This is a genomic window from Streptomyces sp. NPDC002643 (assembly GCF_053592555.1).
Genome location: NZ_JBSFVY010000036.1, coordinates 1 through 85,275, shown reverse-complemented (window position 1 = coordinate 85,275; position 85,275 = coordinate 1). Strand labels below are relative to the sequence as shown.

General features: G+C 69.7%; 69 protein-coding genes and 2 tRNA genes. 30 read left to right on the top strand and 41 right to left on the bottom strand.

Annotation, left to right across the window (positions count from 1 at the left end; all coding sequences use genetic code 11):
* Positions 1-580: 580 nt before the first annotated feature.
* Positions 581-874, bottom strand: coding sequence for a hypothetical protein (locus ACWD4G_RS37740; RefSeq protein ID WP_451301774.1), 294 nt, complete (start codon positions 872-874; stop codon positions 581-583).
* Between the two features lie 89 nt (positions 875-963).
* Here ACWD4G_RS37740 and ACWD4G_RS37735 point away from each other — a divergent pair, with 89 nt between their 5' ends.
* Positions 964-1,614, top strand: coding sequence for a helix-turn-helix domain-containing protein (locus tag ACWD4G_RS37735; protein WP_451301772.1), 651 nt, complete (start codon positions 964-966; stop codon positions 1,612-1,614).
* A complete protein-coding gene (locus ACWD4G_RS37730; protein WP_451301770.1) occupies positions 1,611-3,233 on the top strand; it encodes a tyrosine-type recombinase/integrase in 1,623 nt (540 codons plus the stop codon). The genes ACWD4G_RS37735 and ACWD4G_RS37730 overlap by 4 nt, the downstream gene beginning before the upstream one ends.
* 112 nt (positions 3,234-3,345) lie before the next feature.
* Here ACWD4G_RS37730 and ACWD4G_RS37725 read toward each other — a convergent pair whose 3' ends face one another.
* From ACWD4G_RS37725 to bldG, 14 genes are all read right to left on the bottom strand, one after another.
* On the bottom strand, positions 3,346-5,940 hold the full coding sequence (locus ACWD4G_RS37725; protein WP_451301768.1) for a hypothetical protein: 2,595 nt from the start codon (positions 5,938-5,940) through the stop codon (positions 3,346-3,348).
* Positions 5,941-6,286: 346 nt separating this feature from the next.
* Positions 6,287-6,925 carry a hypothetical protein gene (locus ACWD4G_RS37720; protein WP_451301766.1) on the bottom strand — a complete coding sequence of 213 codons (639 nt, stop codon included), beginning with the start codon at positions 6,923-6,925 and terminating at the stop codon, positions 6,287-6,289.
* Between the two features lie 252 nt (positions 6,926-7,177).
* Positions 7,178-7,254 (bottom strand) — tRNA-Thr (locus tag ACWD4G_RS37715).
* A 123-nt stretch (positions 7,255-7,377) separates the two neighbouring features.
* A complete protein-coding gene (locus tag ACWD4G_RS37710; RefSeq protein ID WP_451301764.1) occupies positions 7,378-8,973 on the bottom strand; it encodes an alpha/beta hydrolase in 1,596 nt (531 codons plus the stop codon).
* 117 nt (positions 8,974-9,090) lie between these two features.
* Positions 9,091-10,296 (bottom strand): DNA polymerase III subunit delta', encoded by a 1,206-nt coding sequence (locus ACWD4G_RS37705; protein WP_451301762.1) that lies wholly within the window; start codon positions 10,294-10,296, stop codon positions 9,091-9,093.
* Positions 10,297-10,709: 413 nt separating this feature from the next.
* Positions 10,710-14,009, bottom strand: coding sequence for a dTMP kinase (gene tmk, locus ACWD4G_RS37700; protein WP_451301760.1), 3,300 nt, complete (start codon positions 14,007-14,009; stop codon positions 10,710-10,712).
* 285 nt (positions 14,010-14,294) lie between these two features.
* Positions 14,295-17,159 carry a type I DNA topoisomerase gene (topA, locus tag ACWD4G_RS37695; RefSeq protein WP_451301758.1) on the bottom strand — a complete coding sequence of 955 codons (2,865 nt, stop codon included), beginning with the start codon at positions 17,157-17,159 and terminating at the stop codon, positions 14,295-14,297.
* Positions 17,160-17,467: 308 nt separating this feature from the next.
* Entirely contained in the window at positions 17,468-17,665 is a 198-nt protein-coding gene (locus ACWD4G_RS37690; protein ID WP_451301782.1) for a hypothetical protein, read from the bottom strand.
* A 96-nt stretch (positions 17,666-17,761) separates the two neighbouring features.
* Positions 17,762-20,167 (bottom strand): protein kinase domain-containing protein, encoded by a 2,406-nt coding sequence (locus ACWD4G_RS37685; RefSeq protein ID WP_451301781.1) that lies wholly within the window; start codon positions 20,165-20,167, stop codon positions 17,762-17,764.
* A gap of 362 nt (positions 20,168-20,529) precedes the next feature.
* Positions 20,530-22,071: a DUF7059 domain-containing protein gene (locus ACWD4G_RS37680; protein ID WP_451301756.1), complete on the bottom strand. Its 1,542-nt coding sequence runs from the start codon at positions 22,069-22,071 to the stop codon at positions 20,530-20,532.
* 175 nt (positions 22,072-22,246) lie between these two features.
* Positions 22,247-22,840, bottom strand: a complete 594-nt coding sequence (locus tag ACWD4G_RS37675) for a small secreted protein (RefSeq protein ID WP_451301754.1) — start codon at positions 22,838-22,840, stop codon at positions 22,247-22,249.
* A gap of 238 nt (positions 22,841-23,078) precedes the next feature.
* Positions 23,079-25,484, bottom strand: coding sequence for a sodium-translocating pyrophosphatase (locus tag ACWD4G_RS37670; RefSeq protein WP_451301752.1), 2,406 nt, complete (start codon positions 25,482-25,484; stop codon positions 23,079-23,081).
* Positions 25,485-25,879: 395 nt separating this feature from the next.
* A complete protein-coding gene (locus tag ACWD4G_RS37665) occupies positions 25,880-26,305 on the bottom strand; it encodes an ATP-binding protein (protein WP_451301750.1) in 426 nt (141 codons plus the stop codon).
* A 113-nt stretch (positions 26,306-26,418) separates the two neighbouring features.
* Complete coding sequence (gene bldG, locus ACWD4G_RS37660; protein ID WP_451301748.1) at positions 26,419-26,760, bottom strand: anti-sigma factor antagonist BldG; 342 nt, start codon at positions 26,758-26,760, stop codon at positions 26,419-26,421.
* A gap of 82 nt (positions 26,761-26,842) precedes the next feature.
* On the opposite strand from bldG, the gene ACWD4G_RS37655 reads away from it, so the two are divergent.
* Positions 26,843-29,329: a DEAD/DEAH box helicase gene (locus ACWD4G_RS37655; protein ID WP_451301746.1), complete on the top strand. Its 2,487-nt coding sequence runs from the start codon at positions 26,843-26,845 to the stop codon at positions 29,327-29,329.
* Here ACWD4G_RS37655 and ACWD4G_RS37650 read toward each other — a convergent pair.
* The 7 genes from ACWD4G_RS37650 to ssd all read right to left on the bottom strand — a co-directional run bounded on the left by ACWD4G_RS37650 (position 29,326) and on the right by ssd (position 34,802).
* On the bottom strand, positions 29,326-29,760 hold the full coding sequence (locus ACWD4G_RS37650; RefSeq protein ID WP_451301744.1) for an Rv3654c family TadE-like protein: 435 nt from the start codon (positions 29,758-29,760) through the stop codon (positions 29,326-29,328). The genes ACWD4G_RS37655 and ACWD4G_RS37650 overlap by 4 nt on opposite strands.
* Positions 29,761-29,870: 110 nt before the next feature.
* A complete protein-coding gene (locus tag ACWD4G_RS37645; RefSeq protein ID WP_451301742.1) occupies positions 29,871-30,203 on the bottom strand; it encodes a TadE family type IV pilus minor pilin in 333 nt (110 codons plus the stop codon).
* Between the two features lie 43 nt (positions 30,204-30,246).
* Positions 30,247-30,471: a DUF4244 domain-containing protein gene (locus ACWD4G_RS37640; RefSeq protein ID WP_451301740.1), complete on the bottom strand. Its 225-nt coding sequence runs from the start codon at positions 30,469-30,471 to the stop codon at positions 30,247-30,249.
* A gap of 242 nt (positions 30,472-30,713) precedes the next feature.
* On the bottom strand, positions 30,714-31,505 hold the full coding sequence (locus ACWD4G_RS37635) for a type II secretion system F family protein (protein WP_451301738.1): 792 nt from the start codon (positions 31,503-31,505) through the stop codon (positions 30,714-30,716).
* Entirely contained in the window at positions 31,502-32,293 is a 792-nt protein-coding gene (locus ACWD4G_RS37630; protein ID WP_451301779.1) for a type II secretion system F family protein, read from the bottom strand. Before ACWD4G_RS37630 ends, ACWD4G_RS37635 begins: the two co-directional genes overlap by 4 nt.
* A 56-nt stretch (positions 32,294-32,349) precedes the next feature.
* Positions 32,350-33,702, bottom strand: coding sequence for a TadA family conjugal transfer-associated ATPase (locus ACWD4G_RS37625; RefSeq protein WP_451301736.1), 1,353 nt, complete (start codon positions 33,700-33,702; stop codon positions 32,350-32,352).
* The gene (ssd, locus tag ACWD4G_RS37620) at positions 33,699-34,802 is read right to left on the bottom strand and encodes a septum site-determining protein Ssd (RefSeq protein WP_451301734.1); all 1,104 of its coding nucleotides are present in this window, start codon (positions 34,800-34,802) and stop codon (positions 33,699-33,701) included. Before ssd ends, ACWD4G_RS37625 begins: the two co-directional genes overlap by 4 nt.
* A gap of 628 nt (positions 34,803-35,430) precedes the next feature.
* Between ssd and ACWD4G_RS37615 the strand changes: the two genes are divergently transcribed.
* Positions 35,431-36,255, top strand: a complete 825-nt coding sequence (locus ACWD4G_RS37615) for an HAD family hydrolase (RefSeq protein ID WP_451301732.1) — start codon at positions 35,431-35,433, stop codon at positions 36,253-36,255.
* A 401-nt stretch (positions 36,256-36,656) separates the two neighbouring features.
* Here ACWD4G_RS37615 and ACWD4G_RS37610 read toward each other — a convergent pair whose 3' ends face one another.
* Positions 36,657-37,490 carry an oxidoreductase gene (locus ACWD4G_RS37610; protein ID WP_451301730.1) on the bottom strand — a complete coding sequence of 278 codons (834 nt, stop codon included), beginning with the start codon at positions 37,488-37,490 and terminating at the stop codon, positions 36,657-36,659.
* A 158-nt stretch (positions 37,491-37,648) separates the two neighbouring features.
* Here ACWD4G_RS37610 and ACWD4G_RS37605 point away from each other — a divergent pair, with 158 nt between their 5' ends.
* Entirely contained in the window at positions 37,649-38,629 is a 981-nt protein-coding gene (locus tag ACWD4G_RS37605) for an ATP-binding protein (protein ID WP_451301728.1), read from the top strand.
* Positions 38,630-38,641: 12 nt separating this feature from the next.
* Here the strand turns inward: ACWD4G_RS37605 and ACWD4G_RS37600 are convergent, their stop codons facing one another.
* The gene (locus ACWD4G_RS37600; protein ID WP_451301726.1) at positions 38,642-40,012 is read right to left on the bottom strand and encodes a hypothetical protein; all 1,371 of its coding nucleotides are present in this window, start codon (positions 40,010-40,012) and stop codon (positions 38,642-38,644) included.
* A gap of 310 nt (positions 40,013-40,322) precedes the next feature.
* Here ACWD4G_RS37600 and ACWD4G_RS37595 point away from each other — a divergent pair, with 310 nt between their 5' ends.
* From ACWD4G_RS37595 to ACWD4G_RS37570, 6 genes are all read left to right on the top strand, one after another.
* Positions 40,323-42,716, top strand: a complete 2,394-nt coding sequence (locus ACWD4G_RS37595) for a SulP family inorganic anion transporter (protein ID WP_451301724.1) — start codon at positions 40,323-40,325, stop codon at positions 42,714-42,716.
* Positions 42,717-42,886: 170 nt separating this feature from the next.
* A complete protein-coding gene (acs, locus tag ACWD4G_RS37590; RefSeq protein WP_451301722.1) occupies positions 42,887-44,845 on the top strand; it encodes an acetate--CoA ligase in 1,959 nt (652 codons plus the stop codon).
* Positions 44,846-45,054: 209 nt separating this feature from the next.
* On the top strand, positions 45,055-46,479 hold the full coding sequence (gene nhaA, locus ACWD4G_RS37585; protein WP_451301720.1) for a Na+/H+ antiporter NhaA: 1,425 nt from the start codon (positions 45,055-45,057) through the stop codon (positions 46,477-46,479).
* A 197-nt stretch (positions 46,480-46,676) separates the two neighbouring features.
* Positions 46,677-47,156 carry a phage holin family protein gene (locus tag ACWD4G_RS37580; RefSeq protein ID WP_451301718.1) on the top strand — a complete coding sequence of 160 codons (480 nt, stop codon included), beginning with the start codon at positions 46,677-46,679 and terminating at the stop codon, positions 47,154-47,156.
* A complete protein-coding gene (locus ACWD4G_RS37575) occupies positions 47,153-48,109 on the top strand; it encodes an alpha/beta fold hydrolase (RefSeq protein ID WP_451301716.1) in 957 nt (318 codons plus the stop codon). The genes ACWD4G_RS37580 and ACWD4G_RS37575 overlap by 4 nt, the downstream gene beginning before the upstream one ends.
* A 144-nt stretch (positions 48,110-48,253) precedes the next feature.
* Positions 48,254-48,436, top strand: coding sequence for a hypothetical protein (locus ACWD4G_RS37570; protein WP_451301714.1), 183 nt, complete (start codon positions 48,254-48,256; stop codon positions 48,434-48,436).
* A 36-nt stretch (positions 48,437-48,472) separates the two neighbouring features.
* Here ACWD4G_RS37570 and ACWD4G_RS37565 read toward each other — a convergent pair whose 3' ends face one another.
* The 3 genes from ACWD4G_RS37565 to nth form a co-directional block, all read right to left on the bottom strand.
* The gene (locus tag ACWD4G_RS37565) at positions 48,473-49,672 is read right to left on the bottom strand and encodes a MarP family serine protease (RefSeq protein WP_451301712.1); all 1,200 of its coding nucleotides are present in this window, start codon (positions 49,670-49,672) and stop codon (positions 48,473-48,475) included.
* A gap of 120 nt (positions 49,673-49,792) precedes the next feature.
* Positions 49,793-50,422, bottom strand: a complete 630-nt coding sequence (locus ACWD4G_RS37560) for an NUDIX hydrolase (RefSeq protein WP_451301777.1) — start codon at positions 50,420-50,422, stop codon at positions 49,793-49,795.
* A 502-nt stretch (positions 50,423-50,924) separates the two neighbouring features.
* Positions 50,925-51,971: an endonuclease III gene (gene nth / locus ACWD4G_RS37555; RefSeq protein WP_451301710.1), complete on the bottom strand. Its 1,047-nt coding sequence runs from the start codon at positions 51,969-51,971 to the stop codon at positions 50,925-50,927.
* 276 nt (positions 51,972-52,247) lie between these two features.
* On the opposite strand from nth, the gene ACWD4G_RS37550 reads away from it, so the two are divergent.
* Both ACWD4G_RS37550 and ACWD4G_RS37545 read left to right on the top strand, forming a co-directional pair.
* Entirely contained in the window at positions 52,248-52,922 is a 675-nt protein-coding gene (locus ACWD4G_RS37550; RefSeq protein ID WP_005476003.1) for a Crp/Fnr family transcriptional regulator, read from the top strand.
* A gap of 297 nt (positions 52,923-53,219) precedes the next feature.
* Positions 53,220-54,047: a nucleotidyltransferase domain-containing protein gene (locus ACWD4G_RS37545; RefSeq protein WP_451301708.1), complete on the top strand. Its 828-nt coding sequence runs from the start codon at positions 53,220-53,222 to the stop codon at positions 54,045-54,047.
* A gap of 31 nt (positions 54,048-54,078) precedes the next feature.
* On the opposite strand, the gene ACWD4G_RS37540 is transcribed toward ACWD4G_RS37545, so the two are convergent.
* The 4 genes from ACWD4G_RS37540 to ACWD4G_RS37525 all read right to left on the bottom strand — a co-directional run bounded on the left by ACWD4G_RS37540 (position 54,079) and on the right by ACWD4G_RS37525 (position 56,465).
* A complete protein-coding gene (locus tag ACWD4G_RS37540; RefSeq protein WP_451301706.1) occupies positions 54,079-54,909 on the bottom strand; it encodes an MBL fold metallo-hydrolase in 831 nt (276 codons plus the stop codon).
* Entirely contained in the window at positions 54,906-55,775 is an 870-nt protein-coding gene (locus ACWD4G_RS37535; RefSeq protein ID WP_451301704.1) for an NUDIX hydrolase, read from the bottom strand. Before ACWD4G_RS37535 ends, ACWD4G_RS37540 begins: the two co-directional genes overlap by 4 nt.
* Positions 55,776-55,845: 70 nt before the next feature.
* A complete protein-coding gene (locus ACWD4G_RS37530) occupies positions 55,846-56,307 on the bottom strand; it encodes a RidA family protein (RefSeq protein WP_451301702.1) in 462 nt (153 codons plus the stop codon).
* A complete protein-coding gene (locus tag ACWD4G_RS37525) occupies positions 56,304-56,465 on the bottom strand; it encodes a DUF4177 domain-containing protein (protein ID WP_075033571.1) in 162 nt (53 codons plus the stop codon). Before ACWD4G_RS37525 ends, ACWD4G_RS37530 begins: the two co-directional genes overlap by 4 nt.
* A 140-nt stretch (positions 56,466-56,605) precedes the next feature.
* On the opposite strand from ACWD4G_RS37525, the gene ACWD4G_RS37520 reads away from it, so the two are divergent.
* Together ACWD4G_RS37520 and ACWD4G_RS37515 are read left to right on the top strand one after the other, a co-directional pair.
* Complete coding sequence (locus ACWD4G_RS37520) at positions 56,606-57,583, top strand: ArsA family ATPase (RefSeq protein WP_451301700.1); 978 nt, start codon at positions 56,606-56,608, stop codon at positions 57,581-57,583.
* Positions 57,580-58,923: an ArsA family ATPase gene (locus ACWD4G_RS37515; RefSeq protein ID WP_451301698.1), complete on the top strand. Its 1,344-nt coding sequence runs from the start codon at positions 57,580-57,582 to the stop codon at positions 58,921-58,923. Before ACWD4G_RS37520 ends, ACWD4G_RS37515 begins: the two co-directional genes overlap by 4 nt.
* Before the next feature lie 184 nt (positions 58,924-59,107).
* On the opposite strand, the gene wblA is transcribed toward ACWD4G_RS37515, so the two are convergent.
* Positions 59,108-59,446, bottom strand: coding sequence for a transcriptional regulator WblA (gene wblA, locus ACWD4G_RS37510; RefSeq protein ID WP_013001830.1), 339 nt, complete (start codon positions 59,444-59,446; stop codon positions 59,108-59,110).
* Between the two features lie 533 nt (positions 59,447-59,979).
* Here wblA and ACWD4G_RS37505 point away from each other — a divergent pair.
* Positions 59,980-62,265 carry a transglycosylase domain-containing protein gene (locus ACWD4G_RS37505; RefSeq protein ID WP_451301696.1) on the top strand — a complete coding sequence of 762 codons (2,286 nt, stop codon included), beginning with the start codon at positions 59,980-59,982 and terminating at the stop codon, positions 62,263-62,265.
* Between the two features lie 275 nt (positions 62,266-62,540).
* Here ACWD4G_RS37505 and ACWD4G_RS37500 read toward each other — a convergent pair whose 3' ends face one another.
* Positions 62,541-63,008, bottom strand: coding sequence for a GatB/YqeY domain-containing protein (locus ACWD4G_RS37500; protein ID WP_451301694.1), 468 nt, complete (start codon positions 63,006-63,008; stop codon positions 62,541-62,543).
* A gap of 341 nt (positions 63,009-63,349) precedes the next feature.
* On the opposite strand from ACWD4G_RS37500, the gene ACWD4G_RS37495 reads away from it, so the two are divergent.
* The 4 genes from ACWD4G_RS37495 (at position 63,350) to ACWD4G_RS37480 (ending at position 67,304) form a co-directional block, all read left to right on the top strand.
* Complete coding sequence (locus tag ACWD4G_RS37495; protein WP_451301692.1) at positions 63,350-64,276, top strand: metallophosphoesterase; 927 nt, start codon at positions 63,350-63,352, stop codon at positions 64,274-64,276.
* Between the two features lie 229 nt (positions 64,277-64,505).
* On the top strand, positions 64,506-65,339 hold the full coding sequence (locus ACWD4G_RS37490) for a Pr6Pr family membrane protein (RefSeq protein WP_451301690.1): 834 nt from the start codon (positions 64,506-64,508) through the stop codon (positions 65,337-65,339).
* 36 nt (positions 65,340-65,375) lie between these two features.
* Positions 65,376-65,449, top strand: a tRNA-Pro gene (locus ACWD4G_RS37485).
* 217 nt (positions 65,450-65,666) lie between these two features.
* On the top strand, positions 65,667-67,304 hold the full coding sequence (locus ACWD4G_RS37480) for a PE-PGRS family protein (protein WP_451301688.1): 1,638 nt from the start codon (positions 65,667-65,669) through the stop codon (positions 67,302-67,304).
* On the opposite strand, the gene ACWD4G_RS37475 is transcribed toward ACWD4G_RS37480, so the two are convergent.
* Positions 67,234-68,076, bottom strand: coding sequence for a PE-PGRS family protein (locus ACWD4G_RS37475; RefSeq protein ID WP_451301686.1), 843 nt, complete (start codon positions 68,074-68,076; stop codon positions 67,234-67,236). The two genes, ACWD4G_RS37480 and ACWD4G_RS37475, sit on opposite strands and share 71 nt — an antisense overlap.
* Positions 68,077-68,207: 131 nt before the next feature.
* On the opposite strand from ACWD4G_RS37475, the gene ACWD4G_RS37470 reads away from it, so the two are divergent.
* The 3 genes from ACWD4G_RS37470 to ACWD4G_RS37460 all read left to right on the top strand — a co-directional run bounded on the left by ACWD4G_RS37470 (position 68,208) and on the right by ACWD4G_RS37460 (position 71,989).
* The gene (locus ACWD4G_RS37470; protein WP_451301684.1) at positions 68,208-68,696 is read left to right on the top strand and encodes a hypothetical protein; all 489 of its coding nucleotides are present in this window, start codon (positions 68,208-68,210) and stop codon (positions 68,694-68,696) included.
* A 608-nt stretch (positions 68,697-69,304) separates the two neighbouring features.
* Positions 69,305-71,008 (top strand): DUF5635 domain-containing protein, encoded by a 1,704-nt coding sequence (locus ACWD4G_RS37465; RefSeq protein ID WP_451301682.1) that lies wholly within the window; start codon positions 69,305-69,307, stop codon positions 71,006-71,008.
* A 351-nt stretch (positions 71,009-71,359) separates the two neighbouring features.
* Positions 71,360-71,989 (top strand): restriction endonuclease, encoded by a 630-nt coding sequence (locus tag ACWD4G_RS37460; protein WP_451301680.1) that lies wholly within the window; start codon positions 71,360-71,362, stop codon positions 71,987-71,989.
* Between the two features lie 303 nt (positions 71,990-72,292).
* Here the strand turns inward: ACWD4G_RS37460 and ACWD4G_RS37455 are convergent, their stop codons facing one another.
* Genes ACWD4G_RS37455 through ACWD4G_RS37445 form a run of 3 tightly spaced genes read right to left on the bottom strand, consistent with a single transcriptional unit; the run spans position 72,293 to position 74,472 of the window.
* The gene (locus ACWD4G_RS37455) at positions 72,293-73,810 is read right to left on the bottom strand and encodes a LacI family DNA-binding transcriptional regulator (protein ID WP_451301678.1); all 1,518 of its coding nucleotides are present in this window, start codon (positions 73,808-73,810) and stop codon (positions 72,293-72,295) included.
* 48 nt (positions 73,811-73,858) lie between these two features.
* On the bottom strand, positions 73,859-74,251 hold the full coding sequence (locus ACWD4G_RS37450) for a helix-turn-helix domain-containing protein (protein WP_451301676.1): 393 nt from the start codon (positions 74,249-74,251) through the stop codon (positions 73,859-73,861).
* A gap of 59 nt (positions 74,252-74,310) precedes the next feature.
* Positions 74,311-74,472 (bottom strand): helix-turn-helix domain-containing protein, encoded by a 162-nt coding sequence (locus tag ACWD4G_RS37445; protein WP_451301674.1) that lies wholly within the window; start codon positions 74,470-74,472, stop codon positions 74,311-74,313.
* A 572-nt stretch (positions 74,473-75,044) separates the two neighbouring features.
* On the opposite strand from ACWD4G_RS37445, the gene ACWD4G_RS37440 reads away from it, so the two are divergent.
* The 7 genes from ACWD4G_RS37440 (at position 75,045) to ACWD4G_RS37410 (ending at position 81,954) form a co-directional block, all read left to right on the top strand.
* A complete protein-coding gene (locus ACWD4G_RS37440; RefSeq protein WP_451301672.1) occupies positions 75,045-75,968 on the top strand; it encodes a hypothetical protein in 924 nt (307 codons plus the stop codon).
* Positions 75,965-76,660, top strand: a complete 696-nt coding sequence (locus ACWD4G_RS37435) for an ATP-binding protein (RefSeq protein ID WP_407624058.1) — start codon at positions 75,965-75,967, stop codon at positions 76,658-76,660. The genes ACWD4G_RS37440 and ACWD4G_RS37435 overlap by 4 nt, the downstream gene beginning before the upstream one ends.
* A gap of 83 nt (positions 76,661-76,743) precedes the next feature.
* Positions 76,744-78,045 (top strand): hypothetical protein, encoded by a 1,302-nt coding sequence (locus ACWD4G_RS37430; RefSeq protein WP_451301670.1) that lies wholly within the window; start codon positions 76,744-76,746, stop codon positions 78,043-78,045.
* Positions 78,046-78,171: 126 nt separating this feature from the next.
* Positions 78,172-78,540: a hypothetical protein gene (locus ACWD4G_RS37425; protein WP_451301668.1), complete on the top strand. Its 369-nt coding sequence runs from the start codon at positions 78,172-78,174 to the stop codon at positions 78,538-78,540.
* A 169-nt stretch (positions 78,541-78,709) separates the two neighbouring features.
* A complete protein-coding gene (locus ACWD4G_RS37420; protein ID WP_451301666.1) occupies positions 78,710-79,228 on the top strand; it encodes a MobC family plasmid mobilization relaxosome protein in 519 nt (172 codons plus the stop codon).
* On the top strand, positions 79,225-80,958 hold the full coding sequence (locus ACWD4G_RS37415; RefSeq protein WP_451301664.1) for a relaxase/mobilization nuclease domain-containing protein: 1,734 nt from the start codon (positions 79,225-79,227) through the stop codon (positions 80,956-80,958). Before ACWD4G_RS37420 ends, ACWD4G_RS37415 begins: the two co-directional genes overlap by 4 nt.
* Positions 80,959-81,075: 117 nt before the next feature.
* A complete protein-coding gene (locus ACWD4G_RS37410) occupies positions 81,076-81,954 on the top strand; it encodes a plasmid replication/partition related protein (RefSeq protein ID WP_451301662.1) in 879 nt (292 codons plus the stop codon).
* A 197-nt stretch (positions 81,955-82,151) separates the two neighbouring features.
* Here the strand turns inward: ACWD4G_RS37410 and ACWD4G_RS37405 are convergent, their stop codons facing one another.
* From ACWD4G_RS37405 to ACWD4G_RS37390, 4 genes are all read right to left on the bottom strand, one after another.
* Positions 82,152-82,859 carry a hypothetical protein gene (locus ACWD4G_RS37405; RefSeq protein WP_451301660.1) on the bottom strand — a complete coding sequence of 236 codons (708 nt, stop codon included), beginning with the start codon at positions 82,857-82,859 and terminating at the stop codon, positions 82,152-82,154.
* A 98-nt stretch (positions 82,860-82,957) separates the two neighbouring features.
* Positions 82,958-83,416, bottom strand: coding sequence for a hypothetical protein (locus ACWD4G_RS37400; protein ID WP_451301658.1), 459 nt, complete (start codon positions 83,414-83,416; stop codon positions 82,958-82,960).
* 106 nt (positions 83,417-83,522) lie between these two features.
* Positions 83,523-84,209, bottom strand: coding sequence for a DUF317 domain-containing protein (locus ACWD4G_RS37395; RefSeq protein WP_451301656.1), 687 nt, complete (start codon positions 84,207-84,209; stop codon positions 83,523-83,525).
* 385 nt (positions 84,210-84,594) lie between these two features.
* Positions 84,595-85,155 carry a hypothetical protein gene (locus ACWD4G_RS37390; protein ID WP_451301654.1) on the bottom strand — a complete coding sequence of 187 codons (561 nt, stop codon included), beginning with the start codon at positions 85,153-85,155 and terminating at the stop codon, positions 84,595-84,597.
* Between the last annotated feature and the right edge of the window lie 120 nt (positions 85,156-85,275).

Genomic DNA, 85,275 nt, shown 5'->3' with positions numbered 1-85,275 from the left:
GGGCGAGTAGACCTTCATCACCATAAGAGATCCCTCCTCCCCGGCCCCTACCGGGGCCGGGCTCAGAGGTGTCCACCACCCGGGGACAGGTCCCGGCCTGGTACAGAGATCGCCGCCCGTTGCTCGCAGGATGGCGCGGGCTGTGCTGGGTACGAGGCCGGCTGACCCGCAGCGCCGTGGCAGCGCGGGGAGGCGTGCGCCGGCGGCTGACTGGCCCACCTTGGCGGGCGGCTCAGTTCGGAGTGGGCCCCAATCTGCCTCAGAGAGAGCGAGGTTCGCGGTTCTGGCGCGGATGTGTCCCGCCAGGGTTGCCGTGAGGTGCTGGTTGATGCAGCCCAAACCGCCTGTGTCGAACGGTGGTGAGGGCCGGTCGACGTCCACTGGACGTGCGCAGCGACGGCGGTGCAGGCTACTTGCGCACCCCATCGCCCGACGGCGGTTTGGAAGAGTGTGCGAGGCAGACAGTCGCCATCAAGAAGAGTCTGGCATGCACCCCCTCCGGTTCAGCCGTGGCCACGAGGGCATCGTGGGTCCCGTCCTGGCGATGTGGAGCAGTGATCGCCGCTCCACATCGCGCGTACTACGCGCACAGGTCGGCGCGACGAGCTTCCGCTGTGGTCTCGCCGCTGGGCGACGCTGCCGGATACTCCTCAATGCCGAGGATCCGGAGTAGATCCACGGTGAGCACCCGGTAGGCGTTGCCCAGGCGGAGCATCCTGCACGGGTACTCACCACGTTTGGCGAGCGAGTAACCCGTGCTGCGGCCTATGGACAGTGCCCGGTTGGCGGTGTCGAGGTCGACTGCGGCAGGCAGTGCCAGCAACTCCGCACGGGTCAGCCCCTGCACTCCACGAGCGCTCCCAGATGTTGCCACGACATACTCCGATCCTGCGGGGGCCTGTGCGAGCGAAATATGTACCACGGATGTTGCAGCCACATTTTTCAATGCCGTAAGTTGCATTCATGACACCAGATGACTGGGGTTCCCAGCTGACCACGCGGGTGGCGGAGCAGATCCGCCGCCACCGCAAGGCTGCCGGCCTTACCGTGGCGGAAGCGGCTGACGCCTGCAGCGCCCGTGGTCTCTCTGTACCGAAGACGACGATCACCAACCTGGAGACCGGACGCCGCAGCTCGGTCGACCTTGCCGAGTTCATCGTCCTGGCCGACGTCCTTGGTGTGCCGCCGATCGCCTTGCTCTTTCCTCTCGATACTGCGCCCACGGTGGATGTGCTCCCGGGCCAGCCGGTCCCGACCTGGGACGCTCTCGCATGGTTCACCGGCGAGACCGCTTCCCCCGAGGCCGCTCCCAAGGGCAGTCCCCGCGAACTGCTAGACGTCTTCCGGGCTCACAGCGACGCGGTGTCCGCCGCTCGGGCTTCAATGGCACTGGCCAAGGACCGACGCCGGATGGCCAACACCACGCTCAACCCCAATCGTCGGAAGGAGCTGTTGGAGGCTGCCACCGGATACGAGCAATTCGCCTTCGACGACGCCAGAGCGCTGCGCGAGTTCCGTAACACGATGCGTGAGCGCGGTCTCGTTCCCCCACAACTTCCCACCGAGCTCGCCTACATCGAACAGCCCGAGTCAGGCGACAGGGACGACGCGTGAACGGTAGTGCGACCCGGCGGTGCTCCTGCCGCAACCCCGAGACGGGAAAGAACTACGGCAGGGCTTGCCCGAAGCTCTCGAACAAGCGCCACGGCACCTGGGCGATACGCATCGAACTCGCCAATCGGGCCGACGGCACGCGCCGCGAGTTCCGTCGTAGCGGGTTCGCCACCTCGACTGAGGCCACGGACGAGCTGAAGAAGGTACGTGCTCTCCTGGACATCCCCGATTCGGATGACCCGGCCGGACAGCTGGCGGTCAGCGACATGCTGGAGAACTGCGCCAAGAGCAAGGAGCCGCTGCCGAACTACGACGAGACCCGTAGGCGGCTGGCGGCCGGGCAGGCGCTCAATCCCAAGATGACGGTGGCCGAGTGGCTGGACCTCTGGCTCGCCGGGAAGAAGCGTCTCCGCGTGGGCGGGCACAAGCGTTACGAGACGGACATCCGTGTCCACCTCAAGCCTCATCTTGGGGAGATACGGCTTGACCGGCTGAGCGTCCCCCACTTGGACAGGATGTTCGACTCCATCAACGAGATGAACATCGAGATCCAGGAGCAGAACGCGCAGCGGCGGGCTGCGCTCGACGAGCTGAAGGCCGTCCCCTGGAAGGGTGCGGAGAACCGTGCTCGTCGCGTGTGGTTGAAGGCCGCGATCGATGAGATGCCGGCCTTCCGCCGTGTCACCAGCGTCAATACGCAACACCACATCAAGGCCACGCTCCGGGCAGCGTTGAACACCGCCATCGCGCAACGGATCATCCCGAACTACAACCCCGCCGAGCATGTCGAGTTGGAGCCCGGCACCAAGCCGAAGGCCCTCGTCTGGACCGAGGAACGGGTGGCTCACTGGCGAGCCACCGGGATGAAGCCCTCGCCCGTGATGGTCTGGACTCCCGAGCAGACGGGAGCGTTCCTCGACTACATCGCTGGTGACCGCTTGGAGGCCATGTGGCGCATGATCGCCTTCCGGGGTCTGCGGCGCGGTGAGGGTTGTGGTCCTCGTTGGATCGACTACTCCGCCAAGGCCCGGTCGCTCACGGTCGCCACCCAGCTCGTGCAGGACGGCTGGGAGGTCCTCGAAGGCCCGCCGAAGACCAACAGCGGTATCCGCGTCATCCCTCTCGACGACGAGACTGTCGAACTCCTCGAAGCACACCGCCTGCGTCAGGAGAAGGAAAAGCGCGAGTTCGGCGAGGCGTGGAAGGACACCGGACGTATCTTCACCGAGGAGGATGGCGCCTGGCTGCACCCGGGCAAGATCTCTGATCTCTTCGAACGGCTCGTCGCTGCGGCCGGACTGCCGCCCATCCGTCTGCACGACCTCCGTCACGGCGCCGCGACTCTGATGCTCGCGGCCGGCATCGACATCAAGGTCGTCTCGGAAACCCTCGGGCACAGCGACACCCGCATCACCCGCGACATTTACCAGTCCGTCCTGGACGACCTCGCCCGCGCGGCGGCGGAGGCTGTGGTCAAGCTCGTGCCCCGTGCGCCTCGATCAATCCGCGCCGCGATCGAGAAGCGTGCCGTTCAGCCCGCTCCTGTCATCGGTACTGCGGATGGCTGCACATGTACGTGTACCTGCGGAGCCGCCCAGCAAGGGGCGATCACGGCATAGCGGGCTCATCTGCTACTCCGTCCCGCGGGGCTCTCCTTGCCAGGGGAGCCCCGCCCTGGCACCTGCTGAATCACCCAGGCCTCACACCGCTGCCCCTCCGGGCACTGTTTCCTCACTCGGACAGGTAGACCGAGTTCCGCAGCCACCCCACGGCCTTGAGGTCGTCGGCGAGCCATGAGTAAGCGAGGTTGGTCGCCGGCCGGGCCGATCCGGTCGGTAGGGAGATCATGTGGTGTGAGGCACGGCGGAAGACGGACCGGCGGTCTTGAAGGGGCGAGGGGTCGGTCGGGCCCTGGAGGAGGCGCGGTACGCTCCCGAGGCTGAAATCGACGTTGGGGGGCGCATCGTAGGGCTGGCCCACATCGGGAACGAGGGTGTAGTAGAGACTTCCGGCTTCTGGGTCATCGCCCTTGATGATCACCTGCCCCTCAGCACGCGCCGGCAGGATGCTGTACAGGCCGAGTGCGGCCCCGAAGCGGTGGAAGTTCTCGGTGACGAGGCCGCGGTAGCCGATGAGCGCCTGCTGGAACACCGCAGTCAGGATCGTGATCGTCAGCTCGGGGGAGTAGTCCTGCCACAGTCGCCGGTTGGCCGCGGCGGGCCGATCAGGGAGTGGCCACGGCGGGGACAGATGATCGCCCTCCAGCCCGTGCAGGCGGGCGTCGATCCAGCGGATGTCGTGCGAGTCGATCTCCGTGCCGCCGGTCCGCCACCGGGCCAGGACAGAGCGGTTGACCTGGACCATCATCTCGGCGACCACGGCTCGCAAATCCGCCAAGGGGATTACGCGGTCCCACCGCTGACGCTTGATCGTCATGATCAGCCGAGCCAGCAGCCACAGCCGCTCCCGCACCAGAGGAGAATCCGCAGGCAGTGGCAGGCGGCGTTGCGTCAGCATCCTGGCCAGGGGCTTGCTCAATCGGTCGCGGGACCACCGCCACCGCCCGAGGGGCCCGTCACGGAACGTGAATTGGATGCCCGAATTCCAGCCTGCAGCACGGGCACTGGTGCGCATGGCCTCGTCGGAAAGGTGGATCAGCTCCGGCTCCGTCGCCTCCCGGGCCTCGTAAAGAGCCATCCAGTCGCCGCGTAGCCGCACGCCCCACTGGACGAGCCGACCCTCGTGATGGCGTGCCAGATGCAGACCGCAGTCCCCGAAGCCCTCCAGGAACGCCTGCACAGCCCCGCGCAGCCACTGCCCAGCGGCCAGCGATGGGTCGGTGCCGTCCTCACCCAGCCCACCAGATGCCGCTGGGCCGTGGGAGCCGATCTCGTCGAGGACCCAGGACGCGGCAGCGGGATTAGTCCGGGCCAGGCGGAACATCCACTCTTCGGCGACTTCCCCAGGCGAGGTAGAGACAGCGAAGGCTATCGCGTATCGCCAGCTGGCGAACGAGCGGGCACCGGCGGCCTCCTCCAAAGCGACCCTGCCGGATCGCAGCGCGTGGGCGGCAAAGTGCTGCTCGAAGACGGGCAGGGCGAACCGCAACCCCGCTTCATCGTCGACCACCAGTCCGGTGTTGATCAGGGACCACACCTCCGGCTCGGTGCCGAACGATGCAGCCGGCACCGGCTCGGACGATGCGAGGATGCGCACGGCCAGCCGGGCGAGCCGATCCCAGGTCTGTTCGTCGGCCTCGGGCCGCTCGCGCGTGATGATGTCGGCGGCAAGGCCGGACAGAAGCCGCAGAGGGGAGACGTTGATGCTCTTGCCGCTGGAGATGCGGGCCGCCATGGCCAGCACGAGCAGCGGGCTGGTCAGCAGGTCGCGGGCCTCCGGCGTCCACACCGCGCGCGGCGGCTCCTGAGCGAGGACGCACTGCAAGAGGCCGACACCGCGCTCGACCGGCCACGGGGCGGCGGTGAGGAGCTCCTCGGCCGCCACGGACATCCCCGGCCGGCTGGTCGCCAGTACCCGCATACTCGGCCAGACGACTACCAGGCGCCGTGCCTCGTCCAGGAGCTGGTCGGCTTTCCGGGGTGGAAGGCTGTCGAGATCGTCGATGACCACCCGACACGGCAGCGTCGGGTCGCCTCCGATCACATCGGTAACCGCCGTCGCCAGCGTGGAGGTGATCGATCGGGCCGACAGCCATACAGGAACCTCGACATCGTCGTCGGCTTCGGCGACCTTCAGCCCCTCCTCCCACCAGCGCGCAGCGCGTTCGCTCTTGCCCGCGCCCATCGGCCCCACCAGCACCCGCACCTGGCCCTCGGGAACCACCAGCGCGGGCTCGGAGTGCTGCGACATCCATTCCAGGACCGCATCGCGCCGGTGCGTCGGGACAGGCCGCAGTTGCACCAGTCGGCGGGCATGAGCTTCCCGTCCGGCAAGCGCCAACGCCTCCTGCCGCGACCGCGACCGGGCAGAAAATGGCACCGCTTCGGCGACGGCCGCGGCGAGCTGCGCTGGTCCGAAGGAGCGCTCGATGACCTGCAGGACCTCGTCCTCCGTCAGCGGCCGCCCCACTGTCTCATCACATTCGCGCAGCTGGATCCGCTTCCACTCGCGCAGGAGATCAGCCGGGAACCGCTCAGGGAAGTCGTCGACCTCCTTGGCATGCGCCTGGCACATCAAGATCAGATTGGTCTCGCTGCGGTTCTCCTCCTCCGACATGTGCGGATCCCAACGGGGACCGTTCTCCCGGCGCGCGTGAATGTGCGCAACCTCGCTGTTGAGAACGCGCTCGCCGGTGTACGAGCTCACCCGGTACAGCGGCTCTGTGCACTCGGGGAAGCCACACCGCAAGGCCGTCCCATACAACTGCCGCACCGTGGTGAGAGTGGGGACCGAGTGCACTCGTCCACGCTTGCGGTGGGTCGCCTCGCCGCTCACCCGCCTAGTCCGTCCTATCGTCCCGTGTGCCAGTGTTGCTCCTGCGGCTCGCGGCGGCTGCCCCGTCGATGTGCGGTCCAGTGCCGGTTGCCGAGACCCAGGCGAGCCGTTCGACGGCGTCCTCGGCGCACATACTGAGCGTACGGCAGTGCGATCTATCGCATGAAGCTCAGCCGCACCAGAGGTGATATCTATCGCTCTCGGCCAGCTCGGGAGCTTAGTGGTCTGCTTGCTGCCGTATCTCACGCGCGAGAGCAGCATGGTGGCGCATGACGTTGATCGCACCGGCGTCCGTTTCTTGCTGTCCGTGCGGTTCACCGCACGGACAGACGCTCCAGCCGTCGGCCTGGACGCGGTCAGCCACAACCTCGACCAGCTGGGCCACCTCGTCGAGAACACCGACAGGGAGCTCTGCATGCCCGCCGGAGTGGTGCTTGACGAGAGCGGCGCCGATCTCCGTGGCGATGTCCAGGAGGTGCGCTGCTGCCGGGCCGTCTCCATTGAGGCTGGCGTACTTGCCAGCTTGCGAGACGGCCATGACCAAGTGGCCCAGAGACTCGATCGGCGAGTCGACGACGCGGTCGTCGATCCGCACCGGTCGCACGGCGTGCGGTGGGGCGCATCGGTGATCGTCCTCGGTGGCCGCCTTCATGATGACATCGGCGACGACCTCCGGGGTGACCAGGTGGACGGCCTCTTCCTCGCCCATGCCCACCTGCTTGGCCATCGCACTGACCATGTGTGCGACGACGCCCTGCACCGCTGTCGGCTCCACCTCGACTCCGTGGGTCAGCAGCACGGCGCTCGTCTGCGTCACGAGAGTCTTGAACGGGACGGTGTCCATCGCGTCTGTCACGGCCCCAAGCCTAGGAGGAACCGTTGGAGCGTTTCCACAAAGCGGGCTTGTTCGCGGGAGAGCATCACGGACTCCCCTGCCGGATACCTGCGCGGTTCTCCGCGCGCACCCCTTTGCACCCGCGCTGCGCTGATGCGCTCCCCTCGCGCACCCCTTGGATTTCGTGGCACAGGCCAGAGCACCGGTGTTGACCACAGAAGGGTCACCAGCAAGAGAAAACCCAGGTCAGACGGTGTCTGACCTGGGTTCGTCTGGAGCCGCCTTCGGGATTCGAACCCGAGACCTACGCATTACGAGTGCGTTGCTCTGGCCATCTGAGCTAAGGCGGCGTGCTGTCCGCACTATGGTGCGATCAGCGACGTCGGTAAGTCTACACAGTTTCCGGGGTGCTCCCGACCATGGCCCGGAGCACCCCGGACGCCGACCGACCCAACGCCCGGCGCGGCCACGCATCAGCCCTGTGAGCAGCGCTTTCCGTCGGTTGGGGGCGTTCCGCGGAGCAGATACGTATTGATCGCGGAGTCGATGCACGCACTGCCCCGCCCATACGCGGTGTGACCGTCGCCGTCATATGTGAGAAGCCGGCCGGAGGAGAGCTGGGAGGAGAGGGCCTGGGCCCAGCGGTAGGGAGTGGCCGGGTCCCGGGTCGTGCCCACGACCACGATCGGGTCGGCCCCCTTGGCCTCGATGCGATGCGGCTCCCCCGTCGCCCTGACCGGCCAGTACGCACAGTTCAGGGAGGCCCACGCCAGCGCCCGGCCGAAGACGGGCGAGGCCTTCTCGAAGGCGGGGAGCGCCTGTTCGACCTGCTCGGGGCCGGCGTAGGCGGGCGGCAGGTCGAGGCAGTTCACGGCGGCGTTGGCGTACATCAGATTGGAGTAGCGGCCACCGGGATCGCGTTCGTAGTAACTGTCCGAGAGGGCGAGCAGCCCGGCGCCGTCGTCGTCCCGAACGACCTCGGTCAGCGCCTGGCGCAACCGCGGCCAGCTCCCCTCGTCGTACATCGCCGCGATCACCCCGGTCGTGGCCAGCGACTCCCCGAGCCGTCGGCCGTCGGGGTCCCTGGTCGGAACCGGCCGTGCGTCCAGCCGTTGGAACAAGCTCCGCAGGTTCTCGCCGACCTGCTCGCTCGTCCGTCCCAGCGGACAGTCCTTCCACCCCGCGCAGTCCTTCGCGAAGGCCTCGAACGCCGTCTCGAACCCCGCCGTCTGCTCCTGGTTGAGCCGGTCGGCGGGCAGCGACGGGTCCAGCGCCCCGTCCAGCACCAGCCGCCCCACCCGCTCGGGGAACAGCCCCGCGTACGTGGCCCCCAGCAGCGTCCCGTACGAGGCGCCGACGTAGGTCAGCTTCTCGTCGCCCAGCACCGCGCGCAGGATGTCCATGTCACGCGCCGCCTCCACCGTGGACATGTGCCGCAGCAGCTTCGGCGCCCGCGCCCCGCACCCCTCCGCGAACCTCTTGTACGAGGCGACCAGCGCCGTCTTCTCCCCCTCGTCGTCCGGCGTCAGATCGGTCTGCGTGTAGGCGTCCATCTGGCGCCCCGTCAGGCATTGGACCGGCTCGCTGCCGGCCACGCCTCGCGGGTCGACGGCGACCATGTCGTACCGGGCACGCACCTGGGCCGGATACCCGATCCCCGCGTACCCCTGGACGTAGCCGACCGCCGAGCCGCCCGGCCCACCCGGGTTGACCAGCAGCGACCCGAGCCGTTTCCCCGGCCCGGTGGCCTTCTTCCGTGCGACCGCCAGCCTGACGTCCCCCTCGGTCGGCTTCGCGTAGTCGAGGGGTGCCCGCATCGTGGCGCACTGGAACCCGGACACCTCGCAGTCGCGCCACGTCAGCTTCTGCCCGTAATAGGGGGCCAGCGCGGACGGCGTGGCACGAGGCAGAGCGGCGAGCCGCGCGGAGCCGGCCCCGTCCGCGGCCCTGGCCGCCGCCCCACCCGATTCACCGGAGGAACAAGCCGAGACAAGCAGCGCGGCAGCGGCCAACAACGTGCCGCCGGTACGCAAGGACCGTTTCGGCCGGAAAGTACGCCTGGTGTGCATCTCGCGAGCGTAACCACCCGCACCCCGATGATCACGGTCAGCAACGAATCGCGCTCGTACGAGTGACATGGTCAACCCACCGGCCCGGGTCTTCCCCTTACGGGTCGCAACCGGCGGTCACCCGGCCCGCAGGGCCATCGTCATCGCCTCCACGGCCAGCAACGGCGCCACATTGCGGTCCAACGCCTCGCGGCACTCGGCGATCGCGTCGATCCGCCGCAGAGTCGACTCGGCCGTCCCGGCCCGGGCCATACGCTCCAGGGCGTCCTGCACCTCGACGTTGGCGAGGGCGACCCGCGATCCCAGCTGCAGGGCGAGCACATCCCGATAGAACCCGGTGAGTTCGGTCAGCGCCAGATCCAGACTGTCCCGCTGCGCACGCGTACGGCGCCGCTTCTGCTTGTCCTCCAGATCCTTCATCACGCCCGCGGTCCCACGAGGCATCCGCCCCCCTTGCGAGGCCCCGAGCGCGGCCTTCAGCTCCTCGGTCTCTTTCGTGTCGACCTCTTCGGCAAGCTGCTTGGACTCCTCCGACGCGGCGTCCACCAACTCCTGCGCGGCCTTCAGACACCCCCCGATGTCCTCGACCCGCAACGGCAGCTTCAGCACGGCGGCCCGCCGCTCCCGCGCCCGGGGGTCGGTGGCCAGTCGCCGGGCCCGCTCGATATGCCCCTGTGTGGCCCGAGCCGCCCGCGCGGCGGCGTCCGGTTCGATGCCGTCACGCCGTACGAGCATGTCGGCCACGGCATCCACCGAGGGCGTGAGCAGCCCGACGTGCCGGCACCGCGACCGGATGGTCGGCAGCACATCCTCCAGCGAAGGCGCGCACAGCAGCCACACCGTTCGCGGAGCGGGCTCTTCCACGGCCTTCAGCACCGCGTTCGCCGACTTCTCGTTCAGCCGCTCGGCGTCCTCGACGAGGATGATCTGCCAGCGCCCGTTGGCAGGCGACGTGAACGACTTCCTCACGGTGTCCCGCATGTCCTCGGCGAGGATCTGCGTCCCCACGGCCGCCACCGTGGTCACATCGGCATGCGTCCCCACCAGTGCCGTATGGCACCCGTCGCAGAACCCGCACCCGGGGCTCCCACCGAGCGCCCGGTCCGGGCTCACACACTGCAACGCCGCCGCGAACGCCCGCGCCGCCGTGTTCCGCCCGGACCCCGGCGGCCCGGTGAACAACCACGCGTGCGTCATCTTCGACGCCTCCGGAGCGGGCTCCCCCTTCCCGGCCGCGCTGACGATGACATCGGCATCCCGAGCCGCAGCATCCAACTGCGCACTGAGCCGCCCCTGCCCCACCAGCTCGTCCCACACAGTCACGACCCACCGCCCTCAGCGCCACAACACGTCCGCTCCCCCATTCTGCGCGACCCCACTGACACACCCGCCCACTCCACCCACCAAGCACCCGAAACCGGGGCAGGGCGGAGCAGGAACTGGTCGCGCACAAGACCGACAGATACGCGGGACACGGGACACGGGGAGGGGAGGCAGACAGGTGGAGGCGGACAGAGGCGGGGCAGCCGCGTACGGACGGAAGGGGCCGGGCCGGTGTGTCCTATGTCCGTCGCGTACAGCCGGCTCAGCAAAGTTCATGCCTCTCGACCCCCGAGCAGTACGTCCGCCTGCGACGGACTGACACACCGGCCCGGCCCCGCCCCACCCACGCACCCTCAGGCGCACCGCCCAATCACCGGCCAAGCGCTTGGCCGGCCCTCGGCCCCGCCAACACCTCAGCGGCGACGCCGCCGCCCCCACCCCTCCTCGGGATCATCCTCCGCATGCGGCCCCAACAACTCATCCGCCAACGTCGGCAGATCGTCCAACGGCGTCTCCTCGGCCCAATCGGACCGCTGCCGCCGCCGAGGCACCCCCTCCGCGTCGACCTGAGGCAACTCCCGAGTCCGCTCCTCGGCCCCCTCGGCCTCCTCGGCGCCGTCGCCCCGCTCATCCCGGAAGAACCCGGGCGGCACCAGATCGTCCCGCACCGGCGGAAGCACAGCCGTCTCATCGACCGCCCCCGAAGGCACCTGCGGCAACACCGCGGTCTCATCCTCGGACGGCACCGCCCCAGAACCCGCTCCAGCACCAGCTCCAGAACCCGCCCCGGCCCCCACAGGCGGCACCGGCGGCTTGGGCAACTTCGCCGTCACCTCAGAATCCGCCCCGGCCACCCCCTCAGCAGCCGCCCCCGGCCGCACAACCGGCGTAGGCACGGTAGCCACATCATCGACCCCACGCCGAGCGGCCGCAGCAGCCCGAGCAGCCGCCGCAGCGGCAGCCGCAGCCCTCTCAGCCTCGGCGGCCCTCTCCGCAGCGGCCACCCTCTCCGCCTCAGCGGCGGCCCTCCCCGCGGCAGCGGCCCTCTCCTCGGCGGCCGCCCTCTCCGCAGCGGCCGCCTTCTCCGCCGCAGCCCGAGCGACCTCCGCGGCAGCGGACTCCTCGGCCAGCCGCCGAGCCTCCTCGGCCCGAAGCAGCGCTTCCTCCGCCTTCCGCTGCTTCTCCAGACGGCGAGCCTCCGCCTCCTCACGCAGCCGCTGCTCCTCGGCCGCCTGCTGACGCCGCCGCTCCTCCTCGGCCCTCCGCCGTTCCTCGGCCTCGGCCCGAGCCTTCTCCTCCGCGAGCAGCCGAGCCCGCTCCTCCTCGGCCCTGCGCTGCGCTTCCTCGGCCCGCCGCCGAGCCTCCTCGGCCTGCCGCTCGGCCTCCCGCCGCTGAGCCTCCTCCAGCTCGCGCCGCTTGCGCTCTTCCTCCTCGGCCCGCAGTCGTGCGAGCTCTTCCTGCCGTTCCCGCTCCAGCCGCTCTTCCTCGGCCTTGCGCCGGGCCTCCTCCTCGGCCTTCCTGCGCGCTTCTTCCTCGGCCTTGCGCCGGGCCTCCTCCTGGGCCTCCACCTCGGCCTCGGACAGCGGCAGCATCACATCCAGCCGATGCCGGATCACCGTCGTCACGGCCTCGGGAGCCTGCGCGCCGTCAACGACCAGATACCGCCCGGCGTCGGCCGCGGCCAGCGTCAGGAACCCGGACCGCACCCGCTCATGGAACTCGGCCGGCTCCGACTCCAGCCGATCCGGCGCCTCCGTGAACCGCTCCCTCGCCGCCTCCGGCGACACATCCAGCAGCACGGTCAGATGCGGCACCAGCCCGTCCGTCGCCCATCGCGAGATCCGGGCGATCTCAGTCGGCGAGAGATCCCGCCCGGCCCCTTGATAGGCCACGGACGAATCGATGTACCGATCCGAGATGACGACGGCGCCCCGCTCCAGCGCGGGCCGCACAACGGTGTCCACGTGCTCGGCCCGATCGGCGGCGTACAACAACGCCTCGGCCCGATGCGACAGCCCGGCGCTGCTGACGTCCAACAGAATCGACCGCAGCCGCTTGCCCACCGGAGTGGCCCCCGGCTCGCGTGTGACGACGACCTCGTGACCTTTGGCCCGGACCCACTCGGCGAGCGCCTCGACCTGGGTGGACTTCCCGGCCCCGTCACCGCCCTCCAGCGCGATGAAGAACCCGGAGGCCGCAGGCGCCTGAACAGGATCATCGCCCTTGAGCAGCGCGTCCCGCAGATCATGCCGCAACGGCACCCCGGACCGGTCGTCGACCTTGGCGAGCACCAGCGCCGCCACCGGCAGCAGCAGGGCACCCACCAGCATCAACGTGAACGCCGCGCCGCCGTGCGCGAAGACGAACTTCCCGCTCTCCAGCCGATGCGGCCCGATCAGCGCGGCGAACAGCGGCGCCACGATCACGGCCAGCGCCACGAACACCCGTACGACGGCATGCAGATGCTCGGTCGTCCGCCCCCGCCGGAAGTCCTCTGCCTCCTGATCGAGCAGCGTGTGCCCGGTGTTGGCCGCGATCCCGGCCCCGACACCCGCGAGCCCCAGGATCAGCACCACGCTCGTGACATCCGGCACCAGCCCGGCGGCCAGCAACGCCACACCCGTGAAGGCGACGGCCAGAGCGAGCAACCGCCGCCGCGACAGCGCGGGCAGCACGGCGGGCGCCCGCCGAATCCCGAGCACGACCCCACCGGTCAGCGCGACGACGAACAACCCGTACGTGACCGGACCGCCACCCAGGTCCTTGGCATGCAGTACGGCAACGGCGACGGCGGCGGCGATGGCACCGGCCACCGCCCCGCACGCGGGCACCAGTATCGGAATCGCCCCGGTACGCCCCTTGTCGAGCCCGGTCCCCGACTTGGGCCGGCGCAGTCCCTCAAGCGGCGACCGCGCGCGCGGCGTACGCGTCTTCGGCAGTTCCAGGAAGGTCACCACGGACAGCGAGGCGGCGAAGAGCCCGGCGGCGACGTACGACGCGAGCGCGGCCTGGTGCTGCCCGAACCAGTCGATACCGGCGCCCAGCACATTGTTGAGCAGCGACGCGACGACGAGCCCGGCGGCGGCGAGGGGCACGGCCACGAAGCCCGTACGCAGCGACAGGCGCCGCAGCGCGTCCATGTGGTCCGGCAGCGGTCGTACGGTCGCGCCCTCCAGCGGCGGCGCGGGCAGCAGCGCGGGCGCCGCGCTCTCCCGGCACACCGTCCAGAACCGCTCGGCGACACCGGCCACGAACACGGTCACGAGCAGCACGGCGAGCGCGTTGTCCGGCGTCCAGTCGATCCACAGGGGTGCCACGATCAGCAGCAGCGCCCTCAGCCCGTCGGCCCCGACCATGGTCCAGCGTCGGTCGAGGGGCCCGTCCTGCGAGGTCAGCGAGGTGAGCGGCCCGAGAAGTACGGCGCCGAAGAGCAGCGTCGCGAGCGCACGCGTACCGAACACGGCCGCCACCGTCAGCGCGACCCCCCGGTACCCACCCCCGAAGGAGCCCTCGGCAATGGCGGTCTGCACCACGAGCAGCACCAGCACGAACAGCGCGAGCACATCGCCCACGCCGCCCACAAGCTGTGCGCTCCACAACCGCTTGAGCTGCGGCTGACGCAACAACGCGCGCACCGCGCGCTCCCTGGAATCCGCTGCCAGGGCGTCGTCAGGGGCCGAAGTCTGGTCCGTCGGCTGCTCGCCTCGCATCATGCTTTCAGCCTATCGGCCCCCACCGACACCCCGAACCGACGCCCAAACGCACCCACACCGCACACCCAACCCGCACAAACAGCGCAGGCCAGGCAAAGCAAGGGTGAAGATTCCGGCCACCGACCAGCACGGGCGCCCCTCAAGAGGCGCGGAGCGCTGTGCGAAGCCACGCTCCGCAGCAGCCAAGTCAGGGGCGCGGGGCTGTATCGACTTGCGGCTCCGCCGCGTGGGCGCGACAAGCCACAACGAACCGGCAGCCGCCAACTCACCCGAACCCCCGAGCTCCTAGGCGTCCGGCACAACCTTCTTCGCCGCCACCTTCTTGGCAGGCGCCGCCTTCTTCGCCGCCGCCGTCTTGGAAGCGGCGGCCGTCTTCTTGGCCGCGACCTTCTTCGCAGGCGCCGCCTTCTTGGCGGCGGCCTTGGTCGCCGTCTTCTTCGCCGGCGCCTTCTTCGCGGTCTTCTTGGCGGGAGCCTTCGCCCGCTTCTCCGCCAGCAGCTCGAACCCACGCTCGGGCGTGATCGCCTCCACGCTGTCCCCGGACCGCAGCGTCGCGTTGGTCTCACCATCGGTGACGTACGGCCCGAACCGCCCGTCCTTCACCACGACCGGCTTCCCGCTGACCGGGTCGGAGCCCAGTTCCTTGAGCGGCGGCTTGGCCGCGGCCCGCCCCCGCTGCTTGGGCTGCGAGTAGATCTCCAGCGCCTCTTCGAGGGTGATCGTGAAGAGCTGTTCCTCCGACTGCAGCGAACGCGAGTCCGTGCCCTTCTTCAGATACGGCCCGTACCGCCCGTTCTGCGCGGTGATCTCCTGCCCCTCGGCGTCGGCGCCGACGACTCGCGGCAGCGACATCAGCTTCAGCGCGTCGTCCAGTGTGACCGTGTCCAGGGACATCGACTTGAACAGCGAGGCGGTACGCGGCTTGACCGCGTTCTTGCCGGTCTTGGGCGTGCCCTCGGGAAGGATCTCCGTGACGTACGGCCCGTAGCGCCCGTCCTTGGCGACGATCTGGTGCCCGGTCGCGGGGTCGGCCCCCAGTTCGAAGTCACCGCTGGGCTTGGCCAGCAGTTCCTCGGCCAGTTCGACGGACAGCTCGTCGGGGGCCAGGTCGTCGGGGATGTCGGCGCGCTGATGCCCCTCGGCGTCCTTCTCACCGCGCTCGATGTACGGCCCGTAGCGCCCGACGCGCAGCACGATGTCGTTGCCGACGGGGAACGACGACACCTCGCGCGCGTCGATCGCGCCCAGGTCGGTGACCAGTTCCTTCAGACCACCGAGGTGATCCCCGTCACCGTTGCCGGCCTCGGCCGCGCTTCCGTTGGCCCCCTCCGCGACGGAGTCGCTATCAGATGCGGCCTCGCCGAAGTAGAACCGCTTCAGCCACGGCACCGACTGGGCCTCGCCCCGCGCGATGCGGTCGAGGTCGTCCTCCATCTTGGCGGTGAAGTCGTAGTCGACGAGCCGCCCGAAGTGCTTCTCCAGCAGGTTGACCACAGCGAAGCTCAAGAACGACGGCACAAGGGCCGTGCCCTTCTTGAAGACGTACCCCCGGTCCAGGATCGTCCCGATGATCGACGCGTACGTCGACGGGCGGCCGATCTCGCGCTCTTCGAGCTCCTTGACCAGCGAGGCCTCGGTGTAGCGGGCGGGCGGCTTGGTGGCGTGCCCGTCGACGGTGATCTCCTCGGCGGAGAGCGGGTCGCCCTCGCTCACCTGCGGCAACCGGCGCTCGCGGTCGTCCAGCTCGGCGTTCGGGTCGTCGGCGCCCTCGACGTACGCCTTGAGGAAGCCGTGGAAGGTGATCGTCTTGCCGGAGGCGCTGAATTCGGCGTCCCGGCCGTCGGAGGTGGTGCCGCCGATCTTGACGGTGACGCTGTTGCCGGTCGCGTCCTTCATCTGGGAGGCGACCGTCCGCTTCCAGATCAGCTCGTAGAGCTTGAACTGCTCGCCGGTCAGCCCGGTCTCGGCCGGCGTGCGGAAACGATCACCCGAGGGCCGGATCGCCTCGTGCGCCTCCTGCGCGTTCTTGACCTTCCCGGCGTACGTACGCGGGGCGGACGGCAGATAGTCGGCGCCGTAGAGCTGGGTGACCTGGGCACGGGCGGCGGCGATCGCGGTGTCGCTGAGCGTCGTGGAGTCCGTACGCATGTACGTGATGAAGCCGTTCTCGTACAGCTTCTGGGCGATCTGCATGGTCGCCTTGGCGCCGAAGCCGAGCTTGCGGCTGGCCTCCTGCTGGAGGGTCGTCGTCCGGAAGGGCGCGTACGGCGAGCGGCGGTACGGCTTGGACTCGACGGACCGGACGGAGAAGCGCGTGTTCTCCAGGGCGGCGGCCAGCGCACGCGCGTTCGCCTCGTCGAGGTGCAGGACGTTCGCGCCCTTGAGCTGCCCCAGCGAGTCGAAGTCACGGCCCTGGGCGACGCGGCGGCCGTCGACCGACTGCAGACGGGCGACCAGGGAGGACGGGTCGGAGGCGTCACCGGTACGGCCGGTGGCGAAGGTGCCGGTGAGGTCCCAGTACTCGGCCGAGCGGAACGCGATGCGCTCGCGCTCCCGCTCCACGACCAGCCGGGTCGCGACCGACTGGACGCGGCCGGCCGACAGACGCGGCATGACCTTCTTCCACAGGACCGGCGAGACCTCGTAGCCGTAGAGGCGGTCGAGGATACGGCGGGTCTCCTGGGCGTCGACCAGCTTCTGGTTGAGCTCGCGCGGGTTGGCGACGGCGGCCTGGATCGCGGCCTTGGTGATCTCGTGGAAGACCATCCGCTTGACCGGGACCTTGGGCTTGAGGACCTCCTGGAGGTGCCAGGCGATGGCCTCCCCCTCGCGGTCCTCATCGGTGGCGAGGAAGAGCTCGTCGGAGTCCTTCAGCAGGTCCTTGAGCTTCTTGACCTGCGCCTTCTTGTCCGCGTTGACCACATAGACGGGCTGGAAGTCATGCTCGACGTCCACGCCGAGGCGGCGTACCTCGCCGGTGTACTTCTCGGGCACCTCCGCGGCGCCGTTGGGAAGGTCGCGGATGTGCCCCACGCTCGCCTCGACGATGTAGCCGGGGCCGAGATAGCCCTTGATCGTCTTCGCCTTGGCAGGCGACTCGACGATGACGAGTCGGCGGCCGCCCTTCGCGGTCTCGCTGGTCGGGGACAACTTCGCTCTTCTCTCCGGTCGACGCTGGGTCTCCCCAGGCTCGCGTCCCGGGGTCGGGCGCCCCCGGGGACCGGTGCCTCTCGGGAGGCTCCGCCCTGGCCCGGGGGTCGGGTCATGCTGACGCTGCGGAGTGTGACGGTACATCCCGCCCCCGTGTCAAACGGGAAAAGCCCGCAACGGCCACTCGAACGGTAACCCGACTACCGCCATTCCTGCCGCCCGGCGTGTGCATCGATCCTTTCGGGCCGATGCGGAGGGTCACCTGCCAGTTACACCCACCAACCGCCGCCCCAGGCCCGGGAACCCGCTCAGATCCGTGTGAAGCACCACGCGCCGAGCACCAGCGAGGTGACCGCGACGACGCTCGCGAGCGTTGCCGACATCACAGGGCGGACTCCCTGGGCCACCGGCTGCCCCTGGCGCAGCCGGACCGCGGTCCACACCAGCAGCCCGCCTCCGAACAGGGCGAACACCACGCCCACGAAGATCGCCGGTCCGCTCTCCATGTCCCGCTCCCGCTCCTCGGTGTCCCAGCGTCGGGAGGCTGGCACGTACGGGCGGCGGGCTCGCGAACCCGAGGTGAACGCGAGGCGTCCGGGACCTCAGACGGAGCCGGGCGTGGGTATCTTCCCGGTCGTCCTCGTAGCGTCGGTGTTGCGCACCGTGCACACCACCTTGTTGAAGCCCTTCTTCCACTCCGTCTCGTCGGAGACCCATCCCGACACGATCAGGTCGGCACCGGGTGCCCAAGTCGTCTCGAACCTGTTGGTGCAGAGCTTGCCGCCTTCGTCGAGGGCGCCCTGGAACGTCATGCTGTCGGGTGCCTGCACCGAACCGACCACCTGGTCGGTGTGCGCTTCGGCACAGTCGGTCAGCGGTGCGTCGTATCCCTCGTCCTCCCGCGTGGTGTAGTCCCAGCAGTCGCCGACGGCCATCTGGGTCGGCCACAGGTTCGTGCCCTTGTCCCGGAGCCGGCCCACCTCGCCGCCGATCCCGACGTGCCTGCCGAGTACGAGACATGCCGTACCGCCCTTGGCCGTGGTGAACCCCTCCTCCGTCGGAAGCAGCGCGTAGACCCCGGCGTCGGGCAGGGCCTCCGCCGTGGGGCCGGCCTGGTCGGCGCAGCGCTCCGCCCCGTTGTCCCGCGCGTCCTCGTAGTCGGACGCCGTCTCCAGCGCCACCACCTGACCGTCCGGCCAGTCCTCGTCGCAGTCCACCACCCCGAGGTCGGGCAGCGACTCGAACGCCGTCCCCGTCCAGACGGCCTTGACGCAGTCCCCCACCTCCAGCGGCTGCTTCAGGGCGGCCTGCTTCCCGTACGGGTACTCCGACCCGGGTGACGGTCCGTCCGGCGTCGGGGAGCCCGACGACGAGGAGTTCGACGTGCCACGGCCGAGCACGTTGACCGCTGCCCAGGTCCCGCCGGCCACCACGAGCACGGCGGCCACCACGATCGCCACGATCGCGGCGGCGGGTGTCCTCCTCTTGACCCCGCCCGGCTGCGGAGCACCGGCCGTCATCGTGGGGAATCCGGCGTTCCCCGGGGGCGGGGCGCCCCTGCCCCCGTACGGCGACGACGGATTGCCCACGGTGCCGCCGTACGCGGGGACTTGCTGCCCGGGTACGGCCCCGTACGGCCCCGACTGGCCTCCCCCGTAAGGGTTGTAGCCGTCGTAGGGGCCGCGGGGCCGGGCCTGCTGCCAGGGGCCGTACGGCATCGGGCCGCCGGGCGTCCCGGCCGGGGTGGACGGACCGGCGCCCGGGGTGTGCGGGCTGTTCGGCGTCGGGGGCGCGCCGGGCGTGTTCGGGGCGCCCGGCGTGTACGGGTTGTGCGGCGCCCCAGGGGCGTACGGCATGGGCGAAGCCCCCGGGGTTCCGGGTGTGTTGGGCGTACCCGGGGTGTGCTGCGCGCCCGGTGTGTGGGGCGCTCCCCCGCTGCCCTGGGCGGCGGCCGCATGGCCGGGCGGGGCGCTCGCGGCGTATCCGTGGGGCGTGCCGGGGGTGTTGTTGGGGGCGCCTCCGGGTGTGCCGGGGGCGGGGCCGAAGCCCTGAGGTGCGGCTGTGGCGGGTGTGGTTCCCCAGCCGGGTGGCGTGGCGGCACCGCCCGTGCCCGCGACCCGCTGGAGCCCTCGGGACACCGCTTCCGGCGACAGCCGTCGTACCGGGTCCTTGATGAGCAACCCGTGGAGCACGGTGGCCAGTTCACCGGCGCGCGCGGGTGGTGTGGGCTCCTCGCCGAGCAGGGCCGTGAGCGTGGCGTACTCGCCCTGCCGGTCGAAGGGGCCCCGGCCCTCGACCGCCGCGTACAGCGTGGCGCCGAGCGAGAACAGGTCGGCGGCCGGTGTCGGCGGCTCGCCCCGCGCGCGCTCGGGGGCCAGATATCCGGGGGTGCCGAGGATGCCGGCGGTGGCGGTGAGCCGGGGCTCGCGGGACTCGGGCTGGAGGGCGATGCCGTAGTCGGTGAGCAGCACGCGCGCGTAGGGGTCGCCGGAGGCGTCGGCGGCGAGAAGGATGTTGGCCGGTTTCACATCGCGGTGGAGGATGCCGATCCGGTGGCCGGCGGTGAGCGCGTCGAGGACGGCGAGCCCGATCCGCGCCACCTGCTCGGGTGTGAGCGGCCCCCGCTGCCGTACGACCGCCTGGAGGTCGATCGCGTCCGGCACGTACTCCATGACGATCCATGGCAGTCCGTCGTGCAGCACCACGTCGTGGACCGTGGCCACATGCGGATGTCCGCGCAGCCGGGCGGCGTGCCGGGCCTCGCTGCGGGCCCGGGCGATCCTCCCCCGCTCTCGGCTTCGCTCGATCGGGGGGACCCCCACGGCGGGCTCGGCCGCGTCCATCGGGACGGCGGGCAGGGAGATCTCCTTGAGGGAGACCTCACAGGCCAACTCCTCGTCGTACGCGAGCCACACCCGGCCCATGCCGCCCGCGCCCAGGGTGCGCAGCAGCCGGTACCGGCCGTTGATGATCCTTCCCTGGCCCTGCTCCGGCGTCTCCCCCGCCATCCCCGCCATCGCGATCCCCCGATCCCCAGAGACAGCGCGTGCCTCCCCCGAGGACACGTCGAATCCGTCTCTTGAAAATAGCTTCGCACGCACCACTGACAGGAGCCCTTTTCCTGACCAATCCAGCCAGAGCGGACACAGGGGCCCCAGGGGTGCGGATGCGCCCCATCCGCTACGGGGAGGGGGCGCCGCGAGCCGTACCAGTACGGTCACCGGACGGTTCGGAATCGGTCACGGAGGGCCGGACGTCATGGGAGGGGGACGGAAGCCGTCGCCAGGTCACGCCGATGCAGGTGGCCCGGATCGGGCTCGCCGTCACGCCGACGGGGTCCCACCGAAACCCGTCGGCGCCCTCACGGCACTCACCCGGCGGGTTCGAGGAACCCCTGCTCGACCAGCAGCCTGATCTGGACCGGCGTACGGTCGCGCAGGGCGACCGGGTCCTCGCCCACCAGTTGGGCGATGGCGTCCAGAATCCGGCCCGCGCTGAGCGTGCCGTCGCACACACCGGCGAATCCGGCGCCGACCGTGTCGACCTTGGTGGCCCGGCGCATTCCCCGGTTCTGGCGCAGCACCACATGCTCGGGGTCCTCGGCGCCGGGCAGCCCGACCTGCTCCTGGACGACCTCGCCGGTGAGCCGGAAGTGCCCGGCGAGCAGCGCCGCGTCATCGCTGGCCCGTAGGTAGTCGATCCGCGCGAAGTGCGCCCGCACGGTCTCCCCGAGCGGCTGTTCGACCGGATGCGGCCACTCCTCGACGGTGATCGAGGGCGCGGTCTCGGCGGCGGCGGTCCTCCTCAGGGTGATCCACCCGAAACCGACGCCCTTCACCTTCCGCGCCTCGAACTCGTCGAGCCACGCGTCGTACCGCGCCTGGTACTCGGCGACGTCACCCCGGTGGTCGCCCGCGTCGCGCAGCCACAGCTCGGCGTACTGCGTGACGTCCTGGACCTCCCGCTGCACGATCCACGCGTCGCACCCGCGCGGCACCCACGACCTGAGCCGCTCCTGCCAGTCCTCCCCCTCCACGTGCTGCCAGTTGGCGAGGAACTGCGCGAACCCGCCCTCGTTCAGCCGCTCCCCCGTCTGCTGAACGAGCGTCCGGCACAGATCATCCCCGCCCATGCCGCCGTCGCGGTAGGTGAGCCGGGCATCCGGCGAAATCACGAACGGCGGATTGGAGACGATGAGGTCGAAGGTCTCGTCCCGCGCCACCGGCTCGAAGAGGGAGCCCTGGCGCAGATCGGCGGCGGGTGCGCCGGAGAGCGCCAGCGTGAGCGCCGTGATGTGCAGCGCGCGCGGATTGAGATCGGTCGCCGTCACCCGAGTGGCGTGCCGGGTGGCGTGCAGCGCCTGGATGCCGGACCCGGTCCCGAGATCGAGGGCGGCCCCGACGGGCGTCCGCACGGTGATCCCGGCCAGGGTGGTGGAAGCCCCGCCGACCCCGAGCACGACCCCTTCGTCCCGCTGCCCGATCCCCCCGGCCCCGCCCACGGCACATCCGAGATCGGAAACGATGAACCAGTCCTCGCCCTCGGGACCGCCGTAGGGCCGCACGTCGACAGCGGCGGCGACCTCGTCCCGCTCCTCCCCGACCCGACGCAGCCACCCGCTCTCCACACACACGTCGACGGGCAGAACGCCCTCCACGCGTGCGCGTGCGACCGGCTGCTGCAACAGGAACAGCCGAACCAGTGCCTCCAGCGGGCTGTCCCCCCGAGTCGCCCGAAGCGCCGGCACCACCTCACTCCGAGCCAGAGCGGCATAGGCGGACGCCCCGAGCAGCTCAAGCAGCCCATCAGCGGTGAACTCAGCACCGATCAGAGCCTCCCGAAGCCGCTCAGCAACTTCGGACCGGTCGACGGATGGCAGGTCAGACAACGTGGAGTCAGTCACGCCTGCCATTGTCGCCCCTGCCGCAGCCGCAGGCGGGCGACCGCGTCCCGCTTAGCTGCGGGCAGTCGTGCCGCTGGGGCGGCACGGGTGGGCGCAGCGGCACCCTGTAAGCGCCGGCAAGCGAAACCCACCCCCGCTCAGCCCCAGCACCGGGCGCCCTCCCCAGTTCAGGGCGCCCCGCTGCTCACCCCTCCGCAGAAGAAGCCGAAGCCGAAGCACCCGCGGACGCCGTCGCCGACTTGCAACTCGCCTGCTCGGCCATCGCCTGCCCCACCTCCCCCTTCTCCAACTCCTTCAGCGCGTTGCTCCCTGTCTTGCTCAACTTCTCCAGCTCGGTCGCGACCCCTTCGAGCCCGTCCGCGAACTTCGCCTGATCCTTGGTGTTCAGTTCATCCGACTTGGTCTTCAGCGCGGCATAGGCGGACGACAGCTGATTCAGCTCGGCGACAGCCGCCTTCTGCTTCTTCGCCCCGTCCTCCACATCGGGCGCCCCCGCCTTCTGGATGGCCGTCGCCATCGCCTTGTACGCGTCGGAGATGTCCTGGAAGCCCTGGGAGTCGGCCTTCTGGACGTCCACCGGTGCGCTGTCGTCCGAGGTCTCCTTCTGGATCGAGGCATTGGCCGCCGCGATCTTCTTGATCTGCGGCTGTACGTCGTCGCAGACCTGCTTGGCCCAGGAGTTCAGCTTCTCGTTCGTGTCGTCGTCGCTGCTGCAGCCGGACAGCGCCAGTACCAGTACCGCACCGCCGGACAGTGCGGCCACGAGCTTCTTGTTCACCGGATTGGTCCCTTCCGTGGCTCTCGGCCCCGGAACATACACGCCGAACAGGCGACACCTATATGACGTGCACCCTTTGTAAACCTTTTTGTAACCATTTGCACCAAGGGAGAGAAGGCTCACGGCCCCCATGGGCGCACGCAGAAGGGCGGGCGGCCGACGCGTCAACTCGCGCCGTCCGCCCGCCCTTTGAGCTGGGCTGTCGGGGCAACGCCCGTATGCCCACTGACGCGACCGCCTACGAAACCACCGCAGGGTCGGCGGGCTTGGCCACCCGCTCGGGGTTGCCTTCGTCACCCACGGCGATTCCGCGCCGCTTCGACACGTAGACCGCCCCGATGATCACGGCGATGGCGAGCAGCGCGATGGCAATGCGCAGCCCGACGCTCTTGTCCTCGCCGTAGCTGAACTGGACTACCGCGGGCGCGATGAGCAGCGCGACGAGGTTCATCACCTTCAGCAGCGGGTTGATGGCCGGCCCCGCGGTGTCCTTGAACGGGTCGCCGACGGTGTCGCCGATGACGGTCGCGGCGTGGGCCTCGCTGCCCTTGCCACCGTGGTGACCGTCCTCGACGAGCTTCTTGGCGTTGTCCCAGGCACCGCCGGAGTTCGCGAGGAACACGGCCATCAGCGTGCCCGTGCCGATCGCGCCCGCCAGATACGCCCCGAGCGCGCCGACGCCGAGGGTGAACCCGATCGCGATGGGTGCCATGACGGCGAGCAGTCCGGGCGTGGCCAGCTCGCGCAGGGCGTCCTTGGTGCAGATGTCGACGACCCTGCCGTACTCGGGCGTCTCGCTGTAGTCCATGATCCCGGGCTTCTCACGGAACTGCCGCCGCACCTCGTAGACCACGGCCCCGGCGGACCGCGAGACCGCGTTGATCGCCAGCCCCGAGAAGAGGAAGACGACCGCGGCGCCCGCGACGAGCCCGACGAGGTTGTTGGGCTGCGAGATGTCCATCATCAGGTTCATGGGCGCGCCCGCGCCGGAGACCTTCTCGCCGACGTCGTTCGCGGCCGTGACGATGGCGTCGCGGTACGAGCCGAAGAGCGCGGCGGCGGCGAGTACGGCGGTGGCGATGGCGATGCCCTTGGTGATCGCCTTGGTGGTGTTGCCGACGGCGTCCAGGTCGGTGAGCACCTGCGCGCCCGCGCCCTCGACGTCGCCGGACATCTCGGCGATGCCCTGGGCGTTGTCGGAGACCGGCCCGAACGTGTCCATGGCGACGATGACGCCGACCGTGGTGAGCAGACCGGTGCCGGCCAGCGCCACGGCGAACAGAGCGAGCATGATCGACGTACCGCCGAGCAGGAACGCCCCGTAGACGCCGAGGCCGATCAGCAGCGCGGTGTAGACGGCCGACTCCAGGCCGACGGAGATACCGGCGAGGACGACCGTGGCGGGGCCGGTGAGCGACGTCTTGCCGATGTCGCGCACCGGGCGCCGGGTGGTCTCGGTGAAGTAGCCGGTGAGCTGCTGGATGACCGCGGCGAGCAGGATGCCGATGGCGACCGCTACCACCGCGAGGACCCGCGGGTCGCCGTCGTGGCCCGCGATCGCCGTGTCAGTGACGCCTTCGAGGTCGGCGTACGAGGACGGCAGATAGGCGTAGACAGCGATGGCGACGAGCGCCAGGGAGATCACCGCGGAGATGAAGAAGCCGCGGTTGATGGCGCTCATCCCGCTGCGGTCGGTGCGGCGGGGGGCGACGGCGAAGATGCCGATCATCGCGGTGAGCACGCCGATCGCGGGCACGATCAGCGGGAACGCGAGACCGGAGTCGCCGAAGGCCACCTTGCCGAGGATCAGCGCGGCGACCAGGGTCACGGCGTACGACTCGAACAGGTCGGCGGCCATTCCGGCGCAGTCGCCGACGTTGTCGCCCACGTTGTCGGCGATGGTCGCGGCATTGCGCGGGTCGTCCTCCGGAATGCCCTGTTCGACCTTGCCGACCAGGTCGGCGCCGACGTCGGCGGCCTTGGTGAAGATGCCGCCGCCGACACGCATGAACATGGCGATGAGAGCGGCGCCGAGGCCGAAGCCCTCCAGCACCTTCGGCGCGTCGGCGGCGTACACCAGGACCACGCACGAAGCACCGAGGAGTCCGAGTCCCACCGTGAACATGCCGACGACGCCACCCGTGCGAAAAGCGATCTTCATCGCTTTGTGCGAGACGAGGGTGAGATCCTTTTCCGGCTCGCCGGGGGCCGGTGTGGCTTCTCTGGCCGCCGCGGCGACGCGCACATTGCTGCGTACGGCGAGCCACATGCCGATATAGCCGGTGGCCGCCGAGAACGCCGCGCCGATCAAGAAGAACACCGATCGTCCGGCGCGCTGATTCCAGTCGTCCGCGGGCAGCAGCATGAGCAGGAAGAACACGACGACGGCGAATACGCCGAGCGTGCGCAACTGCCGTGCCAGATAGGCGTTCGCGCCTTCCTGTACGGCGGCCGCGATCTTCTTCATGCTGTCGGTGCCCTCACCCGCCGCGAGCACCTGGCGCACCAGGACTCCGGCCACGACGAGCGCGGCCACTGCCACGACAGCGATCACCAGAACGATGATCCGGTTGTCGTCGGTCAGCACCGCGGCTGCGAAGTTTGTGGGGTGATCAATTAGCTGAGGGGTAGAAAGCCCCGCCATTCGTCCTCCTTGACGCTTGGGCTGAGCTCAAGATGTGGACGGATTGTAGGGAGCGGAACCTGATCAAAACAGTGCACGGTAAACGGAATTGGCCTTCACATCCCGTTCAGCAAATGATCCGCGCACCGCCACATTACTCGAAAGAAGTAATGCCTCAAAGGCATTGACCCTTGATCGAATTATCGGGTGTTTGATCGTGAATTCCTTCACGAATTCCGGTGTTCCGATGAACGGGGATCGGAAGAAATGCAAAGGGCCCTGCTCAGCAGGGCCCTTGCGGTACTACTTGTCGGACTGAGCTTGTCGGACTGACCGCGTACGGCATGCGGCGGGTGGCCGTACGAGGTGCAGCCGTGCGGGGTGGGATCAGCCCGGCGGACGGCTCGGCACGACGGTCAGGTCAACACGGCGGCCGGCGGTGTCGTCGGCCAGCTCATACGGATCAGCCCGCCGTTCTCCCCGGCCGTGACCTCCACGTCGTCGACGAGGCCGCTGATGACCGCGAGGCCCATGTCGTCCTCCTCGCTGTCCACGTCCGCGTCACCGCCCGAGGACTCACCGGGGACGGCGTGCGGCGCCTCGTCTCCGACCTCGATGGAGAACTGCTTCTCCTCCTCGATCAGCGACACATGCACCGGCGCCGAGATACCGCCGCTCTGATGCAGCCCGACGGCGCGGGTGCACGCCTCGCCGACGGCGAGCCTGACCTCGTCGAGGACGGCCTCGTCCACTCCGGCCCTGCGTGCCACCGCTGCCGCCACCAGTCGGGCGGTACGGACGTGCTCGGGCAGCGCGCTGAAGCGGAGTTCAACGGTGGCCATGCATCCCCCTAGGAACTTCGGGCGTGCGGTCGGAGGGCCGGGCCCCCTTCGAGGCCCGGTCCCCCTTCACTTGTCTCTTGCCGTGCCGGGCGCGCGGCCCGGGACGGTTGTGATCAGTCAGTGGCCGCCACCGCTTCATCGACCGACTGGTGAATCGGGAACACCTTGGTCAGACCGGTGATGCGGAAGATCTTCAAAATGCGCTCCTGGTTGCACACCAGGCGCAGCGAGCCCTCATGGGCCCGTACTCGCTTCAGGCCGCCCACCAGCACGCCGAGCCCGGTGGAGTCGAGGAAGTCGACGCCCTCCATGTCGACGACGAGGTGGAAACTCCCGTCGTTGACCAGCTCGACCAGCTGCTCACGCAGCTTGGGCGCGGTATAAACGTCGATTTCGCCACCGACCTCGACGACCGTACGATCGCCGACGGTACGGGTCGACAGGGACAGGTCCACGGATCCTCCAGCACCTTGCTATCGAGCGTTCGCCCCTCGGGACACCTCGGCTTGAAGCCCCCGGGACGGTTCGCCAGCCGCGATGGCATTCAATCACTTACCGGCAGGCGTGCACGACGCCTTGGCTCCATTGTCCGTCACGCCGGTGACACACTCGGTGCCGATGGCCAAGAATCACCGATCCGATCGACATGCGACGGGCCCCGTTTCCCGGGTGGACCCGCGCACGGTCCTGGACCGCCTCGTCTCGGGGCCGAGCCGGGCCTCGCGCATCACTCATACGGAGCATGTGCCCCCGCGCACGGGCCGCCATGCCCTCTGGCCCGACCGTATCCGCGCGGAGGTCGTCGCCGCCGTCCAGGCAGCCGGAATCGAACACCCTTGGTCCCACCAGGCACGCGTCGCCGAGCACGCCCTCGACGGCGAATCGGTCGTGGTCGCCACCGGCACCGCCTCCGGCAAGTCGCTGGCCTATCTCGTCCCGGTCCTCTCCCGCCTCCTGGACGGCTCCGAGGCCCCCAACGGCCGTGGCGCGACCGCGCTCTACCTGTCCCCCACCAAGGCGCTCGCGGCGGACCAGCGAAGATCCGTGAAGGAAATTTCACAACCTCTCGGCAATGCGGTACGCCCCGCCGTGTACGACGGCGACACCCCCGTCGAGGAACGCGAGTGGATTCGCCAGTACGCCAACTACGTCCTCACCAACCCCGACATGCTCCACCGGGGCATCCTCCCCTCCCACCCCCGCTGGTCCTCCTTCCTGCGCACCCTCAAGTACGTCGTCGTCGACGAATGCCACACCTACCGGGGCGTCTTCGGCTCCCATGTCGCCCAGGTACTGCGCCGTCTGCGCCGCCTCTGCGCCCGCTACGGCGCCGAACCCGTCTTCCTCCTCGCCTCCGCGACCGCCGCCGAGCCCTCGGTTGCCGCCGCCCGCCTCACCGGCCTCCCGGTCGTCGAGGTCGCCGACGACGCCTCCCCCCGGGGCGAACTGGTCTTCGCCCTCTGGGAGCCCCCGCTCACCGAACTCCACGGCGAGAAGGGAGCGCCCGTACGCCGTACGGCAACCGCCGAGACCGCCGACCTCCTGACCGACCTGACCGTCCAGGGCGTCCGCTCGGTCGCCTTCGTACGCTCCCGGCGCGGCGCCGAGCTGATCTCGGTGATCGCCCAGGAACGCCTCGCCGAGGTGGACCGCGCCCTCGCCCGCCGCGTGGCCGCCTACCGCGGCGGCTACCTCCCCGAGGAACGCCGCGCCCTCGAACGCGCCCTCCACTCCGGCGAACTCCTCGGCCTCGCCGCCACCACCGCACTCGAACTCGGCGTGGACGTCTCGGGCCTCGACGCCGTCCTCATCTCCGGCTACCCCGGCACCCGCGCCTCCCTCTGGCAGCAGGCGGGCCGCGCCGGCCGCTCAGGCCAGGGCGCCCTCGCCGTCCTGGTCGCCCGCGACGACCCCCTGGACACCTTCCTGGTCCACCACCCCGAAGCCCTGTTCGAGCAACCGGTGGAATCGACCGTCCTCGACCCCGACAACCCCTACGTTCTCGCCCCCCATCTGTGCGCTGCCGCCGCCGAACTACCTCTGACCGACGAGGACCTGCCCCTCTTCGGCCCCGAGTGCGAGAGCCTGCTGCCGCAACTGGAGGCCGCGAAACTGCTCCGCCGCCGCGCCAAGGCCTGGCACTGGACCCGCCGCGAGCGGGCCGCCGACCTGACCGACATACGGGGCCAGGGCGGACGCCCCGTGCAGATCGTCGAGTCCGGCACGGGCCGTCTCCTCGGCACGGTCGACGCGGGCGCCGCCCACACCACCGTCCACGAGGGCGCCGTCCACCTCCACCAGGGCCGTACGTACCTGGTGCGCCGACTGGACCTGGACGACTCGGTCGCCCTCGTCGAACAGGCCGAGCCGCCATATTCGACCGTCGCCCGCGACACCACCGCCATCGCCGTCCTGGAGACCGACACCGAAGTCCCCTGGGGCGACGGCCGCCTGTGCTACGGCTCCGTCGAAGTCACCAACCAGGTCGTCTCCTTCCTCCGCCGACGCCTCATCACCGGCGAAGTCCTCGGCGAGACCAAACTCGACCTCCCTCCTCGTACCCTGCGCACCCGCGCCGTCTGGTGGACCGTCACCGAGGACCAGCTCGACGCCGCCCGCATCAACCCCGAGATCCTCGGCGGCGCCCTCCACGCCGCCGAACACGCCTCCATCGGCATGCTCCCGCTGTTCGCCACCTGCGACCGCTGGGACATCGGCGGCGTCTCCGTCCCGCTCCATCCCGACACCCTGCTGCCGACGGTCTTCGTCTACGACGGCCACCCCGGCGGCGCCGGATTCGCCGAACGCGCCTTCCACACGGCCCGCTCCTGGCTCACCGCCACCCGCCAGGCCATCGCCTCCTGCGAATGTGACGCCGGCTGCCCGTCCTGCATCCAATCCCCCAAGTGCGGCAACGGCAACGAGCCACTGCACAAACGGGGGGCGGTACGGCTGCTGGGCGAACTGCTGCGCGGGGCGCCCGCCCCACCGGTCGCTGACAGGACGCTGCCGCGGGCTCCCTAATCAGGCACCGGACCCGGCGGGCCCGCCCTCGCCCTCTCCTCCGCCATGAACGGGCCCACGCCCGAAGCCGCCGTCACATCCGAGATCTCTCCCTCCACTTCGCAGCGCACCACCCGGCTGTCCTGGGCCCTCGCCACCCGTTCCGCCGTCGCGCAGGCGGCCTCGCCGCCCTTCATCCAGTGGTCGGCGGCGGCCAGGGCCGCGAGGTCGGCCGCAGCCGCCGCCCGGTGCCGCACCACCACGGCCTGGCCCACGGCCAGCGCGGCACCGAACACCACGCACAACACGGCGAGCACACCGACGACCCAGACGGTCGCGGACCCTCTGTCCGACCGCCCCGCCCGCCGAAGCCGCCCAGGCCCAGCGCCCGGCCACGGCCGCCCCGAGGAGGTGAGCCTCCGCAGCCGCCCCGACCACACGCCCGCACTCATCCGCCGGCCATCCCCACGGCCCTCCTCGCCCCTCCTCATCCGCCGCTCACCCACGCGACCTCCTCGGCCCTCCTCACCGCGTTCACCACCACGGCCTCCATCGCCCCTCCTCATCCACCGCTCACCCCCACCGTCTCCTCCGCCAACGCCACGGCGTCATCGCTGAGGTCGACACCCATACGGCCCGGCCCCGGCGACCGCGCCGACACCGTCACCCGGACGTAGTCGCCCTCCCGATCCACGCTGATCCGCGCCCCGTCCGGCGCCGCACGCCGGGCCGCCGCCTCGACCGCACCCGGCGGGTCCTGCCGGGCCGCGGCGCGGGCCCCGACCCGCGCCGCGTCCACGCACTGGATCTGGGCGCAGGCGGCGAGCAGGGCCCACACCAACGCCATCGCGAAGATCACCAGCACGGGCAGGACCATGGCCGCCTCGGCCGTCACGAACCCTTGGTCGCCGCCCAGGGCCCTGCCGCGCCGGCGCGGCTCACCGGCCGCCACGGAGTGCCTTCGTGACGATCTGCTGCAGTTCCGCCTGGACCTGTCCGCTGGTCACCACCTTGTAGAGCAGCGCCGCGAAGGCGACGGCCGCGATGATCCCCACCGCATATTCGGACGTCACCATTCCGGCGTCTTTCCGTGCGGCCCGCACCCGGACCATCACGGCCCACACCAGTCGAACCCGCACCCTGTCTCGCACTGCCTTGAACATCTCAACCCCCGTGAGGCTCTGTTCCGTCGTTTGTCTGTTTCCGACAGTTGGTCACTATTCGTCGTCGGCCATCACTGACCGCTTGTCTCCGCCGGTCGCCGTCCCTGTTCGACACCGGCGATTCCTTGCCAGCCGCCGGTCTCGGCCGCCACCAGTCGGCTCCTTGCCGGCCTCCGGCCATTGGTCCCGACCGGCGGCCACCTCTGCCCGTCACCCGTCACCCGCCCCTCGCGTACGCCCGTTCATCCACCACCCCCTCCCATCAGCCCGTCCGCCAACCCGATCACCACCGGCAGGACGCCCACCGCGATGAAGGCGGGCAGGAAGCACAGCCCCACCGGGGCGGTGATCATCACGCCGGCCTTGCGGGCCCGCTCCGTCGCCGAGCGGCCCCACTCGGCGCGGGCCTCGGCTGCCAGGCGGGCGACGGGGGCGGCGGCCGGTACGCCGGAGCTGTCCGCCCGTTCCAGAAGCCGGGCCAGTGGTCCGGCACCGGGGAGCGCGGCCAACGCCCGCCACGCCTCGGCCGGTTCGCCCCCGAGCCGCGCCTCTGCGGCGCCCCTGGCCAACCGCTCCCCGACAGGCCCTCCCAGGGCCTCCCCGACGGCTCTCGCGGCCACCACGGGGCTCGCCCCGGCCGCGATGCAGGCGGCCAGCAGATCGGCGGCGAGCGGCAGTTGACGCGCGGCCTCCGCCCTGTCGTACGGCTCCGCCGCCCCTTCGACCGCGCTCCGCGCCCGCCGCAACCACCACCAGGCCCCGAGCCCGGCGGCCGGCCCCAGCAACAGCCCCGGCAGGCCACCGACCAGCACCCACCCGGCACACACCACCCCGGCGATCGGCACCCAGCGCCGTACAGTCGCCCGGAGCGCGAGGTTCCGTACGGGTGGCTCCGCCGCCAGGGTCAACACAGCGGCCAGGCGTGCGCGCAGCCGCCGTTCGCGTCGGGCGGTGTCGATCGACCGGGCGAGCCACCACAGTCCCACAACCGCGCCGAGGGCCATCCCCAGCCTGTGGAAAACTTCCTCGCTCACACCGCCTCCGCTCCCCGTACGATCCGCGACGCCCACCACAGACCGACGCTCTGAAGCACCGCCCCGACCAGCAGACAGCCGAACCCGGCGATGCTGTGCAGCACCACGCACAGGGGGTCGGCGCCCAGCGCGGTGCCCAGCAGCAGACCGAGAAGGGGCAGCCCGGCGAGCATCACCGCCGTAGACCGGGAGCCCGCCAACTGGGCGTGCAGGTCGGCCCGTTGGTCCCGCTCGGCGCGCAGGGCACCCTCCAGGCGGTCGAGCCCGGCCGCGAGTCCCGCGCCCCGGTCCACGGCCACCCGCCAGCACGCGGCGAGCCCCAGCAGGCCGTCGGCGCCCGGCTGCCGTGCCGCGTCCGCGAGCGCGCCCGGCACGTCCCCGCCGAATCTCGCCGCCGCCAGCACCACCGCCTGCGCCTCGCCCAGCCCGCCCGAGTCCCGTGCGGCCCGGTTCAGCGCCTCACCCGGCTGGCGCCCGGCCCGCACCTCCCCGGCGAGCGCCGCGCACAACGCGACCACGGCATCGCCCCGCCGCTGCCGCGCCCGGCGTTCCTCCGCCGCCCTCCGCACCCGGCGCAGCAACGGCACCCCGGCCGCGCCCGCGACCACCGGCAGCACCGAGGCCCCCAACAAGGCGACCACCACCCCGACGACCGGCGCCCACCACTCGCTCCCGAGCCCCCTGATCCTGGCCGACACCCGTTCCCGGAGCGGCGGCCCCACCGCCCCTCCACCGGACAACAACAACCGAGCCCGTCGCGCCCCGGCGTCCCACCGACCGCCCACCATCCAGGCGGCCGCCCCGGCACACGCCGCCGCCCCGACCGACACCTCACCCACCCCCGTCACAGCGCCCCGCTCCCTTCCCGAAGCCCGCCCCGAGGCAACTCACGCGCCTCTGCCGAAAACCCGTCCCGAAGCAACTCACGCGCCCCTTCCCGAAGCCCGTCCGGAGGGGCCCCACACGCCCCTTCTCGACGCCTGTCTGGAGCCACCCCACTCGCCCCGTCCCGCCGAGGCGGCCCCGGCACCCCGTCCTGGTGCCCGCCCAGAAGCAGCCCCCGCAGCCGCTCCCAGCCCCGCTCGTACACGAATGCCTCCGGGCCCCAACGCAGTGCGGGCACGGTCACCACGAGGCCCGACGCGTCCCGTTCCAGCACGTGCACCTCGGCGATACGGCGCCGCCCGTCCCGGTCGCGTACGAGGTGCAGCACCACCGACAGGGCGGCCGCCAACTGGCTGTGCAGCGCGGCCCGATCGAGCCCGGCGGCCGTGCCGAGCGCCTCCAGCCGGGCCGGTACCTGAGCGGCGGCGTTGGCGTGCAGGGTGCCGCAGCCGCCCTCGTGCCCGGTGTTGAGGGCGGCCAGCAGGGACACGACCTCGGGCCCGCGGACCTCTCCGACCACCAACCGGTCCGGCCGCATCCGCAGCGCCTGCCGCACCAGGTCCTGGAGCTCGACGAGCCCCACACCCTCCTGGTTGGCCGGTCTGCCCTCCAGCCGCACCACATGCGGATGGTCGGGCCGCAGTTCCGCCGAGTCCTCGGCGAGCACGATCCGCTCGCCCGGGTCGACCAGCCCGAGCAGCGCGCTCAGGAGCGTCGTCTTACCCGTCCCGGTGCCGCCGCTGATGACGTACGACAGCCGGGATCGGATCAGCGCCCGCAGGACCCGGTCGCCGCCCGGCGGTACCGTGCCCGCCGCCGCCAGCTCCGCGAGCGTGAACGCCCTGGGCCGTACGACGCGCAGGGAGAGGCAGGTCGATCCCACGGCGACCGGCGGCAGTACCGCGTGCAGCCGGGTGCCGTCCGGGAGCCGGGCGTCCACCCATGGCCGGGCGTCGTCCAGTCGGCGTCCGGCGACCGCCGCCAAGCGCTGCGCGAGGCGCCGTACGGCCGCCGCGTCCGGGAAGGAGACCCCGGTCAGCTCCAGGCCGCCGCCACGGTCCACCCAGACCCGGTCCGGTGCCGAGACCAGCACATCGGTGACCGACGGATCGGCGAGCAGCGGCTCCAACGGCCCGCTCCCCACCAGCTCCGACCGCAACCGCTCAGCCGCCCCGAGCACCTCGGCGTCCCCGAGCACCCGCCCTCGCTCGCGCAGAGCCTGAGCAACCCGCGCGGGCGTCGGCTCGGCCCCGCTCTCGACCAGCCACTGCCGCACGCCGTCCAACAGCCCGTCGTCCACCGTCCCGTTCATCGGCCCTCACCCCCGACCGGCACGCGCTCCCAGAACCCGTCGCAGAAGCGCGCGAGCGGTCCGCGCGGCACGCCTCCCGGGGGTTTGACGCCGTCCAGCACCCCGATGTCCGTGGGCACCTCGCCCGCGAGTGGCAGACCGAGGAGGCGGGCCACCTCCTGGTCGTCGAGGCCCGGGGCGTACGGTCCGCGCACCGCCACGCGGAGGTCGCGCAGGACCATGCCGAACGCGGAGGCGACGCGCGCGGAGGCGGCGACCGCGCGGAGTTCGGCGGGGACCACCAGGAGACCCAGGTCGATCTGGGCGAGGGCCTCGGCGACACCCTCGTCGATGCGCCGGGGCAGATCGACCACGACGGCTCCCCCGCGCCGTCTACCGGCGGCGAGGACCGCGCGTACGGCCTGGGCCGGGATGGCCACGGCGTCGCCGCGGTCCCAGCTCAGGACCCGCAGGGAGTGCAGCTCGGGCAGCGACTCCTCCAGGGCGCCGCCGCCGACCCGTCCGCGTGAGGCGGCGAACGCCGGCCAGCGCAGCCCCTCGGCGCTCTCGCCGCCCAGGAGGACGTCCAGTCCGCCGCCCAGCGGGTCGGCGTCCACGAGGAGCGTGCGCCTGCCCTGCCGCGCGGAGGTGACGGCGAGGGCGCACGCCAGCGTGGACGCGCCGGCGCCGCCCCGGCCGCCGATCACGCCGACGGTGAGCGCGGGCCTGCCGACCCCTTCGGCCACGTCGGCGATACGGTCGACGAGCCACTGCTCGCCGTCGGGCAGCATCAGGACGTGGTCGGCACCGATCTCCACGGCCCGCTGCCAGACCCCGGAGTCGTCCTGGTCCTTGCCGACGAGCACCACTCCCCGTCTGCGCGCCGCCCCGCGCAGTCGGCATGCGGCGTCGTCGCCGACGAGCACCAGCGGCGCCGCCTCCCACCTGCCCCGCCCTTCCGGCACCCCGTGATGGACCTCCGGCCTTGCTCCCGCGGCCGCACACAGCCGCAGCAGGTCGTCCAGCAGCTCCACGTCCTCGGTGACGATCAACGGCCTGCCCTGCCGCCCGTCGGCGGTGGACGAGCGGTCGTCGATGACGGCTCCCGTCACGATCTCCATCCCCCTTCGCTGCGTTCCGCACGGGATGCGCGGGCGCCGTCCGTCGGCGCCCTCGCGAATCCCGCCCGTTCGCCCGTTCAGGAACGCCCGGTTCTCGGGCGCCCGTGTTCAAGTCCTGTGTGAAGAGCCGGCGACCGGCCGCCATATGGGCGCCCGGGGGAAACCGGCCGAACGCGTCCGAGAATCCGGACGGGCCATGAACTCGCCGCCGTCGGGACGCGCTGGAATCACGGTGCAGCGATCCGGGAAATCGTGTGGATCTTGGTCCGAAAACTGTGGACAACTCGACGCTTGTGAATATCGCCGTCACCCGAACAGGCGACCCGGGTACGGCTTCCACAGCGCAGCCCGTCAGCTACACACAGTGACAGATCCTGTACAAGGGCATAGGAATGCCCACGAGGGCGGACAGGCGCCTCGTGGGCGGCGATACGAAGGGGAAACGTGCCCGGACATGCGACGACCCCCACCGGGGGGGAGAGTGGGGGTCGTCTCCACGGCCGACTCGGGGGGGGAGGAGTCGGGCCGGGTTAGCACGGTCGCGAACGATCCGTGACTTCCATGGTGTACCCGAGAGCCATCTCAGGCAAACCCACGCGCCCCACACTAGCCCGAATGGTGGGCGCATATGCTCTGCCCCGTGGAAAACCACTCCTTGCCCCGCACAGCGGCCTTCTTTGACCTGGACAAGACGGTCATTGCGAAGTCGAGCACGCTCACCTTCAGCAAGTCGTTCTACCAAGGCGGTCTGATCAACCGCAGGGCCGCCTTGCGGACGGCGTACACCCAGTTCGTGTTCCTCGCGGGCGGTGCCGACCACGAGCAGATGGAGCGGATGCGGAAGTATCTCTCCACGCTCGTCCGGGGCTGGAACGTCCAACAAGTGAAGGCCATAGTCGCCGAGACCCTTCATGACCTGATCGACCCGATCATCTATGACGAGGCCGCCTCCCTCATCGAGGAGCACCACACCGCCGGGCGGGACGTCGTGATCGTCTCCACCTCCGGCGCCGAGGTGGTCGAGCCGATCGGTGAACTGCTGGGCGCGGACCGCGTGGTGGCGACCCGGATGGTCGTCGGCGACGACGGCTGCTTCACCGGCGAGGTCGACTACTACGCCTACGGCCCGACGAAGGCCGAGGCGATCCGGGAGCTGGCCGAGTCCGAGGAGTACGACCTCGCGGAGTGTTTCGCGTACAGCGATTCAGCCACGGATCTGCCGATGCTGGAGGCCGTCGGGCACCCCCACGCGGTGAACCCGGACCGGACCCTGCGCAAGGAAGCTCTCGCGCGCGGGTGGCCGATTCTGGACTTCCACCGCCCGGTCCGGCTGAAGCAGCGGCTGGCCGTGCCGCCGCGTCCGGCACTGCTCGCGGCAGCCGCCATAGGGGCCGCGGCGGCCACCGCCGGGCTCGTCTGGTACGCGAGCCGGCGCCGTGTGGCGACCGCCTGACCTGCGGTGCTCCTCACAATCCACCCTTCCGCGACCGGTTCATCCTCTTTGAACCCAAAAGTAAAGAAGCGCATCCAGGGCTTCCACTTGCTGATGTCCTGGAGTAGAAAGGAGTCAAGGCCCGCGAGACCAAAGGACATCCGAGAGGATCACCTTTAAAACTCATTTTGGCCCCACGGACCTAGCATGAACACCGGGCACCCACGCGACGTCGACCCGTCGATTACGGGCCAGCCGCACCAGGTGACGGGCAAGAGTTCCCGGCCTGATGGGCAACATATCGAGGACGCTTGGTAACCGGGTGGACATGCCAGCGGCGGTACGAATTCTCGTACCGCCGCAACCCTATTCGGGGCCCGCCACTTCCTGAGTTCTACGCGGCAAGCGCCCCGTTGGACGTGTTACGCCGCCCCGCGCTGCAGTGCCTCGCACACTGCCATCGACTCACGTGCGCCCAGTTCGACCGCCCTGCCGCAGTGGGCGATCCAGGCGGCCATGCCGTCCGGGGTGCCGGCGACATAGCCGTCGAGGGCGGCGAGATAGGCGGCACGGCCGAGTTCCGCGTGACCCACCTCGGCCGGACAGACGGACTTGGGGTCGAGGCCGCTGCCGATCAGCACGATCCGCTCGGCCGCGCGCGCGACGAGGCCGTTGTCGAAGCCGAAGGGCCGCAGCGCGAGCAGTTCACCGTGGACGACGGCCGCGGTCACGAGAGCGGGCGCCGAACTGCCCTTGACGATCAGTTCGGCGAGGCCGTCGAGTCGCCCGGAGACCTCGGCCGCGCTTGGCAGCGGCAGTTCGACGAGGGGTTCGTCGACGGGCTCGCCGTCCTGCCGGGGACGCCCCACGCGCGCGTGGTCCTCGCCCGCCGCCACCAGGTGCAGCCGGGCCAGTACCCGAAGGGGCGACTGCCGCCAGATGGACAGCAGTTGGCCCGCCTCGGCGGTCAGGCGCAGCGCGCCGCCCATGGTGCGCGCCTCGCCGTCGCCGTCCCCGCCGCTGAAGTCGGTGCGCCGGCGCACCTCTTCGAGCGCCCAGTCGGCGCCGGACAGCGCCGCCGAGCCGCGTGCGCCGCGCAGCGCCGCCTCCGAGGTGATCTCGTTGCTCCGCCGCCTCATCACACGGTGGCCATAGACCCGGTCCACGGCCTTGCGCACGGACTCCACGGACTCGGCCACACCGGGCAGCTCGCCCAGGGCCGCGAGCGGATCGGCGCTCGCACCTGTCGTACTCATGAGTACGACCCTACGCCCCGGCCCGCCGCCCCGGCGCTCGCGCCCACCGCGCCCCGGAGCCCCCGGGCGTCCCTCCGTTCTGCGTACAAACCCTCGAAGGAGTGGTCTTCCAGCACCATCGGACACGCCCGGCGATCACGTCCCTACTCTTGGTGAACATGAAAATTGCTTTCGTCGGGAAGGGCGGCAGTGGCAAGACCACGCTGTCCTCCCTGTTCATCCGCCATCTCGCCGCCTCCGGAGCCCCGGTCGTCGCCGTCGACGCGGACATCAACCAGCATCTGGGCGCCGCCCTCGGCCTCGACGAGTCGGAGGCCGCCGAGCTGCCCGCGATGGGCGACCGGCTGTCGCTGATCAAGAACCATCTGCGTGGTTCCAACCCCCGGATCACCTCCGCCGAGACGATGATCAAGACGACCCCGCCCGGCGAGGGCTCCCGCCTGGTGCGCGTCCGCGAGCCCAACGCGATCTACGACGCCTGCGCGCGTCCGGTGGAACTCGACGGCGGGGCCATCCGTTTGATGGTCACCGGCCCCTTCACCGACGCCGACCTGGGGGTCGCCTGCTACCACTCCAAGACGGGAGCGGTGGAGCTGTATCTGAACCACCTGGTGGACGGCCGCGACGAGTACGTGGTGGTCGACATGACGGCCGGTTCGGACTCCTTCGCCTCCGGCATGTTCACCCGCTTCGACATGACGTTCCTCGTCGCCGAGCCGACCCGGAGGGGGGTCTCCGTCTACCGCCAGTACAAGGAGTACGCCAGTGACTTCGGCGTCGCCCTGAAGGTCGTGGGCAACAAGGTGCACGGCCAGGACGACCTCGACTTCCTCCACGCCGAGGTCGGGGACGACCTGCTGGTCGCCTTCGGGCACTCGGACTGGGTGCGCGCCCTGGAGAAGGGCCGACCGCCCCGTTTCGAGCACCTGGAGGAGGCCAACCGCAGGGCCCTGCGCACCCTTCACGACGCCGCCGACGCCACGTACGAACTGCGCGACTGGGAGCGCTACACCGAGCAGATGGTGCACTTCCACCTGAAGAACGCGCACAGTTGGGGCAATGAACGGACGGGGGCCGACCTGGCTGCCCAGATCGACCCCGGCTTCGTCCTCGGCGAGGCACTCCTGGCCACCGCCTGAGTCCGTGTCCGCCTACCGCCCGGGCGTGGCCGCCGGAGCCCCCGGGACGCCCTTGGGAGCCGGGGCCGGGGCGGCGGACAGGAAGGTCTTCCAGCCCTGTTTCGGGGCCTGGCCGACAGCGAGGGTGCGCAGTTTGTCCAGGACCTTCGGGTCCTGGGCGTCGAGCCAGTCGGCCAGTTGCCGAAAGGAGACACAGCGCACTTCGGGCTTGCCGCAGACCGTCTCGATGGTCTCCTCGACGGCACGCATATAAACGCCACCGTTCCAGGACTCGAAGTGGTTGCCGATGATCAGGGGCGCGCGGTTGCCACCGTAGGCGCGCTCGAAGCCCGCGAGCAGGCCGTCACGGAACTGGTCGCCCCAGTACTGCCGTTTGGCCGCGGGACCGGGCCGGGCGCCGGACTGGTTCATATAGAAGTTGTAGTCCATGGTCAGCGTCTCGAACTTGCGGCCGGGTACCGGGACGAGTTGCATCGACAGGTCCCACAGACCCTCTTCCTTCTCGGGCCAGACCTGGTTGTCGACGCCGCTGGTGTCGTAGCGGAAGCCCAACTCGCGGGCGGCCCGCATGAAGTTCTCGCGCCCCTCCAGGCAGGGGGTGCGGGCGCCGATCAGTTCCTTGTCGTAGTCGAAGGGCAGGGGATCGGCGTTCCGTGTGCCCGTGTTGGTCTTCCACGCCTTCACAAACGCCTTGGCCTGGGCGATCTCGCTCTTCCACTCCTCGACCGACCACTCGCCGACCCCGCCGCCCTTGCCGCAGAAGTGGCCGTTGAAGTGCGTGCCGATCTCGTTGCCCTCCAGCCAGGCACCCCGCAGTTGTTCCACGGTGTCCTTGATTCCGCGGAGGTCGTTGAAGCCGATGTCCGAGCGCCCCGGTGAGTGCTGCGGCGGGCGATACCGGTCCCGCTTCTCCTCGGGCAGCATGTAGACGCCGCTGAGGAAGTACGTCATCGTCGCGTTGTTGGCCCGGGCGACCCTACGGAAGTGCGAGAAGAGCCGCTGACCGTCCTCGCCCGCGCCGTCCCAGGAGAAGACCACGAACTGCGGGGGTTTTTGACCGGGCTTCATCCGCTCGGGGCGGGGCAGATGCGGCTGAGCCCCGGTGTACGCGGTGGAACCGTCGCCGATCAGCCGCATCGCGACCTTCGGCGGCGCCTGCGCTCCCTCTTTCGCGCCGCGTGCGCCCCGCCCGGCCGCTTGCGCCCCCTCCCCGCCTCCTCGTCCCGCTTCCCGCGCGTTCCGCTCCTCGGCGTCCCTCCCGCTCTCCTGCCGGTCCTTGCGTACGTCCGTGGGGCCCGCGTCGTCGGTTCCGCAGCCGGCGAGCGCCACGGCGCAGGTGGCGGCCAGCGCGACGCCGACGGCGATCCTCTGGGTGACGGCCATCTTCCGCCCACCTTCTTCCTTTGCTCAGGGGCAGAGGGGCCAACGTCGCACGGAGCTTCAGATTTGATTTGTATGACAAGCCGATGAAATGCGAGATTCACCCGACTGAGTGATTGACTAACCCATTTGCCACTAATGTCCTTGCACATCCTTTACTCTGCATTACGATTCGTTTACTGAGCGTTGAGAAATCCCGCCTGAGAAATCCCGCCACTGAATGCCGTGACCCACGGCCGCGAACCGCCCCCTCGCCGTCGAGCGAGGGACCACTTGTCACGCGACCGCGCAGCCCCGGAGGAGACGGGAGAACATGTCCGCCTGCGTACCCACCCGCGCCACCGACCCGAACGAGAACCGGACGGGTCGCGACCACCGGCCGCACAGCCCCCCTGAGGGACCGCGTCGCCGGTTCCCCATCTCGGGCGCCGATGTATCGGCCTCGATCTCGGTCTTCCTGATCGCCCTGCCCCTGTCGCTGGGCATCGCCCTCGCGACCGACGCGCCGCTTCCGGCCGGCCTCGTCGCCGCCGCCGTCGGCGGTCTCGTCGCCGGGCGCCTGGGCGGCTCACCACTGCAGGTCAGCGGCCCGGCGGCCGGCCTCACCGTCGTGACCGCCGACCTCATCCAGCAGTACGGATGGCGGGCCACCTGCGCCATCACCGTCCTCGCCGGCCTCGCCCAACTGGGCCTGGGCTGTCTGCGCGTGGCCCGCTCGGCGCTCGCCGTCAGCCCCGCGATCGTGCACGGCATGCTCGCCGGCATCGGCGTCACCATCGCCGTCGCCCAGCTGCACATCGTGCTCGGCGGCACCCCCCAGAGCTCGGTGCTCGCCAACATCGGAGCACTGCCCGCCCAGTTGGTCCAGTTGCACCCGGCCGCCGTCTCCGTGAGCGCGCTGACCCTGATCGTGCTGTTCACCTGGCCCCGGCTGCCCGGGCGGGTCGGCCAGGCGCTGCGCACCGCCCCGGCGGCACTGGTCGCGGTGACCGCCGCCACCACGGTCTCCGCCCTCGCCGGACTGCGGCTGCCCAAGGTCGACCTGCCGTCCTGGCGCAGCCATGCCCTGGCCGCGCTGCCCGACGGTCCGGCGCTCGGCCTCGTCGCCGCCGTGGTCACCACCACGCTGGTGTGCAGTGTGCAGTCCCTCCTCGGTGCCGTGGCCACGGACAAACTCGCGGCGGGGCGGACGGATGTACGGCGCTCCGATCTCGACCGCGAGCTGCGCGGCCAGGGCATGGCCAACGTCGTCTCCGGAGCGCTCGGCGGTCTGCCCGTCGCCGGTGTCGCCGTCCGCAGCACGGCCAATGTGCAGGCCGGTGCCGTCAGCCGGAACTCCACGATGCTGCACGGCGTTTGGGTAGTAGCGGCAGCACTGCTCCTGATCCCCGTCCTGGAGCTGATCCCCCTCGCCTCACTCGCCGCCCTGGTGATGGCCGTCGGGGTCCAGATGGTGTCGCTGCACCACATCCGCACGGTCACCCGCCACCGTGAGGTGCTGGTCTACGCCGTCACCACCGGCGGTGTCGTCCTCCTCGGTGTCCTGGAGGGCGTCGCGCTCGGTATCGCCGTGGCCGTCGGTGTCGCCCTGCACCGCCTCACCCGCACGCGTATCACCCATGAGGAGAAGGAAGGAGTCCATCACATCCATGTGCGGGGACAGTTGACGTTCCTCGCCGTGCCCCGGCTCAGCCGCGCTCTGCACCAGGTGCCCCAAGGGGCGGGTGCCGTCGTGGAGTTGGACGGATCGTTCATGGATCACGCGGCGTACGAGTCGTTGCAGGACTGGCAGCACGCACATCGCGCGCGTGGCGGCTCCGTGGAGATCACCGGTCGCGCGGGCACCCGTATCGCCGAGCCCGCCGGTGCTCTGCCGGGCGGTTGCCGCTGCCGCCCGTGGACGGCGTGGCGCAACCACCAGTGCGAGGCCCCGGCCACCGCCCCCGCCGGAGCGCCACAACGGGAGGCGGGCGACGGTCCGAGCGGGCATCAACTGGCGCGTGGGATCAGCGCCTTCCAGCGCAACACCGCGCCCCTGGTGCGCGGTGAGCTGGCCCGGCTCGCGCGCGAGGGGCAGCGGCCGTCGCAGCTCTTCCTGACCTGTGCCGACTCCCGCCTCGTCACCTCCATGATCACCTCCAGTGGCCCGGGTGACCTCTTCGTCGTACGGAACGTCGGCAATCTGGTGCCGCTGCCCGGCGAGGAGAGCGGGGACGACTCGGTGGCGGCGGCCATCGAGTACGCCGTGGAGGTGCTGCACGTACGGTCGATCACGGTCTGCGGGCACTCCGGATGCGGGGCCATGCAGGCCCTGCTCAAAACCGACCCCGGCGGCGCCCGGACGCCTCTGAAGAGATGGCTGCGGCATGGGCTGCCCAGTCTGGAGCGGGCCACCGACAAGGAGCGTCCCTGGGCGCGGCTCGCCGGGCGGGAGCCCGCCGACGCGGTGGAGCAGCTCTGCCTCACCAACGTCATCCAGCAACTGGAGCATCTGCGGGCCCATGAGTCCGTGGCGCGCGCCCTGCGCGAGGGGGCGCTCCAACTGCACGGGATGTACTTCCACGTGGGCGAGGCCCAGGCGTATCTGCTGACGGAGGACGCACCGGACGGCGGCGTCTTCGACCAGGTCGCCGCAGTGGCCGGACCGGCCGACGGCACGGACGCGACCGGGCCGAACGGGACGATGCTGCACGACACACGCGCATGAACCGATTCTTCTCCCGGTCCGTGACAACGGGTGAGCCCTCGTCGGGGGCCACCCGGTCCCACAGGTCTAAACCAATCCCAGGAAGCCCCTTGTCATCGGGGGTCCGGGTCTGATGAGCTGTGGCCTGGGACACAACGGTCGCCCCGGCAAAGCACCGTAAGGGAGATGTCGTGAGCAACGAAAGCCTGGCCAACCTCTTGAAGGAGGAGCGACGCTTCGCGCCGCCCGCTGACCTGGCCGCGAACGCCAACGTCACGGTGGAGGCGTACGAACAGGCCAAGGCTGACCGGCTCGGTTTCTGGGCGGCGCAGGCACGCCGACTGACCTGGGCCAAGGAGCCGACCGAGACGCTGGACTGGTCGAACCCGCCGTTCGCCAAGTGGTTCCAGGACGGCGAGCTCAACGTCGCGTACAACTGCGTCGACCGGCATGTCGAGGCCGGCCACGGCGACCGGGTGGCCATCCACTTCGAGGGCGAGCCCGGCGACAGCCGCGCCCTCACCTACGCCCAGCTCAAGGACGAGGTCAGCAAGGCGGCCAACGCCCTGCTGGAGCTGGGAGTTCAGTCGGGCGACCGAGTCGCGGTGTACATGCCGATGATCCCGGAGACGGCCGTGGCGATGCTCGCCTGCGCGCGTATCGGCGCCGCGCACTCCGTAGTCTTCGGCGGCTTCTCGGCGGACGCGCTCGCGACGCGCATCCAGGACGCCGACGCCAAGGTGGTCATCACCGCCGACGGCGGCTACCGACGCGGCAAGCCCTCCGCACTCAAGCCGGCGGTCGACGACGCCATCGAGCGTGTGGACAACGTGGAGCACGTCCTCGTCGTCCGCCGCACCGGCCAGGACGTCGCCTGGACCGAGGGCCGGGACGTGTGGTGGCACGAGATCGTCGAACGCCAGTCCACCGAGCACACCCCGCAGCCGTTCGGCGCCGAGCACCCGCTGTTCATCCTCTACACCTCGGGCACCACGGGTAAGCCGAAGGGCATCCTGCACACCTCCGGCGGCTACCTCACCCAGACGTCGTACACCCACCACGCCGTCTTCGACCTCAAGCCGGAGACGGACGTCTACTGGTGCACGGCCGACGTCGGCTGGGTCACCGGCCACTCGTACATCGTGTACGGGCCGCTGGCGAACGGCGCGACGCAGGTCATGTACGAGGGCACGCCCGACACCCCGCACCAGGGGCGCTTCTGGGAGATCGTGCAGAGGTACGGCGTGACGATCCTCTACACGGCGCCCACGGCGATCCGGACGTTCATGAAGTGGGGCGACGACATCCCCGCGAAGTTCGACCTGTCCTCGCTGCGCGTCCTCGGTTCGGTGGGCGAGCCCATCAACCCCGAGGCATGGGTCTGGTACCGCAAGCACATCGGGGCCGACGCGACGCCGGTCGTGGACACCTGGTGGCAGACCGAGACCGGCGCGATGATGATCTCCCCGTTGCCGGGTGTCACCGAGGCAAAGCCGGGCTCCGCGCAGCGCCCGCTGCCGGGTATCTCCGCGACCGTCGTCGACGACGAGGCGAACGAGGTGCCGAACGGCGGCGGTGGCTATCTGGTCCTCACCGAGCCGTGGCCGTCGATGCTGCGCACGATCTGGGGCGACGACCAGCGGTTCCTGGACACGTACTGGTCGCGGTTCGAGGGCAAGTACTTCGCCGGTGACGGTGCCAAGAAGGACGACGACGGGGACATCTGGCTCCTCGGGCGCGTGGACGATGTGATGCTGGTGTCCGGCCACAACATGTCGACCACCGAGGTGGAGTCGGCACTCGTGTCGCACCCGTCCGTCGCGGAGGCGGCGGTGGTCGGCGCGACCGACGAGACCACCGGTCAGGCGATCGTGGCCTTCGTGATCCTGCGCGGTACGGCCGACGCTGAGGACGACAACCTCATCGCCGATCTGCGGGGCCACGTCGGGGCCACGCTCGGACCGATCGCCAAGCCCAAGCGCATCCTGCCGGTGGCCGAGCTGCCGAAGACCCGCTCCGGCAAGATCATGCGCCGACTGCTGCGGGACGTCGCGGAGAACCGCCAGCTCGGCGATGTCACGACGCTCACGGACTCCACGGTCATGGACCTCATCCAGGCGAAGCTGCCCGCGGCGCCCAGCGAGGACTGAGCCACCCGCCCCCCTTCCCGTGGGGTCGCACCCACACACCCAGAACGCCCGGCGTGAGCGCGCCGGGCGTTCCTGTGCCTACGGTGAGGTCCACCGGACGGTCCCCCTCACAGCTTAGGTACGCTAATAAAAAACACGTCAATCTCAGGTGCGCCGGGAAGTCTGGTCGGCATGAGTTCTGTGCTGCCCACCGACCGGAGGCCCCCGCCATGACCGCCCCCCGCACCGCCACCCGCAAGCTCCTCGGACGCCTCTCACTGCCCGAACGGAACTTCGTGGCGGACGCGTTGCGCACCGAGACCGTCGGCGGTGTGCTGCTCCTCGTCGCGGCGGTCACCGCACTGCTCTGGGTGAACGTTCCGGCACTGCACGACAGCTACGAGACCGTACGGGACTTCCACTTCGGACCATCAGCGCTCGGGCTCCATCTGTCCGTTGAGCACTGGGCCGCCGACGGACTGCTCGCGATCTTCTTCTTCGTCGCCGGTATCGAACTCAAACGCGAACTGGTCGCGGGTGATCTCCGCGACCCCAAGGCCGCGCTGCTCCCGGTGGTCGCCGCGCTCTGCGGTATGGCCGTGCCCGCGCTGGTCTACACGCTCACCAATCTCAGCGGCGGCGGCTCGCTCGCCGGCTGGGCCGTGCCGACGGCCACAGACATCGCGTTCGCGCTCGCCGTACTGGCCGTCATCGGCACCTCGCTGCCCTCGGCGCTGCGCGCGTTCCTGCTGACCCTCGCCGTCGTCGACGACCTCTTCGCCATTCTGATCATCGCGATCTTCTTCACCGACGACCTCGACTTCGCCGCGCTGGGCGGCGCCTTCGTCGGCCTCGCCGTCTTCTGGCTGCTGCTGAGGAAGGGCGTACGCGGGTGGTACGTGTATGTTCCGCTCGCGCTGGTGATCTGGGGGCTGATGTACAACAGCGGCATCCACGCCACCGTCGCGGGTGTCGCGATGGGGCTCATGCTGCGCTGCACCCGGCACGAGATCACCGGGCCACAGGGGCGCGAACAGGAAGCGCACTCCCCCGGCGAGCGCATCGAGCACCTTGTGCGCCCCCTGTCGGCCGGGCTCGCCGTACCGCTGTTCGCGCTGTTCAGCGCGGGTGTCGCGGTGTCAGGAAGCGCGCTGGGCAAGGTGTTCACCCAGCCGGAGACGCTCGGCGTGGTGCTCGGGCTGGTCGTCGGCAAGGCGGTCGGCATCTTCGGCGGGACCTGGCTGACGGCCCGCTTCACCCGGGCCTCCCTCTCCGACGACCTGGCCTGGCCGGACGTCTTCGCGGTCGCCTCACTGGCCGGGATCGGTTTCACCGTGTCGCTGCTCATCGGCGAACTGGCCTTCGAGGGCGACCCGGCACTCACCGAGGGCATCAAGGCGGCCGTCCTCATCGGGTCGCTCATCGCGACGGTCTGCGCGACCGTTCTGTTGAAGATACGCAACGCCAAGTACCAGGCGCTGTGGGCCGCCGAGGAGCGCGACGACGACCTCGACGGCATCCCCGACATCTACGAGGAGGACGACCCGGCGTACCACCTGCGCATGGCCGAGATCTACGAGCGCAAGGCCGCCGAGCACCGCAGGCTTGCCGAAGTGGCGGGCGGGGCAGGCGACGGGGACGGCGGTCCGGCATGATCTGACAGGACCGTACAGAACGCGGGCGGTCCCCGACGTCGTACGAAACCTGCCGGCGCCCCGGGGATGTCACGGAGTTTCAGAAGCCCGCGCGCTTCAGAAGCCGCGCGCCGCAGAAGCCCGTACGGCCGCGGACACACGGACCTTCGGACATGCGAAAGACTTCGAAGCACACTTCGAAAGACAGGGAGACCCCGATGAGCGCACCCGACGGCAGCCCGGTCGGTGCCGAACGCAGTGTCGGTCAGCTGTTCGCCTCGGCGACGGCCGAGATGTCCGCGCTGGTGCACGACGAGATCGCGCTGGCGAAGGCCCAGCTCAAGCAGGACGTCAAGCGCGGTGTGGTCGGCGGCGGGGCGTTCACGGCGGCCGGCGCGGTGCTGATCTTCTCCCTGCCGATGCTGAGCTTCGCCCTGGCGTACGGCATCCGCACCTGGAGCGACTGGAACCTGGCGATCTGCTTCCTGCTGTCGTTCGCGGCGAACGTGGTCGTCGCGCTCGTCCTCGCGCTCATCGGCGTCGTCTTCGCCAAGAAGGCCAAGAAGGGCCAGGGACCGCAGAAGGTCGCCGCGTCCATGAAGGAGACGGCGGGCGTCCTGCAGAACGCCAGGCCCCACCCCCGACGGCCCGCCCGGACCGACGGCGCCGTCGAGCCTGTGGCACGCTCGACCTCATGACGGCCCCCGCCACCCCGCCCGTTTCCGGTCACCCCGCCTCGGTCGTACGACTCGACGTGCCCGGCGCCAAAGAGGTGATCCACCGGGACGTGGCCGCCAACGGCGCGCGTTTCCACATCGCCGAGATGGGCGAGGGGCCGCTGGTGCTGCTGCTGCACGGCTTCCCGCAGTTCTGGTGGACCTGGCGGCACCAGTTGGTCGCCCTCTCCGACGCGGGCTTCAGAGCCGTGGCCATGGATCTGCGCGGGGTCGGCGGCAGCGACCGTACGCCCCGGGGTTACGACCCCGCCAACCTCGCCCTCGACATCACCGGCGTCGTACGGTCCCTCGGGGAGCCCGACGCCGCGCTCGTCGGCCATGACCTGGGCGGCTATCTGGCGTGGGTCGCGGCCGTGATGCGCCCCAAGCTCGTACGACGGCTCGCGGTCTCCTCGATGCCGCATCCGAGGCGCTGGCGGTCGGCGATGCTGTCGGACGTCAAGCAGACGGCCGCCGGGTCATACGTCTGGGGGTTCCAGCGGCCCTGGCTCCCCGAGCGGCAGCTGACCGCCGACGACGGCGCGCTGGTGGGGCGGCTGATCCGGGAGTGGTCGGGGCCCCGGCTCCCCGACGACGAGGCCGTGGAGGCGTACCGGCGGGCGATCTGCATCCCGTCGACGGCGCACTGCTCGATCGAGCCGTACCGGTGGATGGTGCGGTCGCTGGCCCGCCCCGACGGCTTCCAGTTCAACCGGCGCATGAAGCGTCCGGTTCGGGTGCCCACGCTCCATGTGCACGGTTCACTCGACCCGGTGATGCGCACGCGCAGCGCGGCCGGTTCCGGTGAGTACGTCGAAGCGCCGTACCGCTGGCGGCTGTTCGACGGACTCGGCCACTTCCCGCACGAGGAGGACCCGGTGGCGTTCTCCTCTGAGCTGATCAACTGGTTGAAGGACCCCGAACCCGACCGGTGACCTGTGTGTTCCGGCCGGTGGACCGGTGGGAGGCCGTCACGGGGCGTGGACTTGTGTTCCACGTACAGCCATGTGCCCGGCGCATAGGCCAATTGGGGGGCGTGGGGGAGGTTATCGACCTTGGGGCGGGGGCACACGTCGGACATGGGCTGGACGCACGACTACAACGACGTAGCACGCAACCGCCGCTCGACCGGGGGCCTCGGCTCCCAGAGGGGCACCCCGCAGTTCGCGGGGACGGACACCGATCTCCGACTGGGCATTCCGCGCATCCTGCGCCGCCGGGCCCGGTGGGTCTCGGCGCGGCTGCGTCACCCCCGTCCCTGAGCCTTCAGGACCTCATCACACCGGCCCGGCGGGGCCTCACAGGGCACAGCTGTCGCTGTCCACCTGCTGGTTGGCCGTACGACCCTCGGCGATGTCCTCCTGGACCTCGTCCGCGGTGAGCGCGTATCCCGTGTCGGGGTCGTCGAGGGACTTCGCGAAGACGACGCCGTAGACCTCGCCTTCGGGCGTGAGCAGCGGCCCGCCGGAATTGCCCTGGCGGACGGTCGCGTACAGCGAGTAGACGTCGCGGCGGACGGTGCCCCGGTGGTAGATGTCGGGGCCGTTGGCCTCGATCCGGCCGCGCACGCGCGCGGGGCGGACGTCGTACGCGCCGTTCTCCGGGAAGCCCGCCACGATCGCGTCGTCGCTGCTGGTGGCGTCCTCGGTGGCGAACCGCAGCACCGGCGCGTCCAGGCTCGGCACGTCCAGTACGGCGATGTCGCGCTCCCAGTCGTAGAGGACGACCTTGGCGTCGTACTTGCGGCCCTCGCCCCCTATCTGGACGGTGGGCTCGTCGACTCCGCCGACCACGTGCGCGTTGGTCATCACGCGGCGCTGGTCGAAGACGAAACCGGTGCCTTCGAGGACCTTGCCGCAGCCCTGGGCGGTGCCCATGACCTTGACGATGGACTGCTTGGCGCGCTGGGCGACCGCGCTGTTCGCGAGGGCGGGGTCCGGGGGCTGGACGTCGGTGATCTCCTCGTTCGCGAACGGGCTGAAGACCTGCGGGAAACCGTTCTGCGCGAGGACCGAGGAGAAATCCGCGAACCAGGTGTCGGCCTGACGGGGCAGAGCCTCCGACACCCCCTTCAGCACCTGGGAGTTACGGACCTCCTTGCCGAGCGTCGGCAGCGTCGTCCCCGCGAGTGCCGAACCGATCAGCCAGGCGACCAGGAGCATCGCGACAACGTTGACCAGGGCGCCGCCGGTGGCGTCCAGGGCGCGGGCCGGGGCCCAGCTGATGTAGCGGCGCAGCTTGTTGCCCAGGTGGGTGGTCAGGGCCTGGCCGACCGAGGCGCAGACGATCACGATGACGACGGCGACGACCGCGGCGGCCGTGCTCACCTCGGAGTTGTCGGTCATCCAGTCCCAGATGACCGGCAGGGTGTAGACCGCGACGAGGCCACCGCCCAGGAAGCCGATCACCGACAGGATGCCGACGACGAAGCCCTGGCGGAAGCCGACGATCGCGAACCAGACGGCGGCGACCAGCAACAGGATGTCCAGCACGTTCACCGCTTCAAGCCTCGCCTCGTCACTTCGCGATCACTACCCGTCGGCCGGGAATCCGGCCCGGCGCGCGGCGGCAGAGGCATATGAGGCTCCCCCGAACGACGCGGCACGGCAGACACCCTGTCATGAGCGCCAGTCGAGCGGGACCTGCTTGCCCCGGTCCCAGGGGCGCTCCCAGCCCGAGTAGTGCAGCAGGCGGTCGATCACTCCGGCGGTGAAACCCCACACGAGGGCCGATTCGACCAGAAATGCCGGGCCTCGGTAGCCACTGGGGTGCACGGTGGTCGCACGATTGGCCGGATTGGTGAGATCTGCCACGGGGACGGTGAACACGCGCGCCGTCTCGTTCGGATCGACGACCCGGACCGGGCTCGGCGCCCTCCACCAGCCCAGCACCGGTGAGACGACGAAGCCGCTGACCGGGATGTACAGCTTGGGCAGCACGCCGAAGAGCTGGACTCCGGACGGGTCGAGGCCGGTCTCCTCCTCGGCCTCGCGCAGGGCCGCCCGCAGCGGACCCTCGGCGGCCGGGTCGCCGTCCTCCGGGTCCAGGGCGCCGCCCGGGAACGACGGCTGGCCCGCGTGCGATCTCAGCGAGCCGGACCGCTCCATGAGCAGCAGCTCCGGGCCCATGTCGCCCTCGCCGAACAGGATCAGTACCGCCGACTGCCGCCCCGCCCCGTTCTCCGGCGGCAGGAAGCGGCTCAGCTGTAGCGGCTGCACCGTCTCGACGACTCGGACGATCGGGTCCAGCCAGTCGGGGAGGCCGGTTCGGTCGAGGAGGGATCGGCCGACGCCGACATGGGCCTGGGGGCCGTCGCCGTGCGGGTGAGGGGCGTACGGGGCGTCGTGGCCGTCCCGCTCGCCCTGATGTCCGTCCCGCGCGGGACGGGTGTCCTGTGCGGGACGGATTTCCTGTGTGGGCCGGGTCTCCTGTGCGGGTCGCTCGCCGCGCGCGTGGTGGGCTTCCGGCGTGTGCCGCTCGTCCCGGGCGCGGAGGTCCTCCCGCGATTGGTGATCGTCGCGCGCGTGGTGATCGCCGCGCGCCTCGTGTGCGTTGTCCGTGTCCGCGTCGCCGCCTGTTCGGCTTGTGCGTGTCATAGCCACCCCCGTCGTTCATTTCGTCCCAACGCCCGGGGTTCGGCTGATCGTTCCGATCGTGGCGGGAGTCCCTCGTGTGGGTGGCGCGCGGGTAGCCGGTCCACGCCGGGGTCGCTCGTGGCGGGGCCCGTGCCGGGTCGTGGTGTACGGGCCGTCATCCGGCGGCTCCGAGGGGCTGGGCCGGGATGCCGCCCGCGTCGAGGTAGGACTGCGGAGGCTTCAGACGCTGGCCGGGGAAGCCGCCCTTCTCGTACTTCAGCAGCTTCTTGGCCTTCTCGGGGTCGGTCTCGCCCTCGCCGAACGCCGGGCAGAGCGGGGCGATGGGGCAGGCGCCGCAGGCCGGTTTGCGGGCGTGGCAGATACGGCGGCCGTGGAAGATCACATGGTGCGAGAGCATCGTCCAGTCGCTCTTCGGGAAGAGTCCGCCGATGGCCGCCTCGATCTTGTCCGGGTCGGTCTCCGCGGTCCACTGCCAGCGCCGTACGAGCCGCTGGAAGTGCGTGTCCACGGTGATTCCCGGCCGGCCGAACGCGTTGCCGAGCACCACGAAGGCGGTCTTGCGGCCGACGCCGGGGAGCTTGACGAGGTCTTCGAGGCGGCCGGGGACCTCGCCCTCGTGATTCTCCACGAGAGCCTTCGACAGCCCTATCACCGATTTCGTCTTGGCCCGGAAGAACCCGCACGGCCGGAGGATCTCCTCGACCTCCTCCGGGTTGGCCGCCGCCAGGTCCTCGGGGGTGGGGTACTTCGCGAAGAGCGCCGGTGTCGTCTGGTTCACCCTCAGGTCGGTCGTCTGGGCGGACAGGACCGTGGCGACGATCAGCTGGAAGGAGTTCTCGAAGTCCAACTCCGGGTGGGCGTACGGGTACACCTCGGCCAGCTCGCGGTTGATCCGCCGGGCACGGCGTACGAGGGCGGTGTGCGACTCGGGCCTGCCCGGGGCGGCCGCCGTCTTCTTGGAGGTGGTCGTTCCCTTCGCCGCGGCCGCCTTCTTGGTGGGCGCCGTCGCCCGCATCGCGAGCGCGGTCGCCTCCGCCGCGGCCTTCGTCGGCGCCTTGCGCGGGGCAGTCCTCGCCGCCGTCGCCTGCGCCGCGGTCTTCCTCGTCGTCTTCTTTGTCATGGTCTTCTTCGCCGCCGAGGCCTCCGACACCTTCGTCGCCTTTGCCGTTTTCTTCGCTCCCGAGGGACCCTGTTCGCCCATAGCGGAATCGCGACGTACAACCACCCGCCCAGCCCCCTTGGCCTGTGCTCTCACCGGCGATTTGGACACCCGGCCAGCCTAAAGCCCGGCACCGACATCCGCTTCAGGCCCAGAAGATCGGCCCCCAATTGGACCCCTGGCGCTTACCTCAGGACATGTGTGCGGCATCCTTGTGACAGATCACACTGTTTGGACCATCCGGCAAGATGGGGAACACGGTCCCCTGGTACTACAGGGAGCAAGATCCCCTGAGCAGGTCGACAAGGGAGAGAACTCGTGGACGACGTTCTGCGGCGTGCCCCGCTCTTCGCGGCGCTCGATGACGAGCAGGCCGCGGAGCTCCGCGCCTCCATGAGTGAGGTGACCCTCGCCCGCGGTGACGCACTCTTCCATGAGGGCGACCCCGGCGACCGCCTCTACGTGGTCACCGAGGGCAAGGTCAAGCTGCACCGGGCTTCGCCCGACGGCCGCGAGAACATGCTGGCCGTACTGGGCCCCGGTGAGCTGATCGGCGAGCTGTCGCTGTTCGACCCCGGTCCGCGGACGGCCACGGCCACCGCGTTGACCGAGGTCAAGTTGCTCGGCCTCGGACACGGCGACCTCCAGCCGTGGCTGAACGCGCGGCCCGAGGTGGCCGCCGCGCTGCTGCGCGCCGTCGCGCGGAGGCTGCGCAAGACCAACGACCAGATGTCCGACCTCGTCTTCTCGGACGTGCCCGGCCGTGTCGCGCGTGCGCTGCTGGACCTCTCCCGGCGCTTCGGTGTGCAGTCGGAGGAGGGCATCCACGTGGTGCACGACCTCACCCAGGAGGAGCTGGCCCAGCTGGTCGGCGCGTCCCGCGAGACCGTCAACAAGGCGCTCGCCGACTTCGCGCAGCGGGGGTGGCTGCGGCTTGAGGCCCGGGCCGTGATCCTGCTGGACGTGGAGCGGTTGGCCAAGCGGTCGCGCTGACGCGGGGGCCGGCGCTCTGGCGCCGGTCTACTTGCTGGGGGCTGCCATCCCCGGCCCTCGCTGCGGATCTTGGGGTGCCCTGGGTGCTTGTGTCCTCGGGGTGCCCTGAGGGCATGTGTCACCGCGGGTGCGTCGTGGTGCATGTGTCACCGCGGGTGCGTCGTGGCTGATCGCGCCCACGCGGCCAAGCCGCATATCGACGCGGCCCCGCGCCCCTTTTCGGGGCCTGGGGCCCCCTCAGGGCCCGCCTCCCGGAAATCGTCTGACACCGGGGGACTCTCGGGGCACAGTGGGCCCATGGCTGGAACTGAAGCGCACAGAGGGCTGGACAGTCGGGGGTTCATCGCGCGGGAAGGGGCCCTCGGGCGGGTGGCCGGGGTGTTTCGGCCGGTCGTGGTGGCGGCTCGGGATCGGGTGTTGGAACTCTTCGGGGATCGGCTGCACAGCGCGTATCTCTATGGGTCGATTCCCCGGGGGACCGCCCGCGTGGGGCGCAGTGATCTCGATGTGCTGGTAGTGCTCCGTGAGGAGCCCTCGGAGGCCGATCGGGCGGAGGCCCGGGCGTTGGACGAGGCGCTCGACAAGGAGTTTCCGCAGATCGACGGGGCCGGGACGCTGCTGGAGAGCCGGGCGCGGGTGCTCAGTGAGGTCGAGCGGTACGACCTGGGGTGGTTCGTGGCGTGTCTGTGTACGCCGTTGCTGGGTGAGGACCTGGCCGAGGATCTGCCCCGGTACCGTCCGGACTCGCTGCTCGCGCGGGAGACCAACGGTGACCTCGCGGTGGTCCTGGAGAGCTGGCGGGAGCGGATCGCGGAAGCCTCCTCCGAGGAGGACCGACGGCGCCTCGTGCGGGGCTGTTCGCGGCGGCTCGTCCGTACCGGGTTCACCCTTGTCATGCCCCGTTGGAACGGCTGGACCAGCGATCTGCGCGAGATGGCGGAGGTGTTCGGCCGGTACTACCCGCAGCGGGCCGACCAGATGCGGGCCGCTGCGGTCGCGGCGTACGCGCCGGAGGCCGATCCGGGCGGCCATGCCGCCGTTCTGCGGTCCTATGTGGACGACCTGGGGCCCTGGCTGGCCGAGGAGTACGCGCGCGTGCACGGCGTCAAGGCTCCGCGCCCCTGAACGTCTCGTCGTCCGTCTGCCGGGGCTTCGCTCAGATCAGGCCGTGCTCCGTCAGGTACTCCAGTTGGGCGCGGACGGACAGTTCCGCCGCCGGCCAGAGGGAGCGGTCCACGTCGGCGTAGACGTGGGACACGACCTCGGCGGGGCTCCGGTGGCCGTTCTCGACGGCCGTCTCGACCTGGGCGAGGCGGTGGGCCCGGTGGGCGAGGTAGAACTCGACGGCGCCCTGGGCGTCCTCCAGGACGGGGCCGTGGCCGGGGAGGACGGTGTGGACGCCGTCGTCGACCGTGAGGGACCTGAGGCGCCTGAGGGAGTCGAGATAGTCCCCGAGGCGGCCGTCAGGGTGGGCTACGACGGTCGTTCCGCGGCCCAGGACGGTGTCGCCCGTCAGGACGGCCTGATCGGCCGGGAGATGGAAGCACAGCGAGTCGGCGGTGTGACCGGGAGTGGGGACGACGCGGAGTTCCAGGCCGCCGACCGTGATCACGTCGCCCGCGGCCAGGCCCTCGTCGCCGAGCCGCAGCGCCGGGTCGAGGGCCCGTACCTTCGTCGCCGTCAGCTCCGCGAACCTCGCGGCGCCCTCCGCGTGGTCCGGGTGCCCGTGGGTCAGGAGGGTCAGCGCGACGCGCTTGCCGGCCCGCCCGGCCGTGTCGACCACATTGCGGAGGTGGCCGTCGTCCAAGGGGCCCGGGTCGATCACGACCGCCAGGTCGGAGTCGGGCTCGGAGACGATCCAGGTGTTCGTGCCGTCCAGGGTCATCACCGACGCGTTCGGGGCGAGGACATTGACCGCGCGTGCGGTGGCCGGGCCCGAGAGGGTGCCTCCTCTGGGCTGGCCGGGGAGGGCCGCCGCGTTCGTCATGCGTGGCCTCCGCCCGCTGGAATCCGCTTGGTGAACTCGTCGTGGCCCGGCCAGGACAGGATCACCTGGTCGCCCTCAAGACGGGCCTGGGCGAGGACGGGGGTCAGATCGCGGCCGGGTGCGGCGGCCAGGGCGTCGTCGGCCGTGTCGTACGCCGAGAGCTGGCGCAGGGTGGCGATGGTGGGCGGCATCATCAGCAACTCGCCCTTGTCGTAGCCGTCGGCCGCGTCCCGGGGGCGAATCCACACCGTGCGGTCGGCCTCCGTGGAGGCGTTGCGGGTGCGCTGCCCTTGAGGGAGGGCCGCCACGAAGAACCAGGTGTCGTAGCGGCGGGCCTCGAACTCCGGGGTGATCCAGCGCGTCCAGGCGCCGAGGAGGTCGGAGCGCAGGACCAGTCCCCGGCGTTCCAGGAACTCCGCGAAGGACAGGTCCCGGGCGGCCACCGCCGCGCGGTCCGCCTCCCAGTCGTCGCCGGTGGTGTCGCCGACCACCGTGTCGGACGTGGGCCCGGCCAGCAGGACGCCCGCCTCCTCGTATGTCTCGCGTACGGCCGCGCAGACGATCGCCTGGGCGTCGGTCTCGTCGACGCCGAGCCTGGACGCCCACCACGCGCGCGTGGGGCCCGCCCAGCGGATCTGGAGGTCGTCGTCGCGGGGGTCGACGCCGCCGCCCGGATACGCGTACGCGCCTCCGGCGAAGGCCATGGAGGCGCGTCTGCGCAGCATATGGACGACCGGGACGTCGGCCGTGTCCTTGAGCAGCATGACCGTGGCAGCCCGCTTGGGGGTCACCGGTGTCAGCGTGCCGGCCGCGAGTTCGCGTATGAGGGTCGGCCACTCGGCTGGGTACCACTGCCCGTTTGCCATGGGCGGAGGCTAACCCGTGACAGCCGGATGTACGAGTGAGCCCCTTCGATCACGGCACGACCAACCGCGGCTAGGACAGCTCCACCTGGATCTCGACCTCGACCGGCGCGTCCAGCGGGAGCACCGCCACGCCCACCGCACTGCGCGCGTGTACGCCCTTGTCGCCGAAGACGGCACCCAGGAGCTCGCTCGCGCCGTTCACGACCGCGGGCTGGGCGGTGAAGTCCGGGGCCGACGCCACGAAGCCCACGACCTTCACCACGCGCGCGACGCGGTCCAGGTCGCCGGCCACCGACTTGACGGCGGCGAGGGCGTTGAGCGCGCACACGCGCGCGAGGTCCTTCGCCTCCTCGGGGGTGACCTCGGCGCCGACCTTGCCGGTAACGGGCAGCTTGCCGTCCACCATGGGGAGCTGGCCGGAGGTGTACACGTAGCTGCCCGTACGGACGGCCGGCTGGTACGCGGCAAGCGGCGGTACCACCTCGGGCAGGCTCAGCCCGAGTTCGGCGAGCTTGGCCTCGACGGTGCTCACGCGGACTTCTCCCGCTTCAGGTAGGCCACCAGCTGCTCGGGGTTGTTCGGCCCGGGCACGACCTGGACGAGCTCCCAGCCGTCCTCGCCCCAGGTGTCCAGAATCTGCTTCGTGGCGTGGACGAGCAGCGGCACAGTCGCGTATTCCCACTTGGTCATGGGCCGACTCTAGCCGCTGCCGGAAGCGGCCTCGCGCTCGCGTTGTCCACAGGCTCACCCGCGGGTTGTCCACAGAGCCGCGCGCACGTTGTCCACAGCCTCCCGCTTATGCCGAGCGCGGACTGGTTAGTCTCGAATACGTGAGCAGGCTCCAGGTCGTCAGCGGCAAGGGCGGGACCGGAAAGACCACGGTCGCCGCCGCACTCGCGCTCGCCCTCGCGACCGAGGGGAAGCGCACCCTCCTGGTCGAGGTCGAGGGCCGGCAGGGCATCGCGCAACTCTTCGAGACGGAGGCATTGCCGTACGAGGAGCGGAAGATCGCGGTGGCTCCCGGGGGCGGGGAGGTGTACGCGCTGGCCATAGACCCCGAACTGGCCCTGCTGGACTATCTCCAGATGTTCTACAAGCTCGGCAGTGCCGGCAGGGCGCTCAAGAAGCTCGGTGCGATCGACTTCGCGACCACCATCGCGCCGGGCCTCAGGGACGTCCTGCTGACCGGCAAGGCGTGCGAGGCGGTGCGCCGCAAGGAGAAGAGCGGGCGGTTCACGTACGACTACGTGGTGATGGACGCGCCGCCCACGGGACGCATCACACGGTTCTTGAACGTGAACGACGAGGTGGCGGGGCTCGCGAAGATCGGCCCGATACACAATCAGGCGCAGGCCGTGATGAGGGTCCTGAAGTCGCCGGAGACGGCCGTGCACCTGGTGACGCTCCTGGAGGAGATGCCCGTCCAGGAGACGGCCGACGGTATCGCCGAACTGCACGCCGCGAAGCTGCCGGTGGGGCGGATCATGGTCAACATGGTGCGACCCGAGGTGCTGGACGCGGACGAGCTGGAGCTGGCGCGCACGGTGCCGCGTACGGCGCTGGCCCGCTCCCTGTCGACGGCCGGCCTCGGTGGCGCGCGGCGCGGCGGCACCGCCGAACGCCTGGTGGAGCCGCTGCTGGCGCAGGCCGAGGAGTACGCCGAGCGGTACGCCCTGGAGCACGAACAACGCGGCGTCCTGAGCGAACTGGGCCTGCCGCTGCACGAACTGCCGCTGCTCGCCGAGGGCATGGACCTGGCGGGCCTGTACGAACTGGCCACGGAACTGCGTCAGCAAGGGATCTCATGACTCCGGACCAGGACCACACCCCCGAAGCGCACCGCGCGATCAGCGCGCCCCTGCCGCTCGCGGTCGATCCGCTGCTGGACGATCCGCGGACCCGCATCGTCGTGTGCTGCGGGGCGGGCGGGGTCGGCAAGACAACCACGGCGGCGGCGCTCGGGCTGCGGGCGGCGGAGCGCGGGCGGAAGGTGGTCGTGCTGACCATCGATCCGGCCCGGCGGCTGGCGCAGTCCATGGGCATCGATTCGCTGGACAACACCCCGAGGCGGGTGAAGGGCATCGAGGGCGAGGGCGAGCTGCACGCCATGATGCTCGACATGAAGCGCACGTTCGACGAGATCGTCGAGGCGCACGCGGACCCCGAGCGAGCCTCCGCGATTCTGAACAACCCCTTCTACCAGTCGCTCTCGGCGGGCTTCGCGGGCACGCAGGAGTACATGGCGATGGAGAAGCTGGGCCAGCTGCGGGCCCGTGACGAGTGGGACCTGATCGTCGTCGACACCCCGCCGTCGCGCTCCGCGCTGGACTTCCTGGACGCCCCGAAGCGGCTCGGTTCTTTCCTGGACGGCAAGCTGATCCGGGTGCTGCTGGCGCCGGCGAAGGTCGGCGGGCGGGCCGGGATGAAGTTCCTGAACGTCGGCATGTCGATGATGACGGGCGCCCTGGGCAAGCTGCTGGGCGGTCAACTGCTGAAGGACGTCCAGACGTTCGTCGCCGCCATGGACTCGATGTTCGGCGGGTTCCGTACGCGCGCGGACGCCACGTACAAGCTGCTGCAGGCGCCCGGTACGGCGTTCCTGGTGGTGGCGGCGCCGGAGCGGGACGCGCTGCGGGAGGCCGCGTACTTCGTGGAGCGGCTGGCCGCCGAGGACATGCCGCTGGCCGGGCTGGTGCTCAATCGGGTCCACGGCAGCGGCGCGGCCCAGCTGTCGGCCGAGCGCGCGCTCGCCGCCGCGGAAAATCTTGACGAGCCCCGCATTGTGGATCAGATGGACGGGAAAGCAGTTCGTAACTCTCCCGACACGTACGGCAGTTCAGAATCTCCCGCCACCACCCGCGCCGATGCCGACCCCGAGGACAGCTCCGCCGGTGCCCAGGACGACTCCCCCGTCCAGGACCCCACCGTCGAACAGCTGACCATGGGCCTGCTGCGGCTGCATGCCGAGCGGATGCGGCTGCTCTCGCGCGAGCAGCGCACACGCGACCGCTTCACCGCGCTCCATCCCGAGGTGGCCGTGGCCGAGGTGGCCGCGCTCCCCGGTGATGTTCATGATCTGGCGGGTCTGCGGGACATCGGTGACCGGCTCGCAGCCATACGGCCCGAGCTGCCCATCTCCGAGAACTGACGGCCGCGTCCGAGGACCGCCGACCCCGGTTCACCGACCGCACGACTGGTCAGTGCTCCGACGGCTACGGCCCGTCCGGGCCCCGGGGCACCCAGGAGTCGGCACACCTGCCCGACGCGCCGACACCCCAAGGGCGCCCTCCGTCGACCCGGCCCGGACGACACGACCCATGAGGGCCGCGTCGTCAGCTCACGGCCGCGTAGTTCTCGTAGATCTCGTCATCGTCGAGCGGCAGAATGCCCGCGCCACGCTCGTACTCCGTGCGCGCGGTCTCAAGGAGCCGGCGCCATGAAGTGACAGTGGGACGCCTGCGCAGCAGTGCGCGGCGCTCGCGCTCCGTCATTCCTCCCCACACGCCGAACTCGACGCGATTGTCCAACGCGTCCGCCAGACATTCCGTGCGTACCGGACATCCGGTGCACACCGCCTTGGCCCTGTTCTGCGCTGCTCCCTGAACGAACAGTTCATCCGGATCGGTAGTGCGGCAGGCAGCCTGCGCACTCCAGTCGGTTACCCAGCCCATACCGGCGCCGTCCTCTCCCGAATCGAGGCTCCCCCACGGCGGCAGCGGCATATTCACCGCCGCCAGTTGAGGACGTTACGGAAGGTGGGCACAGCGCAACACCCCCAGCGGGCCCAATCTTGAATGGCCCGAACGGACTATGCGTAAGCGGCAGATCACCCGCGGGAGTGACCCAAGGGCATACGTGATTATCCCGGCAGATCGGGGCAGTTGACATGCCGCACAACGGACACCGAATGACACACAAGGTGTATTCGGACACGACCCCTGAAAAAAATCGGAAGAACGACGCAACAATTCGGGCTCGGCGCACGTACTTGATACAAGGGCCTACGCCTGTGACAGCTGAGAGCAGCTTAGGCCAAGGCCTGTCCTTGTGTCCGGCAAATGAAAATGACGCCCCTTCACTTTTCCGCGTCCGCCGGACATCGTTCGGCCGAGCCATGGCCACGGATGTCACGATCTGGCACCTGTGTCCCGTCAGGCACTTCGGCTCCTTCGGAAGTGTCCGAGGGACGGATTAGGCTGCCCTCATGCCAAACAAGCGCTCGGGCGGTGGCCTGTCCCCCACGCAGCAGGCCGCCAAGTTCCTCGGTGTCAGCGTGCTCGCGGGGGCCGTCATGGCGGGCATCGCGCTGCCCGCGGTCGGTGCCCTGGGGCTGGCCGCGAAGGGTTCCGTCGAGGGATTCGACGAGCTCCCGGCCAGCCTCAAGCAGCCTCCGCTGAGCCAGCGCACCACGATTCTGGACAGCAACGGCGACCAGATCGCCACTGTCTACTCGCGTGACCGTACGGTCGTCGATCTCAAGGAGATCTCGCCGTACATGCAGAAGGCGATCGTCGCCATCGAGGACGCGCGCTTCTACGAGCACGGCGCCGTCGACCTGAAGGGCGTCCTGCGCGCGCTCAACCGCAACGCCCAGGAGGGCGGCGTCGCCCAGGGTGCCTCCACGCTGACGCAGCAGCTCGTGAAGAACGTCGCGGTGGAGGAGGCCGGTGACGACCCGACGAAGGTCGCCCAGGCCACCCAGCAGACCCTCGGCCGCAAGATCCGCGAGCTGAAGTACGCGATCCAGCTGGAGGAGGAGCTCGACAAGAAGGAGATCCTCGAGAACTACCTGAACATCACGTTCTTCGGTCAGCAGGCGTACGGCGTCGAGGCCGCCTCCCGGCGCTACTTCTCCAAGTCCGCCAAGGACCTGAACCTGGAGCAGGCCGCGCTGCTCGCCGGCGTCGTGCAGTCGCCGAGCCTCTACGACCCGGTGAACAACCCGAAGACGGCCACCAAGCGGCGCAATGTCGTGCTGCAGCGCATGGCCGAGGTCGGCGACATCTCACAGACGGAGGCCGACGAGGCCCAGAAGAAGCCGCTCGGCCTGGACATCAGCAAGCCCAAGAACGGCTGCATCACGGCCGTGAAGGGCGCGGGCTTCTTCTGTGACTACGTCCGCGAGGTCTTCCTGAACGACCCGGTCTTCGGCAAGACCAAGGAGGACCGGGCCAAGACCTGGAACCAGGGCGGTCTGACCATCCAGACGACGATGGACCCCAAGGCCCAGAAGTCGGCCCAGGCCTCCATCAAGTCGCATGTCAACCAGTCGGACGAGGTCGCCACCGCCGCCACCATCGTGGAGCCCGGCACCGGCAAGATCCTCGCGATGGGTCAGTCACGGCCGTACGGCATGGACGTCAAGAAGAACGAGACGACCATCAACCTCTCGGTCGACGAGTCCATGGGCGGCGGCGCCGGCTACCAGCCCGGTTCGACGTTCAAGCCGATCGTCGCCGCGGCGGCCCTCGAAGGCGGCATGCCCGCGACCAAGTCGTACTCCGCGCCGTACAAGATGGAGTACCCGAGCCCGATCTCCACCTGTGACGGCAAGAACTGGGTGAACACCGACGGCACGACGCTCACCAACGAGAACACGTCCGAGAAGGGCCCGTACTCGTTGAAGAAGGCGACCGCGCTGTCGGTCAACACCTACTTCGTGCAGATGATCGCCGACATCGGTATCTGCCCGGTGACGGAGATGGCCGGGAAGATGGGCGTCGAGCGGGCCGACGGCGCGAAGATCGGCCAGAACCCGTCGATCGCGCTGGGCACCCAGGAGATGTCCCCGCTGACCATGGCCAACGCGTACGCGACGTTCGCCTCGCGCGGGATGTACTGCACGCCGATCGCCATCGAGTCCATCACCCAGCGGATCGGCGAGAAGTCGAAGTCGCTGGACGTCCCGAAGTCGACCTGCTCGCGCGCGATGTCCGAGAAAACCGCGGACACCATCAACACCCTGCTCAGGGGTGTGGTCGAGGACGGTACGGGTACCGAGGCGGGCCTCGGCGACGGCCGGGACAACGCCGGTAAGACCGGTACGACGGACTTCCGCTACGCGGCCTGGTTCGTGGGTTACACCCCGAACATGGCCGGTGCCGTCTGGGTCGGCGACCCCGCGCACGAGCGCCGCATGGTGAACATCACCATCGGCGGCATCACCTACGACAAGGTCTTCGGTGGCAAGGTCCCGGGCCCGATCTGGCGCGACATGATGTCCGGCGCGCTGGAGGGCAAGCCCGCGCCCCAGTTCAACCGCGTCTACATCCCCGACCCGCAGCCGGACCGCGGCCGTGGGGACGACGACAACAACGGTCGCGGCAATGACGGGGACGACGACAACGGTGACGACGACGAGGGCTTCATCGGCGGCATCGACGGCGGCACCAGCGTCCCGACCCCGGAGTTCACCCTCCCCGAGGGCTTCATCCAGGGCCAGGACAACGGAGGGAACAACGGCAGCGGCAACGGCGGCCGGTTCGGGTGACCCCGTGGAGGGGTGACACCGGTTCGGACACCTGAATGACTACGGCGGTGGGGCGTCCCCTCGGAGAAGAGGGGGCGCCCCACCGCCGTATCTGTAGCTGTTGTGCGCCGTATCCCTATGTGTCCATGTGCGCGGGATGTGTCTGTGTGCGCGTGGGAGTGTCGGACGTGCTGGTGCGGTGCCGGTGGGAGTGCCGGCACTGATGGTCCGGTGCCGGTGGGAATGGCGGCCCTGATGGTGCGGTGCCGTGAGGCCGGTGCAGTGGCCGGTGCCGCTCAGCCGCCCGCGAGCTGCTGCTTGACGACCGCGGCGACACGGCCGCCCTCGGCGAGCCCCGCCACCTTCGGGTTGACGATCTTCATGACCTGTCCCATGGCGCGCGGGCCCTCGGCGCCGGCGGCACGGGCCTCCTCGACGGCCTGGACGACGATCTGCGTCAGCTCCTCGTCGGACAGCTGCTTGGGCAGGTACTCGGCGAGCACCTCACCCTCCGCCTTCTCCCGCTCGGCCGACTCGGCACGACCACCCTGGGCGAAGGCCTCGGCCGCCTCGCGGCGCTTCTTCGCCTCCTTGGTGATCACCTTGAGGACCTCGTCGTCGGAGAGCTCGCGCTTCTCCTTGCCCGCGACCTCCTCCTTGGTGATCGCGGCGAGCGTCAGCCGGAGCGTCGAGGAGCGCAGCTCGTCGCGCTCCTTGATCGCGGCGTTGAGGTCTTCCTGCAGCTTCGACTTGAGCGTGGTCATGGGGTCGATTGTCGCAGGTGCGGGATGGAGGGCGCGCGTTGATTTCGCTGAAGTGTGCGAGGGCGGGTGCGGGGTGGGGCGGGCGAGTGCGGTCGGTTTCCGTAGGTCTCGGAGTCGGTCGTCGCAGATCTGGGAGTCGGTCGTCGTAGGTGTCGTAGTCGGTCGTCGCAGGTCTCGGGGTTGGTTGTCGCCGGGGCCGGCGTCGGTCGTCGCAGGTGTCGGGGTTGCTTGTCGCCGGGGTCGGAGTCGGTTGTCCACAGGGGGAGTTGGGGATCGGGGCTGGGATCGGTGGTTATCCACAGGGTGCGTTCGGGATCGGCGGGGTCTGACACGATGGGCACATGCGAGCGCGTTACGGAGTACCTCTGGGGATCGCGGCGGCCGGTGCCGCCGGTGTGTTGTACGCGGCGGGTTTCGAGGCCCGTTCGTTCCGGCTGCGGCGGGTGACGGTGCCGGTGCTGCCGCCGGGCATGCGGCCGTTGCGGATACTCCAGGTGTCCGACATCCACATGGTGAGCGGACAGCGCAAGAAGCAGCGCTGGCTGCGTTCCCTGGCGGGCCTGCGCCCCGACTTCGTGATCAACACCGGGGACAATCTGTCCGACCCCGAGGGGGTCCCCGAGGTGCTGGACGCGCTGGGCCCGCTGATGGATTTCCCGGGGGCGTATGTCTTCGGCTCGAACGACTACTACGGCCCGAAGCTGCGCAACCCCGCGCGGTATCTGCTGGAGAAGGCCCAGGGTCGCCACGGCCTGAACGGCAACAAGCCGGTGGTCGGAGCGATCCACAACCCCTGGGAGGACCTGAGGGACGGCTTCGACGGAGCGGGCTGGCTGAACCTCACCAACACCCGGGGCACGCTGAAGATCGAGGGCATGTCGGTGGAGCTGACGGGGCTCGACGACCCTCACATCAAGCGGGACCGCTACGACCGCGTGGCCGGCGGCCCCTCGGACGCGGCCGACCTCTCACTCGGCGTCGTCCACGCCCCCTACCTCCGCACCCTGGACGCCTTCACCGCCGACGGCTACCCCCTGATCCTCGCCGGTCACACCCACGGCGGCCAGCTCTGCATCCCCTTCTACGGAGCCCTGGTCACCAACTGCGACCTCGACACGGACCGGGTGAAGGGCCTGTCGACGCACACCGCCGGGGGCCACACCTCCTATATGCACGTCTCGGCGGGCTGCGGCACCAACCGCTACACACCGGTACGGTTCGCGTGCCCACCGGAGGCTTCACTGCTGACGTTGGTGGGGCGGGAGTAGGTGGGGGTCTGAGGTTGGGCGTCGGGAAGGGGTGGCGGGCGAGGTCGGTCGGGCTACGCGGGGCCTTGAGGCGGGGTCGGGCGGTCGGGCGGTCGGGCGGTCGGGCGGTCGGGCGGTCGGGCGGGCGGTCGGGCGGTCGGGCGGTCGGGAAGCGTACGGGAGCACATGAGTGACCCGTATGGACTGTCCCGAATAGCCCCATTTATTCGGGTCGGCCTAGCGTGAGCGCATGACCGCTCCGATACCCAGGGACATCCCCGACCTGCCCGCGATCTCGGGCATCCCCACGCCGGTGACGTCCGTCGTGCCCGCGACGGCGGTGGTGGAACCGGCCCGACGTCGGCCGACGGCAGTCTTCCGCGCCCTGGTGGCGCTGGCGGCGGCAGTGGCCGTGGTGACCGAGATGATCCTGGGCAGCCCGCTACGGGCCATCAGTCACTTCTCGGTCCAGAGCACGGCCTTGGCGGCGGTGGTCTTCGCGGCCTCGGCCCACCGCGCATGGTCGGCCCGCCGCCCGCTGCCACCCTTGGTGACGGGCGGCACGCTCCTCTACACCATGGTGGGGGCCCTGACGTACCACCTGGTCCTCGCGCAGGACCCGGCCACGTTCGCCATGACGACGACCGCGACGGGCGCCCCGATCACTCCCACCGGCTGGCACGCGGTGACGGACATCGCCTTCCACACGGCCATTCCCCTCGCGGTGGTGGTCGACTGGCTGCTGCTGACGCGCCCGTCGCCGCCGCGGCTGACGCACGCGGCGGCGTGGCTGCTCTACCCGATGGCGTATCTGGCGTTCACTCTGGGCCGTGCGGCGCTGGTGACGCCGGACTGGCCCGCGCCTTATCTGTACCCGTTCCTGGACGCGGACCGTCACGGCTACAAAGGGGTCCTGGGCAACGCGCTGCTGCTTGGCCTGGCCGTCCTCGCCCTCTCCCTCCTCCTGATCGCGGTCGACCACCTTCGCCCCGACCCCGTACGGCCCCGCCGAGGCCGCCCGAACCGCTACGACCGCCGCCCCGAAAACCGGATTTCGTCTCCAGCCACCGGTGGGCTAAAGTAAACGACGTCGCCGCGAAGAGCAGAACAGCAGCGACATCGGGGTGTAGCGCAGCTTGGCAGCGCGCTTCGTTCGGGACGAAGAGGTCGTGGGTTCAAATCCCGCCACCCCGACAGCCAAAACAGCAGGTCAGGCCCGGCGCTGAGAGATCAGCGCCGGGCCTGATTTGCTTTGCGGGCCCATTTTGGGAGCCATTTGGGAGCCGACCTCGGGGAGCGGCTCCCCAGCGGCTCCCAGAGAAAGGTCTTCCGCCTTCGGGCACGCCGTGCGCTGCGCGAGAGTCACCCCACGGCTTGTGCGGAGGACACAACAGACGGTACGACGATCGACATGCACCGATGGTCTCCGCTGAACGACCGGCAGCTCGCCCTCCTCACCCGCATCGGGGACGGAACCAACCCCGTCACGTCGGACAGCCCCGAGTTCGCCCTCACCGCCCGCGCGCTCAAGGAGCGGCGCCTGATCACGATGCCCAAGCAAGATGGGAAGTGGCAGGCGGAGATCACCGACGCGGGACGCTTCTATCTCGAACACGGGCATCATCCCGACCGACCCGAGCCGGCCCCGCGCAAACCTCGTTCGGCGGCGCATGTGGCCAAGGAGCCGGTTGCCTCTCGTCCGCAGCAGGACGCCGCTCCCCCATCCGAGACGAAGTCAACCCCACAGCGGACCCTGAAGCCCCCGCGCCCGTCGCCGGCGGCGATCGGACCGGCCTTGATCAAGCAAGTGCAGGAAGCCGGACGATTCCTTCGGATCCCGGACCCCAGCGACGCGGAGCGAGCCCGGTATCGCCGAGCCTTCGACGCGGCCCGGCAGTGCGCTCCTGACGGGTACCACCTCAAGTACAGCGGGCGGGCAAAAGGCGACTTCTTCCTCGGCCTGCTGCGGGTGACCGGCGAAGACGACACCGAGTGGAACCGGATCCGCCTGGCACGCAGTCGTGTGATCACCGACGTCGAGGACGTGCTCGCCGCGGTCACCAAGGATCACAGTGCCTTCGAGATCTCCGAGGAGGTGCTGCCGAGGGTGCTCGCGCTGATCCGGCTGCTCGCCGAGCAGGCACTTGGGCGGTACGGCGAGATCGCGGTGTCCAAGAAGGGCAGGCAGCCGAGGCCGCTGCTCACCGTCCACGGCAGGACGTACGAGATCGGCTTCCGTGAGCGGCAGAAGCAGGTCCGGTATGTGCCCAAGCAGCCGGGCCGACGCACGTACGACTGGCAACGGGTCACCCCAGCCCACAAGTCCGAGCCGTCCGGCGAACTGGAGCTGCTGGTCAGCGAGAACTCGGGCTACAGCTACCACCACGGCTGGAAGAAGGAATGGGCCGACACCGCCAAGAAGCCGTTGGAGGAGCAGATCGCCTCAATCTTCCGGGCGTTGAAGGCGCGGTCGGAGGAGCAGGAGCGGGCCCGGCTGGAACGAGAGGCGGAGCAGCGGCGTCTGCGAGAGGAGCGTGAGCGCCAGGAGGCCGAGCGTCGGCGACTGGCGGCGGAGCGGGAGGAGCGCGAGCGGCGGGAGTGGGAGGCCGCGGTAAGTGCGGCTTCGGTCAAGGCGGTTCACGCGGTACGGGCCGAGCACTTCGGCATGGCCCTTGAGCAGTGGCGGGCCGCAGGCGAGATTCGGGAGTTCTGTGCCGCGCTGGATGAAGTCGCCGCCGCGTCGGAAGACGTCCTCGAAGTCGAGAGGCTGCGTGAGTGGTCGGCTTGGGGGAACACGGAGGCCGATCAGCTCGACCCGACGACGAACGGCAAGGGCCTGGCCACCCGCGACTTCAACGTGGAGCCGACAAAAAAGCAGCTGCGACCGTTCCTCGACGGCTGGCGGCCGGACCGGCCGGAGAAGGAGCCTCCGGCTCAGCCAACGCCTCCGAAGCCGGAGCCAGACCCGTGGCGCGGTGTCATCGACGCACATCAGGATCAAGGGTGGCGATATGGACGCCCAGGTCGCGCTCAATGGTGGAGGCGATGACGCCGTGGCCTCGGTCGCGTAGGGCCTTGGCCGCCTTCTCGACGAGTTCTCCGAGCCGGATGACCTCGGCGCGCAGGGCGACCAACTCGTCGTAGCGATCGGCCTTGTCTTCGCCGCACCAGGCCCGGACGGTTCGCAGGACGGCTGCCTCCGCGTCCAGCTTCCGGTCGTCCCGCCGACTGTAGGAGTACCAGGAGGACTGGGCACGCTCCTGCTCGATGCCCTGCTGCTTGCGGTCCACCTCCGGAAGGATCTCGTCGGCGAGGCGGCCGGCGACCAGGCGGGCGACGCGCTCGGTGATCGGCCACCCGGCCAGGCACATGCCGTGGCGGTTCTCGTAGACCATGGCGTCGCCGCGGAGTTCAGCTGCGTCCAGGCCGATGAGCGGAGCCGTCTCATCGAGGCGGCTCAGCTCCAGGACCCCGGCGTCGGCCACCGTTCGGCGCACGCGGAGCCTGTTCTTCGGGCGTATGAACCCGAGAATCATCCGCGCAGCCTCGAAATCCGTACTGCCTCGGACATGGCGGGACGCCTCGACCAGTGCCAGCTCCGCCGCGTCGTCCGCGCGGAACGTCTCGACCTCCGCCCACAGTGCTACGAGAGAGACAGGATTTACCCACTCCTGCAGATCGGCATCGTCACCTTCGAGGAAGCGCACGTGGATCCAGCCAGACCTGCGCGAGCCACCTACTCGAACGATCTCCACCTGGCGGACCGCCCCGCCCAGCTCCTTCGGCTGCGGGCGATATGCCCAGTGCTCACCAATCTCCATGTGCCTATTGAGCCAGGTCGACGACACCGCCACGCACCAATCATCAGATCCGAGGTATGTCTGGTTTCCGCCGTCCTCTTGGCAGAAACCTGAGAGAGGATCACCGTCAGCTTCTCCCAGGGGGACCTCACATGACCGACCAGCACAACCGAACCTGCGGGCACCCGACCCGCTCCGGGAACCCATGCAAGGTCCGGTTATCGGGCTCGGACGTGGCGTGCAGCACGCATGCCACGGAGCAGGACAAAGCCGTAGCGGAGGCTCACCGACGCGGGTGGAGCGAAGGCTACAAATCCGGCAGCGAGAGCAGCGCGAGCTTCTCCAGATCCCGGATCGAACGGTTGGAACAACGCGTCAAAGAGCTTGAGGAACAGCTGGACGATGCGAAGCGTGTGTACGAGATCGACGGCCATCAGGTTGTGGACGTCGGCGGATACGCCTACCGCTGGCGCGGCAGCACACCACTCCAGGTCGGCGACCGGGTGTTGCTGCCCGAAAACTACGTGAGCCGCATGAAGAACGGCCCCGGCCCCACCCTGGGTGTGGTGAGCAAGCTCGGCACCACCTATCGCGGACCGCTGTCCGACATCGTCAGGCGAGCGCCAGCAACGGGCGAGTAGGACAAGAGTGCCATCAGCTGGGTTGCGCCCCCACCAAATGGTGCAATCGCGATCATCTCTCATGTCGCACCTGCACCAGTCCATAGTGGCCTGACCGCGCTGAGTCTCTATGTCGCCTGGAATAGGGGCTTCGTCGAGCACCCGCGCCCCGTCTCGGGCCAGTGGGTGTGACGCAGGCCATGAGATGTGAGGCCCGTGGCGATCGGGAGCCAGGAGGCATCGGCCCGGTCGCTGGCGCACGCCCTAGGCCCGGCCGCTCGGCCGTCACTGACGAGCGCCCATGCCCCTGCACTACTCATGACATCTGGGCGCTTGACTCCGCCATTGGGCTCGCGCTGGGCCGGGATGATCGTAGGGCTTACGCCACACCGCGGACGCCAGCTGGGCGCCGGCCAACCAACAGCACACTGCTCGACTGCATCCCTTAAAAAGCAACAAGTACCGCACTGACTCCTAGATGCTTTACTTTAGGCACCCCACTAAAGTGCAACGAGAGGTCATGAGGCACATCGATGTTGCCCTTCAGTCCTGAGTCAGACTTGGTTACTGCACGTGCCCGTCTGCGTGCGCAGGTTGATGGCGTACTGCAGAAACTGCGCGGTGGGGTGTTGCCTGACGAAGCCGAGCGTCAGCACGTCGACTGCAAGGAGGAGGCGGGCCGCCGTGGGACAGGAGGCGTACTGCTGCCCGGCACCCCGCGCAACCTTGCTGCCGCCGACCAGCTAGCCAGCGAAGTTACCTGCCTCGCTAATACGCCAGGCGGCGGAGCTTTGATCGTCGGCGTCGAAGACGCCACCGGCCGATTTCTAGGCGCCGCGCTCGAAGAAGACTGGCTTCGGCACAGGATCTACGAGCGGGTAGGCGTTGCCCCAGCCGTGGAGGCCATCACGATTGACGGGATGCGCCTTCTGGTGGTCTACGTAGCCGAGGCGAGAGAGCCAGTCGAAGACCTGAAAGGCCGCATCCGATGGCGAGCGGGCGGCCATTGTGAGCCCGTCGACCGCGCAGAGTGGTGGCTTCACCGACAGAACACCACTGGTCACGACCCGATGGCATCGGTCACCGACCACTCATATCTTGAGGTGTCTCCCGGCGCTGTCGCTGCTGCCCATCGCTACCTAGACGCGTCCGGATCACTCTCGAGGCAATCGCGCCAAGGATCCGTGCGGGACCTGCTGAGCTCCCTGGGCGTCTTGCGCCCCGACGGCAAGCTGACGCAAGCGGGGGCTCTCACGTTCTGCCCTGCTGACAGAACGTACCTCTCACTATCAGTAATCGATGTAGAAGGCGGCGACGTGATCTCGCCTCCGCCTGACCTGTCAGGTCTTAGCCTGCTGGAACAGGTCGCGGCAGTGGAGGACCGGCTTGACGCGCTGAATACCTCCCTGCGCTTGGAAGGTCGTCCCGGCTTCGCAGTCACATCCGTTCGCCGCCTTCCTGAGGGCGCCGTACGTGAGGCAGTCCTGAACGGAGTGGTACATCGCGACTGGATGCAACCCGACCCTGTAGTCATCACATGGATTGACGCGGACTCAGCCGTACAGGTCGTGAGCCCTGGCGGCTTCGTTGGCGGTATGAACGCAAGCAACGTCCTTACCCAGCGCTACGCCCGATATCCCGCTCTGGCAGACCTCTTCAGGGCGCTTCACCTGGTCGAGAAGCAGGGTCTAGGCGTCGACCGCATGTACCGAGACATGGTCTCTCTCGGGCACCGCCCCCCGATCCTGGTGGAGGAAGAAGGTCCCCGAGTACGGGCACGACTAACCGGTGGGCGTCCGGTTCTGCCGGTGATGAATCTCGTCACCCGGATCCAACCGACGATCCGCCAACGTGACGTCCGCGTGGCACTGATCGTGTACACGCTTCTCCGAGAGCCCTTCGTTACTGCTGAGCGGCTCACAGGCATCCTTCAACGGAGCGCTGATGAAGCTGCAGAGGCTCTCGAAACAGCAGCGGAATGCCTAGTAGGTGACACTCCTCTGCTGACCCACTACAAGGATGTTTGGGCCCTGTCGAAGGCGGCTGTATCCGCCGTAGAGACCGTTGCAGATCGGGACGAGCTCAGGCGCCGTGGCGTGCTTCCCTACCTAAAGCCAGACATCACGGGTGCCGAAGCCGTGGCCCGCGAATGGCTCTCCGGCCATGATCGCTACACGTCAGGCGATCACGCCACGCTCACAGGGCTTACTACCACCGGTGCCCGAGGCCAACTGGAGCGTCTGGAACGAGACGGGCTGCTCCTACGCGGTGAAGGGGCAGGACGAAACTCCCATTTCGTTGCTGGGCCCGGCCTCAAGAGAGCCACAGAGTGAGAAGCTGTTGGATTGTCAGACCCGTGGTGCATGCTGGGTCAGTCACCAACCTGGGGGAGGATTCCTGCCTGGCGTCCCTGCCACATTCCTGTCGGGGGTCCTCAAACTGATCGGAAGAACCGGCCGGAGGCAGAAGAGCACAAGCGATTCTGCACCACGTGCGTACTTTGCGATGAGCCTCTAATACCTGGTCGGCACAGGTTCTTCACAGTCGGTGCGGAGAATGGGTGGCCGCTCGCCTGGCACACTCCGACAGAGAGCACAACGTGTGTCGCGGGGGTCAATCCCACTCCAGTCACCCTCGCCGCGCTCAAGCCCGGCGACCACATCATGGGGCCGGGCGGAGTACCCATGCTCGTCCACGAGTGCAGGCGGATTCGCAAGCCGAATCAGGCGCCCTACTACCGACTCCGCACAGGCAGTTCCGCGCCGGTGTACGTGCACCGCGCACATTTCTTCCTCGTCCCTGGCTCCGATGAGTTGGGGCGTCTGAAGGCCCAGGCAGAAGCGAATCAGGTGGACCTGCTGCCAGACGACGGATTCCTCTTTCCCACGCGCGACTCGCTACACATCAGCCTGGCGAGGATCGACCGCCTCACGCCAAGCCAGTTCGAGCAGTTCGTGTCTGGACTCCTTGAGCGATCGGAGTGCTCAATTACTCGGCGGGGTGGTCGGGCCAACGACATGGCGGCTGACGTCCTCGCCACCAACCGAGATGGTGTCTACATCGCGGTCCAGTGCAAACACACCCGAACAGGACGGAACGTCGGCGCTGCGACCATGTACGAGGTGAATGGCACAGCCGCCCCTGAACACGGAGCAAGAGTGGCGCTCGTAGTGACTAATGGAGGTTTCACGAGGTCAGCGCTGGCCTTCGCAGACAAGCACGAGATTCGAACCGTCGGCAGGGACGACCTTGCGAAGTGGGCCGACGGATCGCTAACCCTTGCCGACATCCTTGGCGAAGTACCCACCAACTAATGGCAGGGAGGTATTGGAGAACTGCCGTGGTGCTGAGGAGAGCGCCTGAACTGTTCCCCGAAGGAATTCATCGTCTGTTCCCACAGGGAGCAGCGTTCTCGTTCCCCGACACCAAACCCACGAGCGCCCCCAACTTGGCGATCTCTCCGACGCCGTTGTGAATGAAACACCGTGGCCCGTGTGCCCGCAGAAGTAACCGAACCCGTGCGCAGCGGAGCAGATGTGTGGTGGATTGATCGTGCACGTCCACCGGGTTGCACAGACTCTGCGATTGCCGCGACACCGTTGCGAGGCACCGTTCAACTACTTGCAGGCGACCACGTGCGCGCGCAGAAGATCGTCAAGGACACGGACCGGTGACGTGGGGCTCATCGCGAGGCGGGCGTCGAGTGCCGTCTCCCACTGCTCGGTCAGTCCGAGCATGAGACGCTTGCGCATCCCGGGGGTGACGTGGGCATAGCGCGCCGAGACGGAGCTGTCGATGTGGCCCATGCGTTCGTCCATGAGGACCTTCTCGGTTCCGAGGTCCTCCATCACGGTCCGGTGGGTGTGACGGAGGCCATGCGGTGTAAGGCCCTTGGCGATCGGGAGCCAGCAGGCGTCGGCCCGGTCGCTGGCGCCACGCCCTCGGGCTGGGACGCCGGGCCACGGCTCGCCGAGGAGCGGTACGGGGCGGGCTTCCTGCGGTGCCTTCTTCGGGTACCAGCCAGAGACCGCCGGGGTGAACAGCCAGGTGGCGAAGCCGTTTCGGCGCCAGTGGGCTGCGTGCTGCAATACCGCGCCGCCGCGCACGAACCCCAGGTCTCTGATGGCCTGTTCCACCCTGACCCGTTTGGCTTCGGTAACGCGGTCGGGGTGGTTGAGGACGTTGGACACCGTGCCCGTAGAGACTTCAGCGCGGCGTGCGACGTCGACCAGTTTTGCGCCCTGGTGGCCGCCGGTGCGGGCCGTGCCCTGGCCCCGGAAGACGTAGGTCTTGCCGTGGCACGGGCAGGGTTTCGGCTTCGTGCGGGCGACGTGGTTGGAGACCAGGGCCGACAGCCAGTCCATCACGTCGATGGTGCGATAGCTGTCGTCCTTGGGCGGGCAGCGCACCAGCTCGCCGGTGTCGAGTTCGTACAGCTGCCACTCGACGCGGATGGCCCCGGAGCGGGCGAACTCCGTCGCCAGGCCGACGATTTCACCCCAGCGCATGCCGGTGTACCCCTTGAGGACGACGGCGACGAACTCGTCGTCGCGGCCGGAGAGCAGGGCGGCGCGCTCCGCGGTGAGCAGGATTCCGAGCGGATCGGTGACGACCTTCTCCGGGCCGCGGTCGCGGGAGCGGCCGGCGCGCTTTCCGCGTCCGCGCCGTCTGGCGGCCGGGTTCGAAGCGATCAGGCCCTCGTCGATCGCGTCCTCGAAGATCAGGTGGAGCGTCGAGCGCCAGGTCTTGACGCTGGAGGCCGCGTAGACGGCCTTCTCCTTCTTCTCCCACAGGTCGACGTCCGTGCGCAGGATGCCAGCGAGCGCCTTGTCCTCGAAGTCAGGGAGGAGGTGCTCCTCGATGTGGCGCTTGTAGTTCTGCATGGTCGAGGCGGCCAGGTCCTGGGCCTCGTACCAGCGGTTCGCGTACTCGCCGAAGGTCTCCTGGCCAAGTGCCGGGTCGCGCCAATCGCCGCGCCGGTACTTGTTCTCGGCCTCGCTCGCGGCGCGCTGGGCCTCGCCCTTGGTGGCGAACCGGATCGCCTTGCCGGTGTCGTCGACGACCGTGAGGTGCTTGCCGGGCGCGGTCTTGTACCGGCCGCGCCAGTAGTTTCCGCGTTTCTCCGCGAAACCCAACTTCCGTCTTCCTCCCCTGCTCTCGGCTTGTGACTGGGCGCGGGCGCGCTACGCGACGGTCCCGTACTGGGTGCGGCGCGGCGGTCGGGCCCGCAGACGCCCTGGCGTCGGGGCCGTGGTCGGCTCAGGAGGCCGGGCGGCACGAGTTCGCGAGGGAGCGCTTGTCGCTGCCCGACTCGCCGGCGCGCTGCTGACGGATCGCTTCGGGCGCTCTTCGTGGAGGCGCACGATCTCGGCGAGGTGCGCGCCGGTGAAGCGGTAGGCGCGGCCGACGCGGGTGTGCGGGATGAGTCCGCGTCGGGCCCGGTCCTTGACCCACCAGGCGGAGCAGCCGAGGGCTTCGGCGATTTCTTCGGGGCGGTAGAGACGAGGCAAGGGGGCTCCGCCCTCGGTGCCGGGAAGGCGTCGTACGAGGGCAGGGGGTATGTCGGAGTGGTGCAAGAAGGGCGGGTCCTTACTGGGTGGGGGCGTGCTAGGCCAGCGGTGCTGAGCGGGCCTCGTCACGTGGCGGTCGGCCTCTGCAGCAGCACGAGAGGCGAGACGAGGAGGGCTTCGGCGATCACGACGAGGTCGTCGGCATCACATCGTCGTTGGGCGCGTTCGATGCGGGACAGCATGGTGTTGGACATCGGGTGGCCGAGGGCGGTCACTCGGCTGGCCAACTGCCTTTGTGACAAGCCTCGTTCGGTGCGGAGGATTCCGATGGTGCGGGCCGCCTGTATTCCAGCGGGTCCGACTTCCAATGAGCGTGGGGGCATGACTCCAATTGAAAGGTCCAATCGCCGGTTTTGGTAACCGGCGATCGTCGGCTATGTTGCGCTCGCGCGGTTCGCCGCGAAGCGGTTTCCGAGGGACCGGGAACGGCTTGGAGCGGGGTGTCGATCATTGCTCTGACGTGGGGTGTTGTGTTGTAGCTTCCCTGCTGGCGGCGCGTCAACGGCTTGCCGATGTGATGCTTCTGGCTCTGCGATCCGGGCAACTATTTGGTCAACAGCGGATCGTGCCTTACGGTTTTCCTCCCGCCCGCCACCCAGCCCCATTTCTCGCAGCCTTTCTGCCGTGAGAGATTGCGCCGGATAGGGCTGGACTTGCGCGACGGGGGTGTGGCTATGTTGACGACACCCCCGGAAACGCAATCGCTTCCCGGCGCGCGTCCGCGCCAACGTCCCCCGCCCCGACCGACGGTGAGCCGTGCTGTCCACGCACAGGCCACCGAGTGAGGACCGCCCCGCACTTGGCACGAATCCGCACCATCAAGCCCGAAGCCTTCGTCTCCGAATCCTTGGCCGCCGTCTCCCTGACCGCCGAGCGCACCTTCTTCGGCCTGCTCACCCAGGCCGACGACCAGGGCCGGCACCGCGACCACGCCGCGATCATCGCCGGACAGCTGTGGGTCCTGCGCCCGGAGCACACCCCGTCCGATGTCGAGACGGACCTCGCGCAGCTCTCCGACGCTGGGCTGATCTGCCGCTACAAGGCGCCGGATCACAAGCGGTACCTGCACATCGTCACCTGGGGCCTCCATCAGAAGATCAACCGGCCCAGCAAGAGCCGCCTCCCCGCGTGCCCGCATCACGACACTCCGACCGGAGTCATGCCGAGCGCAGCCGAGTCCGGATTCACGGAGCCCTCACTGCCGCCTCACGGAGCCCTCCGCGACGACGCAAGGGAAATACGCGAGCCCGCAGTGAATCCGGGCGCCGCTCGCGAAGCCGCAGTTCAGGACGGATTCCTGGAGTCCTCTGTGAGGGCTCATGGAGGACTCCCAGAGCATTCGGTGAACCCTCACTGCCCGGATCTAGGACCTAGGACCATGGATCTAGGAGATACCCCTTCGGGGGGCGCAAGCGCCCACGCGCCCGACACCGTCTCGGCCAAGCAGCTCCTCGGCGAGTACATCGCGGCGTGCAACCACCGCCCGCCGGACGCCTTCCTGAACCATCTCGGCGGACAGGTGCGCAAGCTTCTCGACGAGGGCATCGCCCCCGCCCATCTCCGGGCCGCCCTCGAACGCCACCGGGCCAAGGGGCTGTCCCCGAGCGTCCTGCCCAGCCTCGTCCACGAGGTCATGAACGCCAACTCCCCCGCCACTCCCGCGTCCCACCGGGCATGGACGAACCCCACCGACGTCGTCGTCGCCTACGGAGATGAACTCTGACCGCCACCCTCACCCGCGCACCCCAGCGCGTCGGCCCGCTCGCCGACCGGCTCAACACGATCCTCGCCAACCGCGGCATCGACCCCGCCGCTGCCACCCAGGAGCCGGCGCCCGAGACCGTCACCGCCCTGGAACTCGCCGACGCCCGCATCCCCGCCCGCTACCGCCGCGCCCTGGCCGACCACCCCCAGATCACCACCTGGGCCGACCAGATCGCCCGCGCCGGACGCCCCGGCCCGACCGGACCCGGCATCGCCGAGGGCCCCTCGCTGCTGATCGCCGGCCCCACCGGCACCGGCAAGACCTACCAGGCATACGGCGCCGTACGCGCCCTCCTCACCCGAGGCGTCCGCCTGCGCTGGGAGGCCACCACGTCCGCCGACCTCCACGCGCGGCTCCGCCCCCGCGCCGGCCACGACGGCGAACGCGAGCTCCAGACGCTGTCCCGCAGCCCGCTGCTACTCCTGGACGACCTCGGCGCGGCCAAGACCAGCGAGTGGACCGAGGAGCTGACCTACCGGCTGATCAACCACCGGTACGAGCACATGCTCCCCACCCTCATCACCACCAACCTCCCGACCGCCGAGCTGCGCATCGCGCTCGGCGACCGCGTCGCCTCCCGTCTCGCCGAGATGACCGAGCGGGTCATCCTCACCGGCCCCGACCGACGCCGCACCGCACCCGCCGCCTGACGGATCGCGCTTCCTCCCCACCGCTTCGCCCGCCCTCGCTTCCGCCTGCCCTCGAACGCGCAGGCCCCATGGAGAGCCTCTGCATGACACCTGGCACCACCACGCTCATCAGCGCCGAAATCATTGGCATGCCCGTCCTGCCGCACTGGATCCCTGTGCCTGCGGCCATCGCGACCCTGCTCATCACCCTCGCGCTGGTCACGCGATGGCTGTGGCCACGCGCCCGCAAGCTAGGCGACGGAAAGCGGCGTAGCAGCGCCGCCGTCCGGGTCGCCGCTGTCGCCGCGATCGGCTGCACCGCCTACAGCGCGGACACCAGCTGGCGCTTCGCCGCCGACTACCTCGGCATGGGCAGCACCGTCGAGCGCGCCTTCATGTTCGCCATCGCTGAACTGGCCTTGTTCGCAATGGCGTTGATGGCACGCCAGAACCTGAAGGGCCCCAGGCAGGCGCCGGGACCGCCTGGCGTACTGGTGTGGGTGATCACCGGAGGCCAGATCATCCCCGCCTACGCCGAGTCCGGTCCCGTCGGCGGCACGGTCCGCGCCCTGATCGGCCCGGTCATGGCCGCAGTCCTCTGGCACCTGGCCATGGGAATCGAGCTCCGCCACCACGCCCCCGAGGCCGCCTCACGCAGCCTGCTCGCAATCCTCGGCCGACAGGCACGCGAGCGACTGCTGGCACGCCTGGGCATCCACGACCAGGACGCCGATGCCGCACGACTCATCCGCGAACGCGCCCTGAGCCGGGCTGTCACGTTGATCCTCCGCATCGAGGCGATGCCCGAAGCGAAGCGCAACAAGGGACGTGCCCGGCGTGCGACTCGGCGCCTGCACGAAGCGCTGGAGAGGGCCGACGTCGACGGTGATCTCCGCCAGGACGAGCTGCTGCTGCGAAAACTCGGGACCCGACAGCAGGCCACGCGGTTGGCCTCGCTCCCGCTGCCCGAACGGTGGGAGACGCCCGGAGACCGAGTCAGCCAGCTCCGCACTGGCGCGGCTAAGCGGGCAAGGCCCGAGCGCCCGGAAGCCGTAGCGAATCCGGGCGAGGAAGGCGTACACCGGTCGGACCGCCCGGAATCCATCGGCCGCCCTCAACCCGCTACAGATGCAGCCGCGGAGGTGAGTACGGGCAGAGACGCGGATGCCGAGCCTGGCGAGAAGCCGGAGCCGATACGCCCGGGTCGCAAGCCCGACCTGCCACGGGATGCCCTCATCGCGTACGCGGAGCGCATCTACCGCAAGACGGGTCGCCTCTCGCGTGACTCCCTCAAGGCAGCCGTCCGTGCCGACGGCCACCAGGTCGGCACCGACCTGGCCCAGAGCATCGTCAACGCGGTCAAGGCCGAGCACCAGGGCTCAGCCCGTACCGGCCACCCCCTCTGAACTCTCCCCCGCACCGCTAACCACACATCGCTGAAAGGCCGTTCCGCCATGCCCCGCTCGACCACGCCCGCCTGGGACTGCCATGACTGGTCCTGCCCCATCTGCACCGCGCCTGGGCGCGACGAGATGACCCTGCTGCGCTGCGCCATCCTCACGCTGCTGGAACACGGACGATGGATGGCCCAGGACGAGATCTCCCTTCCCGACATCCTCTCTGGCGGCGGCCACTACCTGAGCCGACTCAGGATCGGCCCCCTGGGCCAGATCGATGACGACACCCCGGTGCCGGCCATCGAGCAGTGGGCTTGGCTTGAGGCCGAGCTGCGCCTAGTTGTCGCCCGCGCCGCCGGACTGGATGCCGTGAGCACGCTCGACCCGCGCATCGACGACGTCCTGGCCTCCGCAGCTCGCCTCCCGGAGCGGCGCCTGGTGGCGCTGCTCGACCTCGCCGCCGAGCAGTTCGCCGAGCTCAACACGCAATCGCACGCCGCCTGAACCCACCACCCCCGCAACCCCGACACAAGGACATCCCGTCATACGCGACCAGTACCCCGAACTCCCCATCGCCCAAGAGCAGATGGTCACCACTCCCGTCACACGCGCAGCAAGCAATAGCGATGGACCGTCCATAGGCCGGTCCATCGCGAACACCTCCGCCCCGGGGGTGGCGGAGGAGCAGCTCCGGCACGAGGGCGTGCCGGAGCAGGAGGGGGTGAGCGCCGCCGATCGGCCGACCGCTCTCGTCAAGGGGGCCAAGCCGCGTACGCCGTACCGCCGCGCGAACCTCGACGCGCAGCGTTCCGAGCACGTCACCGCCCGCTTCGCACCGCATGAGAAGCACGACATCCAGTCGGCGGCGAAAGCCGAGCACGTGACCATGGCGCGCTACATCGCCGACGCCACCATGGCCCGGGTCCGCGGTGAGATCACCGTCGCCGCTTCTCGCACGGTCTACGACGATGCGGTCGACGAGCTCGCCGCCCAGCGGGCGCAGATCGCCCGGATCGGCAACAACGTCAACCAGATCGCCCGCCGCCTCAACTCGGGCGGCGATCCACACCCTGTGGACACCGCGATCCTGCAGCGGGCGGAACGCCTGCTCGCCACCGCCCACGACACGGTCCGGGCGATCGACGACGCAGCCTTCCGGGCAGCCCGGCAGAAGACGGGCGGCCCGAGTTGATCGCGAACATCGTCAAGCCGGGCAGCCACACCCGCGGCGTGCTGGTGTACCTCTTCGACAAGGGCAGTGCCAACGAACACACCGACCAGCACATCGTCGCGTCCTGGGACGACTTCATTGCTGACCCCGGCCCGTGGGACAGCCCCGGGCACAAGCAGCGGCTCGCCCAGCTCACCAGGGCGCTGGATCTGCGGGTCGAGCAGGCCGGAGACAAGGCACCCGAGGGGCATGTGTGGCACTGCTCGGTGCGCGCCGCGCCCGAGGACCGCATCCTGACCGATGCCGAGTGGGCGACGATCGCCAAGCGCATGGTCCATGCGACCGGCATCGCACCGCACGGTGATCCGGACGGCTGCCGGTGGGTTGCCGTGCGCCACGCGGACGACCACATCCACATCGTCGCCACCAAAGTCCGCGGCGATCTGCGCCCTCCGCGGAACTGGAACGACTACCGCCGCGCCATGGCCGAACTCACCCAGATCGAGAAGGGCTTCGGCCTGACCCGGGTTGCGCGCGGTCCCGAAGCAGCCGCCGGCACTGCAGCGGCGAAGCGCCCCACTCGCGCCGAGCAGGAGAAGGCCAAGCGGCTGGGTCACCCCACGACGGCGCGCGCGCAGCTGCGGCACACCGTGCGCACCGCGCTCTCCCACGCGAAGGATCTGGAGGAGTTCTTCAACCTGCTCGCCGACGCCGGCCTTCAGGTCGAAACGCGCACGCTGCCCTCCGGCGACGTCGGCGGCTACAAGGTCGCCATGTCCGACCACACCAACACCGACGGTGAGCCAGTCTGGTACTCCGGCTCCAGCCTCGCCACCGACCTGTCCCTCCCGCAGATCCAGCAGCGCCTGGCCGCCACCGAAGCACACACCGCCACCACAGCCTCACCAGCCAGCCACTACCGGCGCAGCCCGTGGCACCAGGCCACCGCCGCCGCGGAACGTATCCCCCACCACCTCGATCACGCCGACGACAGCGCTGCCCAGGCCCACCTGACCGTCTTCAGCGAGGTCCTCTACGCCCTGCCCGCCCACGCCCCCGTCCACCTCAAGGCCGAACTCCAGCGCGCCGCCGTCGCCTTCGAGCACGCCGCCCACACCCGTGCCCGCGCCGACCACCAGCACGCCCGCGCCCTGCGCGGCGCTCTGAAAGCCATGCGCTACCAGCCCGCGGACCGCACCGGCCTGGCCATGCTCCTGGACGCCGCCATCCTCGTCGTCCTCGCAGCCCAGCGCCGCAGCGCGCTACGCCACCACGACCGGCAGGTGGCCGCCGCCCGGCAAACGCTCATCCATCTCCAGGCCGTCTACGACCAGATCGCCCCCACCAGCCTCGCCGTACTCGCCGGGCACCGCCCCTCCGACAGCACCGTCCACCGGTACGCCCGCACCCTGCACGAGGTCCTGCCCTCTCATGCCGGACAGATCCTCACCGAGGCCGCCTGGCCCGCGCTCACCGCCGCCCTAGCCGCTGCGGAAGCCGCTGGCCACAATCCCGCTACCGTCCTCGAACAGGCTGCCCGGCAACGTTCCATGAGCGACGCCAAGTCGGCATCCGAGGTTCTCGTCTGGCGCATCCAGCGCCTCGGCGACCGACACCCTCCCGGCGCCCGTGCGCAAGCCGCACGAACCCGCAGCCCCCACGTCTTCGGCGTCCGGTCCACAGCGCGGGCCACCGCGGCGACACCCGCCGCGTCCGCGCCACCGCCATCTCCCACTCACCGGACGCGGTGAACACCAACCGCCACACAGCCCTGACCCCGGTCTGACAGCGCCGCAGGACATCTACGGCGCCCCACCAACACCCCACCCGACAGGGAGCACATCATCCAGACCCACCCCACCGCCGGCATGTTCCCGATGCTCAGCGCCGACGAGTTGCACGATCTGGCCGAGTCCATCAAGGCCGAGGGCCAGCACGAGGCCATCGTCCTGACCCCGGACGGTGTCCTGCTGGACGGCCGCAACCGTCTGGCCGCCTGCGAGATCGCCGACGTCGAGCCGCGCTTCACCACCTACACCGGCAGCGACCCCGAGGGGCTGATACTCACCCACAACCTGCGCCGCCGGCACATCAGCAAAGGCCAGCAGGCCATGATCGTCGCAATGGCCCGTTTCTTTTCGGAACACTCCCTGCGCCATCAGGCCAAGGTCCACAGCGTCAGCCTGACCCGCCTGTCCAACGCGGCCACGGTCCTCAAGCACAACCCCCACCTCGCCGAGCAGGTCCGCATCGGCACCCTCAGCCTCGATACCGCCTACAGCATCGTCCGCGAAGACCAGGCCCGTGTCGCTGAGATCCAGGCCCAGCACAATCGCTTGCGCGAGCACGCCCCCGACCTCGCCGAACAGATCAACGAGGGCCTCCTCACCCTCGACGACGCCACGGCCGCACTCGACCAGCGCCAGCACGAAGAACACCTCCGGCAGTCCGTGCAGCACGCGGACGCTCTCCGCCTCGCTGACGGAGAACATGCCCCGCCCCTGGCCCAGCTCGTCGAGCGGGGAGACGTCACCTGGGAACAGGCCCACCAGCGCGCCGAAGAATTCCTCGTTTGCCGGCGGAACACCATCCAGCAAGCACAGCAGGCTCTCCGGGTGGTCGCCGAGAACTGGGCCGCGATCGAAGACCTCGCCGCCCGGCCCGACACCCCCTACAGCCGGGACGTCCTCGACGGCCTCACACCCCAAGTCCGCTCCCGCGTCCAGAACCTGACCGCCCTGGCCTGACACGACGACGCCCCTGGCGGCCGGCCTTTTCGGCTCCGGCCGCCAGGGGCGAGGGAAGTGAAGTCCGTCCAGGTCACGGGGCTCACACTGTGAGGAAGGGCAGGCGCCTCCGCGACCAGGGCGGGGATCTGGCGCTGTAGGAACCGGCCTTCGCTTCGGGGCCTACGGCACAGTCCGAACCGGCCGATCCCGCCGCGTCACCCCGTATGCCTGACGGCCGTGGCCTTGGCCACCGCCTCGTCCAAGTGAACATCGACCAGGCTGGGGCTACCGGAGAGCACGACGACTACCGTCCCGGTGCGGACGGCCGTCTGCTTGACGAAGCTGCTCCGCCCGCCAGAGGTGAGGGTGAGCAGCAAACTCCACCGCTCCTCACCCAACCACGGAGCGGACACCTTCTGAGCCGTGACCGTGACGGCCGTGCTGCCGACGAGCACCTGGTAGCGGGGGCAGGTGGTCATCGCCTCGAAGATCCGGCCGACACCGCCGGAGAGTGCGGCCGCGGTACCGCTGTACAACTCCTCGGAGACCTCCGAGCCGGTACCGCTCGCGTAGGTGAAGGAGACCTTCGCCCGGCGCGGGAAGTCGAGGCTGCCGCCGACCGCAGCGTCGCCGCCGAGTTCACCCAGCGCGGGACAGCCGGTCACGGTGACGTCATCGTGCCGGCTGGGCTGCTCCGCCTTGCGGGCATAGCCCTCGCCCAGGTCGCTCTCGTCCAGAAGCCGCTTGGCCAGCGCGGCTGAGGACAACGGCACGGCAGCCGAACCATTGCTGCCTTCGTGACGTCCGGAAGCGGAGGCGGAAGACGTCGGGTCCGTGGCGCGGGTGCTGCCGCTGGAGCAGGCCGCCAGGACCAGGACGGACGCAGTACCCATGCAGAGCGCGGTCGTGGTGGGAAAACGCATGTGGGACCCCCATGTTGGTGCGGAGTGAACGGTCTGACCAACCCGGCTCTCCGGGGCCGGCGATGTGGAGGGGAAGGAGGCAGGGGGTTTCGTGGGAGTCAATGGCCGAGATGGCGCAGGCCGTCCTCAAGGGTGGGATGCCAGTGGTCGGCCGGACCGGAGTGGCGGTTGTACCAGGCCGCGTCCAGCCCCGGCTCCCTCGCCGTGTGGCCGGCACGGCACCGCAGCCACACCGAGTCGTCGCGCATGCAGAGGACAACCCAATTCCGGTATGCGCCGCACGCGTGACACTCGCGTACCTCTCCGTCGATGACGAGCGGCTGGTCCCAGCGCATCATGAACCCGGCGACATCCTGGCGGGACGGGGCCCGAAATTCCGGCGGCAGGAAGTCAGAGCCCAGCACAGCCTCCGTCGCCTCCTGGGCGGCAGCGGAGACCGAGCCGAGCGCATCGGGCCAGGGCACTTCGGTGTGCATCTGCAGCAGCGCCTGGCCCGCACGCTGAGCATCACGGAACTCACGGTCGGCGCGAGCACGTCGCCGGAATATTCGGAACATACAGGTCTCCTTCTCTGCCATCCGGCGAGTTCGGGGAACGGTCCGCTCAGGGAAAATCGACGCTCGGCGAGGAGCAGCACAACAGCCACTCCTGGAGCGCGGGTCGTCAGCCGCGACGGACGACCATGAGTCGGCCCTCGGCGTCCTTGGGCAGGGTCCGGCGGGACACCACGGCTGGCGAGGCCAGCGAGGAGGCGAAGGCGGCGACCAGGTCATGAGGGACGCTGGCGCTGAAGCTGGCGCACCACAGATACGGAGCGCCGAGAACAGGTTCCGCCCACGCCTGCCACCCCATCAAATCAGGGCGCGGATCGGCGTCCTGAACAAGCGGCGGCTGCAGCCCCAGGGAGACGGTGGCGGAGAACCCGGGGTCCATGGCGGTGGTGTGGGGGCTGTCCGGGTCACGGACCCAGCCTTGGGCACCGAGCGCGCTCAGAACGGTCTCGGGCCCTTCGACGCCGATGTCGGGTACCTCGCGGGCGTCGATCGCCATGAGGAGGTCGATGAGCGCCTCGTACGGGATACCGGTGGTGAAGTAGGCGTTCCACTCCGTCATCACGGAGTCGGCATGTGGGCGGGCACTCAGTTGCCAGGCCACGGGCAGTCCGCCCAGTTCGAACGGGTAGGCGGCGAGGACCCACTCGGCCCCGCACAGCTCGTCCGGGCTGACGTACAACAAGGTGTTGCGGGAGGTGGGCCACATGCGCCAGCCGAGGCCGGTCAGGGTGGTCCCGATCTGCTCGGCGAGAGCGTTGTCGTCACCGGCCAAGTGGCGCGGGGTTACCCAGTACAACGGCTCCTGCGAGTCAAGGTGGAGGGGGTCGTTGGGGTGGTGCGGGTACAGGGGCGCCTCCGTGGGCTCGGGGGTAGGTACTCTGGCGGAGCGTTGTACGTTGACATCTTCTGCCGCTCGGCACCAGTCGTTGCGGGATCTTTCCTGTCTGCCCCGGGCGAACTGTTGAAATAGCGCCTTGTTTGGATCATGAGGGTTCGCAGAAATATCCGATTCGACGAACACCTTCCCCAGCGCAGTGAAGCGCGCAGCTCGGGCATCCTGATCACCTTGGTGACCCGCCGCTCGCATCTCTCCGCTGAAGGCTTCCCGAGGCGGGACAACGGGTGTCCCAGTGGCTTTGCCGACGCGGGTCACCGCCGCACACGATGCCGAGTCGTGTCGATCACCACTCGTAGGTGAACTCCGCGGTGTCGTCTCCCAGAAACATCTTGAAGTCGAAGTTGACATAGGACGGCTTCGACTCGGAACTGAAGCCGTACTTGAGGGTGGAGGTCTGCCCCGGGGCCAGCCGGCCAGCGTCCAATGACATACCCACGTCGTTGGCCGAGTCGATGATGTTGTGGGTCGCGCCGCCGTCCGTGTTGACCTCTGTCATGACATCTCCAAGGTCGACGCTCTTGTCACCCTTGTTCGTGAACTGCACGGTCACCAAGTAGTTGAACTCGTCGCTCCCCAGAGACGTGTCGGATGGGGTCCACGCCTTCGGCGCCGACGGTGCGATCTCAAGCCCGTCGAGGGACTCGGTGTCCCTTCCCAGGATCGCCGTATCGTCCGCTGCCGAGACCAAGATCGACGTGCCCTGCACTTCGGTTACGAAAGGAGCCACGGGTCGTTCTGCGGCGGAGCTGACTTGGCTCGATCCAAGGGCCGTGAATACTGCCCCAAGAGCAACAACGCCGACGCTTGCGGCGACCCTGTGGGTGTAGTGGGTCTTGTTGTACATGGCGGATTCCTTGAGGAGGGGCTAATACTGCAGCCGCAGTTGGTGTGACGGTTGGTCTGGCTGCTCGTTGAAGTGGGCATGGGTGGGGACGTCACGGTTGATGAGGTGCACCGCTGGGCG

What these genes read in the sequence shown, in the direction of transcription:
- ACWD4G_RS37425 (WP_451301668.1), top strand. Translation starts at nt 78,172, where the DNA reads ATGACCCTGCTGCGCTGCGCCATCCTCACGCTGCTGGAACACGGACGA.
- ACWD4G_RS37495 (WP_451301692.1), top strand. Translation starts at nt 63,350, where the DNA reads ATGCGAGCGCGTTACGGAGTACCTCTGGGGATCGCGGCGGCCGGTGCC.
- ACWD4G_RS37655 (WP_451301746.1), top strand. Translation starts at nt 26,843, where the DNA reads ATGGCATTCAATCACTTACCGGCAGGCGTGCACGACGCCTTGGCTCCA.
- ACWD4G_RS37390 (WP_451301654.1), bottom strand. Translation starts at nt 85,155, where the DNA reads ATGTACAACAAGACCCACTACACCCACAGGGTCGCCGCAAGCGTCGGC.
- ACWD4G_RS37650 (WP_451301744.1), bottom strand. Translation starts at nt 29,760, where the DNA reads ATGAGTGCGGGCGTGTGGTCGGGGCGGCTGCGGAGGCTCACCTCCTCG.
- ACWD4G_RS37430 (WP_451301670.1), top strand. Translation starts at nt 76,744, where the DNA reads ATGACACCTGGCACCACCACGCTCATCAGCGCCGAAATCATTGGCATG.
- ACWD4G_RS37575 (WP_451301716.1), top strand. Translation starts at nt 47,153, where the DNA reads ATGACGGCCCCCGCCACCCCGCCCGTTTCCGGTCACCCCGCCTCGGTC.
- ACWD4G_RS37610 (WP_451301730.1), bottom strand. Translation starts at nt 37,490, where the DNA reads ATGAGTACGACAGGTGCGAGCGCCGATCCGCTCGCGGCCCTGGGCGAG.
- ACWD4G_RS37690 (WP_451301782.1), bottom strand. Translation starts at nt 17,665, where the DNA reads ATGGAGAGCGGACCGGCGATCTTCGTGGGCGTGGTGTTCGCCCTGTTC.
- ACWD4G_RS37480 (WP_451301688.1), top strand. Translation starts at nt 65,667, where the DNA reads ATGCACCGATGGTCTCCGCTGAACGACCGGCAGCTCGCCCTCCTCACC.
- ACWD4G_RS37460 (WP_451301680.1), top strand. Translation starts at nt 71,360, where the DNA reads ATGCTCGTCCACGAGTGCAGGCGGATTCGCAAGCCGAATCAGGCGCCC.
- ACWD4G_RS37545 (WP_451301708.1), top strand. Translation starts at nt 53,220, where the DNA reads ATGGCTGGAACTGAAGCGCACAGAGGGCTGGACAGTCGGGGGTTCATC.
- ACWD4G_RS37570 (WP_451301714.1), top strand. Translation starts at nt 48,254, where the DNA reads ATGGGCTGGACGCACGACTACAACGACGTAGCACGCAACCGCCGCTCG.
- ACWD4G_RS37595 (WP_451301724.1), top strand. Translation starts at nt 40,323, where the DNA reads ATGTCCGCCTGCGTACCCACCCGCGCCACCGACCCGAACGAGAACCGG.
- ACWD4G_RS37710 (WP_451301764.1), bottom strand. Translation starts at nt 8,973, where the DNA reads ATGCACACCAGGCGTACTTTCCGGCCGAAACGGTCCTTGCGTACCGGC.
- ACWD4G_RS37470 (WP_451301684.1), top strand. Translation starts at nt 68,208, where the DNA reads ATGACCGACCAGCACAACCGAACCTGCGGGCACCCGACCCGCTCCGGG.
- ACWD4G_RS37515 (WP_451301698.1), top strand. Translation starts at nt 57,580, where the DNA reads ATGACTCCGGACCAGGACCACACCCCCGAAGCGCACCGCGCGATCAGC.
- wblA (WP_013001830.1), bottom strand. Translation starts at nt 59,446, where the DNA reads ATGGGCTGGGTAACCGACTGGAGTGCGCAGGCTGCCTGCCGCACTACC.
- ACWD4G_RS37625 (WP_451301736.1), bottom strand. Translation starts at nt 33,702, where the DNA reads ATGAACGGGACGGTGGACGACGGGCTGTTGGACGGCGTGCGGCAGTGG.
- ACWD4G_RS37525 (WP_075033571.1), bottom strand. Translation starts at nt 56,465, where the DNA reads ATGACCAAGTGGGAATACGCGACTGTGCCGCTGCTCGTCCACGCCACG.
- ACWD4G_RS37665 (WP_451301750.1), bottom strand. Translation starts at nt 26,305, where the DNA reads ATGGCCACCGTTGAACTCCGCTTCAGCGCGCTGCCCGAGCACGTCCGT.
- ACWD4G_RS37475 (WP_451301686.1), bottom strand. Translation starts at nt 68,076, where the DNA reads ATGGAGATTGGTGAGCACTGGGCATATCGCCCGCAGCCGAAGGAGCTG.
- ACWD4G_RS37535 (WP_451301704.1), bottom strand. Translation starts at nt 55,775, where the DNA reads ATGGCAAACGGGCAGTGGTACCCAGCCGAGTGGCCGACCCTCATACGC.
- ACWD4G_RS37680 (WP_451301756.1), bottom strand. Translation starts at nt 22,071, where the DNA reads ATGGCAGGCGTGACTGACTCCACGTTGTCTGACCTGCCATCCGTCGAC.
- ACWD4G_RS37400 (WP_451301658.1), bottom strand. Translation starts at nt 83,416, where the DNA reads ATGTTCCGAATATTCCGGCGACGTGCTCGCGCCGACCGTGAGTTCCGT.
- ACWD4G_RS37670 (WP_451301752.1), bottom strand. Translation starts at nt 25,484, where the DNA reads ATGGCGGGGCTTTCTACCCCTCAGCTAATTGATCACCCCACAAACTTC.
- ssd (WP_451301734.1), bottom strand. Translation starts at nt 34,802, where the DNA reads ATGGAGATCGTGACGGGAGCCGTCATCGACGACCGCTCGTCCACCGCC.
- ACWD4G_RS37685 (WP_451301781.1), bottom strand. Translation starts at nt 20,167, where the DNA reads ATGGCGGGGGAGACGCCGGAGCAGGGCCAGGGAAGGATCATCAACGGC.
- nth (WP_451301710.1), bottom strand. Translation starts at nt 51,971, where the DNA reads ATGGGCGAACAGGGTCCCTCGGGAGCGAAGAAAACGGCAAAGGCGACG.
- ACWD4G_RS37405 (WP_451301660.1), bottom strand. Translation starts at nt 82,859, where the DNA reads ATGCGTTTTCCCACCACGACCGCGCTCTGCATGGGTACTGCGTCCGTC.
- ACWD4G_RS37490 (WP_451301690.1), top strand. Translation starts at nt 64,506, where the DNA reads ATGACCGCTCCGATACCCAGGGACATCCCCGACCTGCCCGCGATCTCG.
- ACWD4G_RS37540 (WP_451301706.1), bottom strand. Translation starts at nt 54,909, where the DNA reads ATGACGAACGCGGCGGCCCTCCCCGGCCAGCCCAGAGGAGGCACCCTC.
- tmk (WP_451301760.1), bottom strand. Translation starts at nt 14,009, where the DNA reads ATGATGCGAGGCGAGCAGCCGACGGACCAGACTTCGGCCCCTGACGAC.
- ACWD4G_RS37600 (WP_451301726.1), bottom strand. Translation starts at nt 40,012, where the DNA reads ATGGCCGTCACCCAGAGGATCGCCGTCGGCGTCGCGCTGGCCGCCACC.
- nhaA (WP_451301720.1), top strand. Translation starts at nt 45,055, where the DNA reads ATGACCGCCCCCCGCACCGCCACCCGCAAGCTCCTCGGACGCCTCTCA.
- ACWD4G_RS37615 (WP_451301732.1), top strand. Translation starts at nt 35,431, where the DNA reads ATGCTCTGCCCCGTGGAAAACCACTCCTTGCCCCGCACAGCGGCCTTC.
- ACWD4G_RS37630 (WP_451301779.1), bottom strand. Translation starts at nt 32,293, where the DNA reads ATGGTGGGCGGTCGGTGGGACGCCGGGGCGCGACGGGCTCGGTTGTTG.
- ACWD4G_RS37640 (WP_451301740.1), bottom strand. Translation starts at nt 30,471, where the DNA reads ATGTTCAAGGCAGTGCGAGACAGGGTGCGGGTTCGACTGGTGTGGGCC.
- ACWD4G_RS37580 (WP_451301718.1), top strand. Translation starts at nt 46,677, where the DNA reads ATGAGCGCACCCGACGGCAGCCCGGTCGGTGCCGAACGCAGTGTCGGT.
- ACWD4G_RS37410 (WP_451301662.1), top strand. Translation starts at nt 81,076, where the DNA reads ATGTTCCCGATGCTCAGCGCCGACGAGTTGCACGATCTGGCCGAGTCC.
- ACWD4G_RS37735 (WP_451301772.1), top strand. Translation starts at nt 964, where the DNA reads ATGACACCAGATGACTGGGGTTCCCAGCTGACCACGCGGGTGGCGGAG.
- ACWD4G_RS37505 (WP_451301696.1), top strand. Translation starts at nt 59,980, where the DNA reads ATGCCAAACAAGCGCTCGGGCGGTGGCCTGTCCCCCACGCAGCAGGCC.
- ACWD4G_RS37500 (WP_451301694.1), bottom strand. Translation starts at nt 63,008, where the DNA reads ATGACCACGCTCAAGTCGAAGCTGCAGGAAGACCTCAACGCCGCGATC.
- ACWD4G_RS37605 (WP_451301728.1), top strand. Translation starts at nt 37,649, where the DNA reads ATGAAAATTGCTTTCGTCGGGAAGGGCGGCAGTGGCAAGACCACGCTG.